114 protein-coding genes and 1 riboswitch (2 of these 115 running past the window's edge) are annotated in these 112,380 nt (G+C 52.3%); of the genes, 65 read left to right on the top strand and 49 right to left on the bottom strand.

What is annotated here, in order from left to right:
* Positions 1–776: the 3' portion of a Na/Pi cotransporter family protein gene (locus AACU55_RS24530; RefSeq protein WP_013577379.1), read on the top strand. Its footprint begins 877 nt before the window's first position; only the last 776 of its 1,653 coding nucleotides appear in the window; its start codon lies off the left edge, out of view; it ends in the stop codon at positions 774–776.
* A 65-nt stretch (positions 777–841) separates the two neighbouring features.
* On the opposite strand, the gene panS is transcribed toward AACU55_RS24530, so the two are convergent.
* Together panS and lysC are read right to left on the bottom strand one after the other, a co-directional pair.
* Entirely contained in the window at positions 842–1,759 is a 918-nt protein-coding gene (gene panS / locus AACU55_RS24525; protein WP_013577378.1) for a ketopantoate/pantoate/pantothenate transporter PanS, read from the bottom strand.
* A 90-nt stretch (positions 1,760–1,849) separates the two neighbouring features.
* Positions 1,850–3,238, bottom strand: coding sequence for a lysine-sensitive aspartokinase 3 (gene lysC, locus AACU55_RS24520; RefSeq protein ID WP_134706302.1), 1,389 nt, complete (start codon positions 3,236–3,238; stop codon positions 1,850–1,852).
* Between the two features lie 106 nt (positions 3,239–3,344).
* A riboswitch (Lysine riboswitch) is annotated at positions 3,345–3,534 on the bottom strand.
* Between the two features lie 228 nt (positions 3,535–3,762).
* Between lysC and pgi the strand changes: the two genes are divergently transcribed.
* From pgi to ubiA, 4 genes are all read left to right on the top strand, one after another.
* Complete coding sequence (gene pgi, locus AACU55_RS24515) at positions 3,763–5,409, top strand: glucose-6-phosphate isomerase (RefSeq protein WP_013577376.1); 1,647 nt, start codon at positions 3,763–3,765, stop codon at positions 5,407–5,409.
* 251 nt (positions 5,410–5,660) lie between these two features.
* A complete protein-coding gene (gene psiE, locus AACU55_RS24510) occupies positions 5,661–6,068 on the top strand; it encodes a phosphate-starvation-inducible protein PsiE (protein WP_013577375.1) in 408 nt (135 codons plus the stop codon).
* An 89-nt stretch (positions 6,069–6,157) separates the two neighbouring features.
* Entirely contained in the window at positions 6,158–6,697 is a 540-nt protein-coding gene (gene ubiC / locus AACU55_RS24505) for a chorismate lyase (RefSeq protein ID WP_013577374.1), read from the top strand.
* Between the two features lie 41 nt (positions 6,698–6,738).
* Positions 6,739–7,605 (top strand): 4-hydroxybenzoate octaprenyltransferase, encoded by an 867-nt coding sequence (ubiA, locus tag AACU55_RS24500; RefSeq protein WP_134706322.1) that lies wholly within the window; start codon positions 6,739–6,741, stop codon positions 7,603–7,605.
* A gap of 100 nt (positions 7,606–7,705) precedes the next feature.
* Here ubiA and plsB read toward each other — a convergent pair whose 3' ends face one another.
* A complete protein-coding gene (gene plsB / locus AACU55_RS24495; protein ID WP_013577372.1) occupies positions 7,706–10,189 on the bottom strand; it encodes a glycerol-3-phosphate 1-O-acyltransferase PlsB in 2,484 nt (827 codons plus the stop codon).
* Positions 10,190–10,306: 117 nt separating this feature from the next.
* Here plsB and AACU55_RS24490 point away from each other — a divergent pair, with 117 nt between their 5' ends.
* The 4 genes from AACU55_RS24490 (at position 10,307) to AACU55_RS24475 (ending at position 13,465) form a co-directional block, all read left to right on the top strand.
* Positions 10,307–10,675 (top strand): diacylglycerol kinase, encoded by a 369-nt coding sequence (locus AACU55_RS24490; protein WP_013577371.1) that lies wholly within the window; start codon positions 10,307–10,309, stop codon positions 10,673–10,675.
* Between the two features lie 119 nt (positions 10,676–10,794).
* Positions 10,795–11,403 carry a transcriptional repressor LexA gene (gene lexA, locus AACU55_RS24485; RefSeq protein ID WP_013577370.1) on the top strand — a complete coding sequence of 203 codons (609 nt, stop codon included), beginning with the start codon at positions 10,795–10,797 and terminating at the stop codon, positions 11,401–11,403.
* 298 nt (positions 11,404–11,701) lie between these two features.
* Positions 11,702–13,066: an MATE family efflux transporter DinF gene (dinF, locus tag AACU55_RS24480; protein WP_134706301.1), complete on the top strand. Its 1,365-nt coding sequence runs from the start codon at positions 11,702–11,704 to the stop codon at positions 13,064–13,066.
* Positions 13,067–13,255: 189 nt separating this feature from the next.
* The gene (locus AACU55_RS24475; RefSeq protein WP_013577368.1) at positions 13,256–13,465 is read left to right on the top strand and encodes a CsbD family protein; all 210 of its coding nucleotides are present in this window, start codon (positions 13,256–13,258) and stop codon (positions 13,463–13,465) included.
* A gap of 159 nt (positions 13,466–13,624) precedes the next feature.
* Here AACU55_RS24475 and zur read toward each other — a convergent pair whose 3' ends face one another.
* A complete protein-coding gene (gene zur, locus AACU55_RS24470; RefSeq protein ID WP_037035116.1) occupies positions 13,625–14,134 on the bottom strand; it encodes a zinc uptake transcriptional repressor Zur in 510 nt (169 codons plus the stop codon).
* A gap of 263 nt (positions 14,135–14,397) precedes the next feature.
* On the opposite strand from zur, the gene dusA reads away from it, so the two are divergent.
* Both dusA and pspG read left to right on the top strand, forming a co-directional pair.
* The gene (dusA, locus tag AACU55_RS24465; RefSeq protein WP_134706300.1) at positions 14,398–15,405 is read left to right on the top strand and encodes a tRNA dihydrouridine(20/20a) synthase DusA; all 1,008 of its coding nucleotides are present in this window, start codon (positions 14,398–14,400) and stop codon (positions 15,403–15,405) included.
* A 192-nt stretch (positions 15,406–15,597) separates the two neighbouring features.
* A complete protein-coding gene (gene pspG, locus AACU55_RS24460) occupies positions 15,598–15,834 on the top strand; it encodes an envelope stress response protein PspG (protein ID WP_013577365.1) in 237 nt (78 codons plus the stop codon).
* Between the two features lie 396 nt (positions 15,835–16,230).
* On the opposite strand, the gene AACU55_RS24455 is transcribed toward pspG, so the two are convergent.
* Complete coding sequence (locus tag AACU55_RS24455; protein WP_134706299.1) at positions 16,231–17,214, bottom strand: quinone oxidoreductase; 984 nt, start codon at positions 17,212–17,214, stop codon at positions 16,231–16,233.
* A gap of 182 nt (positions 17,215–17,396) precedes the next feature.
* Between AACU55_RS24455 and dnaB the strand changes: the two genes are divergently transcribed.
* Together dnaB and alr are read left to right on the top strand one after the other, a co-directional pair.
* Positions 17,397–18,803 carry a replicative DNA helicase gene (gene dnaB, locus AACU55_RS24450; RefSeq protein ID WP_013577363.1) on the top strand — a complete coding sequence of 469 codons (1,407 nt, stop codon included), beginning with the start codon at positions 17,397–17,399 and terminating at the stop codon, positions 18,801–18,803.
* A 108-nt stretch (positions 18,804–18,911) separates the two neighbouring features.
* Positions 18,912–19,991, top strand: a complete 1,080-nt coding sequence (alr, locus tag AACU55_RS24445) for an alanine racemase (RefSeq protein ID WP_134706298.1) — start codon at positions 18,912–18,914, stop codon at positions 19,989–19,991.
* Between the two features lie 3 nt (positions 19,992–19,994).
* Here alr and AACU55_RS24440 read toward each other — a convergent pair whose 3' ends face one another.
* On the bottom strand, positions 19,995–20,774 hold the full coding sequence (locus tag AACU55_RS24440) for a transporter substrate-binding domain-containing protein (RefSeq protein WP_037034959.1): 780 nt from the start codon (positions 20,772–20,774) through the stop codon (positions 19,995–19,997).
* Between the two features lie 134 nt (positions 20,775–20,908).
* Here AACU55_RS24440 and AACU55_RS24435 point away from each other — a divergent pair, with 134 nt between their 5' ends.
* Complete coding sequence (locus AACU55_RS24435; RefSeq protein ID WP_013577360.1) at positions 20,909–21,373, top strand: Lrp/AsnC family transcriptional regulator; 465 nt, start codon at positions 20,909–20,911, stop codon at positions 21,371–21,373.
* Between the two features lie 245 nt (positions 21,374–21,618).
* Entirely contained in the window at positions 21,619–22,251 is a 633-nt protein-coding gene (locus AACU55_RS24430; RefSeq protein ID WP_013577359.1) for a YitT family protein, read from the top strand.
* 61 nt (positions 22,252–22,312) lie between these two features.
* Here the strand turns inward: AACU55_RS24430 and AACU55_RS24425 are convergent, their stop codons facing one another.
* Positions 22,313–23,062 carry a 3-oxoacyl-ACP reductase family protein gene (locus AACU55_RS24425; RefSeq protein WP_037034960.1) on the bottom strand — a complete coding sequence of 250 codons (750 nt, stop codon included), beginning with the start codon at positions 23,060–23,062 and terminating at the stop codon, positions 22,313–22,315.
* 225 nt (positions 23,063–23,287) lie between these two features.
* Between AACU55_RS24425 and AACU55_RS24420 the strand changes: the two genes are divergently transcribed.
* Positions 23,288–24,481, top strand: coding sequence for an amino acid aminotransferase (locus AACU55_RS24420; protein WP_037035117.1), 1,194 nt, complete (start codon positions 23,288–23,290; stop codon positions 24,479–24,481).
* Positions 24,482–24,584: 103 nt separating this feature from the next.
* Here the strand turns inward: AACU55_RS24420 and AACU55_RS24415 are convergent, their stop codons facing one another.
* Together AACU55_RS24415 and AACU55_RS24410 are read right to left on the bottom strand one after the other, a co-directional pair.
* Positions 24,585–25,370: a DeoR/GlpR family DNA-binding transcription regulator gene (locus AACU55_RS24415; RefSeq protein WP_134706297.1), complete on the bottom strand. Its 786-nt coding sequence runs from the start codon at positions 25,368–25,370 to the stop codon at positions 24,585–24,587.
* A 36-nt stretch (positions 25,371–25,406) separates the two neighbouring features.
* Positions 25,407–26,303 carry a sugar kinase gene (locus tag AACU55_RS24410; RefSeq protein WP_134706296.1) on the bottom strand — a complete coding sequence of 299 codons (897 nt, stop codon included), beginning with the start codon at positions 26,301–26,303 and terminating at the stop codon, positions 25,407–25,409.
* A 172-nt stretch (positions 26,304–26,475) separates the two neighbouring features.
* On the opposite strand from AACU55_RS24410, the gene yihU reads away from it, so the two are divergent.
* The 7 genes from yihU (at position 26,476) to AACU55_RS24375 (ending at position 34,918) form a co-directional block, all read left to right on the top strand.
* Positions 26,476–27,372 (top strand): sulfolactaldehyde 3-reductase, encoded by an 897-nt coding sequence (gene yihU, locus AACU55_RS24405; RefSeq protein WP_037034962.1) that lies wholly within the window; start codon positions 26,476–26,478, stop codon positions 27,370–27,372.
* Between the two features lie 22 nt (positions 27,373–27,394).
* The gene (gene yihT, locus AACU55_RS24400; RefSeq protein WP_134706295.1) at positions 27,395–28,273 is read left to right on the top strand and encodes a sulfofructosephosphate aldolase; all 879 of its coding nucleotides are present in this window, start codon (positions 27,395–27,397) and stop codon (positions 28,271–28,273) included.
* A gap of 15 nt (positions 28,274–28,288) precedes the next feature.
* A complete protein-coding gene (yihS, locus tag AACU55_RS24395) occupies positions 28,289–29,530 on the top strand; it encodes a sulfoquinovose isomerase (RefSeq protein WP_134706294.1) in 1,242 nt (413 codons plus the stop codon).
* Between the two features lie 17 nt (positions 29,531–29,547).
* Positions 29,548–31,584 carry an alpha-glucosidase gene (locus AACU55_RS24390; protein ID WP_134706293.1) on the top strand — a complete coding sequence of 679 codons (2,037 nt, stop codon included), beginning with the start codon at positions 29,548–29,550 and terminating at the stop codon, positions 31,582–31,584.
* 55 nt (positions 31,585–31,639) lie between these two features.
* Positions 31,640–33,025: an MFS transporter gene (locus tag AACU55_RS24385; RefSeq protein ID WP_134706292.1), complete on the top strand. Its 1,386-nt coding sequence runs from the start codon at positions 31,640–31,642 to the stop codon at positions 33,023–33,025.
* 46 nt (positions 33,026–33,071) lie between these two features.
* Complete coding sequence (locus AACU55_RS24380) at positions 33,072–34,487, top strand: MFS transporter (RefSeq protein ID WP_134706291.1); 1,416 nt, start codon at positions 33,072–33,074, stop codon at positions 34,485–34,487.
* 77 nt (positions 34,488–34,564) lie between these two features.
* Positions 34,565–34,918: an MmcQ/YjbR family DNA-binding protein gene (locus AACU55_RS24375; protein WP_134706290.1), complete on the top strand. Its 354-nt coding sequence runs from the start codon at positions 34,565–34,567 to the stop codon at positions 34,916–34,918.
* Here AACU55_RS24375 and AACU55_RS24370 read toward each other — a convergent pair.
* Both AACU55_RS24370 and AACU55_RS24365 read right to left on the bottom strand, forming a co-directional pair.
* Positions 34,900–35,820, bottom strand: a complete 921-nt coding sequence (locus AACU55_RS24370; protein WP_112197676.1) for a pyridoxamine 5'-phosphate oxidase family protein — start codon at positions 35,818–35,820, stop codon at positions 34,900–34,902. The two genes, AACU55_RS24375 and AACU55_RS24370, sit on opposite strands and share 19 nt — an antisense overlap.
* Before the next feature lie 6 nt (positions 35,821–35,826).
* Positions 35,827–36,447: a glutathione S-transferase gene (locus tag AACU55_RS24365; protein ID WP_037034973.1), complete on the bottom strand. Its 621-nt coding sequence runs from the start codon at positions 36,445–36,447 to the stop codon at positions 35,827–35,829.
* 101 nt (positions 36,448–36,548) lie between these two features.
* Here AACU55_RS24365 and AACU55_RS24360 point away from each other — a divergent pair, with 101 nt between their 5' ends.
* A complete protein-coding gene (locus AACU55_RS24360) occupies positions 36,549–37,466 on the top strand; it encodes a LysR family transcriptional regulator (protein WP_013577345.1) in 918 nt (305 codons plus the stop codon).
* Between the two features lie 115 nt (positions 37,467–37,581).
* Complete coding sequence (locus tag AACU55_RS24355) at positions 37,582–38,763, top strand: esterase (protein WP_134706321.1); 1,182 nt, start codon at positions 37,582–37,584, stop codon at positions 38,761–38,763.
* A 63-nt stretch (positions 38,764–38,826) separates the two neighbouring features.
* On the opposite strand, the gene AACU55_RS24350 is transcribed toward AACU55_RS24355, so the two are convergent.
* Genes AACU55_RS24350 through uvrA form a run of 3 tightly spaced genes read right to left on the bottom strand, consistent with a single transcriptional unit; the run spans position 38,827 to position 43,702 of the window.
* The gene (locus AACU55_RS24350; protein WP_134706289.1) at positions 38,827–39,459 is read right to left on the bottom strand and encodes a TIGR02646 family protein; all 633 of its coding nucleotides are present in this window, start codon (positions 39,457–39,459) and stop codon (positions 38,827–38,829) included.
* The gene (locus AACU55_RS24345; protein ID WP_134706288.1) at positions 39,446–40,786 is read right to left on the bottom strand and encodes an AAA family ATPase; all 1,341 of its coding nucleotides are present in this window, start codon (positions 40,784–40,786) and stop codon (positions 39,446–39,448) included. Before AACU55_RS24345 ends, AACU55_RS24350 begins: the two co-directional genes overlap by 14 nt.
* A 60-nt stretch (positions 40,787–40,846) precedes the next feature.
* Positions 40,847–43,702, bottom strand: coding sequence for an excinuclease ABC subunit UvrA (gene uvrA / locus AACU55_RS24340; RefSeq protein ID WP_037034977.1), 2,856 nt, complete (start codon positions 43,700–43,702; stop codon positions 40,847–40,849).
* Positions 43,703–44,028: 326 nt separating this feature from the next.
* Between uvrA and AACU55_RS24335 the strand changes: the two genes are divergently transcribed.
* Entirely contained in the window at positions 44,029–44,571 is a 543-nt protein-coding gene (locus tag AACU55_RS24335; RefSeq protein WP_013577340.1) for a single-stranded DNA-binding protein, read from the top strand.
* An 88-nt stretch (positions 44,572–44,659) separates the two neighbouring features.
* Here AACU55_RS24335 and AACU55_RS24330 read toward each other — a convergent pair whose 3' ends face one another.
* Both AACU55_RS24330 and AACU55_RS24325 read right to left on the bottom strand, forming a co-directional pair.
* Positions 44,660–46,078, bottom strand: a complete 1,419-nt coding sequence (locus AACU55_RS24330) for an amidohydrolase family protein (RefSeq protein ID WP_134706287.1) — start codon at positions 46,076–46,078, stop codon at positions 44,660–44,662.
* A gap of 100 nt (positions 46,079–46,178) precedes the next feature.
* On the bottom strand, positions 46,179–47,033 hold the full coding sequence (locus tag AACU55_RS24325) for a LysR family transcriptional regulator (RefSeq protein WP_037034979.1): 855 nt from the start codon (positions 47,031–47,033) through the stop codon (positions 46,179–46,181).
* Positions 47,034–47,239: 206 nt separating this feature from the next.
* On the opposite strand from AACU55_RS24325, the gene AACU55_RS24320 reads away from it, so the two are divergent.
* The 4 genes from AACU55_RS24320 to AACU55_RS24305 all read left to right on the top strand — a co-directional run bounded on the left by AACU55_RS24320 (position 47,240) and on the right by AACU55_RS24305 (position 53,293).
* Entirely contained in the window at positions 47,240–47,929 is a 690-nt protein-coding gene (locus AACU55_RS24320; protein ID WP_134706286.1) for a YopT-type cysteine protease domain-containing protein, read from the top strand.
* 214 nt (positions 47,930–48,143) lie between these two features.
* Positions 48,144–50,123: a metallophosphoesterase family protein gene (locus tag AACU55_RS24315; RefSeq protein ID WP_234300308.1), complete on the top strand. Its 1,980-nt coding sequence runs from the start codon at positions 48,144–48,146 to the stop codon at positions 50,121–50,123.
* 300 nt (positions 50,124–50,423) lie between these two features.
* The gene (gene hpxO, locus AACU55_RS24310; protein WP_134706285.1) at positions 50,424–51,581 is read left to right on the top strand and encodes an FAD-dependent urate hydroxylase HpxO; all 1,158 of its coding nucleotides are present in this window, start codon (positions 50,424–50,426) and stop codon (positions 51,579–51,581) included.
* A 125-nt stretch (positions 51,582–51,706) separates the two neighbouring features.
* Positions 51,707–53,293 (top strand): hypothetical protein, encoded by a 1,587-nt coding sequence (locus AACU55_RS24305; RefSeq protein WP_134706284.1) that lies wholly within the window; start codon positions 51,707–51,709, stop codon positions 53,291–53,293.
* Positions 53,294–53,485: 192 nt separating this feature from the next.
* Here the strand turns inward: AACU55_RS24305 and AACU55_RS24300 are convergent, their stop codons facing one another.
* Positions 53,486–53,971 (bottom strand): hypothetical protein, encoded by a 486-nt coding sequence (locus AACU55_RS24300; RefSeq protein ID WP_112197670.1) that lies wholly within the window; start codon positions 53,969–53,971, stop codon positions 53,486–53,488.
* Between the two features lie 54 nt (positions 53,972–54,025).
* Entirely contained in the window at positions 54,026–54,928 is a 903-nt protein-coding gene (locus tag AACU55_RS24295; protein ID WP_013577332.1) for a LysR family transcriptional regulator, read from the bottom strand.
* Positions 54,929–55,049: 121 nt separating this feature from the next.
* Between AACU55_RS24295 and AACU55_RS24290 the strand changes: the two genes are divergently transcribed.
* Positions 55,050–55,790: an SDR family oxidoreductase gene (locus AACU55_RS24290; protein ID WP_134706283.1), complete on the top strand. Its 741-nt coding sequence runs from the start codon at positions 55,050–55,052 to the stop codon at positions 55,788–55,790.
* A 10-nt stretch (positions 55,791–55,800) separates the two neighbouring features.
* On the opposite strand, the gene AACU55_RS24285 is transcribed toward AACU55_RS24290, so the two are convergent.
* A complete protein-coding gene (locus tag AACU55_RS24285) occupies positions 55,801–56,181 on the bottom strand; it encodes a tautomerase family protein (RefSeq protein WP_134706282.1) in 381 nt (126 codons plus the stop codon).
* A 116-nt stretch (positions 56,182–56,297) separates the two neighbouring features.
* Positions 56,298–57,203 (bottom strand): DMT family transporter, encoded by a 906-nt coding sequence (locus AACU55_RS24280; protein ID WP_013577327.1) that lies wholly within the window; start codon positions 57,201–57,203, stop codon positions 56,298–56,300.
* Positions 57,204–57,391: 188 nt separating this feature from the next.
* Between AACU55_RS24280 and AACU55_RS24275 the strand changes: the two genes are divergently transcribed.
* From AACU55_RS24275 to AACU55_RS24265, 3 genes are all read left to right on the top strand, one after another.
* Complete coding sequence (locus AACU55_RS24275) at positions 57,392–58,270, top strand: AraC family transcriptional regulator (protein WP_162906083.1); 879 nt, start codon at positions 57,392–57,394, stop codon at positions 58,268–58,270.
* Between the two features lie 85 nt (positions 58,271–58,355).
* A complete protein-coding gene (locus AACU55_RS24270) occupies positions 58,356–58,889 on the top strand; it encodes a GNAT family N-acetyltransferase (protein WP_037034985.1) in 534 nt (177 codons plus the stop codon).
* A gap of 35 nt (positions 58,890–58,924) precedes the next feature.
* Positions 58,925–59,548: a glutathione S-transferase family protein gene (locus AACU55_RS24265; protein WP_112151068.1), complete on the top strand. Its 624-nt coding sequence runs from the start codon at positions 58,925–58,927 to the stop codon at positions 59,546–59,548.
* A gap of 165 nt (positions 59,549–59,713) precedes the next feature.
* Here the strand turns inward: AACU55_RS24265 and AACU55_RS24260 are convergent, their stop codons facing one another.
* Positions 59,714–60,829, bottom strand: a complete 1,116-nt coding sequence (locus AACU55_RS24260; protein WP_134706280.1) for an SDR family oxidoreductase — start codon at positions 60,827–60,829, stop codon at positions 59,714–59,716.
* Between the two features lie 447 nt (positions 60,830–61,276).
* Between AACU55_RS24260 and AACU55_RS24255 the strand changes: the two genes are divergently transcribed.
* Positions 61,277–62,134 (top strand): PA4780 family RIO1-like protein kinase, encoded by an 858-nt coding sequence (locus AACU55_RS24255; protein ID WP_013577322.1) that lies wholly within the window; start codon positions 61,277–61,279, stop codon positions 62,132–62,134.
* Positions 62,135–62,162: 28 nt separating this feature from the next.
* On the opposite strand, the gene AACU55_RS24250 is transcribed toward AACU55_RS24255, so the two are convergent.
* From AACU55_RS24250 to AACU55_RS24240, 3 genes are all read right to left on the bottom strand, one after another.
* Complete coding sequence (locus tag AACU55_RS24250; RefSeq protein ID WP_037034990.1) at positions 62,163–62,903, bottom strand: molybdate ABC transporter substrate-binding protein; 741 nt, start codon at positions 62,901–62,903, stop codon at positions 62,163–62,165.
* Positions 62,904–62,950: 47 nt separating this feature from the next.
* Positions 62,951–64,039, bottom strand: coding sequence for an ABC transporter substrate-binding protein (locus AACU55_RS24245; protein WP_037034992.1), 1,089 nt, complete (start codon positions 64,037–64,039; stop codon positions 62,951–62,953).
* Positions 64,040–64,120: 81 nt separating this feature from the next.
* On the bottom strand, positions 64,121–64,753 hold the full coding sequence (locus AACU55_RS24240; RefSeq protein WP_013577319.1) for a LysE family translocator: 633 nt from the start codon (positions 64,751–64,753) through the stop codon (positions 64,121–64,123).
* 157 nt (positions 64,754–64,910) lie between these two features.
* On the opposite strand from AACU55_RS24240, the gene AACU55_RS24235 reads away from it, so the two are divergent.
* Together AACU55_RS24235 and AACU55_RS24230 are read left to right on the top strand one after the other, a co-directional pair.
* Entirely contained in the window at positions 64,911–65,714 is an 804-nt protein-coding gene (locus AACU55_RS24235; protein WP_037034993.1) for an inositol monophosphatase family protein, read from the top strand.
* Between the two features lie 237 nt (positions 65,715–65,951).
* Entirely contained in the window at positions 65,952–67,514 is a 1,563-nt protein-coding gene (locus AACU55_RS24230) for a methyl-accepting chemotaxis protein (RefSeq protein ID WP_037034994.1), read from the top strand.
* Between the two features lie 10 nt (positions 67,515–67,524).
* On the opposite strand, the gene AACU55_RS24225 is transcribed toward AACU55_RS24230, so the two are convergent.
* A complete protein-coding gene (locus tag AACU55_RS24225) occupies positions 67,525–69,618 on the bottom strand; it encodes a putative bifunctional diguanylate cyclase/phosphodiesterase (RefSeq protein WP_037034996.1) in 2,094 nt (697 codons plus the stop codon).
* 268 nt (positions 69,619–69,886) lie between these two features.
* Between AACU55_RS24225 and AACU55_RS24220 the strand changes: the two genes are divergently transcribed.
* From AACU55_RS24220 to AACU55_RS24210, 3 genes are all read left to right on the top strand, one after another.
* Entirely contained in the window at positions 69,887–70,555 is a 669-nt protein-coding gene (locus AACU55_RS24220) for a glutathione S-transferase family protein (protein ID WP_134706279.1), read from the top strand.
* Between the two features lie 409 nt (positions 70,556–70,964).
* Positions 70,965–72,332, top strand: a complete 1,368-nt coding sequence (locus AACU55_RS24215) for an NCS2 family permease (protein ID WP_134706278.1) — start codon at positions 70,965–70,967, stop codon at positions 72,330–72,332.
* 268 nt (positions 72,333–72,600) lie between these two features.
* Positions 72,601–74,250, top strand: a complete 1,650-nt coding sequence (locus tag AACU55_RS24210; RefSeq protein WP_013577313.1) for a Na+/H+ antiporter — start codon at positions 72,601–72,603, stop codon at positions 74,248–74,250.
* Positions 74,251–74,308: 58 nt separating this feature from the next.
* Here the strand turns inward: AACU55_RS24210 and AACU55_RS24205 are convergent, their stop codons facing one another.
* Complete coding sequence (locus tag AACU55_RS24205; RefSeq protein ID WP_013577312.1) at positions 74,309–75,187, bottom strand: LysR family transcriptional regulator; 879 nt, start codon at positions 75,185–75,187, stop codon at positions 74,309–74,311.
* 144 nt (positions 75,188–75,331) lie between these two features.
* Here AACU55_RS24205 and AACU55_RS24200 point away from each other — a divergent pair, with 144 nt between their 5' ends.
* Both AACU55_RS24200 and AACU55_RS24195 read left to right on the top strand, forming a co-directional pair.
* Complete coding sequence (locus AACU55_RS24200; protein ID WP_013577311.1) at positions 75,332–75,754, top strand: CidA/LrgA family protein; 423 nt, start codon at positions 75,332–75,334, stop codon at positions 75,752–75,754.
* Positions 75,747–76,436 carry an LrgB family protein gene (locus AACU55_RS24195; protein WP_013577310.1) on the top strand — a complete coding sequence of 230 codons (690 nt, stop codon included), beginning with the start codon at positions 75,747–75,749 and terminating at the stop codon, positions 76,434–76,436. Before AACU55_RS24200 ends, AACU55_RS24195 begins: the two co-directional genes overlap by 8 nt.
* A gap of 627 nt (positions 76,437–77,063) precedes the next feature.
* Here AACU55_RS24195 and AACU55_RS24190 read toward each other — a convergent pair.
* From AACU55_RS24190 to AACU55_RS24160, 7 genes are all read right to left on the bottom strand, one after another.
* Complete coding sequence (locus AACU55_RS24190) at positions 77,064–77,825, bottom strand: amino acid ABC transporter ATP-binding protein (RefSeq protein ID WP_013577309.1); 762 nt, start codon at positions 77,823–77,825, stop codon at positions 77,064–77,066.
* Between the two features lie 8 nt (positions 77,826–77,833).
* Positions 77,834–78,943, bottom strand: coding sequence for an amino acid ABC transporter permease (locus tag AACU55_RS24185; RefSeq protein WP_041673173.1), 1,110 nt, complete (start codon positions 78,941–78,943; stop codon positions 77,834–77,836).
* A gap of 9 nt (positions 78,944–78,952) precedes the next feature.
* Complete coding sequence (locus AACU55_RS24180; RefSeq protein ID WP_013577307.1) at positions 78,953–80,131, bottom strand: amino acid ABC transporter permease; 1,179 nt, start codon at positions 80,129–80,131, stop codon at positions 78,953–78,955.
* Between the two features lie 103 nt (positions 80,132–80,234).
* Positions 80,235–81,260 carry an amino acid ABC transporter substrate-binding protein gene (locus AACU55_RS24175; RefSeq protein ID WP_134706277.1) on the bottom strand — a complete coding sequence of 342 codons (1,026 nt, stop codon included), beginning with the start codon at positions 81,258–81,260 and terminating at the stop codon, positions 80,235–80,237.
* 417 nt (positions 81,261–81,677) lie between these two features.
* Positions 81,678–81,863: a hypothetical protein gene (locus tag AACU55_RS24170; protein ID WP_013577305.1), complete on the bottom strand. Its 186-nt coding sequence runs from the start codon at positions 81,861–81,863 to the stop codon at positions 81,678–81,680.
* Between the two features lie 86 nt (positions 81,864–81,949).
* Complete coding sequence (lpxP, locus tag AACU55_RS24165) at positions 81,950–82,870, bottom strand: kdo(2)-lipid IV(A) palmitoleoyltransferase (RefSeq protein WP_013577304.1); 921 nt, start codon at positions 82,868–82,870, stop codon at positions 81,950–81,952.
* A 420-nt stretch (positions 82,871–83,290) separates the two neighbouring features.
* Positions 83,291–83,722 carry a DoxX family protein gene (locus AACU55_RS24160; protein WP_369794795.1) on the bottom strand — a complete coding sequence of 144 codons (432 nt, stop codon included), beginning with the start codon at positions 83,720–83,722 and terminating at the stop codon, positions 83,291–83,293.
* A gap of 397 nt (positions 83,723–84,119) precedes the next feature.
* On the opposite strand from AACU55_RS24160, the gene AACU55_RS24155 reads away from it, so the two are divergent.
* The 4 genes from AACU55_RS24155 (at position 84,120) to AACU55_RS24140 (ending at position 86,951) form a co-directional block, all read left to right on the top strand.
* Positions 84,120–85,343 (top strand): tyrosine-type recombinase/integrase, encoded by a 1,224-nt coding sequence (locus AACU55_RS24155; protein WP_134706276.1) that lies wholly within the window; start codon positions 84,120–84,122, stop codon positions 85,341–85,343.
* Complete coding sequence (locus AACU55_RS24150; RefSeq protein WP_134706275.1) at positions 85,340–86,098, top strand: hypothetical protein; 759 nt, start codon at positions 85,340–85,342, stop codon at positions 86,096–86,098. The genes AACU55_RS24155 and AACU55_RS24150 overlap by 4 nt, the downstream gene beginning before the upstream one ends.
* 89 nt (positions 86,099–86,187) lie before the next feature.
* Complete coding sequence (locus AACU55_RS24145; RefSeq protein WP_134706274.1) at positions 86,188–86,412, top strand: helix-turn-helix transcriptional regulator; 225 nt, start codon at positions 86,188–86,190, stop codon at positions 86,410–86,412.
* An 8-nt stretch (positions 86,413–86,420) separates the two neighbouring features.
* Positions 86,421–86,951: a BRO-N domain-containing protein gene (locus AACU55_RS24140; RefSeq protein ID WP_134706273.1), complete on the top strand. Its 531-nt coding sequence runs from the start codon at positions 86,421–86,423 to the stop codon at positions 86,949–86,951.
* A gap of 213 nt (positions 86,952–87,164) precedes the next feature.
* On the opposite strand, the gene AACU55_RS24135 is transcribed toward AACU55_RS24140, so the two are convergent.
* On the bottom strand, positions 87,165–87,344 hold the full coding sequence (locus tag AACU55_RS24135) for a hypothetical protein (protein ID WP_240785667.1): 180 nt from the start codon (positions 87,342–87,344) through the stop codon (positions 87,165–87,167).
* Between the two features lie 130 nt (positions 87,345–87,474).
* On the opposite strand from AACU55_RS24135, the gene AACU55_RS24130 reads away from it, so the two are divergent.
* From AACU55_RS24130 to AACU55_RS24085, 10 genes are all read left to right on the top strand, one after another.
* A complete protein-coding gene (locus tag AACU55_RS24130; protein ID WP_167686155.1) occupies positions 87,475–87,663 on the top strand; it encodes a host cell division inhibitor Icd-like protein in 189 nt (62 codons plus the stop codon).
* Positions 87,656–87,859 carry a hypothetical protein gene (locus AACU55_RS24125; RefSeq protein WP_134706271.1) on the top strand — a complete coding sequence of 68 codons (204 nt, stop codon included), beginning with the start codon at positions 87,656–87,658 and terminating at the stop codon, positions 87,857–87,859. Before AACU55_RS24130 ends, AACU55_RS24125 begins: the two co-directional genes overlap by 8 nt.
* On the top strand, positions 87,852–88,031 hold the full coding sequence (locus AACU55_RS24120; protein WP_134706270.1) for a DUF4222 domain-containing protein: 180 nt from the start codon (positions 87,852–87,854) through the stop codon (positions 88,029–88,031). The genes AACU55_RS24125 and AACU55_RS24120 overlap by 8 nt, the downstream gene beginning before the upstream one ends.
* Positions 88,024–88,197 carry a hypothetical protein gene (locus AACU55_RS24115; RefSeq protein ID WP_167686154.1) on the top strand — a complete coding sequence of 58 codons (174 nt, stop codon included), beginning with the start codon at positions 88,024–88,026 and terminating at the stop codon, positions 88,195–88,197. Before AACU55_RS24120 ends, AACU55_RS24115 begins: the two co-directional genes overlap by 8 nt.
* Positions 88,190–88,495 carry a hypothetical protein gene (locus AACU55_RS24110; RefSeq protein ID WP_134706269.1) on the top strand — a complete coding sequence of 102 codons (306 nt, stop codon included), beginning with the start codon at positions 88,190–88,192 and terminating at the stop codon, positions 88,493–88,495. Before AACU55_RS24115 ends, AACU55_RS24110 begins: the two co-directional genes overlap by 8 nt.
* A complete protein-coding gene (locus AACU55_RS24105; RefSeq protein WP_134706268.1) occupies positions 88,492–88,830 on the top strand; it encodes a hypothetical protein in 339 nt (112 codons plus the stop codon). The genes AACU55_RS24110 and AACU55_RS24105 overlap by 4 nt, the downstream gene beginning before the upstream one ends.
* Complete coding sequence (locus tag AACU55_RS24100; RefSeq protein ID WP_134706267.1) at positions 88,827–90,587, top strand: DNA primase family protein; 1,761 nt, start codon at positions 88,827–88,829, stop codon at positions 90,585–90,587. The genes AACU55_RS24105 and AACU55_RS24100 overlap by 4 nt, the downstream gene beginning before the upstream one ends.
* A 293-nt stretch (positions 90,588–90,880) precedes the next feature.
* Positions 90,881–91,942 (top strand): phage baseplate assembly protein, encoded by a 1,062-nt coding sequence (locus AACU55_RS24095; RefSeq protein ID WP_134706266.1) that lies wholly within the window; start codon positions 90,881–90,883, stop codon positions 91,940–91,942.
* 672 nt (positions 91,943–92,614) lie between these two features.
* Entirely contained in the window at positions 92,615–93,919 is a 1,305-nt protein-coding gene (locus AACU55_RS24090) for a hypothetical protein (RefSeq protein ID WP_134706265.1), read from the top strand.
* 9 nt (positions 93,920–93,928) lie between these two features.
* Positions 93,929–94,087 carry a hypothetical protein gene (locus AACU55_RS24085; RefSeq protein ID WP_167686153.1) on the top strand — a complete coding sequence of 53 codons (159 nt, stop codon included), beginning with the start codon at positions 93,929–93,931 and terminating at the stop codon, positions 94,085–94,087.
* A gap of 123 nt (positions 94,088–94,210) precedes the next feature.
* Here AACU55_RS24085 and AACU55_RS24080 read toward each other — a convergent pair whose 3' ends face one another.
* The gene (locus AACU55_RS24080) at positions 94,211–94,564 is read right to left on the bottom strand and encodes a recombinase family protein (RefSeq protein ID WP_240785666.1); all 354 of its coding nucleotides are present in this window, start codon (positions 94,562–94,564) and stop codon (positions 94,211–94,213) included.
* Positions 94,565–94,844: 280 nt separating this feature from the next.
* Here AACU55_RS24080 and AACU55_RS24075 point away from each other — a divergent pair, with 280 nt between their 5' ends.
* The 6 genes from AACU55_RS24075 (at position 94,845) to AACU55_RS24050 (ending at position 99,359) form a co-directional block, all read left to right on the top strand.
* Positions 94,845–95,015 (top strand): hypothetical protein, encoded by a 171-nt coding sequence (locus AACU55_RS24075; protein ID WP_167686152.1) that lies wholly within the window; start codon positions 94,845–94,847, stop codon positions 95,013–95,015.
* Positions 95,016–95,098: 83 nt separating this feature from the next.
* Positions 95,099–95,359 (top strand): tail fiber assembly protein, encoded by a 261-nt coding sequence (locus AACU55_RS24070; RefSeq protein WP_167686151.1) that lies wholly within the window; start codon positions 95,099–95,101, stop codon positions 95,357–95,359.
* A gap of 26 nt (positions 95,360–95,385) precedes the next feature.
* Positions 95,386–96,141 (top strand): hypothetical protein, encoded by a 756-nt coding sequence (locus tag AACU55_RS24065; protein WP_134706262.1) that lies wholly within the window; start codon positions 95,386–95,388, stop codon positions 96,139–96,141.
* 12 nt (positions 96,142–96,153) lie between these two features.
* A complete protein-coding gene (locus tag AACU55_RS24060) occupies positions 96,154–96,636 on the top strand; it encodes a hypothetical protein (RefSeq protein ID WP_134706261.1) in 483 nt (160 codons plus the stop codon).
* Positions 96,637–96,649: 13 nt separating this feature from the next.
* Positions 96,650–98,452 (top strand): lytic transglycosylase domain-containing protein, encoded by a 1,803-nt coding sequence (locus AACU55_RS24055; protein ID WP_134706260.1) that lies wholly within the window; start codon positions 96,650–96,652, stop codon positions 98,450–98,452.
* Between the two features lie 289 nt (positions 98,453–98,741).
* Positions 98,742–99,359, top strand: a complete 618-nt coding sequence (locus tag AACU55_RS24050; protein ID WP_240785665.1) for a hypothetical protein — start codon at positions 98,742–98,744, stop codon at positions 99,357–99,359.
* Positions 99,360–99,424: 65 nt separating this feature from the next.
* On the opposite strand, the gene AACU55_RS24045 is transcribed toward AACU55_RS24050, so the two are convergent.
* Entirely contained in the window at positions 99,425–99,682 is a 258-nt protein-coding gene (locus tag AACU55_RS24045; protein ID WP_134706259.1) for a hypothetical protein, read from the bottom strand.
* A gap of 135 nt (positions 99,683–99,817) precedes the next feature.
* Between AACU55_RS24045 and AACU55_RS24040 the strand changes: the two genes are divergently transcribed.
* Positions 99,818–100,009: a hypothetical protein gene (locus AACU55_RS24040; protein ID WP_134706258.1), complete on the top strand. Its 192-nt coding sequence runs from the start codon at positions 99,818–99,820 to the stop codon at positions 100,007–100,009.
* Positions 100,010–100,013: 4 nt separating this feature from the next.
* On the opposite strand, the gene AACU55_RS24035 is transcribed toward AACU55_RS24040, so the two are convergent.
* Positions 100,014–100,385 carry a hypothetical protein gene (locus AACU55_RS24035; RefSeq protein WP_134706257.1) on the bottom strand — a complete coding sequence of 124 codons (372 nt, stop codon included), beginning with the start codon at positions 100,383–100,385 and terminating at the stop codon, positions 100,014–100,016.
* Between the two features lie 84 nt (positions 100,386–100,469).
* Positions 100,470–100,721, bottom strand: coding sequence for an excisionase (locus tag AACU55_RS24030; protein ID WP_134706256.1), 252 nt, complete (start codon positions 100,719–100,721; stop codon positions 100,470–100,472).
* A gap of 107 nt (positions 100,722–100,828) precedes the next feature.
* On the opposite strand from AACU55_RS24030, the gene AACU55_RS24025 reads away from it, so the two are divergent.
* Positions 100,829–101,053, top strand: a complete 225-nt coding sequence (locus tag AACU55_RS24025; protein WP_240785668.1) for an excisionase — start codon at positions 100,829–100,831, stop codon at positions 101,051–101,053.
* 152 nt (positions 101,054–101,205) lie between these two features.
* On the opposite strand, the gene fis is transcribed toward AACU55_RS24025, so the two are convergent.
* The 11 genes from fis to msrP form a co-directional block, all read right to left on the bottom strand.
* Positions 101,206–101,502 carry a DNA-binding transcriptional regulator Fis gene (fis, locus tag AACU55_RS24020; protein ID WP_004097144.1) on the bottom strand — a complete coding sequence of 99 codons (297 nt, stop codon included), beginning with the start codon at positions 101,500–101,502 and terminating at the stop codon, positions 101,206–101,208.
* A gap of 21 nt (positions 101,503–101,523) precedes the next feature.
* The gene (gene dusB, locus AACU55_RS24015; protein WP_013577302.1) at positions 101,524–102,489 is read right to left on the bottom strand and encodes a tRNA dihydrouridine synthase DusB; all 966 of its coding nucleotides are present in this window, start codon (positions 102,487–102,489) and stop codon (positions 101,524–101,526) included.
* Positions 102,490–102,878: 389 nt separating this feature from the next.
* On the bottom strand, positions 102,879–103,631 hold the full coding sequence (locus AACU55_RS24010) for a carbonic anhydrase (protein ID WP_225444940.1): 753 nt from the start codon (positions 103,629–103,631) through the stop codon (positions 102,879–102,881).
* 145 nt (positions 103,632–103,776) lie between these two features.
* Positions 103,777–104,661 (bottom strand): 50S ribosomal protein L11 methyltransferase, encoded by an 885-nt coding sequence (gene prmA / locus AACU55_RS24005; protein WP_037035003.1) that lies wholly within the window; start codon positions 104,659–104,661, stop codon positions 103,777–103,779.
* Positions 104,662–104,704: 43 nt separating this feature from the next.
* A complete protein-coding gene (panF, locus tag AACU55_RS24000; protein WP_037035005.1) occupies positions 104,705–106,150 on the bottom strand; it encodes a sodium/pantothenate symporter in 1,446 nt (481 codons plus the stop codon).
* Complete coding sequence (locus AACU55_RS23995; protein WP_015690529.1) at positions 106,140–106,382, bottom strand: YhdT family protein; 243 nt, start codon at positions 106,380–106,382, stop codon at positions 106,140–106,142. Before AACU55_RS23995 ends, panF begins: the two co-directional genes overlap by 11 nt.
* A gap of 84 nt (positions 106,383–106,466) precedes the next feature.
* Positions 106,467–107,816 carry an acetyl-CoA carboxylase biotin carboxylase subunit gene (gene accC / locus AACU55_RS23990; protein WP_013577297.1) on the bottom strand — a complete coding sequence of 450 codons (1,350 nt, stop codon included), beginning with the start codon at positions 107,814–107,816 and terminating at the stop codon, positions 106,467–106,469.
* Between the two features lie 11 nt (positions 107,817–107,827).
* Positions 107,828–108,292, bottom strand: a complete 465-nt coding sequence (gene accB / locus AACU55_RS23985; RefSeq protein WP_013577296.1) for an acetyl-CoA carboxylase biotin carboxyl carrier protein — start codon at positions 108,290–108,292, stop codon at positions 107,828–107,830.
* A gap of 32 nt (positions 108,293–108,324) precedes the next feature.
* Positions 108,325–108,777, bottom strand: coding sequence for a type II 3-dehydroquinate dehydratase (gene aroQ / locus AACU55_RS23980; protein WP_013577295.1), 453 nt, complete (start codon positions 108,775–108,777; stop codon positions 108,325–108,327).
* A gap of 241 nt (positions 108,778–109,018) precedes the next feature.
* Positions 109,019–109,621, bottom strand: a complete 603-nt coding sequence (gene msrQ, locus AACU55_RS23975; RefSeq protein WP_037035007.1) for a protein-methionine-sulfoxide reductase heme-binding subunit MsrQ — start codon at positions 109,619–109,621, stop codon at positions 109,019–109,021.
* An 18-nt stretch (positions 109,622–109,639) separates the two neighbouring features.
* The gene (msrP, locus tag AACU55_RS23970; protein WP_112151057.1) at positions 109,640–110,641 is read right to left on the bottom strand and encodes a protein-methionine-sulfoxide reductase catalytic subunit MsrP; all 1,002 of its coding nucleotides are present in this window, start codon (positions 110,639–110,641) and stop codon (positions 109,640–109,642) included.
* A 316-nt stretch (positions 110,642–110,957) separates the two neighbouring features.
* Between msrP and csrD the strand changes: the two genes are divergently transcribed.
* Positions 110,958–112,380: the 5' portion of an RNase E specificity factor CsrD gene (csrD, locus tag AACU55_RS23965; RefSeq protein WP_134706255.1), read on the top strand. It continues 512 nt past the right edge of the window; the window shows 1,423 of its 1,935 coding nt (coding positions 1–1,423); it begins with the start codon at positions 110,958–110,960; its stop codon lies off the right edge, out of view.

Below are 112,380 nucleotides of genomic sequence, written 5' to 3'. Positions count from 1 at the left end.
TGACGGCGCCGATGGCCAAGGTTTGCGAGATGATGATTGCCGATGTGCCTGAAGATGATCCCCGTCTGCGTCCGCGCCATCTGGATGTCAGCGCAATTGATACCCCGACGCTGGCGCTGGCCAATGCCGCCCGTGAAACCTTGCGCATGGGCGACGTGGTCGAACATATGCTGATCCTCAACCGCGAAGTGATGCACGGTAAACTGGCGCAGGATCGCGAAGTGCGGCGTCTCGACGATGACGTTGATGTGCTCTATACCGCCATCAAGCTGTATCTGGCGCAAATCAACAAGGAAGGACTTGGCGAAGATGATTCCCGTCGCTGGGCTGAAATCATCGAAATGGCGCTGAACCTCGAACAGGCCGGTGACATTATCGAGCGCATGACCGGCGATATCACCGCCAAATCCCACGCTACCCGCCGCGCGTTCTCGCCGGAAGGACTGGTGGAACTGGATGCCTTACATGAAAAATTGCAGGATAACCTGCGCCTGAGTCTGGGCGTTTTCCTGTCGAACGATCTGACCAGTGCGCGCCGTCTGCGCCGCTCCAAACACCGTTTCCGCATTCTCGACCGCCGTTATGCGCATGCGCACGTCGATCGCCTGCATCAGCATAATGTGCAGAGTATCGAAACCAGCTCGCTGCACCTCGGGTTGCTGGGGGATATGAAACGTCTGAACTCACTGTTCTGTGCGGTGGCCTATAACGTGCTGGATCAGGATGAGCAGGAAGATGAGCAGCGCGAACCGAATGATGATGTGCAACGGGTGTAGTACGAATCAAAACGGGCGCTGAGGAAGGCGCCCGTTTCTTTTTCATCTTCTTTTTCGTCTGGAAATCAGTCTTTTTTGACCGGCTTACCGGACCAGTAACCGGCCAGCAAAGAACCTGACAGATTGTGCCATACCGAGAACAATGCGCCCGGCAGTGCGGCCAGCGGGGTGAAATAGATTTTCCCCAGCGTCGCCGCTAAACCTGAGTTCTGCATCCCGACTTCCATCGCCAGCGTGCGGCAGGTGGTTTCATCAAAGCCAAACAGTTTCCCGCCCCAGTAACCGCTCAGCAGACCGATGCCGTTGTGCAGGATCACCGCCACAATCACGATCAGCCCCACAGAACCGATAAAGCCCTGACTGCCCGCCACCACGGCGCTGATAATGGCGACAATGCATGCCATTGAGAAAAGCGGCAGCAGCGGTTCGATACGTTTCACGGTTTTCGTGAACAGATGATGAATAATCAGACCGGCTAAAATCGGGATGACGACGATCTGCAAAATGCTTAACAGCATGCCTTCCACATCCACTTTAATGTGCGTATCGACATACAGACGCGTCAACAGTGGCGTGGCGAAAACACCCACCAGTGTGGAAACTGCTGAAATCGTCACGGAAAGCGCGACATCTCCTTTCGCAAGATAAATCATCACGTTAGAGGCTGTACCGCTGGCAACGCTGCCCACCAGAATCATTCCCGCCGATAAATCTGCCGGCATATGGAACAGTTTTGCCAGCACCCACGCCGCCAGCGGCATGATCAGATAATGCAGGAACGTGGCGGCAGCAACCGGGCCAGGTCGGGAAAGCACGCGTTTGAAATCACCGAATTCGAGAGTGACACCCATCGCGAACATAATCAGCATCAGCAGGGTAGAAACATGCGGGCCGATCGGCGTGAACGTACCGGGCGAGTAATAGGCCGCGACGGATAACAGCACGGCCCACAACGGGAACAGGCGGGTTATTTTGGCTAACATTGAGGTGATCCTTGTCTTTGTTGTTTGCAAAAGTACAGACAAAAAAAGACCGGGCACATGGCCCGGTCTTCTCACATACCGCGCCCGTCATTATTCGAACAGGTTGCGGTGTAGAGTTTTAACGACCTGATCGGCATCGTTGCCCGGCACCAGGAAGCACAGGTTGTAGCTGCTTGCGCCGTAGCAAATCATGCGGATATTGAACGGGTCCAGCACGCCGAACACTTCTTTGCCGACGCCACAGGCCTGGGACAGTTTGTTGCCGATAATCGCAATCAGCGCCAGATTCTCTTCCACTTCCACGCGGCACAGTGAGGATAATTCTGTCAGCAGTGAGGTGGTCAGCAGGCTGTCGCCTGAGGATGTGGAACCGGTGGTATCCAGCGTCAGCGCGACGCTGACTTCGGATGTTGTGATCAGATCCACAGAGATACTGTGGCGTGCCAGAATGCCAAACACTTCGGCGAGGAAACCGCGTGAATGGAGCATGCTCAGGCTGTGCAGCGTGACCAGCGTTTGTCTGCGACGCAGGGCTATCGCGCGGAACAGCGGCGGATTATCGCTGGTATCACACACTAAGGTGCCGCCGCCTGACGGGTCTTTGCTCGAGCCTACAAACACCGGGATACCGCGACGCACCGCGGGCAGCAAAGTGGCTGGATGCAGAACTTTGGCACCAAATGTCGCCATTTCAGCGGCTTCTTCAAACGCAATGCGGTCAATACGTTTTGCCGCCGGCACCAGACGCGGGTCGGTGGTATAAATCCCCGGAACGTCAGTCCAGATATCCACACGGGAAACGCTCAGCGCTTCACCCAGCAATGCGGCGGTGTAATCGCTGCCGCCACGGCCAAGCGTCGTGGTGCGGCCTTTGCCTTCTGAGCCGATAAAACCTTGTGTGATCACCAGGGCGTCCTGCAAGCGCGGTTGTAGCTGCTGAACGGTTAACTCGCTTAATACCTGCGTATCCGGCTCCGCGCGCCCAAAGCGATCGTTGGTACGCATGATTTTACGTACGTCGAACCATTCCACTGGCACGTTGCGCTGGCGGATGATTTCAACAAACAGCAGGGTGGACATCAGTTCGCCATGGCTCACCAGTTCGTCGGTCAGCGCGGTAGAGGTCGCAAGGCTCGCCGCTTCTGACAGCATGGCGATATTTTCCAGCATGCGGCCGATTTCTTCGCGGATCACTGCGGGATTATCGAGGCGATCGATAATGGCACTCTGGATGCGGCGAATTTCATCAAGCAGGAACACCCGGCGTTCGGTTTCTTTACCTTCTGCCAGCTCAACTAATAAATTGGTGACGCCCGCAGAGGCGGAGAGAACAACCAGACGCACTTCAGGGCGCGACAGCACGATATCCGCGCTGCGGTTCATTGCGTCGAAATCCGCCACGCTGGTACCGCCGAATTTGGCGACGATGACATTGCCCAAAGGCTGCTGACTGGCGTTGCGGGATACTGCGTGATTCATGTAAAACCTCGTGTCCGGGTCGCCATATCATGACGGCCATCGATTCCATAAGAATTGGCACAAAGGGAAGAGCGGGAAACGGGAGCAGGCGTAGAGATACTACGATACACCCAGAAGCGCCCCACCTAGCCGACACCCTGTTGGGTGTTCCGGTGACAACCCAGGGGATTCAGCCCCTGTAGTCGATCATTTGCCTGCCGCGGGCTTATGATCTCGGCGCCGCTCCCCCTGATGTATCTTCGTAGGATTTCGGCTCCTCCGATACACTGCCTGGGCGACGCGCCTCTTCTGGCTCGCGCATCGAGCGCGCGAGTTAGGCGCTTAGGAATAGCCGTTTATCGCCCGTCTGTCAACGGTCAGGCAATGCATGCGCCACATTTTGAGCGATTCTCATCTAATATTGTTCTCTGTCATTGTGATTAAGCAGATCTAACCTATCGCAAGAAAAGGCATCTCTTCCCGGGAACTTCAGGCTACAATCGGGACAGTTACCTCATATTTATTCTCAGCCTAAGAGCATTGCTATGAAAAATATCAATCCAACTCAGACCGCTGCCTGGCAAGCCCTGCAGCAGCATTTCGACAAGATGAAAGATGTGCAGATTAGCCATCTGTTTGCTGAAGATGGTGATCGTTTCTCCAAATTCTCTGCCACGTTTGAAGACCAGATGCTGGTCGATTTCTCCAAAAACCGCATCACCGCAGAGACGCTGGATAAGCTGCAGGCGCTGGCGAAAGAGACTGACCTTCAGGGCGCAATCAAATCGATGTTCTCTGGCGAGAAGATCAACCGCACCGAAGACCGTGCTGTTTTGCACGTTGCACTGCGTAACCGCAGCAACACGCCAATCGTCGTGGACGGCAAAGATGTGATGCCGGAAGTGAATGCGGTTCTGGCGAAAATCAAAGGCTTCACCGAACGTGTTATCGGTGGCGAATGGAAAGGTTATACCGGCAAAGCCATCACCGACGTGGTGAACATCGGTATCGGCGGTTCAGACCTCGGTCCGTTCATGGTCACTGAAGCGCTGCGTCCGTACAAAAACCACCTGAATATGCATTTCGTCTCCAACGTTGACGGCACGCACATCGCTGAAACGCTGAAAGATTTGTCTCCGGAAACCACGCTGTTCCTGGTTGCATCAAAAACCTTCACCACGCAGGAAACCATGACCAACGCCCACAGCGCGCGTGACTGGTTCCTGAAAACCGCTGGCGATAACCAACACGTGGCGAAACACTTCGCGGCGTTGTCCACCAACGGTAAAGCGGTGAGCGAGTTTGGTATCGACACCGATAACATGTTCGAATTCTGGGACTGGGTCGGTGGCCGTTACTCTCTGTGGTCCGCAATCGGTCTGTCTATCGCGCTGTCTGTCGGTTTCGATAACTTCGAACAGTTGCTGAGCGGTGCGCACGCGATGGATAAACACTTCGCGAATACGCCGGCTGAGAAAAACCTGCCGGTACTGCTGGCGCTGATCGGCATCTGGTACAACGATTTCTACGGCACCGAAACCGAAGCTATCCTGCCATACGACCAGTACATGCACCGTTTTGCTGCTTACTTCCAGCAAGGCAACATGGAATCTAACGGTAAATTCGTTGACCGTAACGGCAACCCGGTGGATTACCAGACTGGCCCGATCATCTGGGGCGAACCGGGCACTAACGGTCAGCACGCGTTCTATCAGCTGATTCACCAGGGGACTAAAATCATCCCTTGTGACTTCATCGCACCGGCCATCAGCCATAACCCGCTGAGCGATCACCACGCGAAACTGTTGTCTAACTTCTTCGCCCAGACCGAAGCGCTGGCATTCGGTAAATCTCTGGATGTTGTCGAGAAAGAATTCGCCGATCAGGGTAAAAAACCAGAAGACGTTAAACATGTTGCGCCGTTCAAAGTGTTCGAAGGGAACCGTCCGACCAACTCCATCCTGCTGCGTGAAATCACGCCTTACAGCCTGGGTGCGTTGATCGCGATGTACGAACACAAAATCTTCACCCAGGGCGTGATCCTGAACATCTACACCTTCGACCAATGGGGCGTAGAACTGGGCAAACAGCTGGCAAACCGTATCCTGCCAGAACTGGAAGGTAGCTCAGAAGTGACAGGCCACGACAGTTCCACGAACGGTTTAATTAACCGCTTCAAAAACTGGCGCTAATCCCTCGTCATCCTTCAGACTGTTTCAGCGTTGGCTGCGTGAACTCACCCCGGTCACTTACTTATGTAAGCTCCCGGGGCTTCGTTCCCTTGCCGCCTTGATCCAGCCCGAATGATTTAGAGGGACAGGTCGAAATATTTCTCAATAAAAGGGTTAGCCTTCACCGGCTGGCCCTTTTTTAATGGCGCTTTTCCTGTGCTGACTCTGTGGTATTCTGCGGGGATTAATAACAAAAGTGGGATGTAGATCACATGGCAGGATCAAAACGGGCATTAATGATATCCGTCATTATGCAGCGAATTTTGAACGTATTCTTATTAGGACTGGCCGCGATCCTGATGATTTTTATCGGGCGCGAAACCTATCATTTAGCAATGGTGTTGTTCGTGAATAACGATCAGTCTTCGTCATATCTGCTCATTGAAGGGATTGTAATTTACTTCCTCTATTTTGAGTTTATTGCCCTGATTATTAAATATTTTTCGTCGGGCTATCATTTCCCGTTACGCTATTTTATTTACATCGGCATCACCGCGATTATCCGCCTGATCATCGTCGACCACAAAAGTCCTTATGACACATTGGTTTACGCCTGCGCGATCCTTGTGCTGGTCGTGACACTGTTTCTGGCCAATAGCGAACGTCTGCGCCGCGAATAAATCAGGCAATTACTGCCTCGCATTGATGCGCTAGAATGCGAGGCAGATAATTCATTGGAGGTATGAATGCCTTCATTACGGAGCCGTTGATGTCTGATCCCCATTCCCCCGAACCATCCCCGATCCACTGGTTTGACGACCCTTCGCAGGTGCCTGCGGATGTGGCTGACTGGCTGATGGAAATGGGGTCCATGACCCGCCGGTTTGAAAAGCAGGGTGTTACCGTCACCGTGAAACCGCAAAATGAATGTTTTGTCAGTCGCGAAGAACTGGGTGAAAGCGAAGCACAGCAGTTGCCGGAAAGTGCCCGTTACTGGATCCGAGAAATCGTGCTGTTTGGCGATGCCGAACCCTGGCTGCTGGGGCGCACGGTCATTCCTGAAGAAACGCTGACCGGGCCGGATCTGGCGCTGGTCGATTTAGGCACGGTGCCGCTGGGGCGCTATCTGTTTAGCGGGAACAACTTGTCCCGCGATTACATTCATTTAGGCCAGTTACACAGTGAGCAGGGAGAATTATGGGCGCGCCGTTCCCGCCTGCGTTTGTCTGACAAGCCGCTGCTGCTGACCGAAATTTTCCTCCCGGATTCGCCGGTTCACCGCCCTGAGGGCAAAGTGAGCAAGGCATGAGTCACACTAATCAACAAGGAGAACAGAGAGTGTCAGGAAGTATGACGCAGGGCACATGGCGTGATTACTGTCGCCTGATGCGCATTGATAAGCCGATTGGCTCACTGCTGCTGTTGTGGCCAACGTTATGGGCATTGTGGGTCGCGGGGGGGGGAATGCCGTCTGCGAAGATTTTGCTGGTCTTCGTGCTGGGCGTGTTCTTCATGCGTGCCGCCGGTTGCGTGGTGAATGACTACGCTGACCGTAAGTTTGATGGTCACGTTAAACGCACCGCTCACCGGCCATTGCCGAGCGGGGCGATCACCGGCAAGCAGGCGAAAATATTATTTGCCGGACTGGTGCTGGTGTCATTCCTGCTGGTTCTGTTGCTTAACCGCATGACCATTTGGCTGTCTCTCGCCGGACTGGCGCTGGCATGGATTTATCCGTTCATGAAGCGCGTCAGCCATCTGCCGCAGGTGGTTTTGGGCGCGGCGTTTGGCTGGGCAATTCCGATGGCGTATGCCGCTGTGAGCGAAAGTGTGCCGCTTAGCTGCTGGTTAATGTTCGTGGCAAATATCTGCTGGACGGTGGCTTACGATACGCAATACGCGATGGTCGATCGTGACGATGATTTGAAGATCGGCGTGAAATCGACAGCGATTCTGTTCGGACGTTTTGACACGCTGATTATCGGGCTGCTGCAACTGGCGACGTTAGTGCTGATGAGCATTGTCGGTCATCTTTCCCAGCTCAGCGCACCGTTTTACTGGTCGTTGCTGCTGGCTGCTGCGCTGTTTGTGCATCAGCAAAAGCTGATTGCTAAACGTGAACGTGATGCCTGTTTTCTGGCTTTCCGCCAGAACAATTATGTCGGGCTGGTGTTGTTCCTCGGTATTCTGATGAGCCTGTCAGGCTTCAATTTTTAAGTGAGTTAGCCTGCGCGACAACAATTAAAAAAACGCCCGGACTCTGTAAAAAGTCCGGGCGTTTTGTTTTTTTTAATCTGATGTCTGGCGCTAATACGGGTTAATGATCGGTATCGCGTACATCCATCTTCGGTTCAGCCGGTGGCTCCGTTGCTTGCGGCAGCTCAGAAGGCATTCCCGCACTCTCGATAGTTAGCTTGATATCCGGTGTCATCAGGTCGCTGAGCATGAGGTAAATCTCACGCGTTTGTTCCTGAATGGCATCGCCGGTGTCACTGATATAGCCTTCTGCGCGCAGTGTGCCGACCAGCGTCGAGAACACGGCTTTATCGAAGAATTCAGGGGCATTGATACCGTGCAGCACGGATAAACGCTGCGCCATAATCCGGCTCTCTTTTTCCAGTGCACCGCGGTTGATGCTTGGGTTATTGGTGAGCAGGGAGAAGGTAATCGCGTAACGTTGCAGCGTTTCACGTACGCCAGCCGCCAGCAACTGGAGGGTGCGGATACGGGCCGGATTAAGTGTCAGCTCATCATCTTCAAGGTGAATGATTTGCTGACGCGCCAGTTCCAGCGTCAGAACATCCAGCACTTGTGGCAGCTCAGGCGTATCGAAATGCATAAACAGTTCGGCTTTGAGCATCGGATAAATCAGTTCGACCTGATGCAGTAATTCCGCGCGGCTGACCTGGCGGTGGTGCATCACAATGCTTGAAATCAGTGATGGCAACACCAGCATATGATGGATGTTGTTGCGGTAATACGTCATCAGCACGGCCTGTTCGCGAGGCAGAACGATGATGTCGCCAATGTTGTCTTTCTCAACCTGGAACTTATTCATGTTCAGCGCGTGATCAAGTAACTGGTCAGCGGTCAGATCAGGCACCGTCGAATCCGCGTTGTAAGGCACGTTACGCAGCAATTGCAGATAACAGTCGATTTGCTCGGTCAGCTGTTCGCGTGTCAGTGAACGCTGACGGGAGGCCAGCAGCGCGGTACAACACAAGTTCATGGCATTGGCTGCCGCTGAATTGTTGATGCGCACCATGATCTGTTCTGCCAAATCCTGCACTGTCGGCGTCAGCCAGCTTGGACGTTGTGCTTCGATCGGGTCGATGGCTTCACGCCAGGTTGGCACGTTCTGGTTCAGGTAAGTGGTCAGATGCAGCGGCTCACCGAAGTTCACGTAACCCTGGCCGAGGTTACGCAGCTTGCGCAACCCGTTAAGCATTTGCGTCAGGCTTTCTTTCTCTTTGGTCGCACCGCGTAATTCTTTCGCGTACGTACCCACTTCCATAACGTGCTCATAACCGATGTAAATCGGTACCAGCGTAATCGGACGTGAACCGCCGCGCAGCATGGCCTGAATGGTCATGGCCAGCGTGCCCGTTTTCGGCTCCAGCAGACGCCCGGTTCGCGAACGCCCCCCTTCCACAAAGTATTCCACCGAATAACCGCGGCTGAACAGTTCGCCCAGATATTCACGGAAAACTGTCGAATAGAGCTTGTTGCCTTTAAAGGTTCGACGAATAAAGAACGCACCCAGACGGCGGAAAATCGGGCCAGCCGGCCAGAAATTCAGGTTGATACCGGCGGCAATATGCGGCGGTACCAGACCCTGATGATAGAGCACGTAAGACAGCAGCAGATAGTCCATGTGGCTGCGGTGGCAAGGCACATACACAATTTCCTGACCGTCCAGCGCTAACTGGCGTACACGCTCGGCATTATTAACGTTGATGCCTTTGTACAAACGGTTCCACGTCCAGCTCAGCACACGGTCAGAGAGGCGCACGGCTTCATAAGAGAAGTCAGCGGCAATCTCTTCCATCAGGGCGATGGCGTTTTGTTGGGCTTTTTCGTGGGAAATTTTCTTGCTGCGGGCTTCGTCTTCAATCGCTTTCTCAATGGCTTTTGAGGCCAGCAATTTATTGAATAAATCCTGACGTGCCGGAAGACGCGGACCAACCGCAGCCAGACGCTGACGGGAGAAATGCATCCGCGCCACACGTGCCAGTTTTTGAGCAATCGTCTTATCTGTGCCGTGTTCCGTCGCCATATAACGCAGGGAAACGGTATTGGAGAAACGGACGAAACTGTCCCGCCCCAGCCACAGCACTGCGAAAAATTTCTGGATACCGTTCAGCACGCGCAGATGCGGCGTGTCGTCCTGACCTTCACGGCCCGGTGCACGACCAAACATTACCGACACCGGCAACATCTGAATGTCTAAATCCGGATTATTGCGGTGCAAATCAAGGTAGTCGTGGAACAGCTTTACGGATTCCTGCTTCGGCGTGTAATAAGAGAATACGCGCGGGCCTTCGGCTATAAAGACATGGCTTGGTAGCAGGGTGCCGTCAATTTCCAGCGGAATAAGAGGATCAGGCAGATTCTGCGCCAGACATTGCGCACGCAACGTCAGCAAATCGGCTTTGGAATTATAAGGTAATACGTACAAAATCGGCCGCGTCGGGTCTAAATGCAACTCGGTAACCGGATCTGAAGGTATGACCTTGCTCTTTACCAGCAATGAGAGTGGTAAATTCAATAATGTGTAATAAAGTCTACGCCAACCTGACATAAAAACGTGAAGCCTCTTGTTAGCAATTTCGCCGCAAGGATACCAGAAAGATCCGTGGAGATCTGTGGTCATATAAAAGCTAAAATGCTGCAAACACTCTAAGGATCAGTACCCCAAATGGCGAACCAAGTCACCGGATTTACCCGAATTTATAAAGCGGCCGGCTATTCCTGGAAAGGATTCAAAGCGGCATGGCAAAACGAAGCGGCATTTCGCCAGGAGGCCAGCGTCGCTATCCCGTTAATTTTGCTATCTTTCTGGCTTGATGTCAGCACCATTGAACGTATCCTGCTGGTGGGATCCGTCGTGCTGGTCTGTGTCACGGAATTGCTCAACAGCGCGGTGGAATGTGCAATAGACCGCATCGGGCCTGAGTTTCATGTGCTTTCTGGTCGCGCAAAAGATATCGGCTCTGCTGCCGTACTTCTGACCATCATATTGGCGATTTTTGTCTGGGTCAGCATCTTTTGGTCGCGATGGTTCTGATTTGGAATCTGCATTCCAGGAATCAACGTTATGCCCTGTTTTTATTCAATCTTAGGTTTTCATTGACCGTTTAGCTGTATATACTCACAGCAAGACTGTATAAACAACCAGGGGGCGGAATGAAAGCTTTAACGACCAGACAACAAGAGGTCTACGACCTTATTCGCGATCATATCTCCACCACCGGTATGCCACCAACCCGCGCAGAGATTGCATCACGTCTGGGGTTCCGTTCTCCCAATGCGGCGGAAGAGCATCTTAAAGCGCTGGCGCGTAAAGGTGTTATTGAGATTGTTTCCGGTGCATCACGCGGCATTCGTCTGCTGATGGAAGAAGAAGAAGGTTTACCGCTGATTGGCCGCGTTGCCGCCGGTGAACCGCTGCTGGCGCAGCAACATATCGAAGGGCACTATCAGATCGATCCGGCAATGTTTAAGCCGAGCGCCGATTTCCTGCTGCGTGTCAGCGGTATGTCGATGCGTGATATTGGTATCCTTGACGGCGATCTGCTGGCCGTGCATAAAACGCAAGACGTGCGTAATGGTCAGGTTGTGGTGGCCCGTATCGATGATGAGGTCACTGTGAAACGCCTGAAAAAACAAGGCAGTGTGGTGCAGTTATTGCCAGAGAACAGCGAGTTTCAGCCGATCGTGGTGGATTTGCGCGAGCAGAATTTCAGCATTGAAGGCTTAGCCGTAGGTGTTATCCGCAACGGCGACTGGATCTGACCTTCGTACTTCGAGCTATCTCTGCGTTGGCTGCCTTCGCGAACCCCGGTCACATACTTGTGTATGCTCCCGGCGTTCGCTTAGTTGCCGCCTTGATATAACGCGAATTACTCGGTCAGATATGACTAAGTCAGAAATTGCTGTGTCAGATAGACAAGACTAAAACTAATTGAATATGGATGGCGGCCGCCTCTGGCATCCATGTGAATTCAAAGAGAAATGCGTTTCTCTCATCATCGCCCCTTTCGGGGCGATGTCATTTACAGGCATAACCTGAACCTCCGGCATGAGATTCTCTATGCAACATCATTCCCTGCGACACACACTCAAAAACACCTTTTTAAGCCCTGCCGATAAAGCGCTCTGGATGCTGGCATTGCCGATGATTTTTTCCAATATCACGGTGCCGCTCCTCGGCCTGGTGGATACCGCAGTGATCGGTCATCTCGACAGCCCGGATTATCTCGGCGGCGTGGCTGTGGGTTCGATGATCACCACTTTCCTTTTTATGCTCTTACTGTTTCTGCGGATGAGTACCACCGGCATGACCGCTCAGGCGCTGGGCGCGAAAGATAATCAGCTTCTGGCGCGTGCTTTTGTACAACCCTTCCTTCTGGCTGTGCTGGCGGGCGTCATTATTGTGGTATTCCGTCATCCGCTGATGGAGCTGGCGTTTCACATTGTCGGCGGCAGTCAGCCCGTGCTTGAACAGGCGAGGCTGTTTATCGAAATCCGCTGGTTCAGCGCCCCGGCTTCACTGGCGAATCTGGTGATCCTCGGGTGGCTGCTCGGCATTCAGTACGTTCGCGGGCCGGTGATTTTGCTGATTGCCGGGAATTTGCTGAATATCATTCTGGATCTGTGGCTGGTGATCGGGCTGGGCTGGAACGTGCGTGGCGCAGCCATGGCGACGGCAAGCTCCGAGTATTTCACGCTACTCATCGGGCTGTATTTCGTCTGGCGGGTGATGAAACGACGCGGTATCACCGGCGCAGAAATCACCTCCGCGTGGCGTGGTAATTTGCGCCGTCTTCTCGGGCTTAACCGCGACATCATGCTGCGCTCATTACTGTTGCAGCTTTGCTTTGCATCGCTAACCGTTCTGGGCGCGCGGCTGGGCAGCCACATTGTGGCGGTCAACGCCGTGTTGATGAACCTGCTGACATTTACCGCGTTTGCACTTGACGGTTTTGCTTATGCTATCGAAGCGCATTCCGGTGAGGCATTCGGTGCCCGCAACCGCGAAAAACTGCTGAATGTCTGGCATGCCGCGTGTCGTCAGGCCGGGCTGGTTGCGTTGTTTTTTGCTCTGATTTACGCGCTGGCGGGTGGGGCGATCATTGATGCGCTGACATCATTACCGGAATTGCGTGAGCTGGCGGACCGATATCTTGGCTGGCAAATTATACTGCCGCTGGTGGCTGTCTGGTGCTATTTGCTTGATGGCATGTTTATCGGCGCAACGCGTGGGCGGGATATGCGAAACAGCATGCTGGTGGCGGCGCTGGGGTTCGGGCTGACATTGTTCACTTTACCGCTGCTGGGCAATCATGCGTTGTGGCTGGCGCTGACGGTATTCCTCGGGTTACGCGGGATTTCACTGGGCTGGATATGGCGTCGTTACTGGCGGCATGACACATGGTTTTCGTCTCCGTCGCACTGATTTTTCAGCTATTTTCAAAGAAATAAGCGCAGCTTTGTCGTTATTTCATGCTTTAGATTAATCCTAATAGTGGTTTTTATCCCTGTTTAGGGAGGATTAATCGAGATTCTCTACTAACCTTTAAAGTGTTAAGGACGAGCTGCAAGACGAAATGCAGTTCATAAAACCCAAGGTAACAGGAGATATTTTATGAATAAGGACCAAGCCGACGGTAACTGGAAGCAGTTCAAAGGGAAAGTGAAAGAACAATGGGGCAAACTGACTGATGACGACCTGACAGTGGTTGAAGGTAAACGTGATCAGTTAGTCGGTAAAATTCAGGAGCGTTACGGCTATCAAAAAGATCAGGCCGAGAAAGAGCTCAATGAATGGGAAACCAAAAACAAATATCACTGGTAAGACGCGACTCCCCCTCGCGTGCCAGTGACGTATCCTGAGATTTAGCTGCTCCTACCCGGAACGCTTCAGGATACGGGTACACGGATGTACCCAACCTCTTCTCTGTACAAAACATCCCCCCTCTTACGAGTCACCTTCAAAACCTTAAAACCCGATTATTCAGCGTTTTTTCACCACAATACTGTGGTCGTGATCGCAATGGTCATGGCTGTCGCAGGTTTCTACTACTTTGCATTCTGCACATAAGCCATGCGCTTCAACGACGGAATGGCGAAGCTCAAATCCGGATTCTAATGACAGTTTTGCCAGACGCTCTTCAATGCCGTCGGTGGTTTTTTCGGTAACTAACCCGCAGCGGTCGCAGATAAACAGCGCAGAAGTATGACTTGGCTCTTCAAAATGATGGCAGAGAACATAGCTGTTTGCGGATTCAACACGGTGAATAAATCCCTGTTCCAGCAGAAAATCCAGCGCCCGGTAAACGGTCGGTGGTTTCGCCTGAGGTTCGCTTACGCGCAATAGATCCAGCAAGTCATAGGCGCTGATCGCACCGGGTTGTTGCGTCATCAGGCGCAGTACTTCCAGCCGCTGCGGCGTCAGGCGAACATTGCGCTGCTGGCAAAGTTCTTCAGCTTGTGAAAGTAATTTTTCCGGATTATTCAGGGTCATAGCAACGGTCTCTGAGCGCAGATTGGAATGAATAGGCCACATCATGCGACCACCGATGATTTTATCATGCTTGCACCAAAACGACGAATTATGCGCCATTCAGATGTGATGCAACGTCGGCATCCGCCTGCTCAGCGGCACAAGATGCCGAATCTTTGTTCTGTGGTATAATCAGCGATTACCTTCCCTCTGGCGCGAAGCCGGGGGGAGCGTCACGAACCCCTTCAGCGAATGTCAGGCCGATGTCAGAAACTCAACACGTAATGCCCCAGACCACTCCCTTTTCCGCCCAGCGTTTTTCCGTTGCGCCGATGCTTGACTGGACCGATCGCCACTGCCGCCATTTTCACCGGCTGATGACCGGCCAGACGTTGCTGTATACCGAAATGGTCACGACCGGCGCCATTATTCACGGCAAAGGGGATTATCTCGGGTTTGGCGATGCAGAACATCCGGTGTCTTTGCAGCTTGGTGGCAGCAATCCGGCTGATCTGGCGCATTGCGCAAAACTGGCGGAAGAACGTGGTTATGACGAAATTAACCTCAACGTCGGTTGCCCGTCAGATCGCGTGCAGAACGGCATGTTTGGTGCCTGTCTGATGGGTCAGGCGTCGCTGGTGGCTGACTGCATCAAAGCCATGCGCGACGTAGTCTCAATTCCGGTCACGGTTAAAACCCGAATCGGTATTGACGATCAGGACAGCTACGAATTTCTGTGTGATTTCATCCGTCAGGTTTCAGAAAACGGCGGTTGCGATACCTTCATTATTCATGCGCGTAAAGCCTGGCTTTCGGGCCTCAGTCCGAAAGAAAATCGTGAAATTCCGCCGCTGGATTACCCGCGCGTATATCAGCTTAAGCGTGTTTTTCCGCACCTGACCATGGCAATTAACGGCGGTATCAAAACCCTCGAAGAAGCCAAAATGCACCTGCAATATATGGATGGCGTGATGGTGGGGCGTGAGGCTTACCAGAATCCGGGCCTGTTGCTGAATGTGGATCGCGAGCTGTTCGGCTCTGATGCGCCGCTGAAAACCGGGCCGGATATTATCCGCGCGCTGTATCCGTATATCGAAGCGGAGCTGAGCAAAGGTACTTACCTCGGTCACATCACCCGCCATATTCTTGGTCTGTTCCAGGGTGTGCCGGGCGCGCGTCAGTTCCGTCGTCATCTGAGTGAGAATGCGCATAAAGCCGGCGCGGGCATCGATGTGGTCGAACAGGCGTTGCAGATGGTTGCTCAGCCGCAGGAAGTGGTGGCACAGGCATAAAAACAGGGTGAGTAAAATCACTATCTGTTAGTCAAATTTACTATCTTTTCGCAGGCCATTCGTGCCTGCGAATTATTTTTTCCTTATCATTCAATCAATTATTTATCCCATCACACTGGCATGTTTCTTGTAATGGTTAATGCGTGTTTGGACGCTACGTCTTATCGCACATGGCTTATTAAGGAGCACCCGATGCTGGAAATTCTCTTCGTGCTTGGTTTTTTCTTTATGCTGATGCTGACCGGCATTTCTTTACTGGGTATGGTTGCGGCGCTGGTCGTGGCATTTGCTCTGATGATGTTGGGTGGGTTTTTGGCGATTGTTGTAAAAATGTTGCCGTGGCTGCTTTTGGCCGTGCTTGCGGTCTGGATTTACCGGACATTTTTCCGGCCTGATGAGCCAAAATACCGTCGCCGTCGCTTGCCGTAATAACAGCTTCACTTTATCGGTTTCCGTAACTGCATGAAATGATGGGGATTGCTGACCGTATTCTGAGCGCAAAAAAATGTAACCGTTGCAGTGATAACTTTTGCTTATGTGCTAGCGATCACAAGCTAGATCAGAATGTGCGGTCAAAATGCATAAATCATATTTTTTAACATGGGTGACTGTTAGGATGGAATTCATTGGCAGCCAGCAGGCTGTAAACCGAATTCATCAAGTCCGCTGAGGCACACAATAGTCGCTTAAGTGACATCGCCCTGTGGATTTACCCGGCAGTACCCTACAGCAGTACCCGTCTGAAATCAGAGGTCGTCTGAGTCAGGCAGTAAAAAAGGCTTTCACAACTGTGAAAGCCTTTTTTGCATTGGTTCAGGGAAACTTTTATGGGATGAGCAGACTTGAACCCTGTGTCACGCGGCTTTCCAGCGTTTCATGCGCGCGTTTTGCCTCGGACAGTGGGAATTTCTGCGCGTCACTGACATCCACTTTTATCGCGCCACTGGCGATCATTGAGAACAGCTCGCTGCTCGCCTCCAGCAGTTCTTCACGGTTAGTCACGTAGCCATTCAGGGAAGGGCGCGTCACAAACAGCGAACCTTTTTGATTGAGTATCGCCAGATCCACACCTTTTACCGGGCCGGACGCATTGCCGAAACTGACCAGCAAACCGCGACGTTTCAGGCTGTTTAACGATTTTTCAAAGGTATCTTTGCCGACGGAATCGTAAACCACACCGACTTTTTCGCCGTTCGTCAGTTCCGCCACGCGGGTCGCGATATCTTCTTTCTGGTAGTTAATGGTTTCCCATGCACCGGCCTGTCTGGCGCGTTCGGCTTTTTCATCAGAGCCCACGGTGCCAATCAGTTTTACGCCCAGCGCTTTCGCCCACTGGCAGGCAATCAGGCCTACGCCACCGGCTGCGGCATGGAAAAGAATGGTTTCACCGGACTGTACTTCATGGGTTTTGCGCAGTAAATAATAAACTGTCAGCCCTTTAAGGAAGGAGGCTGCGGCCTGTTCAAAGCTGATCGCGTCCGGCAAAAGGGCGATTTTTTCCTGTGGTACGTTATGGAATTCGCTGTAAGCACCGGGCGCGGATTGTGCGTAAACCACACGATCGCCAGGTTTGATGGCCGTTACGCCACTACCGACTTTACTGACTATGCCCGCCGCTTCCGTGCCTAAACCCGCCGGAAAACTGGCTGGTGCGTACAGACCGCTGCGCACATAAGTATCGATATAGTTGATACCGATGGCTTTATTCTCGACCTGGACTTCGTCTGCCCGCGGATCTTGTGGCTGATAATCAACGTATTGCAGAACGTCCGGGGTGCCTGTTTCAGAAAACTGGATGCGCTTTGCCATGTTTTTTCCTCGTGATGGAGTCTGATTTCAACCCTAGGCTAAATGTCAGGGACAATCCAGATTTTCGGCACTAAGGGTTAATACCCTTTTGAAATGGTTTATACTGTCGCGCGAGTCAGGCTCCGATTTTTGGAAACCCGACGCTCATAAAACAGGCGCTTAGAGCAGGAAATAATCCACAGATGGCAGCAAAAAAACCGACCAATCAACAGAACGAAAACCGCGATCGCCAGATGGAAGGGTTGAAACTTCCGCCGCATTCGCTGGAAGCTGAACAATCCGTTCTGGGCGGGCTGATGCTGGATAACGAACGCTGGGATAATGTGGCCGAACGGGTGGTCAGCAATGACTTCTTCAGCCGCCCGCACCGCCTGATTTTTACCGAAATGCAGCGTTTGCTGGAAATGAGCAAACCAATCGACCTGATCACGCTTTCCGAATCGCTGGAACAGAAAGGCGATCTGGATTCCGTCGGCGGTTTTGCGTATCTGGCAGAGCTCTCTAAAAACACCCCCAGTGCGGCGAACATCGGCGCTTACGCTGACATTGTGCGCGAACGTGCTGTTGTCCGGGAAATGATCTCCGTCGCCAATGAAATTGCCGACGCGGGCTATGATCCGCAAGGTCGCAGCAGCGAAGACCTGCTGGACTTAGCCGAATCCCGCGTATTCCAGATTGCCGAAAGCCGCGCCAGTAAAGACGAAGGTCCAAAAAGTATCGACCGTATTCTGGAAAGCACGGTCTCCCGTATCGAAGAGCTGTTCCAGCGCCCGCATGACGGCGTAACCGGCGTTTCAACCGGCTATGCTGACCTCGACAAGAAAACCGCAGGCTTGCAAAAATCCGACCTGATCATTGTGGCGGCGCGTCCGTCGATGGGTAAAACCACTTTTGCGATGAACCTCGCAGAAAATGCCGCGATGATGCAGGATAAACCGGTCTTAATCTTCAGCCTTGAGATGCCCGGCGACCAGATCATGATGCGTATGCTGGCGTCGCTTTCGCGCGTCGACCAGACCAAAATCCGTACCGGCCAGCTCGATGATGAAGACTGGGCACGTATTTCCAGCACCATGGGCATTCTGCTCGAAAAGCGGAACATGTATATCGATGACTCGTCCGGCCTGACGCCAACCGAAGTCCGTTCGCGCGCCCGACGCATCTTCCGTGAGCACGGCGGTCTGAGCCTGATCATGATCGACTACCTCCAGCTGATGCGCGTTCCGGCGCTGTCCGATAACCGTACGCTGGAAATCGCCGAAATCTCCCGCTCGCTCAAAGCGCTGGCGAAAGAATTGCAGGTACCGGTGGTGGCGCTGTCGCAGCTGAACCGAAGCCTGGAGCAACGTGCGGATAAACGCCCGGTCAACTCCGACTTACGTGAATCCGGCTCCATCGAGCAGGACGCCGACTTAATCATGTTCATCTATCGTGATGAGGTTTATCACGATAACAGTGAAGAAAAAGGCATCGCGCAAATCATCCTCGGTAAACAACGTAACGGCCCGATCGGTACCGTCCGCCTGACCTTTAACGGTCAGTGGTCGCGATTTGATAACTATGGCGGCCCGCAATACGACGAGGATTAACTTCCCGGGTTTTGAATTTATCCCTCCCCTTTCACAAGGGGAGGCTAGGTGGGGTTTGGTTCTCAGCCTTGCTATCAGAAACTCTCAAATTCATGCAAAGGACTCAAAATGAAAGCGGCTACGGCTGTCATTGATCGCCGCGCTCTGCGACACAATCTGCAACGGGTGCGTCATCTGGCGCCACAAAGTCGTCTGGTTGCGGTAGTGAAAGCAAACGCTTATGGGCACGGTCTGCTGGAGACGGTGCATAGTTTGCAGGATGCCGATTATTACGGCGTTTCCCGGCTTAGCGAAGCGCTGATGCTGCGTAAAGCCGGTGTGGTAAAACCCATCCTCCTGCTCGAAGGTTTTTTCTCCGCCAGCGAATTACCGTTGCTGATTGAACATCAGCTTGATACCGCTGTTCACAGCCTCGAACAGCTTGATGCGCTGGAAAGTGCTGACCTCGCGCGTCCGCTGAATGTCTGGCTGAAAATCGATACCGGTATGCACCGTTTGGGCGTTCATCCGGCACAGGCCTATGCATTTTATCAGCGTCTGAGTGCCTGCAAAAACGTGGTTCAGCCGGTCAATATGATGAGCCATTTCTGCCGCGCGGACGAACCGGAAAGCGACGCCACACCGAAACAGCTGAACTGTTTTAATGAATTTGCCGAAGGCAAGCCGGGACAAAAATCTATTGCGGCTTCCGGCGGTATTTTGTTGTGGCCGGAATCGCATATGAACCTGGTTCGCCCCGGCATTATTTTGTACGGCGTATCGCCGATGGAAACCGGTACGGCCAGCGATTTCGGGTTGCAACCGGCAATGACACTGACTTCCAGCCTGATCGCCGTGCGTGAACATATTGCCGGTGAGCCGGTCGGTTATGGCAGTACCTGGGTCAGCAACCGTGATACCCGCCTGGGCGTGGTGGCGATGGGGTATGGCGACGGTTATCCGCGCAGTGCGCCGAACGGCACGCCGGTTTTGGTCAATGGTCGGGAAGTGCCGGTTGCCGGGCGTGTGTCGATGGATATGATCACTGTCGATTTAGGGCCAGATGCGACCGATAAGGTCGGCGATGAAGTGATTTTCTGGGGCGGGAAATTACCGGTTGAGCGCATTGCGCTGGCAACCGGTATCAGTGCTTATGAGCTGATTACCCAGCTCAGCGAGCGCGTCGCCCGCGTTTATATTGGCGACTAAATCTTACTTTTTCACGGCCAGCCACTGGCTGACGATCTTCTGATATTCACCAGTGGCTTTGCTCAGGTGCAGCCACTGGTCGACATACATCTTCCAGCTCACGTCATCACGCGGCAGCATGTAAGCCTTTTCGCCATATTGCAGCGGCTTCTTCGGGTTTACCGCACAGAGTTTCGGGTAATGTTTCTGCTGAAACAGCGCTTCCGAAGCATCCGTAATCATTACATCCGCTTTCTTATCCACCAGTTTCTGGAAGATGGTCACGTTATCGCTCAGGGTCAGCGTGCCTTTTGGCAGATGGCTGTGTACGAAGGCTTCATTGGTACCGCCTGCCGGTTCAATCAGGCGCACGGAGGCACGGTTTAACTGCTCAACCGTCTGGTACTGACGCACATTTTCGCAGCGCACCAGGGGGATTTTGCCGTCCTGATCCAGTACGTTGGCAAACCAGGCTTTTTGCTGGCGTTTCAGCGTGACCGAAATCCCGCCCATCGCGATATCACAATGCCCTGCGCTCATTTCGTCCGGCAGAGATTTCCAGGTGACCGGTACCCAGTTCACTTTCACATCCAGACTCGCCGCCAGCGATTCCGCCATTGCAATATCAATGCCTTCATACTCACCGTTTTCTTTCAAGAATGTATACGGTTTATAGTCGCCGGTGGTGCAGACATTCAGCGAGCCTTTCTGTAATACGCGTTCAAGGCGTGAAGATGCCGGCTCTGCTATTGCGAGACCGGGCAAAACTGACAGCAAAACGAGAGAGTAGAATACTTTTTTCATTATTTTTTCCTTGCGTTTAAATCATGCGCAAGTATAAGAAAAAACGGCCGAAAAGTATTTATAACTGGTTATAGTGGGAATGTTTTTTGCAATAAGAATCCACATATAAAAATTAAAGCGACAGGAACACTGCCATGTACAGCATTGATGATTACGATCTGAAAATTCTGACCTTATTACAAACCAACGGAAGACTGACTAACCAGGAACTAAGCGAGCTGGTCGGACTGTCAGCATCACAGTGTTCACGCCGCCGGATTGGTCTGGAACAGGCACAACTCATTCTCGGCTATCATGCCCGTCTGGCACCGGAAGCCCTCGACTTAGGCATGATTGGTCTGATTGAAGTCAGGCTTATCAATCATTTGCCCGCACAGGTCGATGCATTTCACAGCATGCTGGGCGAAGTCGATTCCATTATTGATGCCTATAAAACCACTGGCGATGCGGATTATTTGCTGAAAGTTGCGGTGAAAGATTTAGCCGGTTTAAGCATGTTGATCAGCCAAATTCTGTCAGTCCATAAAAGTGTCGCCCACGTAAAAACATCGGTAGTGCTTAACCGTTTAAAAGAAAACGGCTTATTGACGCTGAGCTGAGAAAAATAAGGGCGTATTTCAGGTGCACTGTTTGGGTGATTTATTTTGGTGCAGACTCACTTTAATGGTGCAATATTTTGAATTAATATGCGTGATCTGTGCATGTAAAGAATAATTAACGCGTCATAAAATCTTATTTTCGATTTTTAATGCAAATTCTATGCGTGAATATTGCCTTAACTCTCCATCTCATTAATTATCTCAAAATCAGTCTTTAGTATTATTATTTTGAGGTACAGGGAATTATGGCAAGTGTAGACGACATCAAACAGCCGGTTGAGCAGCCACGCATCGGGCACACGCTGGTTGAAGATGCGCTGGCGATCATTATCGGTACGCTGATGGTCTCTTTTGGTGTGGTGATGTTGCGTCAGGTCGGCGCACTGACCGGCGGCACGGCGGGAATGGCGTTTCTGGCGCATTACGTAACGCAGGTATCGTTCGGTACGGCCTTTTTTATCATCAACTTACCTTTTTATTACCTCTCTTTTCGTCGCATGGGTTTGCAGTTCACACTGAAAACTTTTGCTGCTGTCGCGCTGGTTTCCGTGTTTTCTGATTTGCATCCGCTGTTTGTTCATTTCGATCATCTTCAGCCGTTTTACGCCACGCTGTTTGCCAATGTGATTATGGGCATCGGCTTCATTGTGCTGTTCCGCCACAAAGCCAGTCTGGGCGGCGTGAACATTCTGGCGCTGTTCCTGCAGGACAAATACGGCATCCGCGCCGGTAAACTGCAAATGGGTGTGGACTGCTGCATCGTGCTGGCATCGCTGTTTGTGGTCAGCCTTGAAATGCTGATTGCTTCGGTGCTGGGCGCGGTGATCGTCAACCTGATCATTGCGATGAATCACCGTCCGGGGCGCTACAGCGTCTGACGAAATGGATAAAAAAATGGCGCAGGGGGCTGCGCCATTTTTATGAATGAACCGGCAAGTGTTACGCGCCGAAACCGCCGTCAATCGTCAGATTTGCGCCGGTGATATACCCCGCTTCAGGGCCGGAAAGATAGGCCACAAAGCTGGCGATTTCGCTGTCTTTGCCGTAGCGGTTGAGTGCCATAAATGAACGCATGCCGTCAGCCATTTCGCCGTCGGCCGGATTCATATCGGTATCGACCGGGCCGGGTTGTACGTTGTTCACGGTAATGCCGCGCGGGCCCAAATCCCGTGCCAGGCCTTTGGTCAGGCCGACGATGGCGGATTTGCTCATGGCGTACACCGCGCCTCCCTGGAACGGCATACGGTCGGCGTTGACGCTGCCGATGGTGATGATGCGGCCGCCGTCAGGCATGTGACGCGCCGCCTGCTGGCTGGCGACAAACACGCTTCGTACATTAATGGCGATGGTACGGTCGAAATCATCCATCGTCAGCACATCGATTTCGCCGAACGCCAGCACACCGGCGTTATTCACCAGAATATCGATTTTACCGAACGTTTTCGCCGCGTTGTCGATTGCAGTACGGACGCTGCTTTCATCGGCGCTGTCGGCTTTTATCGCCAGCGCTTTGCCGCCGCTGGCTTCAATGGTTTTCACCAGCGCCTGCGCTTTTTCTTCAGAAGAAACGTAGGTGAAGGCCACGCTGGCACCTTCGCGGGCCAGACGCTGAACGATAGCGGCACCGATGCCGCGTGAACCGCCCTGAACGAAAGCGGCTTTACCTTGCAGTGAGTGTTGAGTTGTCATTGGTTTGCTCCGGGAAGAATGAGATGTCCATTTGATCGTAGTTGATGTGAGCGGATCAGCATCTCAGGCGAACGGACGGTTTGATACGCAATGAGTGCCCGAAAATCGACAACATAGTTGTCATCTTTTTTAACGAACTTTGATAGTCTGTGAAACAGTTGCGATGCGCCGGGTTGCCGGATGTGGATCGCAGCGCCACTTAACCAAACCAAGGAGATGTATACCGTGTTCCAACATGTCGATGCCTATGCCGGTGACCCGATTTTGTCGCTGATGGAAAGCTTCAAGACCGATCCGAGACAAGATAAGGTAAACCTGAGCATCGGTCTTTATTACGACGAGCAGGGTATTATTCCGCAACTGGCGGCAGTGGAAAATGCAGAGCAACAACTGAACGCCGGGCCACAGGCCGCGTCAGTCTATCTGCCAATGGAAGGTCTGCCCGCATACCGCGCAGGCATTCAGGAATTGCTGTTTGGTGCCGATCATCCGGCGCTGAAACAACAGCGTATTGCGACCATTCAGACCGTCGGCGGTTCCGGCGCACTGAAAGTCGGTGCTGATTTCCTGAAGTTTTATTTCCCGAATTCAGAAGTTTACGTGAGCGACCCGACCTGGGAAAACCACGTGGCTATCTTTGCAGGCGCAGGCTTCAAAGTGCATACCTATCCATACTTTGACCCGGAGACGCTGGGGGTAAATTTCCCGGCGATGATTGACCGCCTGAAAACCTTGCCAGCGCAAAGCATTGTGTTGCTGCACCCTTGCTGCCACAACCCGACCGGTTCTGACCTGACGCCAGCGCAGTGGGATCAGGTGATTGAAATCACCAAACAGCGTGAGCTGATCCCGTTCCTCGACATCGCTTATCAGGGCTTTGGCGCGGGCATTGACGATGACGCTTACGCCATCCGGGCGATGGCTGCGGCAGGTGTGAACTGCTTCGTCAGCAACTCCTTCTCAAAAATCTTCTCCCTGTACGGCGAACGCGTCGGTGGTCTGTCTGTGGTCTGTGAAGACAGCGATGCGGCGGGACGTGTACTGGGGCAACTGAAAGCCACCGTGCGCCGTAACTACTCCAGCCCGCCAAGCTTCGGCGCAAAAGTAGTGGCGAAAGTCCTGAGCGACAGCGCGCTGAATGCCCAGTGGAAAGCCGAAGTCGAGAAAATGCGTACCCGTATTCTCGAAATGCGCCACACGCTGGTCGACAGTCTGAAAACCGCCTTGCCGGGCCGTAATTTTGACTACCTGCTGCAACAGCGCGGGATGTTCAGCTACACCGGTTTCAGCGAAGCGCAGGTTGTCCGTCTGCGTGAAGAATTTGGCGTTTACCTGATACTCAGCGGCCGCGTCTGCATGGCCGGTCTGAATCACCACAATGTGAAGCAAGTGGCTGAGGCTTTCGCCGCGGTTCAGTAAATCCCTGTCATACTTCGGGCTGCGTGAGCTTACCGCCTTCCCGCAACCCGAATTATTTAGGGGATAAGATGTTGATTAAGGCCGACAGAAATGTCGGCCTTTTTTATTCCGCGGTACTGACTTTTATCACTTCGACCTGATGGTTTTTCAGCACCTTGAGCAATCCGGCGGGCGGAAGTTCGTCGGTGAACAGCGCCGTGGCCTGTGAGACATTGCCGATTTCGACCGCCGCTGAGGCATGATATTTGGTGTGGTCAGCAGCCAGCAGGATATGGCGTGAATGCGCCATCATGGTTTTCACCACGCTGGCCTCGTTGACATCGAATTCCAGCAGGGCACCGTCGCTTTCAATTGCGCCGACGCTGGTCACCAGATAGTCGGCACGAAATCCGGCGACAAAAGCCGTGGCCGCCGGGCCGATAATGCCACCATTATGCGGGCGCAGCGTGCCGCCAGGCACCATCACCTCAAAGCGCGGGTTCTTATACAAAATATGCGCGACGCGCAGACAATTGGTGATAATCCGCAACCGGTTATGATTGAGCAGTGAATGCGCGACCTGCTCGACTGTGGTGCCAATGGTGATAAACACCGTTGAGCCGTCGGGGATGTAATCGGCGATGGCTTCCGCAATGGCTTTTTTCTCTTCCGTCCAGGAAATCTCGCGCTGCTCAAAGGCAGTATTGACCACACTTGAGGCCCGCCCCGCGCCACCGTGATGGCGCGTGATCAGCCCCTTATCGCTGAGTTTGCGGATATCGCGGCGGGCGGTTTGGGTCGAGACATCCAGTAACGCCGCCAGTTCTTCAATGTTCATGTAACCACGCTCGGCAATCAATGCGAGCAGTTGATCGTGGCGCGGATTACCGGTCAGTTCAGTAAGACTCATGGATACATCCTTTAAAATGAGCGTCTGAGTCGTATTCTATACAGAAAGTGACAAAAAAGACCGGGCCTGATCACAGTCAGGTATCCCCGCACGGCCACCCGGCCGGGTACATTTCAGTGCAGCAACACCGCTGGCAAAGCGCACGGCTTCGGCGGGCGACGCTCCCTGAGCCAGACTGACCGCCAGTGCGCCGTGAAAAACATCCCCTGCGCCGGTGGTGTCCACTACGTTGACGGCAAAACCCGGCTGATGATGCAGACGGTCATTTTCCAGCCAGAGACAACCTTGCCCGCCCTGCGTGACATACACATGACCATTTGTGAGCGTTTTGGCGTCAACTAACGCAGCACCGGCGTCCGTTTTTCCGGTCAGCCGTTGCAAACCGGGTGCGGAAAAGGCGCTGTGGTCGCTTAACGCCACCAGTTCGGCGATATCCTGTGGCGTCACATCGGCATCCAGCACGGTGAGCACACCGGCCTGGCGCGCCAGGGTAAACGCCTGCTTCGCGCCGTCATGCCAGCGCACATCAGCCAGCACCACATCCCACTGGGAAAAGTCGATGGCTTGTAACCACGTGGCGGAAACGGGTAAATCCGGGCTGGGATAATTGATGATGATCCGCTCACCTTTGTTGTCCACCAGAATGGCGGATTGCGAAGAACGGGCCTGCTCAACGCGACGGACATAGCGGGTATTTACCCCCAGGGATTCCAGCTCCGCGAGCAGCCGGTTGCCGGTATCGTCATCGCCCACGCGACCAATAAAGTCCACCTGTGCGCCCAGTCTGGCCGCCGCCACCGCAGCCGTGGCCGCCGGACCGCCACCCACTTCATGATATTTTTCAGCGACATACTTCCCTCCTTCCGCAGGCAGTTCTTCAACGTAATAGATCCGGTCCATCACGGTAATTCCGACACAGGCGATACGAATCATGGCTATTCCTTAAGCGTGTTTTGATGGGGTTATTTTAATTTAGCGAATTGTTAAAAAAGTGATGGCTGTCAATTTTTTGACCTTAAATTACAAATACGATCAAAAAACGACAAACACAGACACCGCTGATTATCAAAAAGTGACATGCCTGATCAGCACAAAGGAGAGACGGATGGCAAACGTGGCATTTATTGGTCTGGGGCAAATGGGCGCTCCGATGGCGGCCAATCTGATTAAACAGGGACACCGGTTAGCGGTGTTCGACCTCAACCCGCAGACGGTTAACTCACTGATACGGCAGGGGGCAACGGGCAGCAAGAGCGCGGCAGAAGCGGCGGCGGGCGCAGAATTTGTCATTACTATGCTGCCCAACGGCGATCTGGTAAGTGAGGTTTTATTTGGCCGTGATGGTATTTGCGAAACCCTGAGCCCGTCCGCGCTGGTTATTGATATGTCGACTATCCATCCGTTACAGACCGACAAGCTGATTGCGCAGATGCATGAAAAAGGTTTCAGCATGATGGATGTGCCGGTGGGCAGAACCTCTGATCACGCAGTGGCCGGTACCTTACTGCTACTGGCAGGCGGCACGGCAGAACAGGTTGAGCGCGCGAGGCCAGTGTTGATGGCGATGGGCTCGGAGCTGATTAATGCGGGCGGGCCGGGCAAAGGCATCCGCGTCAAGCTGATCAATAACTACATGAGTATCGCCCTGAATGCGCTCTCCGCCGAAGCCGCCGTGCTGTGCGAAGCGCTGGATCTCTCTTTTGATGTGGCGCTGCAGGTAATGAGCGGCACCCCGGCCGGAAAAGGTCACTTCACCACCTCATGGCCGAACAAAGTGCTGAAAGGCGATTTGTCACCGGCCTTCATGATTGACCTCGCCCATAAAGACCTCGGTATCGCGCTGGACGTCGCTAATCAGTTGCATGTGCCGATGCCGCTCGGTGCGGCTTCCCGCGAAGTGTACAACCAGGCGCGTGCCGCCGGGCGCGGGCGTCAGGACTGGACCGCCATTCTTGAGCAGGTGCGCACCAGCGCCGGTCTGGCTCAGAAAACACATCCGTAACGCATTAACCAAGGAAAGTTAAATGACTCATTACAGCCTTAACGATATCACCCGTCCTTCCGGCGGCTTCGCCATGCTGGCGGTCGATCAGCGGGAAGCGATGCGCTTAATGTTCGCGGCAGCCGGCGCGAAAGCCCCGGTCGCCGATCAGGTGCTGACTGATTTTAAAGTCAATGCCGCGCGGATTTTATCGCCGTACGCCTCCGCGATTCTGGTCGATCAGCAGTTCTGTTACCGCCAGATTGTTGAGCAACAGGCCATCGCGAAAAGCTGCGCCATGATTGTCGCGGCAGACGAATTTATTCCGGGCAACGGCATTCCGGTGGACAGCGTGGTGATCGATAAAAGTGTGGATCCGCAACAGGTCCGGGAAAACGGCGGTAAGGCGCTGAAATTACTGGTGCTGTGGCGCAGCGATGAAGATCCGCAGCAACGTCTGGCGATGGTGAAAGCCTTCAATCAACGCTGCCATGCACACGGGCTGCTGAGCATTATCGAGCCGGTGGTCAGGCCGCCGCGCCGTGGCGATAAATTTGACCGCGAACAGGCGATTATCGATGCCGCAAAAGAACTCGGCGACAGCGGCGCTGATCTTTATAAAGTCGAAATGCCACTCAGCGGACGCGGTACGCAGGCTGAACTGCTACGTGCATCGCAACACCTCAATGAACATATTCATATGCCGTGGGTGATCCTCTCCTCCGGCGTTGATGAAAAACTCTTCCCGCGCGCGGTCAGCGTCGCCATGACGGCGGGCGCGTCCGGTTTCCTCGCAGGCCGTGCGGTCTGGTCATCCGTGGTCGGTTTACCTGATACCGAACTCATGCTCAGGGATGTTTCCGCGCCGAAATTACAACGTCTGGGCGACATTGTGGACGAGATGATGGCGCGCCGCCGCTAACGAAAGGAGTGGAAAATGAAATGGTTTAACACGTTGAGCCACCATCGCTGGCTTGAGCAGGAAACCGACCGGATCTTCGATTTTGGCAAAAATGCCGCTGTGGCCACCGGCTTTGGCTGGCTGGGCAATAACGGCCAGGTCCGGGCAGAGATGGGCACCCATTTGTGGATCACTGCCCGCATGCTGCACGTCTATTCCGTTGCCGCAGGCATGGGGCGTCCCGGTGCGTATGCGCTGGTGGATCACGGCATTCGTGCCCTCAATGGCGCGCTGGCGGATAAACAATACGGCGGCTGGTACGCCTGCGTAAATGATGAAGGCGTGGTGGATGCCTCGAAACAAGGTTATCAGCATTTCTTTGTTTTGCTGGGCGCCGCCAGCGCGGTCACCACCGGCCATCCTGAGGCCAGAGCGTTACTCGATCAGGCCATCGGCGTGATCGAAAAGTATTTCTGGAGTGAAGACGAACAGATGTGTCTCGAGTCGTGGGATGAAGCGTTCAGCGAAACCGAAGCCTATCGCGGCGGCAATGCGAATATGCACGCTGTCGAAGCTTTCCTGATTGTTTATGACGTCACGCACGAACGCAAATGGCTGGATCGCGCATTGAGAATTGCCTCGGTCATTATTCATGACGTCGCCCGGCCCGGCGAGTATCGCGTTAATGAACATTTCGATACGCACTGGAACCCGATCCGCGATTACAACAAAGATAATCCGGCGCACCGTTTCCGCGCTTACGGCGGCACGCCGGGGCATTGGATCGAATGGGGACGGCTGATGCTGCATCTGCATGCCGCGCTGGAAGCCCGTTTTGAAACGCCACCAGCCTGGTTGCTGGAAGATGCCAAAGGGCTGTTCCACGCCACCCTCCGCGATGCCTGGGCGCCGGATGGCGCAGACGGTTTTGTTTATTCCGTTGACTGGGACGGGAAACCCATCGTGCGTGAACGCGTGCGCTGGCCGGTTGTTGAGGCAATGGGCACCGCGTATGCACTGCACTGCGTGACCGGTGAGGCGCAATACGAAACCTGGTATCAGACCTGGTGGGATTACTGCGTGAAATACCTGATGGACTACGAAAATGGTTCGTGGTGGCAGGAGCTGGACACTGACAACAACGTCACCACCAAAGTCTGGGACGGCAAACAGGATATTTATCATCTGCTGCACTGCCTGGTGATCCCGCGTCTGCCGCTGGCACCTGGGCTGGCGCCTGCCGTGGCTGCGGGTCTGCTGGACGTTAATGCAAAATAAAAATCACGGAGACCATCATGAGTACCCTACAAAATAAAAATACTCAGATTGAATTTATCGCCGGTAATAACGAATTTTCGCTGATTTATCAGCAGCGTCTGATTTTACGTCATACCGCGCAAGCGCCTTGTTTGTGGATTGGCGGCGGCGAAGCGGATATCGATATGTTTCGCGGTAATTTCAGTATTAAAGATCGTCTGAATGAAAAGGTCGCCCTGACAGACGTTAAGATCACTGCGCAACCCGCGGGATGGCACTTACATTTCAGCCGTGGCGATACGCTCAGCGCCACGCTGGTTATCACCACCGATGATAACGGGCGTTTACAGCTCAACCTGCAAAATGATAACCGCGCACATAACCGCATCTGGCTTCGGCTGGCGGCGCAACCGCAAGATCATATTTACGGCTGCGGTGAACAATTCTCTTACTTTGATTTGCGCGGCAAACCTTTCCCGCTGTGGACCAGCGAGCAGGGCGTCGGGCGCAACAAACAAACCTATGTGACCTGGCAGGCCGACTGCAAAGAGAACGCAGGCGGCGACTATTACTGGACGTTCTTCCCCCAGCCGACCTTTGTCAGCACGCAGAAGGTTTACTGCCATGTTGAAAACAGCGGTTATATGAATTTCGATTTCAGCGCGCCGGACTACCACGAACTGGCCTTCTGGGAAGATAGCGCCACGCTGCGTTTTGAATGCGCCGACGACTATATCAGCCTGCTGGAAAAACTCACTGCGCTGTTGGGCCGCCAGCCGGAATTACCGGACTGGGTATACGACGGCGTGACGCTGGGTATTCAGGGCGGCACGGAAGTCTGCCAGCAGAAACTCGACGTGATGCGCGAAGGCGGCGTGAAGGTCAACGGCATCTGGGCGCAGGACTGGTCCGGTATCCGCATGACCTCATTCGGCAAACGCGTGATGTGGAACTGGAAGTGGAACAGTGAGCTGTATCCGCAACTCGACCAGCGTATTCCTCAGTGGAAAGAAGAGGGCGTGCAGTTCCTTTCTTACATCAATCCGTATGTCGCCAGCGATCGGGATTTGTGTGCCGAAGCCTCAAAAAAAGGCTATCTGACCAAAGATGCCACGGGGGGCGATTATCACGTCGAGTTCGGCGAGTTTTACGCAGGCGTGGTCGATCTGACCAATCCTGCTGCCTATGACTGGTTCAAAAACGTCATCAAAAAGAACCTGATTGAACTGGGATGTGGCGGCTGGATGGCGGATTTCGGTGAATATCTGCCAACCGATACCTTCCTGCACAACGGCGTCAGTGCGGAAATCATGCATAACGCCTGGCCCGCACTGTGGGCGAAATGTAACTACGAAGCCTTGCAGGAAACCGGCAAGCTCGGCGAGGTGCTGTTCTTTATGCGCGCCGGTTACACCGGCAGCCAGAAATATTCGACGATGATGTGGGCGGGTGATCAGAACGTTGACTGGAGCCTGGACGACGGGCTGGCCTCGGTGATCCCGGCGGCTTTGTCGCTGGCAATGAGCGGCCACGGTCTGCATCACAGCGATATTGGCGGTTACACCACGCTGTTCGAGATGAAACGCAGCAAAGAACTGCTGCTGCGCTGGTGCGATTTCAGCGCCTTCACCCCGATGATGCGCACTCACGAAGGCAACCGTCCGGGCGACAACTGGCAGTTTGACGGCGACGCGGAAACCATTGCGCATTTCGCCCGCATGACCGGCGTGTTCACTCATCTCAAACCGTATATCCGGCAGGCCGTGCAACAAAACAGTCAGCGCGGTTTACCGGTGATGCGTCCGTTGTTCCTGCATTACGAAGACGATGCCCGCACGTATGCCCTGAAATATCAGTACCTGTTTGGCCGCGATCTGCTGGTGGCACCGGTGCATGAAGAAGGGCGCAGCGACTGGTCGCTGTATCTGCCGCAGGATACGTGGATCAACGCCTGGACCGGGGAAACGCATCACGGCGGCGATATTACGGTGGCCGCGCCGTTAGGACAGCCGCCGGTCTTTTATCGTGCAGACAGCGAGTGGGCAGCGCTGTTCGGTGCATTACGTCACCTCTGATAAGGCTTGCCCGCCGGGGGGAATACATCGCCCCGGCGGGTGAAGGAGAATAATAATGAGTCAGACAACATCGGAAAACCCCGCGACCCTGCGCCTGCCTTTCAGGGAAAAACTGGCCTACGGCATGGGGGATTTAGGCTCCAATATCCTGCTCGATATTGGCACGCTGTACCTGCTGAAATTTTACACTGACGTGCTCGGCCTGCCGGGGACTTACGGCGGCATTATCTTTTTGATCGCCAAATTCTTTACCGCATTTACCGATATGGGTACCGGCATCATGCTGGATTCGCGCCGTAAGATCGGGCCAAAGGGCAAATTCCGCCCCTTCGTATTGTACGCCGCGTTTCCGGTGACGTTGCTGGCCGTCGCCAATTTCGTCGGCACACCGTTTGAAATCACCGGTAAAACCGTCGTGGCAACACTGTTGTTTATGTTGTACGGGCTGTTTTTCAGCATGATGAATTGCTCGTATGGCGCGATGGTGCCTGCTATCACCAAAAACCCGGACGAGCGGGCGTCACTCGCGGCATGGCGGCAGGGCGGTGCCACGCTGGGACTGCTGTTGTGCACTGTCGGTTTTGTGCCGGTGATGAACCTGCTTGAAGGTCATGCGCAGCGCAGTTATATCTTTGCGGCGACGCTGTTCTCGCTGGTCGGGTTACTGTTTATGTGGCTGTGTTATGCCGGCGTGAAAGAGCGTTATGTCGAGGCGCAGCCCGCCAGTCATACGCAAAAACCGGGGCTGTTGCCGTCATTCCGGGCGATTGCCGGTAACCGTCCGCTGTTCATTCTGTGCATCGCCAATCTCTGCACGCTGGGGGCGTTTAACGTCAAACTGGCGATTCAGGTTTATTACACACAGTACGTGCTGAATGACCCGATCCTGCTCTCTTATATGGGTTTTTTCAGCATGGGATGCATTTTCATTGGCGTGTTCCTGATGCCTGCCGCCGTCCGGCGATTCGGTAAGAAAAAAGTGTATATCGGCGGTCTGACGCTGTGGATTGTCGGCGACATCCTTAACTACTTCTATGGCAGCGGCTCGGTCAGCTTTGTCGCGTTCTCCTGTCTGGCGTTCTTCGGATCGGCGTTCGTCAATAGCCTGAACTGGGCGCTGGTGTCCGACACGGTGGAATACGGCGAGTGGCGCACCGGCGTGCGTTCGGAAGGCACGGTCTACACCGGTTTCACCTTCTTTCGCAAAGTTTCACAGGCACTGGCGGGGTTCTTCCCCGGCCTGATGCTGACGCAAATCGGCTATGTGCCTAACGTGGTGCAGTCGGCGCACACGCAGGAAGGGCTGCGTCAGTTGATCTTCATTTATCCCTGTGCGCTGGCGGCAATCACCATCGTGGCGATGGGCTGTTTCTATAACCTCAACGAGAAAATGTACGTGCGCATCGTTGCGGAAATTGAGCAGCGTAAGCAGACGGTATAATGCATTCACTGTAACAGCGCCCTGCGGGGCGCTTTGAGGATCGCCTATGAAGGATTGTCATCACCCTGATCCGCTGACGTTGCGTGAGAAGTGCGCCTATGGAATGGGCGATTTTGGCTCGAACCTGATGTTGTGTATCGGGACGCTGTATCTCCTGAAGTTTTATACCGATGAACTGGGCATGCCGGCGTTTTATGGCGGCATCATCTTCCTGGTGGCGAAGTTTTTCACCGCTTTCACCGATATGCTGACCGGCGTGTTACTTGATTCCCGCCGTCATATTGGTGCGCGGGGTAAGTTCAGACCGTTCATTTTGTATGCCTCCGTGCCGGTAGGGTTGATCGCGACGGCGCAGTTTATGGCGAATGATTTCGGCCTGCCGGTGAAAACGGCACTCGCCACCGTACTGTTTATGTTGTTCGGCTTGTTCTACAGCCTGATGAATTGTTCATACGGCGCGATGGTGCCCGCTATCACCAAAAATCCCCATGAACGGGCGCAGCTTGCCGCCTGGCGCCAGGGCGGTGCCACGCTCGGATTATTGTTGTGTACCGTCGGGTTTATGCCGGTACAGGCGTTGTTCGGCAATACCCCTTCGGTGGGGTATTTCTCCGCTGCCCTGATTTTCGCCACCAGCGGCATTCTGTGTATGGGCTGGTGCTATCGCGGCGTCAGGGAACGTTACGTTGAACTCACGCCTGCGGGACATAAATCCGGCATCCTGCGGTCGTTTCGCGCCATATTTCGTAATCCGCCGTTGCTGGTACTGTGCCTCGCCAATCTGTGTACGCTGGCGGCGTTTAACATCAAACTGGCGATCCAGGTGTATTACACGCAGTACGTGCTTAATGATATTCATCTGTTGTCGTGGATGGGGTTTTTCAGCATGGGCTGCATTCAGGTCGGTGTCTTTCTGGTGCCGGGTTGCGTGAAACGCTTTGGCAAAAAACAGGTGTACCTGGGGGGATTACTGTTATGGGCAACCGGCGATATGCTTAATTTCCTGTGGGGAAACAGCTCGTTAAGCTTTGTGCTGTTTTCCTGCATGGCATTTTTTGGCACCGCATTTGTCAACAGCCTGAACTGGGCGCTGGTGCCAGATACCGTGGATTACGGCGAATGGAAAACCGGTATTCGTGCCGAAGGCTCGGTGTATACCGGTTATACCTTTTCACGGAAAATATCTGCCGCGCTTGCCGGATTCCTGCCGGGAATTATGCTGACTCAAATCGGTTATGTCCCGAATGCGGTGCAGGGCAGCGCGACCTTACTCGGTTTGCGCCAGCTGATCTTTATCTGGCCCTGTGCACTGGCTATCAGTGCGGCGATCATTATGGGCGTATTTTACAAACTCAATGAGGAACGCTTTGCCAGAATCATTGAGGAAATCGGTGCGCGCAAAAAAGGGGAGATTTCAGATCCGGTCACCGGCAAAGAAAAGACGTCTGTGTTAAGCCTGTAAATCGTTCAGGTTTGCTATGGTTAACCGAGGGCACTTTCGTGCTACGTAGCCATCACGTTACAAGGAGAAACCCAAACATGACCAGTTCGGAATTGCTGACCTATTGCATGGGAAAACCCGGTGCGGAGCAAAGTGTTGAAAATCAGCGCGCTGCAAATCAGGTAAAAGTGGGCGACGCGATGTTTGCCATGGTGTGTGAAATTGATGGCCGCGAGGCTATTTCGCTGAAAACCAGCCCTGAACTGGCAGAGCAATTACGGGCAGCACATCCGGATATTGTGCCGGGAGATCATCTCAACAAAGCGCACTGGAATACGGTGTTCCTCGACGGCTCGCTGCCCGATTCACAGTTTTATTATCTGATTGATGATTCCTACCAGTTGGTGGTATCCGGTCTGCCGGAGGCGGTGCGTCAGGAAATTGGCCGCTGATTATCCGGCCAGTTGCCACTGCTGAGGGTTGCAGGAGAGAAGTCCGCCACCTCTGCCCGCCACGGCAGTGCGCCGCGAAAGCGCCACACGCGGGTGATGTCCAGACTCCAGTAACGTTCTGCGCCTGCTGGCCCGGGAATATCCTCCGGCTGCCAGTGGATTTGCGTGTGTCCCTGAAGATGCAGCAGGTCACCGTTTTCGAAATCGATAAACAGCAGCGCTGCACGCGGTTCTGCCAGCAAATTCCCCAGCGTATTCATATAACGGTTGCCGCGAAAATCAGGCACCCACAAGCGGTTTCCCACCAGATGCGCAAATCCCGGCTGGCCGCCGCGATGCGACACATCGGCACCGCCGTGCGCGTGGCTGGCGATAAAAAACGTATCGGCGCGGGCAATCAGTGCGCGGGCGTCAGCATCCGGTTCGGTCATATCCTCCCGCGCAGCCAGCGGCAAACTGACGGGCACATCGGCCAGTTTGCGTATCTGGATATACTGCGGACAATTACCAAAACTTTGATCGACGACGATCTCAATGCGGTTTTTATCCATGCGCCCGATCCTGCCGTTCACGCGGTTACGCCGCCGGTTGGAAAAATCGATCCCCAGCCCGCCAATCTGTTTCCCCGGCTGTAAAGCGGCCAGGGCCGGATCGTCCGCCCGTCGCGGCGCATTTATCCGCAAATGGATGTCATCCGGCGTACTGATAAACCCGGCGGGGCCGGTCAGCAGAGTTGCCACCGGCCAGCCGTTTTCGTCCAGTGTTGAGATAAACAGATACGGCAGCGCGGCGAAAAAAAGCCGGTGCTGTTCCGGCATCGCATCGCGGATGCCGTGTGCGGAAACATCAAACCCTGCCATGTCCTGTGCCAGGATTTCGTCTGCATGGAAAGGATTGTTCATCGCGTTTTACCCCGCCATTTCAGGCAGTGGCAACGCCGGAAGTGGCGTAAAGCCCGGCAGGCTTTCCACCCGTTTCAGCCAGCGGCGAATCGCCGGGTAATCCGCCAGTGAAACGCCGCCTTCCGGTGCCGTCGCCACATAGCTGTAACAGGCCAGATCGGCAATCGTTGCCCGCTCCGTCGCCAGAAACTCGCGGCTTTCCAGATGCTGTTCAAGCTGTGGCAGAAACTTTGCTGTCACGGCCAGCGCGCTTTCATAAGATTCCGGGGCCGCGAACTGTTTCACCATACGGGCAGATGCCGGGCCGTAACGCACTTCACCGGCGGCGCGGGACAACCATTTTTGCACCTCAGCGGCCTGCACCGGATCTTCCGGCAACCAGTGGCTGTCGGGCGCGTAACGTTTCACCAGATACACCAGAATCGCATTGCTGTCGGTGACAACGAGTTCACCGTCGGTCAGCACCGGCACCTGCTGCAGCGGATTTAACTGCGCGAATTCGGCGGTTTGACGAATGTCTTTGCCGCCGTCTTTGTTCTCAAAGGGCAGGCTGAGCATGTTCAGCAACAGAGTTACGCGGTGGCAATGGCCGGAAAGCGGTGTGCTGTAAAGTTGAATGGCTGGCATGGAATGTCTCCTTTATGGGTCTGGCGTCAAGATTACTCTTGCATCAAATGATTGGGATCCACGAAGATTGAAATTGAGCGTTTCACCTGGTGGAAGAATCTATGGACCGTTTAGACGAAATGGCGATTTTTGTCGCTGTACTTCAGTATGGCAGCCTGGCGGAAGCTGCCCGTAAACTTCACCGTTCTCCTCCGGCGATCACCCGCGCCATTGCCTCGCTGGAACACCGTTTCGGCGCAAGGCTGGTCGAGCGCACCACGCGCAGTCTGGCGCCAACAGAAGCAGGCGCACGGCTGGCGGAAAAAGCGCGACTGCTGCTCAGCCAGTATCAGAACGCGGTAGAAGATACCGCGGAAACCCAGCTCAGCGGCCTGCTGCGCATCACCGCACCGGTACAGTTTGGTCGTAAACACGTCGCGCCGCTGGTGATGGAATTTCTGGCGCAACATCCTGATATGCAAATCGAAATGATGTTAAATGACCGTAATCTGGATCTGATTGACGAAGGGTTAGATCTGGCGGTGCGCATCGGTCATCAGGAAGATTCAGGCAAAGTCGCCCGTAAGGTTGCGCAAGTCACCCGCGTTCTGGTCGCCAGTCCGGCGTATCTGGCGCAGCATGGCGAACCACAGCATCCGTCGGAACTCGCTTCTCATCAGACGGTGATGGGCACGCTGCGTACCCAAATCCGTGAATGGCGTTTCGGGCCGAATGAGGACGATTTGCGCGTGCGGCTGTCGCCACGTTTGCTTTCCAACGATGTGGAATCGCAACTGCTGGCGGTGCGCAGCGGGCAGGGGATCGCACGGTTATTGTCGTATCAGGTCAGGGATGATGTGCAGGCAGGCCGTATGGTGCGGCTGCTGAAGGATTTCGAACCTTTGCCGTTGCCGGTACAACTGGTGGCGCAGCAGGTACAGCAAATGCCACGCAAGGTACGGACTTTCTGGGATTTTGCTTATCAGCGGCTGAGTGCACTGCCGCAGCTTCATGCTTTAGATGCATCTTCGGAACAGTGACGCCGATCACGCTCGCGGGCGGTAAAAATAACCTACTCTGAGAGTTGTGCAAAAACAGTGAGTTACTTGAGGACAGGTTGTCCGTTTGCTCACGCCAACCCAGAAGGAAAGGATGATGACCCGTAACCGGCTGAATCTTGCCACGCTTTTGATTCTGGCGCTCAGCGCGCCGTTCCCGCTGATCGTCTCTGCGCAAAGCTTGCCGCAGGATCCTGATGCGTCGGTGCCTGCCAAAAATTACATCACGGCGGTGAATCCTGATTTAACCATCACTTACCGGCTGTATGCGCCGACTGCCGAACATGTCGATGTGGTGACCGGTGCCACGCCGGTGACCTACATTCCGCATCAGATGACCAAGGACGATAAAGGTGTCTGGAGCTGGACATCGGGTGCACAGAAGCCTGATCTGTATGAATATTTCTTCAACGTGGATGGCTTGAGGATTGCCGATCCGGGCAGTGCAATGCCCAAGCCACAGCGTCAGGTGAATACCAGTTTGATCCTGGTGCCCGGCAGTATTCTTGATGTGAAAAACGTGCCGCACGGCGAAGTCCACACGCTGACCTATCATTCCGCCGCGCTGAATTCCGAGCGTCAGGTCGCGGTGTGGACGCCACCGGGTTACACCGATGCTTCACAGCCGTTGCCGGTGCTGTATTTCTATCACGGCTTTGGCGACACCGGTCGTTCGGCGCTGGATCAGGGGCGCATTCCGCAAATCATGGATAACCTGCTGGCGGAGAAAAAAATCGTGCCGATGCTGGTGGTCATTCCGGATACCGAAACCGACGCCAAAGGCGTGGTGCCGGAAGATTACGTCACCAAAGATCGCCGCAAAGAGTTTTATCCGCGCAATGCTGCCGCCGCAGATAAAGAGCTGACCGGTGATATTATCCCGCTGATTTCTAAAACCTTCCGTGTGCGTGATGACGCAACCGGACGCGCGCTGGCCGGGCTTTCACAAGGCGGTTATCAGACGCTGGTCAGTGGCATGACGCATCTCGACCAGTTTGGCTGGCTGGCGACACTCAGCGGTGTCAGCACCACCACCGTACCCAATGCGGATGTGGCGAAACGCTTCGCTGAACCGGAAAAAATCAATGCACAGCTGAAAAACTTCACCGTGGTTGTCGGCGAGAAAGATGTGGTAACAGGGAAGGACATTGCCGGATTGAAAACCGAGCTGGAAGAGAAAAAGATTAAATTCGATTACCACGAATACCCGAATCTCGGCCATGAAATGGACGTCTGGCGCCCGGCCTATGCGGAGTTTGTGCAGAAGATATTTAAGTAACATATGAACAACGTCGCGGAAGTGGCGTTGTTTATACTTATCCAAATCAGCTTAATGAGGTATTCAGGCCGTGATCCATTGTCTTAAAATATTAACCATTACGGGGGAGAATGCCTCAAGATGACCGTCCGCGGGTGCTGAGATATCTTCTATAACCGCTCGCAAAAGATCATCGTCCTCCAGCCCTGCCTCCGCATCGAGACCATTTTTCAGCATCAATGTACTGACTAACTGTTTTCGCTTTTCAATCAGGGCACGATTATTTTTTTCGGTATCGCCTAAGTTAAGAACGCGGATTGTTTCTTCAGCGCGTGCGCTTAAGCCTTCTATTCGCCCACTAATTTTAAAACGAAACTCAGTTTCACACTCGTTCATAAAAGGTGTCAGTGGCAGAGGCTGAGCGGCATGTGAGTCGTCACATTGATTGAGCGCCGTACAGCTGGCCACGATATTTGTGTAATCCAGACTGCGGTGGGGTGCCAAGTTTCGAGCCTCAACGTGCTCATTCATGCAGTCATCATTCTGACCGGTAATTGCCTGACAACAATACGCACAGATATAAAACTGTTCACGCACACAGTAAAAGCGAATATCAACTCTTTCCCGGTTTGTCAGTCCGGTGTAATTGCCCGCAGGATTTGCGGCTTTCCAATCGGTTAGACTGGGTGGCTCCATTCCTTTATCAACTTTCCTCACGGCGTAACTCCTGTTTACGCAGCAACAATCTTGCCCTGATTAATTCTATATTTGACGCAGGGAGTACGGTCTCAAGTTCGTTAATAATTGATCTGGCCGCGTCGATTTTTTTGTCATGAATTGCATCTAATAAGTCGTTCAAACGTATGTTGATGTGGTTATTGCGGATATCAGTGTCCATGACATCTAACAGAACAGAGTTGGCATCTTGTCCGTATTGGGTTGAGACTTCTTTACTTTGGCCATTCTCTAAGGAGTAAACCAATACATCTTTGTAATCGCTGATCACCAAAGGGGAGTGCGTTGATAAAATGAACTGACAATTTGGAAACGTTGAAGTTAAGCGCTCTATTAAACTGCGTTGCCATTGCGGATGAAGGTGCATATCCACTTCATCAATTAAAATAATTCCATCACCTGATAACGGATTGTTTGAAGCAGGATTCATAATTGCTAAGCGTCGTGCAATATCTCCCACCAATGCCATCAGAGACTTCTCACCCTGTGACAGTTGTGAAACGCTTAACGTCTCGCCCTGTTTATCAATGGTCATATGCAGTCGGGGTTTACGCCTTACCCGAATATTTGTAAAACCTGGCATGAAGTGATGGATAGCAGAACGTACGGCCGTTAATTGCTTGTCTTTGGCTGCATCACGAAGTTCGTTAAGTTTCACGATAGATGCATGATTTTCACCAATAATTTTGGTCATTGCTTCAAAAGATTCTTCAGTAAACCCCCGCTCATTTTCAGAATCTTCGCGTTCGCGAAACCACTCAAAGAAGCGCCTGAAGTCTACTCCCTGACTCAACGAATTATCGTATCCATCAAGTTGAGTAAAGGTATGTTTTTCTCTGATTTTAAGTGGGATATCCAGGACTGCCCGTTCAACAGGGTAGAACGCTATCAGTGGCAGTGCAGTTTTGTCATTATCTGAAAGCTTGGTCCTGTAGATATCAGTTAATGCAGACAAAGAACTCAAATGTGTTTGAAATACAGCTTTTCGCCCTGCACGGGTTTTGGCTATTGCCCATGTAAAAGATTTTCCAACGTGCGCGTCGAGGACTTCGAGTTCAATGGATGCCGAATTTTGTCCATTAAGGATGACATCTTCCGAAACAGGGCTTCCATTGCCCTTTTCCGAACGAATGCGTGAGATAAACCAGCTCAACGATGTCGCTATAGATTTAAGTAATGAGGTTTTTCCTGCCCCATTGTTACCGACAAAAACGGTCGTATTGCCAGTACAATTCTCAGTTGGTGATAGCGCTATTTCCAAATCCTCAAAACGACCAACGTTAATCAGACGAATGTTTTTAATTTCCATAACGCTACCCTTTAGCTTTTAAAAATAACTTCGACGCATTGTATCTGCTAATTCATGATTTTAAGCGCTTTTCTTCGCCTGCTGGCTGTGGCGTTCCAGCAACGGTTTCAGGAAGCGCGCAGTATGCGATTCTTTGCATTCCGCGACGGTTTCCGGCGTACCGGCGACCAGAATCTGTCCGCCGCCCGCACCGCCTTCCGGCCCGAGATCGACAATCCAGTCCGCGGTTTTAATCACGTCCAGATTGTGTTCAATCACCACGATGGTGTTGCCCTGATCGCGTAGCTGATGCAGCACTTCCAGCAGTTGCTGAATATCGGCAAAGTGCAGGCCGGTGGTCGGTTCGTCGAGAATATACAACGTCTGACCGGTGCCGCGTTTGGACAGCTCACGCGCCAGTTTGACGCGCTGTGCTTCACCGCCGGACAGCGTGGTTGCTGACTGGCCGAGGCTGATGTAGGTCAGACCGACGTCGATCAGCGTCTGCAATTTACGCGCCAGCGCAGGGACGGCATCGAAGAAATCACGCGCTTCTTCAATGGTCATCTCCAGCACTTCATGGATGCTCTTGCCTTTATATTTAATTTCCAGCGTTTCGCGGTTATAGCGTTTGCCTTTGCACTGATCGCACGGCACATAAATATCCGGCAGGAAGTGCATTTCAACTTTGATCACGCCGTCGCCCTGACAGGCTTCGCAGCGGCCGCCTTTGACGTTGAAACTGAAACGCCCCGGCGTGTAGCCGCGTGAACGTGATTCCGGCACACCGGCAAACAGCTCGCGCACCGGCGTGAAAATACCGGTGTAGGTTGCCGGGTTAGAGCGCGGCGTACGGCCAATCGGGCTCTGGTCGATGTCGATGACTTTATCGAAATGGCCCAGACCTTCGATTTCACGGTACGGCGCAGCTTCAGCAATCGTTGCGCCATTCAGCTCGCGCTGTGCCAGCGGGAACAGCGTGTCGTTAATCAGCGTCGATTTACCGGAGCCGGACACGCCGGTGATACAGGTAAACAGGCCCACCGGCAGCGTCAGCGTGACATCTTTCAGGTTGTTACCTTTGGCACCGGAAAGTTTCAGCACTTTGGTGGCATCCGCCGGGACGCGCTGCGCCGGTACGGAGATTTCCCGTTTACCGCTCAGGAACTGGCCGGTCAGTGAATTCTCGGTCGCCATAATGTCTTCAGCGGTGCCTTCAGCCACCACTTCGCCACCGTGTACGCCTGCACCCGGACCAATATCAATAATATGGTCGGCGGCGCGGATCGCGTCTTCGTCGTGCTCGACCACAATCACCGTGTTACCGAGGTCGCGCAGGTGGATCAGGGTTTCCAGCAGACGTTCGTTGTCGCGCTGATGCAGGCCGATAGACGGCTCATCCAGCACGTACATCACGCCCACCAGACCGGCACCAATCTGGCTCGCCAGACGGATACGCTGGGCTTCGCCGCCGGACAGCGTTTCCGCAGAACGTGACAGCGAGAGGTAATTCAGGCCGACGTTCACCAGGAATTTCAGGCGATCGCCAATCTCTTTCAGCACTTTCTCAGCAATTTTGGCGCGCTGACCGCTGAGTTTCATATTGCGGAAGAAATCCATCGCATGGCCGATGCTGAAATCAGAGATTTCCGGCAGCGTGGTTTCTTCCACGAATACGTTACGCGCTTCCTCGCGCAGACGGGTGCCGCGGCAGGAAGTACACGGACGGTTGCTGATGTATTTCGACAGTTCTTCACGTACTGCGCTGGATTCCGTTTCTTTATAACGGCGTTCCATATTGTGCAGCACGCCTTCAAACGGATGGCGACGAATCGAGGTATCACCGCGATCGTTGATGTATTTGAATTCAATGGTGGTTTTGCCGGAACCGTGCAGGATGGCGTTTTGCACGTCGCTGCTCAGTTCGTTAAACGGCGCTTCCACGTCGAAATCATAATGCTCACCGAGAGAGCGCAGCATCTGGAAATAATAGAAGTTACGACGATCCCAGCCGCGGATAGCCCCACCCGCCAGCGAAAGCTCAGGGTTCTGCACCACACGATCAGGGTCGAAGAACTGCTGCACACCCAGCCCGTCACAGGTCGGACAGGCACCGGCCGGGTTGTTGAACGAGAACATCCGTGGTTCAAGCTCGCGCATGCTGTAGCCGCACACCGGACAGGCAAAGTTGGCCGAGAACAGCATTTCTTCGGCTTTCGGGTCATCCATATCGGCGACCACGGCGGTACCGCCGGAAAGCTCGAGGGCAGTTTCAAACGATTCCGCCAGGCGTTGCGCCAGATCGTCACGCACTTTAAAGCGGTCAACGACCACTTCAATGGTGTGTTTCTTCTGCAATTCTAATTTTGGCGGATCGGACAAATCACACACTTCACCATCAATACGCGCACGGATATAGCCCTGCGACGCCAGATTTTCCAGCGTCTTGGTATGCTCACCCTTACGGTCTTTAATGATGGTCGCCAGCAGCATCAGACGCTGGCCTTCCGGCTGTGCCAGCACGTTATCCACCATCTGGCTGACGGTCTGGGCTGAAAGCGGAATATTATGATCCGGGCAGCGCGGCTCGCCCACGCGGGCAAACAGCAGGCGCAGGTAGTCGTGGATTTCGGTGATGGTCCCGACGGTAGAACGCGGGTTGTGCGACGTTGATTTTTGCTCAATCGAAATCGCCGGAGACAGACCTTCAATATGGTCGACGTCTGGTTTTTCCATTAAGGATAAAAATTGGCGTGCGTAGGCCGACAGCGACTCGACGTAGCGGCGCTGGCCTTCGGCGTACAGCGTATCGAACGCCAGAGAGGACTTGCCTGAACCGGATAAGCCGGTGACAACAATCAGTTTGTCGCGCGGGATAATCAGGTTGATATTCTTGAGATTATGGGTGCGTGCGCCCCGAACTTCGATCTTATCCATTCATCATTCCCGGATTAACTTGATAGCTCACCGTGCCGGTGACCGCCGTGAAAACCAGTTTCGCGCCAGCCATCGAATCGGGCACAGAGAAGAACGTAACGCGCAATTATGACACAAATCACAGCCTGTGCCACCCCAAAACCTGAATGTATATCCAGTACTCAATGTAACAATGGAATGTTTGCTGAACAATCTGGAAAGAAAATCGCAGTGCATGACATCCGTGGTACGGAGGCAACGTTTTGTGGTTATAATGTCGCGAAGTGAGTTTCCTCACACCCCAAACTGTGGTTTCAACCACGACATACATCATCAGGAGAATCCACATGGCCAGCAGAGGCGTAAACAAAGTTATTCTCGTCGGTAATCTGGGGCAAGACCCGGAAGTCCGCTACATGCCTAACGGCGGCGCGGTTGCCAACATCACTCTGGCAACGTCTGAAAGCTGGCGTGACAAAGCCACCGGCGAGCAGAAAGAAAAAACCGAATGGCACCGTGTGGTGTTGTTCGGCAAATTAGCGGAAGTCGCAGGCGAATACCTGAAGAAAGGTTCTCAGGTCTACATCGAAGGCGCACTGCAAACCCGTAAATGGACCGATCAGGCTGGCGTTGAAAAATACACCACCGAAGTCGTTGTTAACGTCGGCGGCACCATGCAGATGCTCGGCGGCCGTGCAAGCGGCGGCGCACCAGCAGGTGGCGGTCAGCCATCCGCAGGCGGCCAGCAGGGCGGTTGGGGTCAGCCTCAGCAGCCACAAGGCGGCAACCAGTTCAGCGGCGGTCAGCAATCTCGTCCGGCTGCGCAAAACAACGCGCCAGCACAGAACAACGAACCCCCAATGGATTTCGACGACGATATCCCGTTCTGATTCATTGCCTTCGGGCATCAACGTTCAGAACAACAAAAAGCCCCGAAAGGGGCTTTTTGTTTTGCAGCGTTGACTACTTTCTAATTCCTCACACTTTCCCCACCGCACCAAACACTAATCTGCCCTGATGGAATGTCGCTTTCACCTCTGACACCCGCGCCACCGCTTCGGCAGAGCAACTGGCGTCGACCAGGATCATTTCGGCGTTATCGTTCACCGCAGGCCACTGGCGTTTGCCGCTGTCGTCGAGCGGCAGGACGTTGCCGGTGGCGATAGCGAGGGAGCGCGTCAGGCCAAATTCGTCGGAGTTACCGTAGAGCTGGGCGTAGAGGCTGGCTTTTTCCAGCATGCTGCCGGTGCCGAACGGCGACCAGTGATCAATGACGCTGTCTGTGCCGGTCATGACAAATACGCCGTTCTGGCTGAGCTGCGGCAGCGGCATATTCAGTTTGCCAAGCGGAATGGTGGAAGCGACGGTGAACTGCTGCTCTGAAAGCCCGGCAATGACGTCGTCGAGTTCCGCGCCCTGCATTATCGCCAGCGCAAAACCGTGGCTGAGCGTCACTTTGCCTTTCAGTTGCGGGTTTTTCTCCACGGTCTGAATCATGTATTTCACTGCCGCGATACCGGCCGGCGTGGTTTCATGCAGATGAATATCCACGCCCTTGTTGGTATCGAGCGCAATCTGGAACATCGCGTCGAGGGATTTTTCCATCGCGCCATCCACGTTAGTGGGATCCAGTCCGCCGACGTATTGCACGCCCATTTGCATCGCCTCACGCATCAGGCCATCGACTTTCGAATGCAGCAAGCCGTGTTGCGGGAACGCCACAATTTCACAACTGAAATCCTGCTGATGTTTTTCCAGTGCGATTTTCAGATGCTCAAGGCTTTTCAGGCCGCTGACCGGGTCGATATTGCAGTGGCTTCGCGCCACGGTGGTGCCTTTGGAATGCAGCAGCCCGATGATCGCTTCGGCATGTTCCACCGATGTTGGTAGCAGTTTGGGGATCAGCACCTGTTCGCGGGCAATCATGTCCATGATTGTTTTGCCTTTACGCGGGCGTGGCGCTTCCCATTTGCCGCCGTAGAAGGTTTTGTCGAGGTGAATATGCATGTCGCGCGTGGCGGGCAGCAGAAGTAATCCTCTGGCATCAAAAGCAGGCAAGGTGCTGGCCGGGGCGTCTTTTGCAGGCTGGATCGCCACGATTTTGCCGTTGTTGATTTCCAGGTTGTACAGGCCGGTTTGGGTGGCAATAACGATATCGCCTTCGCGCTCAAAACCCTCTTCCAGCCGCACATTGCGCAACTGGTAATGCGGCGCAGAAATCGCGTTGATCTGGCTGGCATCGTCACATTTTTCGTCCATCGCGCCCGGTTTGAACGGGGAGGCTGATGCCATACCTGCGGTTAACAGCGCGCCGGTGGCAGTGATTTTGGCGCTATGCGAAAGAAAGTTTCTGCGGCTTTGTTGCTGAGGATTTTGCACGTCGAATTCCTTAATCATGATGCGGGACGGGAGGATGCTGCTTTTCCCTTCACCTTAAAAGATGACGCCGGTTCCGGCTGCGATTTTTCCCACTGCCTGCCAGTGGAAAATGCAATGGCTAACTAAGCTGACAAAAATCCTTTAATTTTCCGGCCAGTGCGATTTGCGCAGGCGTCGCGTCGTGGCGGTAAAACAGCGCCAGCTCGACGTTATCAATCGGTGGCAATCCGCTTTCTGCCCCAAGAATCCGATGCTCCGGCTGGCGGCAACTGGCGGGCAATAAGGTGACGCCCAATCCGGCCGCACTGGCAGCGACCAGCGCGGCGAGGCTGGCGCTGCTGTAACTGATACGCCAGCTACGTCCGAGAGCATCCAGTGCCTGACACAGTTCTTCGCGGTATAACCCGTTGAGCGGAAACAGCACCAGCGGGATGGGATCCCGTTCAAACGCCGGAAACGCCGCGCTGTCCAGCCACAGCATCGGCTCAGGGCGCGAGGCGTTGGCCTTTTCGCCGGTGAGTTGTTTCACCAGAATGATATCCAGCATCTCCTGTTGCCAGGCGCGGCGCAGTTCGTGACTCAGGCCGCTGGTGACATCAAGGCGAATATGCGGATGGGCGCGGCTGAATTGCGCCAGCAGGGACGTGGTAGCCGCAGCAAAATCTTCCGGCACGCCGAGACGCACTACGCCGTCCGGCCACTGGTCACTCAGCGCATCGTGCGCTTCACCGTTCAGGGCGATAATCCGCCGCGCATAACCCAACAACCGTTCGCCTTCTTCAGTCAGTTGCACCTGATGAGACGTGCGTTCCAGCAAAGGTTTTCCCAGCGCTTCTTCCAGGCGGCGGATTTGCTGGCTGACTGTCGATTGCGACAGGTACACGCGGTCGGCCGCACGGGTAAAACTGCCGGTTTCGCAGACGGCGACAAAACTAAGCAACTGCTGCGGGCTGAACATTGGATAGCGATTCATTTTTTAAATGTTTATGCTTTTGGTATTCGAAATATCAATACTTAGCAGAGTATCAACCTTCCCGCTCTCGCACCAGACCAGGGACTGAGAACCCCTTAGAAGAAAAGGTTTCCTTTATGTTTTCTGAATTAATCATGTTCAACATTGAAAGTCTTTTTTCTTTATCATTTGCAAAGTTTTTCTTAATAATGGAATGAAGTGATTTTATGAGAATGGATTCAGTTAGACTGATACAAAATTATAATGGGATATATAATAAATTCCGACAGGGGGAATATATTAAGAAAAACAAATGGGATCATTGTGATGAGAAAAAACGAAAAGGCGCATGGACCGGAAATGTCTATGATCGCGCCGGTCGGGTGGTTGAATATGGTCTTGAAAACGGTGTGTGTCAGGGGCTGGTGGGCGCATACCTGATATCAGGTCAAAGCTGGAGCCGGTTCAGTGCCTATATTGCCAGTGAAAAAGGTAAGGCGGTGGTGCGGGGGATCATGAATTTTCAGGAACACCTGAGTGCCAGCGGGAATATGAAAGAAATGAAAAGTGTTTTTCATGGCATTCTAAAATCTTATCAGGTTAATTTTATTCGGGAGGAAATAAAATTGACTGGAAACACCGCAATTACCATGGCGCAGTCAATATTAAAAAGTGTCAGCCAGGGCAATGGCTGTCATATATCGATTAAAAAATCTTCCAGCGGACACTCATTAGGTCTCAGGGCAGAATCCAATCAAATAAAAATCTTTGACCCCAATTATGGTGAGACGGTTTTTCCCTTTAAGAATGGTATCAGCGATGAAATGGAAAAATTTCTGATACATATTTTTTCTGAATACTACAGCCAGTACTTTATGTTGACGGTTGAACATTATTCAGCTTCCGTTTTTTCCTGAATCTCCGGATTCACAGATAACAGTGAAAAACTACTTTTGAGGTTTTATTCTTAGCGTTGATATGTATTTAACTATCTGTATTCCGATTGTTTAATGGTCGTTGTAAAATAAGTCAACTTAATTATTTATTTTAAAACAAATGTTTGTTACAAATTATAATGTCGAGGTACGATAATTTACTAACAGTAAAATGATTAACCTCAAGGGTGAAAGTATGTTCGTCTCAAAAAATAAAATTAAATATGGCAGGATAGCCATGGCTATCGCTGCTTGTTTGCCATTTTATACCTCAGCAGAAATAAATATTAGCAATGTGGCAACGCAAAGAGGTGGTTACCATTTACCAGATGCTGTAGTCACTGTGCCTGATGGCATGAAGATGATCGACATGAGTTCTATACGTCGGGAAATATCACCAGGTCCTTCTCCTTCTCCTAATCCTCCCGCGCCTGTTCCGGTTCCTGACCCTCATCAGGACGGGTTACCTATTCCTGATGATCAAAATGACTATGCCCGGATGAAACTCTCGACCGAAATATCTGGCTATAAGGTTTCAGAGAATTCAAGTCCATATGAAATAAAAGCAATCACTGTGTCAGATGGACAAGCCGTGCGTTTATTAGAAGCTAAAACGGTCGATTCCAGTGATAACAATATCTCTCCAGTTGTTGCAAAAGGGGAGATGGTTTACACCGATGTAAATGGGGTGGAGCATTCCCGTCCTTACGAAGTTTCAACAGACAGTGCGGAAGAAACATTCGAAGCACTGAAAAATATCAAAGAACAGCTGAGACAGGAGGTCTTCCCGGACGCGGCGGTAACCTCTGCGGTGTATGGTTCCATTGCTGCGCCAAAAGCCTGGAGCGCTGATACGACGGTCGGTGAAATACATGGCCGTCAGGTTAACGGGGCTACTGAATTCTTTGAAGCAAAGTTTAATGGTAATGCGAAAAGTAAAAACTGGTATTACCCGGAAAATAAAAAAGATAATGCCTGGTGGCGTGTTGTTCATCCAAAAGAATATTATGCCATTACGTCTGACTGGCATTTTGGGGAGGAGACTACATCTACGCCATATAACACGGTGCCCAGCAAAGCTAACTTTAAGAAGATTGATGCAATTAACACACTGAAAGACAAATACGGTGATGCCTTCAGGGGGACGATTATTAACGGCGACATTACCCACTGGGGGCATGGTGGCGAGTGGTCTGATGCCAAGAAAGCTTTTGGCAAACTTAATGCACCTTACTGGTACGGGCTGGGTAATCATGATTATGACGGCAATGTGAATGACTGTGGTTTGTGGGAAAATCGCTGTGCAATTCGTAGTATCCGGAATTTAGTTGATCATATTAATAGTTTGAAAGATGTCGTTTCCGTTGATTACGACGTCATGAATGGTTATAAATTCCCGCATCTCAGTACCAACTATATTGGCAGTTTCGGTTACAGTTTTGATATTGCGGGTATTCGTTTCATTCAGCTTAATAATAATTTGCATTATACGAAGGAATTTTCAGGGTTTAATTCGGATGCTGCCCGCCGGTATGATATTAAGGTCAGGGACGGTGAAGGGTGGTTCCGTGAGCAGTTACGCGATGCAGGCATAAAAGGTAAAGCAACAATAGCGTTGGAGCATGGAGGTGAAAGTTACAGTGAAAATGAGACTCCAACGCGGGATATACTGGGGGAGTATGGCGGCTCGATAAGATTTGGTGGCCATTCACATGGTATCTCTTCATCAAACAGCGGGGCGGCTTATTACGGCGATATGCTGATTCTTGAGCTTGATTACAATAAGCAGATGGGAAAAACATATATGGTAAGCAATGATAAAATTGATGAAATGTCACCGGGAACGGAATTTACACTTAATTTCAACGTCCCGGAAATGGCACCTGTACCGAAAAGTTACATCCTGAGTCTGCGTAATAAAGGCGGTTACACAGGTTATTACAGACTCACTTATACCAACAGCAGTACTAAAGCCAATTTCAATAAAGAATATAAATTATCGCTGGGTAATACTCAGCAGGTTATTATTCCTGCTGAAGCGACGAACGTAAAAATTAAAGGTGTAACAGGAACGGGACGGGCTTTATATTCCCAGTCACTGACCAAACAGGAAAATACCTGCATAGAAACGTGGGGAACGCTACCTCGTAACCTGCACTGGGGTTGGTGCAAGTAACGCACTGCGGCATTTGTGGATCCAAATTATCACTCCCTCTGCTGGGGGAGTGATTTGCGAATATTTGTCTGATGTAAATCTTCCTCCGGCTTTCTCTCCGCCCCATCCTTTCGCACCAGAGTGATTCACTTCGCGGCTATTACGCCACTCTTGCTCCAAAACGACGCCTCGTTTTAGCGCATTTCACCTGCGCTTCGGCCGTTAATGATTTGCCTTAAGATTGTATACAAGGCTTTGGCGGCAAATCGTCTTTCTGGTACAGAAATTGCTTTTCCCTAAAGAGACTCAGGGGAGAAAAATATGAAAGCGATCGTGATTGGTGGCGGTATTGGCGGTGCGTGTGCGGCGATTGCGCTGAAGCGTTTTGGTATCGAAACGGCGGTATACGAGGCAGTGAAAGAGATCAAACCGGTCGGTGCGGCGATTTCCATCTGGCCTAACGGCGTAAAGTGTCTGAATTATCTCGGCATGAAAGAGGCGCTGCGCGAACTCGGCGGCAACATGCGTTTTATGGCCTACAAAGAATATCAGCAGGGCCAGACCATGACGCGTTTCAGTATGGATCCGCTGCTCCAAAGCGTCGGCGAGCAGCCATATCCGGTGGCGCGCGCGGAACTTCAGTCGATGCTGCTGGAGACTTATGGCCGCGATCAGGTGCAGTTTGGCAAGCGCGTGACGCACGTTGAAGAATCTGCCGACAGCGTCACCGCCTGGTTTGACGACGGCACGTCTGCGACCGGCGATCTGCTGATTGCCGCTGACGGCACCCATTCCATTATCCGCCAGCACGTTCTGGGTTATGCGACAGAGCGCCGCTATGCCGGTTATGTTAACTGGAACGGCCTGGTGGAAATCGATGAAAGCATCGCGCCTGCCGACCAGTGGACGACGTTTGTCGGCGAGGGTAAACGCGTGTCCCTGATGCCGGTGAGTGGCAACCGTTTCTACTTTTTCTTTGATGTGCCGCTGCCAAAAGGCTTGCCGCAGGATCGCACTACGGTACGCGAGGATTTACAGGGTTACTTTGCGGGCTGGGCGGAACCGGTGCAGAAGCTGATCAGCCAGATCAATCCTGAAACCACCAACCGCGTTGAAATCCACGACATCGAACCCTTTATGCAACTGGTCAAAGGCCGGATTGCGCTGCTCGGTGATTCCGGCCACAGCACCACGCCGGATATCGGGCAGGGCGGTTGCGCGGCGATGGAAGATGCAGTGGTGCTGGCAAATATGCTGCAAACCAATTCATTAGGCATTGAAGATGCATTGCTGCGTTATCAGGAAAAACGGGCATATCGCGTGAAGGATCTGGTGCTGAAGGCGCGTAAACGCTGCGATGTCACCCACGGCAAAGAAATGGCCGTGACCGAACAATGGTATGAGGATCTGAAAAGCGAAACCGGCGAACGCATTCTTTCCGGCATGTGCGAAACCATTCTGGGCGGTCCGCTGGAATAACGTCGGGGGCGTAAGAAACAACTTTTACATATCCTTAAAGCTTCCTGTGTTTTTGCCGAAAATAGCATCAGAAGGATCAAGGTATCCACTGGCGCTATGGCGCAAAAACATAGGGACTCATCGGGATGACAGTTATCTCTGCGACAGGTAATCAGGCGCTCAACACGCTGGTGACGTCAACAAAATCACTGACGGCAGTCACTACTGCAGCCAGCCAGCAGCAGGCTTCGACGGCGCAATCCACCACGGTAATGATCGGCCAGGCGGACACCGCTTCGCCGGTCTACAACATCACCAAACCGGCACTGGTCTGGGAACGTTCTTCCAGCGATCTGATGTCTTCAAAGCTTGCATCGAATTTCAGCCATTCCGGCAATGCGGCGCGTTTTACCGGACTCGGTGCGGCGCTGCTTGAACGTTTCACTACCGACAGCAGCAGCTATTCGCAATCGGTGATGAAGCAGACTTCCGCTCAGTCGACCGGTTCGGCGGCCAACGTTGCCGCCCAAACCCAACTTCATACCAAAGCTGATAACCAGATAAGCCTGAGCATTAAAACTGCCAGCGGCGCACTGGTGGATATCACGCTGGGCAGTGATGATGACGGACTCGGCGTGCAGGTGAATGTCAGCAAAGGCACGCTCAGCGATACGGATCGCAAAGCGCTGGCAGGACTGGCGGAAGGTTTTCAGAAAGCGATTGATGGCCTGACGGCGCAACCGCCCAAGCTCGATCTGAGTGGCCTGACGAAGTTTGATACCTCAGTGCTGTCGTCGGTGGACTTACATGCCACGCTGGGCACCACCAATACTCAGACGCTGGATTTTCATGCTGATGCGAATACCCGCTCAGTGAAATCGACCGGTGTTGCTGGCACGGTGGATATCAGCGTCGACATGAGTAAACGGGTACTGTTGGGCACTGAAAGCCAGCAGAAGCAGGCGCTGAACAGTTATCTGAAACAAATCAGCAGCGCAGGCAACCGTGGTAATGCTGACGAATCGCTGATGAACATGTTCAAAGAGGCCTTTACGGCGCTGAACAGCAATTATGGCGAAACCGCGACGACTTATAAAAGCGGGGGTGCTGAGCCGGTCTATTTCTCGCTGACCAAAACCGATAAAAACATGATGACCGGGCTGGCGGATTTCACGGCGTCAGTCTCGCAGACCCCGGTCGATTCCACCAATCCGATGCGCCCGGATGAAACCGATACGTTCTCTTATCAGGTTTCTCAAACCAGCACGATCACCGGCACGGGTACGCAGGACCGCAATATCACGCAGAAGCAACAGTCACATCTGGTCGCCAGTTATCATGCATCGCTGACACCGGGGCTGAAACTGAATCTGACCAGCGACCGCAACTCGCAGAATTACCTTTACTATCAGATTGATGACAAGGCAGAAAGCACGACGTCCGTGCAATATCACAAAGGTGCGCTGATGAGTGCCACAGTGGCTCAGTCCGCCAGCAACTCAACACATATTCAGAAATATGTGAAAGGCGCACTGGAATCCGACATCACCACGCCGGAAATCACGTCGAAAACCACTGACCTGCTGGGCACGCTGCAATCGGCCTGGGAAAATAACGCCCCGCGCATGTCGTTCCGGGATTATCTGAATCATCAGACCCTGCCGGATCTCAGCGGGATGGTACTGATGGAATCGGATGCTGCGCAGTTGAAAAACAGTCCTTCATTAGTGTAGATAAAACCAAAACAGCCCCTGACGGGTAATGCCAGTCACTTAAGCATTTTTATGAATACAAATTCATTTTTGTGCTTCAAAGGATAATGAAGGAATCAGGCTTATAGCGCTATTTTTCTTCATCGAAGGCCCAAATTCACGGGCCTCATTTCCTTAAGTGACCAGCATTACCCCTGACGGGGCTGTTAATCATTACATCTCAAATTTCATGCCTCTCACCACGATCTCATCAAATTGCAGATGATGCATAAATTCGCGCAAAATCAGCAGTGTGGCGGCGAAATCATTGCCCTCGGGGATACCTTCGAAATGCGCCGGGCGGCCATTAATGACCAGCGCCAGCCGGTCGAAAGTGCGTTCCACTGCGTCGAGCGACAACGTCATCACTTCATTTTCCGCCTCACCGGCAATGCGGGCCAGCGCACGGATATCGTTGTCTGTGCTGAACAGTTTAGCGCCCGGCGGAATGTCGTGCCGGATGCGCATCACTTCGTCCTCGACCACCATAATGGCAGTTTCCATTTCATCCGGCGTCGGCGGTGAATGACGAAAATAGCCGACAGAGGTGAGTTGTGAGCCCAGTGTCAGGAGCAAACTTTTATCGTCGTTATCATCATTACGGACGATAACTTGCGTTTCTTCGCTGCCGATATGCAGCAATACAGCAGGTGTGGTCATCGGCATCTCCAGTCGTTAACGTTGTGACGTCATGCTTTCAGAGCAGAAAAACTATCATGTCAGATGCGGATCGCGCCGCGCAAACTCTTTCACCATCCAGTCGATAAACACCCGTACGCGCGGTGAAAGCTGGCGGTTACGCGGGTAAAGCAGGGAAACCGGCAGTGAACCGGCCGGGAAATCCGCCAGGATTTGTACCAGACTTCCCTGCGCCAGATCCTCCAGCAGGCCGTAATGCGGCACCTGAATAATCCCCATCCCGCGCCGTGCCGCTTCTTTCATGCTTTCCGCGCCGCTGACCGACAAACTGGTTGGCAGCAGGATTTCACGGTTTTTGCCCTGCACCTGAAAAATCAGCGGCAACAGCCCGCCGGTTGCGCTGGAACGAAAACCAATCATCCGGTGACCGGCGAGATCGTCTGGCGTTTCCGGTATGCCAAAACGTTGCAGATAGTCCGGGCTGGCGCAGGTAATTTCCGGCAGCGTACCGAGCGGGCGCGCCACCATATCGCTGTCTTTCAGTTCACCGGCGCGGATCACGCAATCAATGCCTTCCCGCACCAGATCCACCAGCCGGTCGCCTTCGCTCATGTAAAACTCAATGTCGGGATACTGCGCCAGAAAATCCGCCAGGCCGGGCAGCAGAAAATGCCGCGCCATCGAACCGTGTACATCCACCCGCAATAACCCCTTCGGCTGCGCACCGGCAAACGCCATTTCGGCATCTTCCACATCGGCCAGAATACGCAGACAGCGCTGGTAATAGGCTTCGCCATCCAGCGTCGCGCTGACGTGTCGGGTGGTACGCTGCAGAAGCCGGATGTTCAGCCGCGACTCCAGTTGTTTAATGGCATCGGTCACCGTGGAACGTTTCAGATTCAGCGCTTGTGCAGCCTGCGTAAAACTGCGCAGCTCCACCACGCGGGTGAATAACTGCATGCTGTCGAGTTTATCCATGATGATTGTTCGCCTTTTCCGGATAGTGATAACGAATATCAGGTAATTATCCGGCAGCGTCAATCGGCTACGCTTTCCTCACTGACAACAGATCCGAATCACTGAAAAAAGGAAACGCATCATGACTTCATCCAAACAGAAAGTCGCGCTGGTCACCGGCGCATCACGGGGTATTGGCGCCGCCATCGCAGAGCGTCTGGCGCACGACGGTTTTACCGTGATTGTGAACTACTCACGCGGTGCGGCAGAAGCCGACGCGGTGGTCAGCAAAATTGAACAGGCAGGCGGAAAAGCCATCAGCGCGCAGGCGGATGTCAGCGACGCGGCGGCGGTCGACCGGATGTTTGCCAGCGCGGAACAGGCGTTTGGCGGCGTGGATGTGCTGGTGAATAATGCGGGTATTATGACGCTTTCCGCCATTGCCGAAACCGACGATGCAGCATTCGACCGCCTTATCGATATCAACCTGAAAGGCACTTTCAACACGCTGCGTGAAGCAGCGAAACATCTGCACGACGGCGGACGTATCATCAATTTCTCATCGACCGTGGTCGGGTTATATCAGCCGACTTATGGCGTGTATGCCGCGACCAAAGCGGCTGTCGAGGCGCTGAGCCGCGTGCTCACCAAGGAAATGCGCGGCCGTCAGATAACCGTCAATACTGTTGCGCCCGGCCCGACAGCAACGGATTTATTCCTCAACGGTAAATCGGATCAACTGGTGGAAACCATCGCCAAAACCTCGCCGCTCGAGCGCCTCGGTCAGCCGGAAGATATCGCCTCCGTCGTCGCCTTCCTCGCCGGTCCCGACGGTGCCTGGGTCAACGGCCAGACGCTGAAGGCGAATGGCGGGATTATTTAATCGGCTATGATCACGCGTATTGCGCTTCGCCGTTGCCGAAGGACCAGTTTTCTTTCGGCACTTCCACCAGGCTGATGAACACATCTTCCAGACGTAACCCGACTTTTTCATGCAGCCCGTAAGCGACGGCGTGATAGAACGCCTTTTTCATTTCCAGTGTACGGCCGGTGTTGAGCGTTACCTGAATCACAATGCAGTTCGGGCTGCGCTGGATATTCAGATAATCAGGGGAAATCATCATTTCTGCCGGAGAGTGTTCGGAGATGACAATAAACTTGTCGTTTTCCGGCGCATTAAGAGCTGAGCGCAGCGCGTCATAGATCACTTCGCCGACGGTTTTGCGGTAGGTTTCGGGTTTTCCTTCGACCATATCAATACGTACAAAAGGCATTTTATTCTCCTCATTATTTTCTGTAGGGCGCGCATCTCTTAGGATGCGGCCTTTCAGGTATGCAACACGAGGAGGAGAGTTGTCGAGTGTTTTTTTGTACCCGCCGGTAAGCCGCCCTACGCCGCAGCGGCTTTGCGTCTGAACATCTCCAGCCAGGCCGGACGGCAGAACATCACCAGATTACCGAGCAGGATCAGCGCCAGCCCGATAACCGCATTGGCATGCCATTGATAATTTTCATAAAATGTGGAAACCGTCAGTGCGACCAGCGGGAACAGCAGCGTACTGTAGGCCGCCTGACTGGCACCGATGCGGCCGACCAGCGTGAAGTAAATGCCGAAAGCCAGTACCGAACCAAAAACGGAAAGATAGACCAGCGAGCCGAGATATTGCGGCGTCAGGTCGATGGCGAAGGAAGCGCCCTGCATCAGGCTCAGCGCGCCCATGACGGCTGTACCGTAAAACATCGCGTAGGTATTGGTGGAAAGCACATCCAGCCCGTGACGCTGATGGCGTGAGCTGATCATGTTGCCGAGTGAGAAACCGTAAGTGCCGAGCAGGCTGAGGCCGATGCCTTTGAGCAATTCCGGTGCGATATGCGCGGCGCTGAGGTCATGCCAGAAAAGCGTGATAATACCTGCCAGCCCGAGAACCGACGCCGGGATCACTGCCGGAGCCAGTTTCTGACGGAAAAACAGCATGCCGTTGAACGCGTTGAACAGCACGGCCATCGAGAAAATCACCGATTCCAGCCCGCTGGTGATGTAGGCTGCGGCGTGATAGAAGCAGTAAAAATTGAAGCAAAAAACGCAGCAACCCTGAACCAGGCAGAAAAGATGATCTTTCAGCGCCAGACGACGCAACCGGCGTGTCGCCAGCAATGCCACCAGCATGATCACCGCAGCCAGCAGGAAACGGTAGAAAACCGACACAGTGACCGGCACGTCGCCCTGTTGCAGATAAATCGCAAACCAGGTGGTACCCCAGATCAGGATCACCAAAATATAAAGCAGTGCGTTCATAGAATTCTCTCACTCAGACAGTAATGACTGAGGACATTCTGCGGTAACGGCAGACCGCTGGCTTTCAACGTTTTGCGCTGAGTTGCATATTCTTGCGCATTTTTTCAGTCACCCGCACAGCAAGATCTGGCACCGGGGCGGGGGAAAACCGTAAAATGGGCGTCATCTTTCCTCCACACGGGTACGCCATGACTAAGGTCTATCAGGCTTTCGAAACGCTGCGTCAGCACAAAGCGGTTCTGCATGACAGTGTGGAACTGGGTTCCGGCATTCAGCTGGCGGCGTGGTCGAACAAAAATGACATCGTGAATCAGGAAAGCGCTGATCACCATACGCTGAGCCTGTACGTTGCCGACGGCTACGAGTGTTATCACAAAACCCGCAGCGGCTGGCGTAACGGCGGCGGGCCGGATCGTTTTTGTCTGATGCCGAAAGGCAGTATGTCGAGCTGGGATGTGCGCGACGATTTGTCGTTTGTGCATCTGTATTGCTCCGACGAACACCTGCGACATCTGGTGGAACAAACCTGGGATCGCAGCCCGGCGGCGATTGAGCTGGAAGAACGTACATTCGGAGAAGATCCGCAAATTACGCTGTTGTATCGCCACTTTTTGCTCAGCAGCCAGTGGCAGGAAAACAGCAATCAGCTGATGCTCAGCAGCGCCGCCAATCTGCTGATGGCGCATCTGGTGAAACATTACACCCATCTGCAATGGGCGCTGCCAACGGTACGCGGCGGGCTGGCACCGCATATGCTCAACCGCGTAAAAGATTATATTCACACGCATCTCGGGCAGCCTTTATTACTGCCGGAACTTGCCGCGCTGGCAGAACTCAGCGAATTCCACTTCGCCCGCATGTTTAAACAAAGCATGGGGCTGGCACCGCATCAGTACGTGATGAATGCCCGGCTGATCCGCGCGGAAAACTTGCTGAAAACCAGTCAGATGGATATCACGTCCATTGCGCTGGAATGCGGATTCAGCTCCGCCAGCCATTTCAGTAACCGTTTCAAATCCGTGCGTGGCATAACGCCGACGGCACTGCGCGGCGGCATTATCGTCTGATTTTTATTTCCCGCTAAAACCTCTCTTCCGGTCAGCACAATTGTGGTGCTAAGTTAATGGTAATTCACCTTATTCAGGAAAAACCATGCAGACCTGTGCTCCTGTTATCGAAACCGAACGTCTGATTTTACGTGGCCATCATGTTGATGATTTTGAAGATATTGCCGCGCAATGGGCCGATCCGGCGGTTGTGAAATACATCGGTGGCACGCCTTCGGGTCGTGAAGCCAGCTGGAGTCGTCTGCTGCGGTATCCGGGCCACTGGCAGATGCTCGGTTTCGGTTACTGGATTGTGTTCGAAAAAACGGCGGGTGCAGAAGGCGCGTTTGTTGGCGAAATTGGTCTGGCGGATTATCAGCGCGATATCACCCCTTCGCTCAAAGGCATGGCGGAAATGGGCTGGGTCGTTTCTCCGGCATTTCACGGCAAAGGCTACGCCTTTGAAGCGGCGCAGGCAGTGCTGAAATGGGCCGGTACACACGTCGATCGTCAGCTATGCTGCATTATTGCACCGGAGCATCAGGCCTCGGTTCGTCTGGCGGAAAAATGTGGTTTCGTGGCAAAAACGGATACCACTTATCACGGCTCAGCCACGCGGATCTTTATTCGTCCGTCGTGACCGGCTATTCGTGTACCACGTTAACAGGGGAAATCATGCTAAAGATTTTGGGTAAATCACCGTCGATCAATGTGCGTAAAGTGTTGTGGACCTGTCAGGAGCTGGGGCTGGATTTCGAACAGGAACAATTCGGTTCGGGTTTTCAGTCTGTCCAGACTGCGGAATTTAAAGCACTGAACCCGAATGCGATGGTGCCGGTAGTGCTCGATGGCGAATTTGTACTGTGGGAATCCAACGTGATTTGCCGGTATCTGGCGGCGCGGGAAGGGCGCGAAGATTTGCTGTCATCTGACCCGAAACGTCGTGCGCTGACCGAACAGTGGATGGACTGGCAATCCGGTGAGCTGAATAATTCCTGGCGTTATGCGTTTCCGGCGCTGGCGCGCAACAGTCCGCAGCATCAGGATCCGGCACTGATTGATGCCGGTGTCAGCGAGTGGAACCGTCATATGCAGATACTGGAGGAACAACTTCAGCGCAGCGGCGATTATGTGCTGGGGGATAATTTTACGCTGGCGGATATTCCCATCGGGCTGGCAGTGAACCGCTGGTCGATGACACCCATGTCCCGTCCGGCGTTACCGGCAGTGACGGCGTATTATGACCGCCTGAATCAGCGCGAAGGTTTCAGGCTGTATGGCCGAAACGGCCTTGTCTAATCCCCGTCATCCTTCACGCTGCAAGCAGCGTTCCAATCTGCTCCCTGCAGATTGGTCATTCACCCCGGTCACTTACTTATGTAAGCTCCCGGGGATTCATTCAGTTGCCGCCTTGAAGCAACTGAATGATTTAGGGGAGTGTTTAATATTTAACAGACACCGGGTTTATTTAAAATCAACCTGCATCAGTTCGCTGATAGATTGTCCACGGGTTGAGGAAACACATTTATCAATATAACTGTTAAAGGCAGCAGGTTTTGGAATGCCCATATCTAATAAACGAGAATTATCAAACTTCACGTTTAACTGAGCAAAACCGCCATAAAGTTTAATGGCACGTAAAATAATTTTATCATTACACGGGCCGAGCACATCTTTAAATTGTTTGCGGATGCCGGTAAATTCCTGATAACTGGTTTGTTCATATTCACTGATAATGCGTGAAGTATTATTGGCTTTTGCCACCGAGGTATCTATTTCATGGAATGGCGTACACATCTCTTCGCCGGAAGAAATATGATAAAAGTTATGGCTGAGGTCTTTGGCGAGACACAGTTTTACCAGCACCATCGCGCAATAGTCCACCGGAATAACATCCACCTGATCGTCGAGCGTGCAGGTGAATTTCTTCAGTTTAATCGCCATCATGAACACCCAGAAGATGCTGCTTGAAGGCTGGCAGCCATGCTGCGTGTGACCGACGATAATCGACGGTCGTGCAACCACGAACGGCAGCGACGGGCATTCGGCGCGGACAAGATTCTCAATCGCCCGCTTGGAAGCCGTATACTGCACCAGATCTTCGTTCTGCTCGTTGTCCGGCATGCCTTCGTAGAAGACGCTGTCTTTATCCGGCATCGATGCCATCGCCGTACCGACATGCACAAATCGCTGCAAGCCTTTTACCTGCATCATACGTTTGGCGAAGGCCAGTGAACCTTCGACATTCACACGCCACATGGCCGGATTATGACCAAACGAGGCGATGGCGGCGCAGTTAATAACGTGCGTGACATTATCTAAACGCGCGTCATGAATAAAACTTTCCGGATCGGCCAGATCGCCGGTCAATATTGATTGCTCAGTTAGCGGAGAAAGCTGAGTATCATTTAATTCAAACTTCTTCAAATTATCGATAATTCTGGCGAGTCCCGTCGCATTATCGTCAGCCCTGACTAAGAGTAATAATGCATTATTGGTGGTGAGTTGCTGGCGCAGAAAATATTCAACGACAGCTCCGCCAACAAAACCAGTGGCACCGGTTATTAAAATAGTATTCATATCAGAAGACCTGCAACGGGAAATTACCGGCACAGTATCACCTCTATTCTAAACGGAACGTATACCGTTTTTTGCCTTGAATAAACGAAGCGTAAACAGCACGAAAAGCTTAAGTTAAAGAAAAAGTTCCGAAGACATAAAAATTTATTAACTGGCATGCTTTATTTACAGTAAGAAATAATTAGCGGACATAAATTAATTATTTAAGTTAAATTTAATCAGGGTGCCATAAAAACCCGGCGGGCGTTGACGGTGAAAAGCAGCGGTAAAAAGTGATAACGTATGTGCATAAAGTATCCACTCCATCGCCACTACGTTAAACTGTACCCTTGAGAACAGTAAGCGATAAGGATCAGAAAGGATGACGCGAACGGCGTGTCTGGTGTGTAATGCAGGGAATATTGCGCAGGTCATTCCCTCATGCGCTGAAATAAGGTACAAGGCTGCATGAAAATCCCAAATAGAATCCAACCTCTGGTGGATGACGGCCTGATTGATGATGTGGTCCGTCGACTGAAAAGTGGCAAAGAAGCCGATGTTTACACCGTTTTATGCGGTGAAGAGATCCGCTGCGCCAAAGTGTATAAAGAAGCGACACAACGTAGCTTCAAGCAGGCCGTGCAGTATCAGGAAGGCCGTAAAGTCCGTAACACCCGCAACGCGCGTGCGATGCAAAAGGGGTCAAAGTTCGGGCGTAAACAGCAGGAAGAATCCTGGCAGACAGCTGAAGTGGATGCGCTGTTCCGTCTGGCGAATGCCGGTGTGCGCGTGCCGCAGCCTTACATTTGTCTGGACGGCGTGCTGCTGATGGAGCTTATCACCGACGCTGACGGCGTAGTCGCGCCGCGTCTGAGTGACGTCATCCTGACTGAAGAAGAAGCGGTAGCCGATTTCGACACCATGATCCGCAACATCGTGCGCATGCTGTGCGCCGGTATCGTTCACGGTGACTTGTCAGAGTTTAACGTGTTGATGGACGCTGAAGGGCCGGTGATTATCGACCTGCCGCAGGCCGTGGACGCCGCTGCCAATAACCACGCTGAATCGATGTTCGAGCGCGATGTGAATAACATGACCGAGTACTACGGGCAGTTTGCACCGCAGTTGCTGGAAACGCGCTTTGCCAAAGAAATCTGGGCATTGTACGAAGACGGCAAACTGACACCGGAAACTATTCTGACCGGATTGTTCACCGAAGATACGCACAAAGCCGATGTGGATTCGCTGCTCGATGAAATCACTGCCGCTGAAGATGAGTATTACGATCGTCAGCGGGCAATGAAAGAAAGAGACCTCGATCACTAAGGTCGCGTTGTACTTGTTTGTATTTTTTCTATTCCGGCATCACCGCATGTCTCCCGCAAAAACCGGCGTTCTGCAAAATATGCTGGCCGGTTTCTGAAAGAATAAATTCTGCCAGCGGTTTCCCTTTCTCCGTGCAGGTCGCGAGCGCGTATCTGGCCCGCACGTTGTAATCCGCCGGAATGTTGTAGACTTCCAGCGCATCATTTTCCCGCAACAGCGTGGCATAACTGGTGTAGCCGATAAAAACATCGGCCTGACCGCTGCAAATCAGCCATTCTGCCGCCAGTTTGCCTGCCGGAATTTTGGCCGATTTTTCACCGCCCACCAGACGCAGCGCCTTGTTGCGTAAAATAGCCCCGGCATCGGGATGTCGCCTTTCGATCTGCTCAAACATTTGCCAGGTGTAATCACCGGAAGGATCGCTTTGCGGCGTCGATGTCGCCAGCCGAAAACGGGGATCAAGTAATACGCTCAGCCAGTTGAGTTTCTCCAGTTCCGGCCCTTTTCGGGCGGTGACACACAGGCTGTTGCCGCAAAATGCTTCCACGTCCAGCGCCTTACCGTGCTGCTGCAAGGTCAGCGGATGCGCGGTATTGGCCGAGGCAAACAGATCGACCTTTTCCCCTTGTTCGATACGTTCGCGCAACAGCCCGGCGGGGCCGAATTCCACGTCGACTTTGCTGTCGGTTTCTTCCGTAAAGGCATCGCACAGCGGCGCCCATGCGCGGCGTAAACTCCCTGCCGCCAGCACTTTAATCGTATTTGTCATCAGGTCTCCTTGTCACATTGCCTCAACGTAAAGCGCCGGAGACGAGGCTATTTCCCCGCGCGCGCCGCGTCTGCCGCGGGTTTAAAATCCGTCCGGTAGAAGCGCTGGTACCAGGCATCAGCCTGTTTTTGCATATCGATGTCAGCGAATTTTTGCGGGTAGAGTTTTTTCGCCATCCACAGTTCGCCGATCGCCATCGCTTCAGGCATCGGATAGCCCCAGGCTTTGGCGTATTCCGGCATCAGATAAACGCGGTGATTTTTGACCGCATCAATACCCTGCCATTTCGGATCACCGGTGATCTGCCCGACCACTTCCGGATACCGGTCCTGCACGAAGATCACCTGCGGGTTCCAGGCGATCACCTGTTCCAGCGCGACCTGCTTAAACCCTTTCACTGTGGCTGCCGCAACGTTCATCGCACCGGCATGCGCCATCATCAGGCCGGTATATTTGCCGGAACCGTAAGTGGTCAGATCGGGATTTGCCATATACGTGCGGATCCGCTGATTGGCCGGAATATCTTTCAGCCGCTCGCCAGTTAACTGACGCTGAGAAAAAGTATAGTCGATCAACGCCTGTGCCTGTTTCTGGTGATTGACCACGTCGCCAATCAGCGCGATGCCTTTCTTCAGCCCTTCGGTGTACGCCTCATCTTCATCCGGCAGCACCGGGTTCATCATATGTTCTTCGCCTTTCGGATCATCCCGCAATGAAACCGCCACGACGGCGATCCCGGCCTGGCTGATCTGGTCGATCATTTCCTGTGGCGCATAGTTGGTGACGAACACCACTTGCGGATGAAGCGCCACCACGCTTTCCAGATTTACGCTGGTCAGGTCGCCGACCACCGGCGTTTTCGCCAGCTCCGGCGCAAGACGCACATAACCGCTGCCCAGTTGTCGCTGCCAGTTGTTCAGCACGCCGACAATATCTTTGGTGGCATCCAGCTGAACCAGCAGATTAAGGGTCTGATGTTGCAAAACGACGACGCGATCCACCTGATCGGGAATCGTGACCTGACGGCCAAGCTGATCGGTTATCTGGCGTGTGGCAAAAGCGCAAGGGGAAGCCAGGCTCAGGGCAAGCCCGAGCAAGGCAACGGCAGGCAAAAATCGGGATGAAAATAGACGCATGGATAAATCCTCTGGTTTCGTTATGCAAAGGATTATATAGCGTTGATGCGGAACTGAATATGACGGGCGACAAATGGCCGGTTATTTACGCCCGTCGAGCAACATACGCATAGCCAGCCCGCCCAGCACTGCACCCATAAACCAGCGCTGGATGACCATCCACAATGGTCGTCCGGCCAGGAAGACGGCAATGTAACCGGCCGAAAGGGCAATGAGCGCGTTGACCGTCGCACTGATCAGAATTTGCGAGCTGCCCAGAATCAGCGACTGCGTCAGCACATGCCCTTGTTCCGGCACGATAAACTGCGGTAACAGCGTCAGATATAACACCGCCGCTTTCGGGTTCAGCAGATTAGTGACCAGCCCCATGGTGAACAGCTTTTTATTGCTGTCGCGGGGTAAATCCCTGACCTGAAACGGCGAGCGTCCGCCGGGTTTCACCGCCTGCCACGCCATATACAGCAGATATGCAGCGCCGCCGATGCGCAGGGCGTCATAAGCGAAGGGCACCGCCATCAGCAGCGCGGTAATGCCGAGCGCAGCAAACAACATGTAAAACAGGAAGCCCAGCACTACGCCGCCGAGGGAAATCAGTCCGGCTTTCGGCCCCTGACAGAGTGAGCGTGAAATCAGGTAAATCATGTTCGGGCCGGGCGTTAATACCAGCCCGAGACAAATCAGCAGAAAGGGCAACCAATGGGCGGCATCGGGCATGGAAATCTCCGGCAAAATTTAGAAAGTTGAAGCACACAGATCTAGAGTGTTTTACGCTATTTTAGCAAGTGGCAGGTTGTCATTTTTTATTCATCGATTCCGATGCATTCTATGAAGACAGCTTTTGTTCCTTCCGACTGAAAACTCAGGATTTATCATGACCAACACTATGATGTCCCCGCGTCTGGCGGTTGCCAGTCAGATTGCGGCGCAGGCCGCCAGACTGGCGCTGGACTTTTTTCACCGCCGGGACACTATCGAAATCAGCAGTAAGCGTACGCAGGATTTCGTTTCAGAAGCCGATCTGGCGGTTGAGCAGTTTATCCGCACCCGGCTGGCAGAGCATTTTCCGCAGGATGCGGTGATCGGCGAAGAGATGGGCGGCATTCTGACCGACGCGCCGTGCTGGGTGATTGATCCTATCGACGGCACCTCGAATTTCCTGCGCGGTTCGCCGCTGTGGGGCGTGTCGCTCGGCCTGGTGGAAAATAAACAGCCGGTGATCGGCATTGTGGCGCTGCCGGTTTTAAACGACCTGTTTGCAGCAGAATCCGGAAAGGGGATTTTCCTCAACGACAAACCCTTCCGTCGCGATGATCGTTTTGAAGATGTACAGATTGTGTCGCTGGGCGACAGTGCGGACGACAAGCTGGACGAAGCCTCGGCCTTTTATCAGGGGATCCGCGCGGCTGACTGGTCAGTACATTGTTATCGCTGTACCACGGTCGGCATGGTGTTTGCGGCAAAAGGCATTATCGACGGCCATCTGCAACGGCGCACCACGCTGTGGGATATCGCTGGCGGCGCGGTGCTGTGTCAGGAGGCCGGGCTGGAAACGGTGGTGAAATTCGCGAAGACAGCGGACGGCAGCGACAATTTCCGACACATGTCGGTGGCGGCCGGTACGGCGAATTTGTTGTCGGCAGTCATCCCGTTATGGCCCGCTTTTGAACCGAAGTGAGCCAAAGTGAGTCGCGCTGAGTGCTCTCTCTCTTTATGAGAGAGCACATCTTTGCAATGCGTGGCAGATCATGTTTTTAAGGCGGGCCGGTAACATGAAAAATTCGTCCGGTAACCCTAAAATTACATTACGAAAGACAGCGCTTAACAAAATGAAATATAGTTTCATTTTCCCTAAAGTTCCCTTCATTCCGGCCGTTATGAGTGTTTCCTGTCACTGACTTTCCGATGTGCCCAGATGAAAAAGATCACCAACCTTTCCATACTTGCCCGTTTGCTGGGTGCATTCGCACTCGTCCTGAGCCTGCTGTTGATTCTGGCGGCGATGTCGGCCTGGCTGCTCAACAGCAGTAATCAGCAGATTGAAAACTACCGTGCCTACCGGCTTCCCGGCGTGCAGTATCCGCTGGTGATGCGCGGCACGCTGGCGGAATTACGCCTGCAACAGGTGCAATATATCGCCTCGCCAGAGGGGGCGCCGCGCGACGGCCACCGGGTCGAAATCCTTCAGGCGGTTGCCACTTTTAAAGACGCGGAAAATGCGTATCTGAAGCTGGACAGCGGCGGCAGTCAGTCAGACCTGTTTAAGCAAATCGTCGCTAATTTTGAGCAGTTTTCGCTGGCGAATAATGATGTGATTGCGGCGGTTGAACGCAACGACATTGCGCAGGCCACGAAAATCAGTGGCGATAACTCACGGAAATATCGCACACAGTTAATGGCGGATCTGGCAACGCTGGTCAAAAACGAGCTGACCAACAGTGAGAAGGCTGCAGCGGATGCGCGCAGCAGCTATCACACGGCCAGCGCGATGTTTTTAGTGCTGGTCGGCGTGGCGTTTATTCTTTCACTGACGATGGCGCTGCTGCTGGCGCACCATCTGGTGAAACAACTGGGCGGTGAACCGGCTTATGCCGCCTCTATTATGCGTGAAATCGCTGCCGGTAATCTGGCGGCAAAAATCACGCTGAAACCGGGTGATGACGGCAGTTTGCTGGCTTCGCTGAACGGCATGAACCAGCAACTGAATAAAACCATTCATCAGATTATGGAAGGCAGTGAATCCATCAATCATGCCGCCAGTGAGATTGAACAGGGCAATGTGGATTTATCACAGCGCACCGAAGAACAGGCGGCCTCGCTGGTGCAGACCAGTTCCAATATGCAAAACCTGACCGCGACCGTCAGCCAGAACGCTGAGAACGCCCGGCAGGCCAGCCAGCTGGCGCTGGAAACCTCGAAAACGGCGTCTCAGGGCGGCGTGATTGTTACGGGGATGCAGGCACATATGCGTGATGTTTCCGGCAGTTCGAATGAAATTATCAATATCATCAGCGTGATTGAAGGCATTGCCTTCCAGACCAACCTGCTGGCGCTGAACGCCGCCGTGGAAGCGGCGCGTGCCGGTACGCAGGGTAAAGGGTTTGCGGTGGTGGCGAGTGAGGTGCGGGTGCTGGCGCAAAAAAGCGGGCAGGCGGCGAAAGAAATTAAAGATCTGATTCAGGGCACCGTCAGCAAAATTGCCGAAGGGTCATTGCAGGCTGATCGCGCCAGTAAAGCCATGAATGAGATTGTCAGCTCGGTGAATAAGGTGGCTGAAATTGTCAGAGAAATCTCGACAGCAAGTTCTGAGCAGCACACCGGTATTCACGAAGTGGGGATTGCCGTTGACCAGATGGACAGGGTGACGCAGCAGAACGCCGCGCTGGTGGAACAGGCAGCGGCAGCGGCGCAATCCCTGACGGAACAAAGTGTTGAGCTACGCAACGCCGTGCGATTTTTCCGCACGGCGACGGCCTGAGCCGGGGGCGTCAGGCTTTATCTGTGAGGGTTATCTGCGACTCCCAGTCCGTATCGGGGTGTTGGGCAATCTGCTGTGGCGTCATCGGACGCCCCAGAAGATAACCCTGTAAGGTGTCGCAGCCCAGTTGCGTCAGAAATTCCTGTTGTTGGATCGTTTCAACGCCTTCGGCCACCACTTTCAGGTTCAGCGTCTGGCCGAGGGCAATGATCGCAGAAACGATACTGGCGTCTTCGCTACCGGCAATCAGGTCATTAATAAATGCACCGTCGATTTTCAGCTCACTGGCCGGCAGACGTTTCAGATAGAGCAGGCTGGAATAGCCGGTACCGAAATCATCAATGGAGGCTTTTACGCCGTACTGTGTCAGGCGCTCCAGAATTTCCACGCTGGCATCCGGGTTACGCATCGCGGTGGTTTCTGTCACTTCCAGCGTCAGCATTTCAGGCGGGATCTGATGGCGTTCAATGGTTTCAATCACCATTTCGACCAGATTCGCCTGCTCAAATTGCAGCGCGGAAAGATTCACCGCCACTGTCCATTGCGTATGACCGGCCAGATGCCATTCCCGCAACTGGCGACAGGCTTCATTGAGCACCCATTCGCCAATCGGGATAATCAGTCCGGTTTTTTCCGCCAGCGGCAAAAACACATCCGGGCTGAGGAGGTTACCGTCGCGCTCCCAGCGCAGCAGCGCTTCGAAGCCACTCACCGGCCCGTAAGGCGCAATAAATTTCGGCTGATAGTGCAAACGCAGCTCATGGTGTGCAACCGCCAGACGCAAATCATTGAGCATTTGCAACTGGTTCTGGGCGTTGGCATTCATCGACGGCTGGAAGAAACTGTGGCCGTTACGGCCGGAATTTTTGGTGTGATACATCGCGGCATCAGCATTGAGCATCAGCTCGCGTTCATTCTCGCCATCGCCCGGATACACCGCGATCCCCACGCTGGCAGAGACCAGCAGTTCATAGCGGGAAACGTAAAACGGACGCGCAATCAGATGCACCAGTTTATCGGCCAGTTGCGAGGCATCGGTGGGTTCGGTGATCTCAACCAGCAGCACAAACTCATCGCCGCCGAGCCGCGCCAGCGTATCTGTCGCCCTCAGCTGCGATTGCAGGCGTTCGGTGACTGAAATTAACAGCTGATCGCCGATGTGATGGCCGAAGGCATCGTTAACGGCTTTGAATCCGTCGAGATCGAAAAACAGCACCGCAAACTGTGATTCGCCACGTGACGCTTTCTGAAACGCCTGACTCAGGCGGTCTTCCAGCAACAGACGATTTGGCAAATGGGTCAGATTGTCGTGCAGCGCCAGTTGGGTCAGCTCGCGGTTCGCCTGTGCCAGCGAAGATGCCAGAATCGAGGTGCGTGCCTGCATCCGGCCATCAAGAATAGAAATGATCAGGGTGATTGCCAGAATCGCCAGCGTGACCACAATCACCAGCAGTGCCAGCCAGTTATTGTCTACGCCGCTGAACGCCGCCATACTGTGGCTGTCCATCGGGAATTGTGCCGCAGCCATGCCGATGTAATGCATACCGACAATGGCAGCGCCCATTACCACCGCAGCGCTGATGCGCAGCAGACGGACATTGGGTGACTGATGACGCAGATTGAACGCCATCCACAGCGCCGCGCCGGAGGCGACAATCGCCACTCCCACAGATAACGCGACCCAACGGTAATCGTAGACAATGGGCGGCATCATCTGCATCGCCGCCATACCCGTGTAATGCATCGCGGCAATACCGCCGCCCATCAGCAAGGCACCGGCAAGTAACCGCCCGGTGGGTAACTCCTCAAGGCATACCAGCCACAGCGCAAAAGCTGAGGAAATGATGGCAATCAGCATAGAAAGCAGGGTAATTAAAGGGTCGTAACCCATTGGCATCGAAGCATTAAAGGCCAGCATGCCGATAAAATGCATCGACCAGATGCCGATACCCATTGCAATGGCGCCACCTGTTAACCAAAGTCGGGAAGCCTTTCCCTCTGTGGTGGCAACCCGGCCTGCCATATCAAGCGCGGTATAAGAGGCAAGCATTGCAACAATGAACGAAAACATTACAAGCACATTGTTGTAATTACTGGAAAACATGTGAGGCTCCACCAACAGAGAGTCGAAAGCGACGGGTTGATTTGTTATCCGGCGATAATGGCATTAAGCCTTATTAAAGGCGAACGAAGTTGCGATAATTTTTTTGGCATAATTAAGATTAATCCGTAAGTGATTTTAATCAAATAAAAAGATTTTTGATAAATTAACCCTGAAGAAAGTCAGGGTTATTAAAACGAATCTGATACGCGCTTTGAAAGTGTTGTCTATAGTTAACAAATAATTAATTGAAAAAGGACAGAAGACTTTTATGCTAACTGTGCATCATTTGGATAATTCCCGTTCACAGCGAATCTTATGGATGCTCGAAGAATTGGGCGTCCCTTACGAAATCAAATGTTATCAGCGGGATAAAGGAACCATGCTGGCGCCGCCATCGCTGAAAAAAGTCCATCCTCTGGGCAAGTCACCGGTGCTGGAAGACAACGGGCTGATCCTTGCGGAATCTGGCGCCATCATTGAATACCTGCAGGAAGTGTACGATGAGGCGGGCACGCTGAAACCCACGGCGTTTGCTGAGCATCAGCAGTATCGCTACTGGATGCACTACGCTGAAGGTTCTCTGATGCCTTTGCTGGTGATGAAGCTGATTTTTAGCCGTCTGGGTAAACCGCCGATGCCGTGGCTCATCCGTCCGATTGCCGGCGCCATAGGACAGGGCGTGCAGAAGAATTATCTGGATAAGCAGATTTATACGCATATGGATTATCTTGAACAGCATCTGAGTACACATCCTTATTTCGCCGGTCAACAGTTCAGCGCGGCAGATATTCAGATGAGTTTCCCGATAGAGGCGATCAATGCCCGCGCCGGACTGGAAAAATATCCTCTGCTGAAGGCCTGGTTATCGAATGTCACCGCGCGTCCGGCATATCAGAAAGTGCTGGAAAACGGCGGTTCGTTTAATATTTTGCGTTAATTTCTTATCCATTTTTTATATTTTCAGGCGTTCATTGCGGGCTGAGTTTTACGTAATAAACGTCTTATAAAAGATAAACCACAATAAATACCCTGTTATTTATTTCCCTTCTTTCCCCTCCTTGTTTGTCTCTTTTTCTGCCACCGGATAAATTTCCACCACAACCGCGTTTTTATTGACCAGACAACGGTAAATTGTTGTCATTCACGGTTGATGTACGGCGGTTAAAGGCAGGATAATCGTTTGCGTAATTTTTTGTCCTGCCACACGCGATGCGAGTTAAACGTTTGCCTTGCCGTTCTGACGCCGTTTTCGGCGATTTCAGGCGACAAATAAGGAAGTGAACGTGCAGAAACGGTTTCATAATGACCACGCCGGCTAATCAGTAAAGACATTCAGAGGATTTTCCATGTCGAGTCAACAACCTCAAGCTGGCCGCGCAGTTGCGCCAAAAGGCCCGCTTGATGCTTTTTTCAAAATCAGTGCGCGTGGCAGTAACGTCCGCCAGGAAGTTATCGCTGGCTTAACCACCTTTCTGGCGATGGTCTATTCGGTGATTGTCGTGCCCTCGATGCTCGGCAAAGCGGGCTTCTCGCCAACCGCAGTGTTTGTCGCGACCTGTCTGGTCGCCGGTTTCGGCTCCCTGCTGATGGGGCTGTGGGCGAATTTGCCGCTGGCGATTGGTTGCGCCATTTCTCTGACTGCTTTTACCGCGTTTAGTCTGGTTCTCGGCCAGCACATCAGCGTACCGGTGGCGCTCGGCGCGGTATTTCTGATGGGCGTGTTGTTCACCATTATCTCGGTGACCGGCATCCGTTCGTGGATTTTGCGCAATCTGCCAACCGGCGTTGCGCACGGTACCGGTATTGGTATCGGCCTGTTCCTGTTACTGATCGCCGCCAATGGCGTCGGTCTGGTGGTGAAAAACCCGCTGGACGGCTTACCGGTGGCACTCGGCGCATTTACCTCATTCCCGGTCGTGATGACGTTGCTTGGTCTGGCGGTGATTTTTGGCCTGGAGAAACTGCGCGTTCCGGGCGGCATCTTGCTGGTGATTATCGCGATTTCCATTATCGGCCTGATCTTCGATCCAACAGTGAAATATCAGGGTTTATTCGCCATGCCTTCTCTGGCGGGGGCTGACGGTAAATCGGTGATTTTCGATCTCGATATTCTGGGTGCAATGAAAGCAGCTGTATTGCCCAGCGTGCTGGCACTGGTGATGACAGCGGTGTTTGATGCCACCGGCACCATCCGCGCTGTCGCCGGACAGGCAAACTTACTGGATGAAAACGGCCAGATCATCAGCGGCGGTAAAGCCCTGACGGCTGACTCCGTGAGCAGTATTTTCGCCTCCCTGGTTGGCGCATCTCCGGCAGCGGTTTATATCGAATCGGCAGCCGGTACGGCGGCGGGCGGCAAAACCGGTCTGACGGCTACCGTCGTCGGTGTGCTGTTCCTGCTGATGTTGTTCCTCTCTCCGCTGTCTTATCTGGTACCGGCTTACGCCACCGCACCCGCGCTGATGTACGTGGGTTTGCTGATGCTCAGTAATGTCACCAAACTGGATTTCAATGATTTCGTGGATGCGATGTCAGGGTTACTGTGCGCAGTATTTATCGTTCTGACCTGTAACATCGTCACCGGTATTATGCTCGGTTTCAGCGCACTGGTGATTGGACGCATCTTCTCCGGCGAATGGCGAAAACTGAACATCGGCACGGTGATTATCGCCGTAGCGTTAGTGGTGTTTTATGCGGGCGGATGGGCGATTTGATCTGTTTGCTCCCTCCCCTGCGAAGGGGAGGGTTGGGGTGGGGTATTAATGACGAATCAGTAGGTTGAAGTGTGCTTTGGCATGAGTTTTGTCATTAAAACCCCCTCCCGTCCTCCCCCTTCGCAGGGGGAGGAGCAAACCCTCTCTGATGTAACCGCACGCACTGATTTAAATCCCGTCCCCTTTTGATCTACTATTCCAAGGTTCGCTCCGGACTCACTCACCTGTGTCTGGCTGAAATTCATAAAAACAAGAGTCTAAGGAAAGCATGGAAATCTTCTTTACCATTCTGATTTTGATTCTGGTGGTGTCGCTCTCCGGTGTCGTCACCAGAATGTTGCCGTTTCAGGTTCCTCTTCCATTAATGCAGATTGCCGTCGGTGCTTTGCTGGCGTGGCCCAATTTTGGCCTGCACGTGGACTTCGATCCGGAACTGTTTCTCGTCCTCTTTATCCCGCCGTTGCTGTTCGCCGATGGCTGGAAAACCCCGACCCGTGAATTCCTCCACCACGGGCGCGAAATTCTCGGGCTGGCGCTGGTGCTGGTGCTGCTCACTGTCGTCGGTATCGGTTATCTGATTTATATGATGGTGCCGGATATTCCGCTGGTGGCCGCGTTCGCGCTGGCTGCGGTGCTGTCGCCGACCGATGCCGTGGCACTGGGCGGCATTGTCGGTAAGGGCCGCATTCCGAAGTCGATCATGAGCGTGCTGGAAGGTGAAGCGCTGATGAATGACGCGTCCGGTCTGGTGTCGCTGAAATTCGCTATCGCCGTGGCGATGGGCACGATGATCTTTACCGTCGGTGGTGCCAGTGTAGAGTTCCTGAAAGTCGCGATTGGCGGTCTGATGGCCGGTGTGGCGGTGACGTGGTTGTACAGTAAATCGCTGCGCATTATGAGCCGCTGGAGCGGTGATGATCCGGCGACACAAATCGTGTTCCTGCTGCTGTTGCCGTTCGCGTCTTATCTGATTGCCGAACATATCGGTGTGTCGGGCATTTTGGCCGCTGTGGCTGCAGGGATGACCATCAGCCAGTCCGGCATTATTCGTAATGCACCGCTGGCGATGCGTCTGCGTGCGAACAGCGTCTGGGCGATGCTTGAGTTCGTGTTCAACGGCATGGTGTTCATCATGCTGGGCCTGCAATTGCCGGGCATTCTTGAGAACTCAATTGATCAGGCGACACACGACCCGTCTATCGTGACGTGGCACCTGTTTGCTGATGTCGGGATTATCTACTTTGCGCTGCTGATCCTGCGTTTCGTCTGGTTGTGGGTGATGAAGAATTTCAGCAACCGTTTCCTGAAAAAGAAACCGCTGCTGTTTGGCAGCTACAGTACGCGTGAACTGTGGGTGGCGTCTTTTGCCGGTGTGCGCGGAGCCATTACGCTGGCCGGTGTGTTGTCGATTCCGTTATTCCTCGCCGATGGTTCGGCGTTTCCGTCGCGTTATCAGCTGGTGTTCCTGGCGACCGGCGTCATTCTGTTCTCGCTGATTGCCGGTGTGATTGCCTTGCCGTTCCTGCTCAAAGGCGTGGTAGTGGCGGATGGTACCGCTTATCGCGAAGAAGAGCGCATGGCGAAATCGGTCGCGGCGGAAGTGGCGATTGAAAGCCTGCATAAGATGGAAGAGCGTCTGGCGGCGGATACCGAAGAAAATATTGATGAACAGACGCTGAAGGAAATCAGTTCGCGGGTTATCGGGACGTTACGGCGACGTACGGCCAACCGCGATGATATGGAAACCGCGCTGAAGCTGGAAAACCTTGAGCGCCGCTTCCGTCTGACTGCGCTGCGCGCTGAACGTGGTGAGCTGTATCACCTGCGTGCCACGCAGAAAATCAGTAACGAGACGCTGCAAAAACTGCTGCATGACCTCGATTTACTTGAAGCGCTGCTTGTCGAAAAAGAAGTGTAGTTTCTGTCAGAAATGAAAAAACCGCGTGCGCTGCCAGGTTCACGCGGTTTTTTATTGGCTATTTCCAGTAGTCGCGGCACAACGTGATCCACGCCTGTGCACTGTGCGAGAGATAGCTGCCCTGATGCCAGATCAGCCCGAGCTGCCACGGCATCAGCGGATCCAGTGGCAGCCACATCAGCGCATTCTTATCCAGCCGCTGACAGACCGGTTCCGGCAAAATTGCCACACCCATACCGGTTTGTACCATCGCCGCCAGGAAATCCCACTGCCCGCTGCGCGCCGCAATTTTTGGCGTAAAGCCGTGTGAGGTAAAGGCGTCCATCAGCTGGCGGTACAGGGCAAAATCTTCGTTATAAATCAGGATGCTTTCATCAGCCAGATCACTGAACCCGATGCGCGTGCGGTTCAGCCAGTGCGGCGTGCGCGGCACCACAACGCACAGCGGATGACTGAACAGCAGCAGTGAGGCGATAGACGGCACGGCGTCAGCGGGCAGGGCAGTCAGCGCCAGATCCAGCTCGCCGGAAATCACAGCCTGTTGCACGGTCAGCCCGCCAAACTCGGAAATAATCAGTTCAATGCCGGGATATTGCTGGCGGAAGCTGCCGATAAGTGGCGCGATTTGCGTCCCGACCATCGGCGGAATGCCCAGCCGCAGATGACCGGATTTCAGCGAGTTAATGTCTTCCAGTTCCGCTTCAAGCTGGCGGAATTCCTCGAGGATATTCAGGCCACGCTGATACAACGCCTGACCGCTGTCGGTCAGGTGTAAACGCCGCCCTTCGCGGACAATCAGCGTGCATTCCAGTTCTTCTTCCAGATGACGCAGCATTTTGCTGATCGTTGGCTGGGTGACGAACAACTTTTCCGCCGCGCGGGTAAAGCTCTGCTGGCGAACCACTTCGACAAAATAGCGTAAGGTACGGACGTCCATGGGCTGATGTTTCCCCGGTCAGATCGGCGAGTTACAAAGTATTCCAAACTGGAATCATTTTTATGATTTTAATTCATTTCTTTACCGGTTTCCTGCCAGCGTATACTTCATTTTCACACTTTTCCCTCTTTCGAGGTCGTCCCCATGTTGTTGGCGTTGCGCACTAAAGCGCCGTCCCTGCTGACCCGTTGTCAGATCCCTGTTCAGGTGGTGTTGTACGCGGTGTTATTCGTTATCGCTGATCGTCTGGTCACTGCGTTACATCTGCCGTTACCCGCCAATATTGTCGGGATGCTGATGCTTTTACTGCTGATTATGTTGCGTATTTTGCCTGTGAAATGGGTGAAAGCCGGTTCCCGCTGGTTGCTGGCAGAAATGCTGCTGTTCTTCGTACCAGCCGTGGTGGCTGTGGTGAATTACGCCCAGTTGCTGATGATCGAAGGCTGGAAAATCTTTCTGGTGATTGGGATCAGCACGATGCTGACGCTCGGGGCGACCGCCGTGGTGGTCGATAAAGTGTATCGTCTGGAGCAGCGTCTGGCGGCAAGGAAGGCGAGCCGTGACTGATTTACTGATCAGCATGTTGTGTTTTGTGGTCACCCTCGGGTTGTATTACGGCAACAAAAAACTGTACCGCCAGAAGCGCACACTGCTGCTGATGCCACTGGTGTTCACGCCGATTGTACTGGTGATTTTGCTGGTGGTGACGCACACGTCGTATCAGGATTACCTCGGTGAGACGCACTGGTTGTTATGGCTGCTCGGGCCGTCAACCATCGCGTTTGCGGTGCCGGTTTACGAGAATATGGCGGTGATCCGCCGTCACTGGATGTCGCTGAGTGCGGGCGTGCTGACGGCGATAGTCGTTGCCGTCGGCAGTTCCGTCTGGCTGGCGCGCATGCTGACCCTGCCCGAAGAAATCCAGCGTAGTCTGGCGGTACGCTCTATCACTACGCCGTTTGCACTGGCAGCCGCGAAACAAATGGGTGGCCAGCCTGATCTGGTCGCGTTGTTTGTGGTGATCACCGGCGTATTCGGCATGGCGGTCGGGGATATGCTGTTTCTGCGTCTGGCAGTGAAAAGCGGACTGGCAAAAGGCGCCGGTTTCGGTGCGGCGTCGCACGGTGCGGGTACGGCGAGAGCCTATGAGCTGGGCGCGGAAGAAGGCGTGGTATCAAGCCTGGTGATGATGCTGGCGGGTGTGGTCACCGTGGTGATTGCGCCGGTGATCGGCGGGGTGATGTGGTGATGATCTTTTGAAAAAGATCTGAAACTTTAAATTCAAATTCAAATTCAAATTCAAGGTCGTGGGCGTCGGCCCACACCGACCAGAGACCCGGTAACGCGCGGGCCTCTGGACTCCGCGCTTTTTTACTACGTGCTCCGCTCGCTGGCTATGTTTCAGGTGCCGCAGCGATAGCCGCAAAATTCCGCCGCTGCGCGGTGCCCTCCGTTCGGGTTACAACCCGCGCAAAAAGACGCGCGGTTTTCCACCTCTCCTCCGGCGGTATTTTGGAACCGGCCTCAACGTTAACTTCACAACCTCACTGATTTTGATATGAAAAACCTATTGGTTTTGAATTTAAGGTCGTGCGGGCGTTTCAGAAAGCTTGCTGAATGAGAGGTTGCAGACCTGAGGCTGCAATCCCGAAATGAAGGAACCGCGCAGCGGCAAGATTTCCAGCCTGTCACTGTGGTGGCTGAAACATGGCCAGCGAGCGATAGCGCCGTAAAAAGACGCGGGAGATCCAAGAGGGGCCCGTCCTGGCCCCTTTTGGGCGGTTTCGGCGCAGCGCGATAAGTGATCATCGCTATTGAGAAACCGAAATTTTCACACTTCTGCTCTTAAACGGCGCGCTTAAACACCGCCCGGTGTTTAATGAATCACCTGGGACAGGAACTCCCTTGTCCTCGCCGACTTCGGATTGGCAAAGAACTCCAGCGGTGGCGCCTGCTCTACGATCTCCCCGCGATCCATAAAGATCACCCGGTCGGCGACAGTTCTTGCAAAGCCCATTTCATGCGTTACACACAACATGGTCATGCCTTCTTCCGCCAGCGTGATCATGGTGTCCAGCACCTCTTTCACCATTTCCGGATCGAGCGCAGAAGTCGGTTCATCAAACAGCATAATTTTGGGCTTCATACACAGCGAACGGGCGATCGCCACACGCTGTTGCTGACCACCGGAAAGCTGGCCGGGGAATTTATGTGCATGCTCGGCGATACGGACACGTTTCAGGTAATGCATCGCCAGTTCTTCGGCTTCTTTCTTTGGCATCTTACGCACCCAGCAGGGTGCCAGGGTGCAGTTTTGCAAGACGGTCAGATGCGGGAACAGGTTGAAATGCTGGAACACCATACCGACTTCGGTACGCACGCGTTCAATATTGCGCAAGTCGTCGTTCAGTTCGGTTCCGTCCACCACGATGCGCCCTTGCTGGTGCTCTTCCAGATGGTTAATGCAACGGATGGTCGTTGATTTCCCCGAGCCGGAAGGGCCGCACAACACGATACGTTCACGCGGTTTCACGCTCAGGTTGATGTCTTTCAATACGTGGAACTGTCCGTACCACTTATTCACGTTTTCCAGCGTGATCATCATATTTTGGTTTTCAGTGACTTGATGGTCGCTCATGGTTTACCTCAGTGTGCGGAACGTCCGGTGTGAAAGCGTCTTTCCAAATGCTGGCTATAACGCGACATGCTAAAACAGAAAATCCAGTAGACGGCGGCGGCGAAGACGTAGCCTTCGGTTGACATGCCCAGCCATTCAGGATCGACGGTGGCTTGCTGGACGCTGCTGAACAAATCAAACAGGCCGATGATGATCACCAGACTGGTGTCCTTAAACAGCGCGATAATAGTGTTGACCAGACCCGGTATCACCATTTTCAGCGCCTGCGGCAGAATGACTAAGCCTTGCGTTTTCCAGTAGCCGAGCGCCAGTGATTCGGCGGCCTCCGTCTGGCCTTTCGGCAGCGCCTGTAACCCGCCGCGCACCACTTCCGCGACATACGCCGACTGGAACAGCACCACCCCCACCAGCGCACGCACCAGTTTGTCGATACTCGTCCCTTCGGTCATAAACAGCGGCAGCATCACCGAGGACATGAACAGCACGGTGATAAGCGGCACGCCGCGCCAGAACTCAATGAAAATCACCGACAGAATACGCACGACAGGCAGGCTTGAGCGCCGTGCCAGCGCCAGCATAATGCCCAGCGGTAACGCACCGGCAATGCCGACAGCGGCAATGATCAGCGTCAGCGTCAGGCCACCCCACTGGCGGGTTTCGACGCGACTCAACCCCAGGAAACCGCCGTACAGCATGATCCAGGTGAAAATCGGGAAGAGCACCATCCAGCAGGCGATATAACGTCCGCGGCGTGGCATGGCTTTAAAGAAGATCGGTGCAAGGGTCAGCAGACCGACGATCAGTGTGACGTTGATGCGCCAGCGTTGATCGAACGGATACAGCCCGTACATGAACTGGCCGAAACGTGCGTGGATAAACACCCAGCACGCGCCAGCTTTGGTGCAGTCAGTGCGCGCCGTGCCAACCCAGTTGGCCTGGAAAATCACCCAGTTCAACAGCGGAGGGATCAGCAGCCACATCAGCCATAAACAGAACAGCGTCAGCAGGCTGTTAAACCAACTGGAGAACAAATTTTTACGCGCCCAGAGCACGGCCGTTCCGAGTGGCGTTCCGGGTTTCACGGCTCTGACTCCCGGAGGAAGTGTTGTCATTGTCATGGGATTCCCTTAACGCTCGACCAGCGCGATACGCCGGTTGTAAATGTTCATCAGGAAGGAAATTGCCAGGCTGATGATCAGGTACACCGACATCGTAATAGCAATGGTTTCAATTGCCTGACCAGTCTGATTGAGCACGGTACCGGCGAACAGCGACACCATATCCGGATAGCCAATTGCAGCCGCCAGAGAGGAGTTTTTCACGATATTGAGATACTGGCTGGTCAGCGGTGGAATGATCACCCGCATGGCCTGCGGCAAAATCACCTGACGCAACGTGACAGGATTCGGCAATCCTAACGAACGGGCGGCTTCATGCTGACCGTGTGAGACAGACTGAATGCCGGATCGGATCACTTCGGCGATAAACGTTGAGGTATAGACCGATAATGCCAGGGTTAACGCCGCCAGTTCCGGGATCAGCACCATGCCGCCACGGAAGTTGAACCCGCGTAGCGCAGGCACGTCCCAGTGCAGCGCAGGCCCGAAAATCAGGTGCGCCAGCGCCGGAAAGACAACCAGCATCACAATCGCCCACGGCCAGATATGCCAGATCCGGCCGGTGTGAATCTGGCGGAAATGGTTGTAGCGTTGCAGCGCGATGATGCCAAAAATCGCCAGCAGCACGGCGATAAAGCCCGCCAGACTGCCCGGTGCCAGTTCCGGTGAGGGCAGATACAGGCCACGGTTACTGACGAAAGCCAGGTCAAAAGCATTCAGACTCTGACGCGGCCCCGGCAGGTTACGCAGTACGGCGAAATACCAGAAGAAGATTTGCAGCAGCGGGGGAATGTTACGGAACGTCTCGATATATACCGTCGAGACTTTGCGAATCAGCCAGTTATCGGAAAGGCGTCCTAAGCCGATAATGAACCCGAGAATCGAGGCAAAAACGATACACAGCGCGGAAACCAGCAGCGTATTCAGCAGACCGATAACAAATACGCGGGCGTAGGTGTCACCTTCCTGGTAATCAATAAGATGCTGAACAATGCCGAAACCGGCACCTTTTTCAAGAAACGCAAATCCCGAGGTGATCCCTCGTGTAGTCAGATTGGTAATGGTGTTGTGGAGCAGGTAACCCAAACAGGCTACCAGCAACACCACCGCGAAAATTTGGTAAATCCAGGCTCGTACGGCTGGGTTGGTCAGCGATAACGAACCTTTTTCGGTTGGGCGTTGCGACATAGTGAATGGCCTTTAGCAATCTTTCACCGGGAAGTGATGCACCGGGGAACGGCCGGTGCATCAACATCCTTAAACACTTTTCAACTTCATGAAGAAAGGATATTTAGCGAACTGGAGGCGCGTATTGGATCCCGCCTTTATTCCACAATGCGTTCTGGCCACGTTTGATTTTCAGCTCGCTGCCCTGACCGACGTTGCGTTCAAAGCTTTCGCCGTAGTTGCCGACCTGTTTAACGATTTTTACTACCCAGTCATTAGGTACTTTCAGGTCAGCACCGTAAGTCCCGGTTTTGCCCAGCAGGTTGCTCATATCAGGGGTCGTCGGGTTAGCCGCCAGCTTATCCACGTTCTGAGAGGTTACGCCCATTTCTTCAGCGTTCAGCATCGCGAACAGTGACCAGCGGACGATCGCCAGCCAGTCTTCGTCACCACGACGAACCACCGGACCCAGCGGTTCTTTAGAAATCACTTCCGGCAGAACGATGAATTCGTCTGGTTTGCCGAGTTTGATACGCAGTGCGTACAACTGAGACTGGTCAGAGGCCAGGGTGTCACAACGACCTGAGTCCAGCGCTTTCGCACTTTCGTCCGAGCGGTCGAAGGTGACCGGGGTGTAAGTCATTTTGTTGGCTTTGAAGTAGTCAGCCACGTTCAGCTCGGTATCTGTACCGGCCTGCAGACAGACCGTTGCGCCATCAAGTTCTTTCGCGCTTTTCAGGCCCGCTTTCTGGTGAGTCAGGAAGCCGATACCGTCGTAGTAGTTTACGCCGGCGAAAATCATGCCCATGCCCGCATCGCGGGAAGAGGTCCAGGTCGTGTTACGTGACAGGATGTCCACTTCGCCAGACTGCAGCGCGGTGAAACGCTCTTTGGCAGTCAGCGGGGTATATTTCACTTTCTCAGCATCACCAAACACGGCAGCAGCCACCGCACGGCAGACGTCAACGTCGATACCGGTGAATTTGCCTTTGGAGTCAGCGTAAGAGAAGCCTGGCAGGCCGTCGCTGATACCGCATTGAACAAATCCTTTCTTTTTAACGGCATCCAGAGTGGTACCTGCATGAGCCTGACCAACCAGTGTCACGAAGCTTGCTGCGGCAATCAGTGTTGAGAGCAATATTTTTTTCATAAAGCGTCCTGTGAGACAAAACTGAAAATTATTATTGTGTAAGTGCCGGAGCACCCTGTCTGTTTATGGGGCAACGCCCTCTGCACCTGTCTTTGCAAAGGGAGTGCCAACATGAAAAACGCCCCATCAATCAAGTCATGTAGAGGAATTGCACAGTAACATTGACGAGGCGTATAAAATTTATTGCCCCGTTTCAGTGCGCGGTCAATGTGGCTGCGTTAAATGAGTGCGGAATATTTCAATATTGGAGTGCAGATCGCGCTGTTTGCAGCGAAGTGAAATGTGCATTCATATTTGGAAAAAAAATGAGGCAAAACGATGAGTAAATCTCTCAGACCAGGCGTTCTGAGAGATATGTTGGCATGACGGGATTTAAAACAGGGGACATTATCAGTGCAGCGGAGAAAATGGAGTGACTTATTTGGCCTGATCTTTACTGCCTTTGATCAGTTTACGCGCCGCCGCAATCTGGTCATTGTCCGGCGTTTTAGGTTTGGCTTTGTTGAGCGCAGAACTGAGGCCTGAGCGCCCCCAAAGGTCAAAGCTGTCATCATCTTTGAGATGGTCAAAGATAGAAGGTGTCGCGTCGGGTTTTTTAGCCATAAAGATTACAGATCTCTTATTGGATGCAATGAATGAAAAAAGCCCGACGCGGTGGCATCGGGCTACTGTTTTATGGCCTCTGGCGCTTATCGATAAAGCGAAGGCGCACCCGCCGGGCGGGTTTTAAAGCGGCGATGCAGCCAGAGATACTGATCCGGCGCACGCATAATTTCTTTTTCGATCACGCGATTCATGTAGGCTGCTGCCGCCATTTCATCGTCGATCGGGTAATCCTGCAACTGGGGCTGGATAACCAGTTCATAACCCGTACCGCCTGCTTTACGTACCAGCACAACGGTCACTAGCGCAGGTTTTGCCAGACGCGCCAGCATAAAGGTTCCGCTGGTAGTCGCGGCCTGATCGACAGCAAACAGTGGCGCAAATACGCTGCCACGCGGGCCGTAATCCTGATCCGGCGCAAACCAGACAGCTTCGCCTTTTTTAAGCGCGTGAACCATACCGCGTAAATCTTTGCGATCGAGCATCGCCTTGTTAGACCGCATACGACCCCAGGTCTGCACAAATTCCATCGCTTTATTATTGTGCGGGCGATACATCGCCATCATCGGCTGACATAAGCCCATCGCGCGGCCGCCTAATTCCAGCGACATAAAATGCACGCCAATCACCAGCACGCCCTGTTTGTTTTCCTGCGCCTTTTTCAGGTTGTGCAGGCCGCTGACGTCAAACCAGCGTTTAACACGGGCATCCGACCAGAACCAGGCCATGCCGGTTTCCAGCAGGCCCATGCCAAGGGATTCAAAGTTGCTGATGATGCGCGCTTCGACCTGATCAGCGGGGAGATCCGGGAAGCACAATTGCAGGTTACGGCGCGTTATCGACACACGACGTTTCAGGAAACGCATGGACGTCCGGCCCAGCCAGATGCCGAGACGGTTTAACACCGGATAAGGAAGCTGAACCAGCAGGAACAATACGCCAAGGCCAAACCAGGTCAGCCAGTAACGTGGATGTAAAAATGATGCGCGAAAGCGAGGAGAATTCATAAAAGCCCAATCATCTGCATAAAAAACCGGGGTAACGCGTCAGGGGTTAGCTCAGTCGCGATACGAATTGTCTGTTAAAGAGTGGGACAACATGCGGGTGTAAACGTTTCCGAAAGCACATATATTGACTCACTTTTACTTTATCAAGACACAATTAAAAGGCGGGATCGCGAAGCTGAAGGGCTGTCCGTAGGCGTTGAGCGGGGCGAATTCGACTCTTGCCGTGAGTATAACATGTCGTGTGATCTAACCGCAGAGGGTAATTGTCCGATAAACGCACTCTTTACTGTTTATTTACGTGTGGGTTTAGACAATAAAATGAAAACACTACGGAAAGAAGGCATTAGCATTCAGACGTCGCGATATCCTCCACATGATATTTCAGCATGCTCCGCTGGCGAAACATGCTGAAAGGGAATATCAGCGATACAGCGGGTTGCTCATTACAGAGTATCGTCCACTGCCATACAGTGCGATCACGACGGCTGCCATGAAGTAATAGACGATATCTTCAATCGCCCAGGCACCGACCGGGGTGAGTGCAAAGGTGTGATGGATACCGACCATCAGCCACGCAACAATCATTGTCGCGGCGGCAGACAGCGCGGCGAGTCGGGTGAAAATCCCCAGCATCATCATAATCGGGGCGATCACTTCGCCGATGATCACGCCGTAGGCGACAAATGCCGGAATACCATAGCCTGCCAGCATGCCCTGAATACCGCCCAGACCGTCATGCAGCTTATGCCAGCCGTGAAAAATCAGCAGTCCATAGGTGATCCGTAACAGCAAAATCGCCAGATCAGGTTTGTTCAGTGCTGCGGTAAAACGAAGATAAAGTTGCTTCATCAGAGTGACTCCCGGAGACGTTTTATTGTCCGTCTAAGGTAGTGCTTAATCGCTGAATGCAGGAGATAATTATTCTCATTTGGGTTGATCTGGGTTAGGTTTTGCGCAGATTTTGGGGTAAAGGTTTACGGGCAAAGCAGAAAACAAAAAGGCGCTCCCCTTGCGGAAAAGCGCCTTTTTAAGACATCGACTGATTAGTATCAGTTCATGCCGTATTCTATAAAGCTATGTTTTTACTGGTTTAACATGGTTTGTGGTTGTTTGCATAACTTTTTGATATTACTAGTCTATTCACTTATTGTTGTTCATGAAGGTTTGAGCAAGTTTATACTCATACACAGAGCCGTGTATCACGTGGTGTATCACGCGGAAAATATGAACTGAGTTTTTAGGCGGTGAAATGGCCGGTAGCACGAACAAACTGAGCGATAAAAAGCTGAGGTCAATCCTGAATGTCCAGCGGGATAGTGAAGCGCTGATCTCCGATGGCGACGGGCTAAGCGTTCGCGTGTCAAAAACTGGCGTTATCAGTTGGGTATTCGCTTACCGGTTGGGCGGGCGCGGGGCAAAGTTGGAACGACTAAAGCTTGGGAATTATCCGGATATGCCTTTGAAGCTGGCGCGTGAGAAGCGCGATCAGTGTCGTGCTTGGCTGGCAGATAGCAAAGACCCAAAGCACCAGTTGAGTTTTATCACTACAGAAACCCTGAAGCCGGTCACCGTCAAGGATGCCTTGGTATACTGGATAACTGAGTACGCGACCGATAATCGCGCCAATGTCATGCGACATAAAGCCCAGCTTGAGAAGCATATTTACCCCTTCATTGGTTCCCTGCCGCTGGCGCAGTGTGACACCCGTCACTGGCTCGAATGCTTTGACCGGATCAAGAAAGATTCACCGGTGGCCGCTGGTTATGTCTTTCAGATGTCCAAACAGGCTTTGAAGTTTTGCCGGGTGCGGCGCTATGCAGTCAGCAATTCCTTAGACGACCTGACCATACCTGATGTGGGCAGTAAGCAGGAAAAAGGCGACAGGGACCATTCTGACGACGAGATAGGCCAGATCTGGCAAGCTAGCCAGGAACTGAAATTCAAACCTTACTATGCCTCCATGCTGCGTCTGCTGGTAACGTTCGGCTGCCGTTCTCAGGAGGCGCGGTTATCCACTTGGGCTGAGTGGGACCTCAAGAAATGGGTATGGACTGTGCCAAAGGCTCACAGTAAAGGCGGGACAAAGATTGTTCGCCCCGTTCCTGATGTTATGCGACCATTTATTGAGGATCTCCACCGCCAGCATAAAGATAGCGGCCTGTTGCTGGGAGATATAAAGGAATCATCTGCAGTGAGCCAATGGGGGCGCCTGATCTGGAAACGATTGGGCCATGCTGAACCTTGGTCACTTCACGATATCCGCCGTACGTTCGCGACCAAGCTGAATGATTTAGGCGTTGCTCCGCATGTTGTTGAACAGCTTCTGGGTCACACGATGCCTGGAGTGATGGCCGTATATAACCTGAGCCAATACATGCCGGAAAAAATGGAGGCTCTGAATATGTGGTGCGAGCGCCTATCTTTGCTGGCTGGTGAACATGAAAACATTATTTTATTGCAGGTGAAAAAATGAGTGGAGATGATAAAAATAAATTACCGGAACGGAAATACTACTCCATCAATGATGCCGCTATAAAAATGAAATGTAGTGTAAATGACATTTTGCACTACGCATCAGTGGGGATTTTGAATTTATGCATTTATTTAGATTTTAAATGTAATGTTGATGAGAAAAGGGTTCATCTAAACATTCCATTGGAACAAATAAATCAGATAGATGAATTATTTCAATCCCTCAATGGCGATAAATGGCGTGTCGGAAATCTGGAGTTTATTATCAGTCAAGGAAGTGAGTCTGGTATAAGTGGATATTATGCGGGTAGGTTGTTTGGTTTTTTTTACGTACCCAGCACAGAAGCACTTAGAGCTGAGTTTGTTCAAGGAGATGACGTCACATTAACATATATTTCCACCAATCCAGAAGATTATGATAGCGAAGATGTGGAAATAAATTTCTTAAGAGATGATGGAGAAGCTTTTCCAAAGAGTAACTTTTGCTTAATGGCTTCTGAAATAGAAAAAATCAACTCAAATGATATCGGTGATTTCCCTAAACAGAAAGAGTCAGAGACAGATAAAACCATTGCTAAAAAAGCTGAATTAATCCCAGCACTATTGAAAATGATTCCTGAGCTCTCAGACGTCAACCTAGAAACTACTTCAGTAACTAAAATAATTGAGTTAATTGAGGCAACGGCTGCAACCAAACAAATCGCCATACCAAACACCCACTGGCAGACATGGCAAAAGTATCTTGGCCGTAAGTGATATCACACCCTCATAAAGTGATATCACCCAAATCGATTTAGCTGCACATCAAAATGCTCTCGAACTTTAATAAACGAGGGCATTAGATTATGAACAAATATGAACAATCATCAGTTCTTTCTGAACGCATTATCCGCGAAGCCGAGTGTCGACTATTAACCGGCCTTTGCCGGACGACTCGCTATCTGATGGAAAAAGATGGCAAGTTTCCTTCCCGTCGTAAACTTGGTGGGCGTTCCGTAGGATGGTTGCTTACTGAGGTGAATGGTTGGGTGTGTAACCAGCCTAAATCTCAGATCCGCCAAGTTGCGTGAGGTGGAGCATGACAAATAAACCTGACGTGTCTGTACTCTGCTTTGAAGGGCATAAAGTCCGTGTTCAGCAACTATCTGGCGAACCATGGTTCATTGCTAAGGACGTCTGCCAAGCCCTTGAGATAGCCAATCACCGCATGGCGCTTAAGGCTCTGGATCACGACGAAAAGGGGGTAAATTTAACTTACACCCCTGGCGGGCAGCAGTTAATGCGCATCGTTTCCGAGTCTGGTTTCTACAAACTGATTGCGCGGAGCCGCAAAGCCAGCACGCCCAATACTTTTGCCCACCGTTTTAGTAACTGGGTATTCCGCGAAGTTATCCCTTCCATCCGAAAATATGGCGCTTATGGCGTGCCCTGGGCGTTGCTTCATGATTTCACCCGGCGTTCTGCCGACTCAGTTGAACGAGGTAGCCAGGCTGGTAAGGCTTTGGTGATCCGGAAGATTGAAAAGCATCAGTTGGCGCATGAAGAAAAGCATTTATTGGATTGTTTTCAGCCGCGGCTGGCGCTTGGAGGAGAATCAGATGCTGAATAAAACAAAAGCGGCCTTGCAGGGCCGCCTAAGTCACTTCACAAATGTCACTGAAGAGAATAACACAGCGATCAGCCTGGTCAACCTAAGCCGGAGCGCTGGCGCTGATACCTGGTTGGCCGATAAGCCGGCTGATAGAAATGGATGGCACGGATTTGAGCCACAGATTCCCACAAAGGGAATTTCCTCTCTGGAACAAAATCATGGAATTAAGAATCAGCCTTTTGGCTCTATGTCGCGTGATTGCAGCTCTTTGCGGATAATTCGCTTTATCCAGGCTGCGAGTGATTCATCGCCATCTTGCCGTTGTGCTTCCTCCATCAAATCACGCAGTTCAGGATCAAGCCGAAATTGGAATGGTGGATTCCCACGTCTTTCATTTTTGTGTGTTGACACGTTCAGTACACCCGATGTAGTGTGTTTATGTGTAATGACACATTACACGCACATGAATGAAAAGGCAACGCCCCGGAGTGCGGAAACACTGCCGAGGCGTCTTACCAAACCGTTATTCGAGGTAACAGTTATGGCTGGATCACAGCATACCCAAACTCACCCTAAATTCACATGGCGTTTTCTGGCGCTTGATGCCAGCACCTGCAGCGTCATTCACATCAATGCCACTACCGAACGTGAAGCCCGTGATCAATCACCGGCTGGCTGCGTGATGGTATTTGCTGGCCGCCTGCCTGTTCAGGGGGGGGGCCATGCGTAAACCAGAGATGAAACAACTCGATGACATTTTCAAAAAATCGCTTCAGGCCAGCGCACTCCTAAGCGCGATCCACTTTTCACGGGAAGAGCTCTCAGGATCTGAAATTGAAACTCTAATGGAAATGGTGTCCGCATGTACTGACGATGTAACTGCTTATCTGATGGAGAAAACCGGAGAGGAGGCAAGCCATGCATGAACCACTTCCAAACGCGCGCTACCAGGACAGTCAGGGTAATGCAGTCACCGTCCGGTCAGTGTCATTCAGCCGCGTGACATTCGTCCGTGATGGCTATGCATCGCCAGTACTGATGCTGGTTCACCATTTTGTAGAACAGTACTCGCTGATCCAGGAGGTTCGCCATGCATAAGCTGAATCCTCAGGAAGTTGCAGTCACTGAGCTTATCCACTCCAAAGCTATTCTCAGCCTCGTACTGAAAGACGTTGAACCCGGGGAGACTCAAGAGGCCATTGAGGCTGTTAACTGTGCGCTGGAACGCGCCTTAGCTGCATTGCTGGAGGTGGATCATGCGTGATATCTACCATGCTGTTGCGGGAACCGCTGACAACTTAAAACACCTTTCAAAAGACGCCCTCACTGATTACAGAAACAGCTGCGGAGATGCGGCGTCAGGAATTATTTCAGCGCTTACAGCTCTGGGAGAGCTGGGTGGGGAGGCCTGTGAAAGTGAGGAGTATTCAGAAGAAGAGTGCAAAAGGGACATGAGAAACATCAGTGATGCCCTGAGACATTTGCCACGGCTGATGCTGGCGCTTGATCAGAACCGAGAGAATGCCGATTACGAACTGAAACGCCGGGAGGCAACCAAATGATCAGCCCAATCAAATTTAATGAGCTGGAAAAACGTGTTGCTGCCCTCGAGCTGGCGCTTGCTGCAATGTCTCGTAAAGACGCCTGTCCGGAAGGTATGGCCCCGCTCACCACGATGGCGGCTGAGATGGGGATTTCAACCAAGAAGGCTGAGGAGCTGGCGCGTAACAGCGGCGTGTTGATTGTCCGTCATGGCGCCAGCTATGCGGTGCATGAAGCTAAATTCCGCGAGGCGGCACTGATTATCATCAAAGGAGCAAAACGCCAGTGTCGCAGTAAGTACTGGTTCCACCCACTGATCGGTAAATTCACCATGACAGGGAGGCCACAGCGATGAGCATGTCTGTTTTAGAGCCAGAAACCATGTCCGATGCGCTGTTCTCCTGTGTTTACCGGTGGATCAACGGCCATCCCATCGACAAAAAAGAGGCCAGCGCGGCCGCAGCCCGTCACCGTGACAAAGCGACTATCTTTGGCGCACTGGCTCAAAAGTTAAAAACCCTTGTTCCTGGTGCAGGCGCAACTTATGAATCGCTTTGTGAAAGTGGTCTGATCATGACCAGCAGCGAAAAACAGAAGAAGGCCCGTGCCGAGCTGGTGGCTAAGTATCTTGGAGAAAATAACGTTAAGGCGCTGCTTTGTGACAGCGCGCGGATCAACCGCCTATTTCCCGCTCCTACCGTTAAGAAATCGGACACAAAGCCAGAACCTTTTATCGCTGTGGATGGGGGAACGCCAACGCTTAACCAAATGGGGCCAAGCCAGCGCGGTGAAGTGTTGCTGGCGCATTATGACGGCAGGCTGGCGCTGAATGGTGACTCGGACACTGTGCACCACTATAACGGCGTTATCTGGGATCCGGTTCCTGATAAAGCGCTGGCGCGGGAAATGGCGGCCATATTCAAAGAGTCTCGGGTTCCTTATTCCATGCCGAGTATGAAGAATGCCGTAGACACCATGAAGCTGAGCCTGCCACTGATGCAGCCAACGGCACGAAATCTGATTGGTTTCAGTAACGGGGTTTTTGATACACGGGAAGGCGTATTCAGAGAACACAATCAGGCTGATTGGCTGCTGATCGCCAGTGATGTGGAATTCATCCAGCCCGAGGAAGGCGAGTGCCTGGCCACTCATGCGGCAGCATTCTGGAAGTGGCTCACCTGGTCAACAGCGGGAAATGAAAGAAAGGCTGACCGTGTGCTGGCTGCGCTTTATATGGTGATGGCAAACCGTTATGACTGGCAGCTGTTCCTTGAGGTGACTGGCGCGGGTGGCAGCGGTAAGAGCGTCATGGCCGAGATCTGCACCATGCTGGCCGGTAAGGGGAACACGGTATCAGCCAGCATGAGGGCGCTGGAAGAGCCGCGAGAAAGGGCGCTGATTGTCGGGTTCTCACTGATTATCATGCCGGACATGACCCGCTATGCCGGTGACGGTGCAGGAATTAAGGCCATAACCGGCGGTGACAAGGTGGCTATTGACCCGAAACACAAAGCCCCTTATTCGACTCGGATCCCGGCTGTGATTCTGGCAGTCAATAACAACGCTATGTCATTCAGCGACCGGAGCGGCGGCATATCGCGGCGGCGGGTGATATTCAATTTCTCGCAGGTTGTGCCTGAGAATGAGCGTGATCCGATGTTGTCCGAAAAGATAGAGGCTGAATTGCCGGTGATAATCCGTCACCTACTGACTCGCTTTGCGGACCAATCCGAGGCTAAGCGCCTCTTGTTCGAACAGCAGAAATCAGAAGAGGCTTTGGCCATTAAGCGCGAAGGCGATTCTCTGGTGGACTTCTGCGGCTACCTGATGGCATCCGTGCAGTGCGATGGGATGTTTATCGGCAACGCCAGCATCATTCCGTTCAGCCCGCGTAAGTATCTGTATCACGCCTATCTGGCCTACATGCAGAGTAACGGGCTTAACAGGCCGGTATCACTTACCCGGTTCGGTACTGATATGGCTGGCGCTATGGCGGAGTATGGAAAGGAATACATCAGAAAGAAAAGCACCAAGGGAAATATGCGCTCCAACATCCGGCTGGCTGAGGATGCCGAAGAGTGGCTACCCTCCGCAACAGGGGGTATGGAATAAAATTTATTAAATAACTATCCACCCGTCTCCACTAATATAAATATATATTTAAAAACATACGGTTAATGGGTGGAGACTTTAATTCTAACTCTCCACCTACTGTCCACCTCTCCACCCATGAACTAAGAAGGTGGTGAGTTGGGGTGGTGACTTGAGGAGACTTGAAAATATAGTCACCACCCATTAATGACATGATTCAAATGAAGAAAATTGCTCGGGTGGAGAGGTGGAGACTTAAACGCATAATTTATTTTTTAGTTGTTCAACAAAAACCAATTTATGGAGTGCTCCGAATGAATAACGACCTTAGTTTAACTGTTGGCGATAAAATACTGAGTGGATGGGACTCTGTTCGGGTGACGCGGGGAATTGAACGTTTTCCCAGTGATTTTGACCTTTCTCTGATGGATAAATTTCCCGGAAGTGGCGGCAAACAGCTTGTCAAAGAGGGCGATGCTTGTGTGGTTAAGTTGGGCGCTGATACTGTCATAACGGGCTATATTGATCGCTGGTCGCCGATGATTTCCGCCACACGGCATGAGGTCAGGGCTACCGGGCGAAGTAAATGCCAGGATCTTGTGGACTGTTCAGCCAAATGGAACAACAACGTGATCACCGGCGCAACTCCGTTGCAGATTGCGCAGCGTCTGGCGTCACCCTATGGGATCACTGCGTCGAGTGATGTGACAGAGATGGACAAAGTTCCGCAATTCACGCTCAACTGGGGTGAAAGCTCTCAGGAAATCATTGATCGCATCACCCGTTGGGCCGCGCTTCTTTACTACGACCTCCCCGATGGCAGTCTCTACCTGACCCGAGTCGGTACCAAGAAAGCAGCAAGTGGCGTGGCTCAGGGCGTCAACATTGAAGCCGCGGCATATGAAGCTTCGATGGACGAGCGGTTTTCCGAATATACCGGTGTTTCTATGTCGGTTAACCCACTGGTTGACGACAGCGGATACGGCGCAGTGACGAAAGCCACCGCAAATGATCCGGACGTTGCCAAAATGCGGTACCGCAACCGGATTATCATCGTCGAAAGTACCATGAACACCCCTTACCTGGCACAGCAGGCTATCGACTGGGAAATGAACCGCCGATACGGGCGCTCGAAGGTGCTACAGGTAACCATTGATAGCTGGCGCGACAGCGCGGGCAATCTCTGGGAACCCAATACTCTGATCCCTGTGAACATCCCAGAAATGGGCATAAACGACGTATTTTGGCTCCTGGCCGAGGTCACTTTTATCAAAGATAACCGTGGAACCGTTGCGCAGATGGTGCTCATGCCGCCAGCGGCATTCTCAGTGCAGCCTTACCGCTTCTATAACGTGATCCCAGAATTGAACCAATGACGGAGCTGGCCAATGTTGAGGTGAGGAGTACAGGAAAACTGATGCGCACAAAGGTGATCACCGGCAAAAGGAGCGAGCTACTGACTGCTGGTAAAGTGCTACAGAGAAATATCGGTGCGCTGATATCGAAAGTTTAGCTTATGGCCCGTATGCCTAACATCTCCAGTTTTTACTCGATATATTAACAGTATTTGTTGCGTCAACTTTTCAGACTATGATGATTGAATAATTTTTCTCCACCATTCCGAGGGTGCATCCGGCCAAGGCGATTTCATGAGGCATCTACGAGTACCAGAACTGATAATGGCCGCAACATCCATCATCGTTTTTGCTTGGGTGCTAGATGGGACCGCGCCGTTTCTTTAGATGGCATAAATCAGCATCTGGGAACTGATTAACATGGAGATGGTCGCCATTCACATAAAAGAGCAATCATAAGATGAAAATGAAATTTATACCGCCAATCATAGTACTGGCAGGCGCAGTAGGCTTTATGGTCTGGTTCTTTGCTAGCGGCGCTGCGATGCCTGGTGGGTAAGAAGACGCTTGAGTTAATGGGGGTAGAGATATCGTTATAAAGTCTTGCGGTATTTAACGACAAATACACATAGAGCGAAGCTAGCGTAAGATTGGCTCGTGAATAGGATTTCAGGGGTAATGTGGGGAAAAAACATGACAGCAGAAATAGCAGTATTTAACAAATCAGCAGTTTCCTTAGCTGCAGATTCTGCGGTTACAATAGCAGGCAGTGAAGGTGTCAATAAAATTTACAATGGCGCAGATAAGTTATTTGCGTTAAGTAAAAACCATCCTGTAGGAATTATGGTATTCGGTACTGCATCTTTGTGCGGTATACCATGGGAAATGATAATTAAACAGTTTAGAAAAGAAATCCCTAGTGAAGGGTTTGATACGATTGAACAATATGCAGAGGCGTTTTTTTCTTTTTTATGTGAAAGCGAAAATATAATACCAATGGATATAAGGGAAAATTACCTAACCAATACTTATAATCATAGGTTTTTCCCTGCTTTAATTAATCATATTGAAAGCAAGAAAATAAAGCCATTAATTGACGAAGGTGGGGAAATTCCTTCAATTTCAGATACATATATATTACTAGAAGAAGGCTGCAGAGAAGTTCTTGCAGGGTTGGTTGAGGGCGAGTATTTGGAGGGTATGGATGAAAAAGATATTGTTGAATCCAGAGTTTTCGCTGAGCCAATCGCAATAAGTATTTGTGATGAACGACTATTAAAGGAAGACAACATTCCTATACCAGATAGTTTATATGGTGTAATTGCTGATTTATTTTCATATATCACATGCAAGAAATCTCCATTTGGTCATAATACAGGATTAGTGTTTGCTGGGTATGGTGAAAAAGAGTTTATGCCAGCAATTTTGGCATTCGATGTTTTAGGCTTTTTTAAAAGTAAGTTAAGATTCTCTCCTAATATATCAAAGAGTTCTTCGGGTGGTGATAGTGGTGTTGTTGCTTATGCACAAGAGGATGAGGTTGAGACATTTCTCCATGGGATTAGCAAAAGCCTTAAGAAATTCATGTATGGCGGTTTTTCTGCGGAAGATGAGAAATTGCTGAGTGATTTGTCAGAAGAGATTAAGCAATCTGAGCTTTCAGTAGAACAACAAGGGGCACTAATCCAAAAGGTAGACGAATTGATTTCAGGGAGATATGATCGATTTACTAGAGTGATAAATGAGCATATTTCTGAGAAATTTAGCTCTAAAGTTACTGAAATGATTGAGTTTTTGCCTAAGCAAGATTTGGCCTACATGGCTGAGTCTCTCGTTAATCTTACTGCATTTAAACGAAAAGTCTCAAACGATAATGAAACCGTTGGCGGTCCTATAGATGTTGCTATAATATCTAAGGGTGACGGTTTTATTTGGGTCAAACGAAAGCATTATTTCGATAAAGATCTCAATAATCATTATTTTTCGCGTATATCATAAGGTGATGATATGAAAGGCAAAACCTTAAAAAAAGAAATTGAGCTTCGAGAATGGCAAAGGATGTTCAATCCATCCAAAACTGCTGATAACAGCTCTGTAATTTTGAAGAAAAAACAAGCTGACAGTCGTGAGCTCGAAGAAAAAAAAGAAAGCTTGTTCTGTTGGTAGTGAAGGACTCTATAAGAACTCGGCAATAAGCCGGGTTTTTTGAGCCTAAAATATTTTAATTCCTTGTAATATAACTTTTTTATAATTAAATCATGGCTTATAAAGCTAATAAGTACGCTAGGTTTAAATTACATCGGAAAGATGTTTCATCCTTCTCTTTATATTATCTATTATACTTGTTGTCCAAGTCTTTCCCCGCGCGGGCCTGATTCCCAATTCAATCAATCTGGATGCTATAGCCTTATTACTGGACTGAATCCTCTGGCGCTTTGACTCTGCAACCATCTGCGCAATCACGTCCCTTGCAGTTAGCCCTGTTATGTCGCCTGATGCCCTTGCTGGCGCTGGATCGCCAACAGGCTCAGCGGTTGCCCCACTCAGCAATACTTCCATCTGACCGATCAGCGCTTCCATCCGTGATTCAGGTGATAGTGATTCATCTTGCTTACCCAGCTTCTCCAGAACGGCGGCCAGCATCCACGCTGTTTTATCCTTTCCTGAAACCCTGACCGCCTGGTCTATCTCCTCGGCGACATCTGCCGGAACCCTGAACGAAAAAAGCCTGCTTGGTTTTTTTATCTGTCATCTGTAAACACCGTAAACGTTGATGTGCCAATCGCCCGTATTGCCTGCTGTAAACACGTATACAGCGTCAATGTATGAAATATTAATATCCCTATAATTGCAATATTTGTTTATTACATTGCAATTTATGCAATACTGATTACTGTGTTTATATCAGGGTTTCGGGGGATTTATGACCAGCAAAGCGAAAGTGAAGCCCATCCTGCTCAGTCAGGAACAGGTGAATTCTTTGGTACGGATTCAGGCAGAGGAACGGGCAAAGTCGCCGCTTGGTATCACGCCGAGCGTGCATGAAGTTGCCCGCCGGTTGGTAGCAAAAGCATTGATGCAGGGTAAGGGCTAAAAATGGGCGAAATTTGGCAGCCAGGGCGCGTTGAGACAGATTCTAGAAACAAAATACCCCACGACCAGTTTGGGCGACCTTACATGCAAATTAAGCGCGCGGGTCATGCACCGAAGTGGGTAATTGAACCCATGACACGAAGCGAAGCGGAAACAGTTAAAGCGCGTGAGTTACTGGATGCACAAGCTCAGGTGACCGGATTGCAGATAGTGGCAGATAGCTGGCAAGCGAATAAAGAAGATGAGCTGGCCTTAAGCGCCTGGCGTCAATATCTGGTTGCAGTAAGACGGTTAGATGTTTCTTCGCCTGATCGTCTGACCTGGCCGAAAAAACCAATCGAGTGAACCTCTGTTACAAGGAATCAGCACCAATGAAATCGTTCAAACATCTTTTTGGCGGTAACAGCAAAGCCTCTGCCGGAACAGGCCCTTTCAGTCACCTTTTTGCCGCTAGCGCCGATGCACCGGTACTACTTGACCAGACTAAGCAACAAGAGAAAGTGATTATTATTGCCAAACCGAGTCAACACAGCCGGGAGCATAACGTTGCCGTGTCGGACGAAGCCAAAGCCAATCCCATTCTGGCAATGCGCCTGCTGAATGACACAGACCTATCGTCTAATAAAATCATCGCCAAACTGGCTGATGCCCCAATAGCACTCTCCAAGTTCACGCAGAACTTCATGGAAGCCAATGATCCGACCTGGGAGTTTCAGGACGAAGAAGACCAGGCGCTAACAGCTTTAACCTATTCATCTCAGCACGCTGATGCTAATGGTTATAGCGCTGGCTGGAATCGTGCGGCCCGGGCGCTGGAAAAATTGAAAGAGCCTCTGACTGACGAAGAACATCAGTCATTCCTGGATACCATGCGCCAAATGGCGAATGAAGATAATCCGAATACGCCGGACAATGTGGAAGCACGACGCCAGGCGGATGAAGAATACAAACAGGAAGTGGCCAATGCGGCCGCCCGACGCAATCAGCGTATGCGTGCAACCGGTGTCGCTCTGCCAGGTGACAGTAAGCGTGTGAGCGGTAAACCTGCCAATCCAGTCGATGAGGCTTCTCTGATTAAGTCACGTCTCGACGCCGGTCTGTCCGCCATTGACATGCCTGCACAATAACCGGTGAACGGCATGAGAGACTTCAGTCACCTCAATTTCGAAGGCTATGGCCCGCAAGTCAGCGGGTTGTTTGGACGTCGCTCCCCTGAGCAGCGCCGCATGCTGTCGCTGTTAGGCCGTGATGCACAGGGCGATGAACCAGAAAAGTTATCTGCGCACTCTAATGCCCATCAGATCGCCGTCAGTCTGCAAGCCAGAAATAACCCCATTCTTGCACTGAAGCTCATTGAGCGCGGCGAGCCGGCCAATCTGGCTATCGAAATCCTGACCGACAGTGATCGCCATCTGAGCAGCTTCACGAAGCGAAAAATGAAAGCCGTGTGCTCTGGCTGGGAATGTCTGGATACGGAAGATCGTAATCTCGAGGCTTTCACTTACAGCACTCATTACCAGGACAGCAATGGGTATCACGCGGGATTTAAGGCGGCACTCAGGGCGCTGGATAAACATGTTGAACCGTTAACAGGCGAAGATTTCGCGCGTCTGTCAATTTAGGCTAAGGGTAATTATGGGTAATTCTTTCGATTTTGAGCTGAAAGCTGACGATCAGGTTTCACGGTCAATTCAAAACATTGATGATGCTGTGAAAAAGCTGCTGCCTCAACTCAATAATGCTCAAACCGGCCTGCAACTCGGCGGACGTAAGTCCGTTGAAGGCGTCAATGAGATTGGTGACCGGTTGGGTTATTTGGCTAAAAATGCCAGGGATGGTGTGCAGTTTGTTGGCGATTTGGTGCCACCTTTGAAAATGGTCGGCGGCCTAACTCTCGGGTTAGGCGGTCTGGCTACCGTAATCAATGGGGTTAAATCATCGATAACGGCATATGCTGATTCCGGATATAAAATTGATGCCACGGCAAAAAATATCAGCACCACTACCCGTGCCTTTCAGGAACTGACCGGAGCAATGATCGAGAATGGCTCAGAGCGGGAGGCAGCTGAAAGCTCCATCACCGGACTGTTTCAGAAAGCGAATGATGCGGTGAATAATCGCAATGATGCCTTTGCGGCTCTTATGGCGCAGATCGGTGTCAAGATTAATAAAACCAAAGAGGGTGTTGCTGACGTTGTAAAACTGATGGATGACCTGAACAAAGCCATGTTGAAGCGGCCCCCTGCACAGCAGGCAGTGATTGCACAGGTTGGCGGTTTATCTCCTGAACTTCTGAACTACCTGCGTCAAAGCACCGATCAGGTTAAGCGTCTCAAAGATCAGGCACAGCGAGACGGGTTGATTTTCTCCGAACAAGACATACAAAACGCCCTTCAGTTTCGCAACTCCATCAATCAGGTTTCTGCGGCGATGGATGGTTATCAGATGAAATTCCAGGCTTGGCTGGGCCAGCCCGGCGAATATAGTGATATGGTTAAAAACAATCTGGATTACAGCAAAAAACACGCTAAGGACACGCCAGATTCGTTTTATCACGGAGATAAAGACAAAGATATTTTGGCGGTCGCCCGTCGCGATGAGAAATTTAAAGATTCTCTTTCTTTCACCGAAGGCCTGTATTTAGCCACTGGATACCCGGACAAAGATTTCAAAAATAAACTTAATGCCCGATATGGTGTTCAATGGGAAGCTCAGCGTCTTCAGCATGAGGTTAAAGCCCTTTATGTTGATCCGCCTGAAAATATTCAGATGCCCGGTTCCAATAGCGCTTTGTTCTCGCAGTTAGAGTCAAAGTACAAGTTACCGCAAGGTACGCTTAACAACGTCTATCAGGCTGAATCTGCCGGCGGGAAACACATGTTTTCACCTGCGGGTGCTGAGGGACCGTTTCAATTTATGCCGACCACTGGTCAGCAATACGGGCTTTATAACCGTGCTGACCGGATGGATACGGGCAAATCAGCAGAGGCTGCCGCACACTACCTATCGGACCTGCTGGCTCAGTTCGGCGGCGACATGAAAAAGGCTGTCGCTGCGTATAACTGGGGACCGGGAAGAGTAAGTGATCTGGGTCTTAATTACGCACCTAAAGAGACGCGTGACTATCTGGATAGGGTGATGCCAGGACTCCCAGATTATTACGATGCTTCGAGTGGCAGTGATTCTACTTCATTAGAAAACACGCCTTCTGGACAAAATGTTAATGCCCAACCCGAAGCTAATATCAATGCCCATCAAAGCACCTCGTTTATCGATCTATCTGATGGGGCTGCCCAGAAAATAGCTAACTCAGTCAGTTCATCAATTAGCGATAAAGCGATAGAGGTTGAGGTCACGCTGATCAATAACCAAACAGGTGAGCGAAAAACCGTATCTTCTTCCGGTGGTAAAGTGACTACAGCGATGACAATTCCATGAAGCATGCCTTTGACCGAATCAATGCAATGGGAATGGCTCTCTATAAAAATGGGTCCTTCCCCGGTCCTTTCTATTGCACGGGCATTGCGCGCCGCGTGGTTTCACTAGCTATGAAATTTTGAATTTGATTGACACTTTACACTTGTCACTTTTTGTTGCGGGATTGTTAATTGTTAGGAGTGGCAAGGCCTAGCGGGAAATTGGCGGTGATTTTGATTGACACTTTTCCGGCCAAAAGTGTCAAGCGGTTGACACTTTACAGTTTGATTGACACTTTGCCGCTCGCAGGTTGACACATTGCCCGGGCGGCCACGACAGAACGGGGGTCAGCACCATGAGTTTTATGAGCGTCAGCCAGTATGCAAAACACGCAGGCATGAGCCGCCAGGCACTTTACACCTGGGAGGCCAAGCAGGGATTTCCGGCGCGGGTAGACGGTAAGATTGATCAGTTGGCTTGTGATGCCTACCTGGGACAGTTTCGTGACAGCCATGATCCGCGCATGAAGAATGCAACCGGCAAAACGACCGCCACTAAGAGCCAGCTCAAAGCCGGTAATGAGCCCGTAGAGATGAGCATTGCTGAAATTAAGCGGCATCTGGCTGGGTGTACGGGGCAGGCTGCTGATATGGATGAAGACGAACGCGCAGCGCTGGCGGCTAAAGCTGTGGGGCTATGCCTGAGCGAGGGGCCAGACAATCCACCTATGACGTTTGGCGGCTATCGCCTGGCGATGAATGATTGCCCCAAATGGGAGCATGAGATTGTCGCGGGTGGTGCGTTTGGCCTCGATGCTGATGATGTCGTTTTCGAATGCAGGGAACATGTGCTCTACGTGGTCGAGGATGAGCCTGATACCTACCCTGTGATCCCGGCATTGCTCTACGTACTCGGCAAGGATGAATAATTGACAATCTAGCGGGCTCAGACCCGCACTCTCCAACCTTTGCCAGCCTCGTGCTGGCTTTTTTTTTAAGCCCTGTGACTGCGAAGCATCGTACAGAAAGGACAGTTACAGCCTGCAACCGGATTCGCAGCGCAGGACCCGATAGAAAGTGCCTGTGATGTACCGGCCTGCTGGTAACCATAAAAATTACTGGTGATAGTGTCGGCGATGGTTTCTGCCTGGATTGAACCAACCGCGTTTGTAGCGATTGGCTGTGATACGAAAGCAAGAGCATTGTATGAGGTGAAGGCGAGCGATAAAGCCATAATGCTTTTAATTTTCATGTTCTCGATCCCGGGCGGTTGAGAGATAGGTGACGGTGCTCATATTATATGCATCATCAATGTATGCAAAATGTAGAGTTAAACATTCCCTAAACCTAAGACTGAATATTTTTTTCATTGTCGGAGACTTTGGCCATGTTAAGCCGCAAGCATATCGAGACAACGCTCATCAGCCTTGCCGAAAAGCAGGGGCTGAGACTGAACGGTAAAGACTTACTGGATATTCGTACACAGGTAGCGGCAGCTCTGGAAGCGAAGGAACGGCACAGACAGCGCATGAATACCGGCGTCTTCCAATGGAATAAACCAGCACCGCCGCGCCGATAGGAGGTTACTCTACCCGAGACCATTCGCCTTCAATGGCGCTACTTCCCCCGCTGTCAGGGACGACAGTACACTGCCCCGGCAAGCCATAGCGCGACACCTTGCACCACACTCCGGCCGCCTGAGCAGATCCCTGCGTTTTATTTTGACGCCTCTCATATGAAGTAACCCGCTCCAGAAGTCCATCCTTCACCATTGATTCCAGTGTCCTCCGAGCAGATTCGAGTTGGTATTTTTTATTGCCCGCCAAGCCACCGTTTAGCAGGTAGGCAATGCCTGGTACATCATAGGGCGGGAGTCCAATTTCACTACGGATAAAATCAAGAGCATGGGGATCGAAGTAACTCAGGATGGCTTTCTTGCGGGCTGTAATTCTCATCGGCTGGCGCTTTTCTTATTGTGGGGGAGATCTATCCTACAATAAGAATTGTGCTGGCTTTAATCAATATACTTACTTATCGAATCAACCCATCAAAGCTTTTTTTACCAATCGTTGGACCGCTGGGCTCAGTGTCGGATCTATCGTTGGGCTTGTCAGAGAGTTGATTAAACCAACAAAACGAGCATCTTTTTCAACCATCCAAGATCTTCCCATTTTCACCGCTGGTGGGTAAATCATGCCGAATTTGGCATACCTGCTCAGAGTTACCTTAGAAGGCGCAAAATCGCCAAATTCTTCAATAGCCCATTCGTACAGCGGTATTAATCTTGCCATTTCAAATCCTATTTATACGATAGGGTAAATTTTAGCCAATATATGACAGGTTCTGCAGGAAATCAAAAGTGAGTTTAGAATGCATTCCATTATCGGCATATTGTCAAATGACTGGCGAAACCCCCGAAGCAATCAACAAACGAATACAGAGAGGGATTTGGCGAGAAGGAGTACAGGTTCTGAAAATTGAGGGTGTTAAAGAACGTTGGATCGATCTACTGGAAGTGAATGCCTGGGCAAGAAGAAATAGAAGATTGGTGCCGGGTGAAAACTTAGAGCCCAATTGGGCTGCAATGGATGAGATTGAACAGCCACGCCGTAAGAAAAAATAAGCCACTGAATTTAGTTTTTTTCTTCTCCATTGTTTACTGCGGTATATCTTCGTACACAATGCCGTGTATCACGTGGTATATCACGTACAAACAAAAAGGCGCTAATCCAGTTAAGGAAAAGCGCCTTTTTTCAATACGTTAACTGATTAGTATCAGTTCATGCCGTATTTTTTCAATTTCTTACGCAGCGTACCGCGGTTGATACCCATCATCAGGGCCGCACGAGTCTGGTTGCCACGGGTATACTGCATCACCATGTCTAACAGTGGCTGTTCAACTTCAGCCAATACCAACTCATACAGGTCATTCACGTCCTGACCATTCAATTGAGCAAAATAGCCCTTAAGTGCTTGTTTTACCGAGTCACGCAGGGGTTTTTGGGTTACCTGATCCTGAGAATTAACGGTAGAAACGGTCAGTACGTCAGAATTCACGCGTTGTTCGAACATAGTTCTGTCAGCTCTTTTTTGTTACGCAAGATTTTCGAAATATGCTTCCAACGCCTCCAGCTGTTCGCTGGCATCCTCTATGGCGTTGAAGGAGCGCCGAAACTGGTCATTTGGGGCATGCTCCTGGAGATACCAGGAAACATGCTTACGGGCGATACGGAATCCCTTGCCTTGACCGTAAAAGTCGTGCAATTCCCGTACGTGCCCTATTAACAAGCGCTGAACCTCACCCATAGGAGGTGGAGGTAACAGCTCCCCTGTGTCCAGATAATGCTGGATTTCCCGGAAGATCCAGGGTCTCCCCTGAGCGGCACGTCCTATCATCAGAGCATCAGCTCCGGTGTAGTCGAGCACCGCTCTGGCTTTATGCGGGTCAGTTATGTCGCCATTCGCGATAATCGGAATGGAAACACTCTGCTTAACTGTCCGAATACTGTCGTACTCTGCTTCTCCATTGAAGAGACAGGCACGGGTTCGGCCATGAATAGTCAGGGCCTGAATTCCACAGTCTTCAGCCAATTGGGCAATTTGTACACAGTTACGGTGTTCCGGTGCCCAACCAGTACGAATTTTCAACGTGACTGGCACATCTACCGCCTTAACAACGGCAGTCAGGATTTGTTTCACCAAATCCGGATACTGCAACAATGCAGAACCTGCCAGTTTGCGGTTCACTTTCTTGGCCGGGCAGCCCATATTGATATCAATGATTTGCGCACCGCTTTCCACGTTAATTCGTGCAGCAGCCGCCATATCTTCGGGGTCGCAACCGGCAATTTGCACGGCGCGGATCCCCGGTTCATCGTTATGTACCATGCGCAAACGTGACTTATCCGTCCGCCACACCTCCGGATTGGAGGAGAGCATTTCAGATACTGCCATTCCAGCCCCCATCGCATGACATAAGGCACGAAATGGTCGGTCAGTGATACCGGCCATCGGGGCCGCAATCAGGCAATTTGTAAGCTGGTGGTGTCCGATGCGCATGAACTAGGAATGACCATACTGATGTCCGCAAGGGCGCGTATATTACGCATTTTCGCTGCGATATGAAAGGCCAAACTTTGAGCAATTTGATAAGAAAATGCCTTGTCAGCGCTGAAGTTCATAACGATTTGTTTTTTTATCGTGGTTTTACATTGAGTTATGTGACTTCGGTCAAATTGTGCGCTTGGGCAAATTCCTAATAACTCTCTGAATCATCCGGTTATAACAGTTGATTCTAAGGGGAGATCTGACGTTTTAAGCAGCAACAACCACAAAATTCTGTGATGCAGATCGTCTTTTGGTTAAAAAGTGACTCATTTTCAGAAAGGTGAACAAACAAGACAAAGAGATGCAGAAACAGATTCTGCACCTTAATCTGCAGTACGGAATTACTCTGCCACTACCACGCGGCCATGCAGTCCTTGTACCGGGCGATTGTTCGCATGATGCATCGCATGCTGGAATTTCTTCAGCTGCGCCTCAGACAGCGTCTGAGGTTGTTTAACGACCAGCCAGCGAACGCCTTCTGTACAAGGTGGCGTAGTCAGTGACCCGCTGAAACGATAATGCGTCAGATCGGTGGGCAGCAGGCCATCAAGACTGACTTTCTCTTTCAGCGTGACAGATTCGCCCGCTTTTTCCGGCATCTGTTGCCAGATTTTTTCCAGCTCGGCATTAGCTTTGCCGGTTTCAAACATTACGGCAATCACCGCAATTTCACCGTCAGCATCCATATGAACAAAATGCGCCTCCATCGGGAAAGATTTACCGTTGAGGGTATTTTCGCTCGGAGAGTGGAAGTGGAATTGCTGGAGGACGAATTTATCCCCGTCCAGCGTGGCAAAATCACCCTGCTGAACATTGACCTGCACGCTGTGGCCGTTATTAATGACATTCACCGGCGGTAACTGATAGCTGAGTTTAAGCGGGCGAGGGTGCACCTCTAACGCCTCTTTGATATCGATAGGCGACTGTGCTTTGCCCTGCTCGCACAGATGGAAGTCAGGGCTGAGTTTTGACCAGTTTTGCGGGGCGGCGTCGCCATCATATGACCAGTGTGGCGCTTCGTTTGCGAAGGCGGGTTGTGCAGAAACTGACAGCGTAAGTGCAGCCAGCGCGGCAGACAATATTGTTCCTTTCAAGAGTTATCCCTTTCATTTGCTAAGTAATAAACCTTGCGAAGTGTAAGGGGTTTAGGCGGCAGGAGAAATACGGGAAAAGGCCGGAAAAGGATTTTGGGGGGAAACCCGCTCTTTCTGCACAAACAGAAAAAGCGGGAGGCTGACATCAGGCTTTTTTAACACCGGTTATACGGCACCATTCTTCTTTCTCGGCCACCGGATCCAGTTCGAATTGGTCTTTATAGGCATCCGCTACGCTTTGCGCCTGGCTGGCAAGTACGCCGGAAAGCCCCAGATGGCCACCTGCTACCGGCAGCACGCTGATCAGTGGCGCCAGTTCGCGCAGAGGGCCTGCGAGAATATTGGCGACCACCACGTCGGCTGACAGGTTATCAGGCTGGTCTTTCGGCAGATAAAGCGACAGACGCTCTGATACGCCGTTACGTTCGGCGTTATCGCGGCTGGCCTGAATCGCCTGCGGATCGATGTCGATCCCAACCACGTGTTTTGCACCCAGCTTCAGCGCGGCGATCGCCAGAATGCCGGAACCACAACCGAAGTCGATCACGGTTTTATCGGTCAGATCCAGACTGTCGAGCCATTGCAGACACATCGCGGTGGTCGGGTGGGTGCCGGTACCAAACGCCAGTCCCGGATCCAGCATCACGTTCACAGCATTCGGATCCGGCACATCGCGCCAGCTCGGGCAAATCCACAGACGTTCGCCAAAACGCATCGGGTGGAAGTTATCCATCCATTCGCGTTCCCAGTCTTTGTCTTCCAGTTGTTCGATTTTGTGCACGAAACCTTTGCCCAGCAGAGGTTCGTTCTCCAGTATGGCGATCACTTCGTCCATGTCGGTTTCCGCATCGTACAGGCCGATGGCGTCGGTATCACCCCACAACAGGGTTTCGCCCGGCAGCGGTTCGAAGACCGGATTATCGTGGGTGTCCTGGAACGTTACGGACACGGCGCCACTTTCGATAAGCGCGTCGCTCAGCGTTTCCGCGTCGTTACCGGTGGTATTAATTTTCAGTTGGATCCAAGGCATAGCCATTCTCTTCTTAACAATCTGTAAAATCAGTGCCGCCTGTTCAGGACGGCTTGAGTACGTTTTCGCGTGGCTGTTTACCAAACTTATTGCCGGTATAAAACGCCAGCAGGCTCAGCAACAGCGACGGCACAATCGGATGCAGACCGGCAATATGCAGGTCAATACTGGCGAGCAGGGTATAACAAACCGCGCCAACAATCATTGAGCTCAGTGCGCCCGTGGCGTTCGCCCGCTCCCAGTACAAACCGAGCACCAGCGGCCACAGGAATACCGCTTCCAGCCCGCCAAACGCCAGCAGGTTCAGCCAGATAATCATTTCCGGCGGACGCCATGCGGCCAGTAAGACCAGTAATCCCAGTATAAAGGTGGCCCAGCTTGAGAAGCGTTTTAACTTGCGCTCGTTAGTCAGTTGTTCCGGTTTAATACCGAGGTACAAGTCTTTAACGATAGTCGCAGATGATTGCAAAAGCTGCGCGTTGATGGTCGACATAATGGCGGCCATCGGTGCCGCGAGGAAAATCCCGGCGGCGTAAGGCGGCAACACGGTGATCATCAGCGTCGGGATCACCTGATCGGGAATTTTCAGATCAGGTAAAATGGCGCGCCCCAGCGCACCCGCCAGATGCATACCAAGCATCAAAATGGCGACCACAATAGTGCCGAGCACAATGCCACGGTGTACCGCTTTGCTGTCTTTGTAGGAAATACAGCGCACGGCGGTATGCGGCAGGCCAATCACGCCAAAGCACACCAAAACCCAGAAAGAAGCCATAAACGGCAGTGAAAGGACGTCATCCCCGCCATGCACGGATACCAGTTTCGGATCGATTTGCTGGAGCTTATCCACCGCACTGTGCAGGCCACCCGCCGCGTGAATGACAGCGATCAGGAGTAAAATGGTGCCGAGCAGCATCACCAGTCCCTGCATGGCGTCATTGAGCACGCTGGCACGAAAGCCGCCAAACGCGGTATACAGCGCGATGCTGATGCCGAAAATCAGCAGTCCGGTGTCGTAAGGAATACCGGCTGCTGTTTCCAGCAGGCGTGCGCCACCGATGAACTGAACGGTCATCGCGCCCAGAAACGCCACCAGCAGACTCAGGCTTGCCAGCCAGACCAGCAGACGGCTCTGGTAGCGGGCAAACAGCATGTCGTTCAGCGTGACCGCATTATAGCGGCGCGCCAGAATGGCGAATTTTTTACCCAGTACGCCGAGTGAAAGCCAGACGGCAGGCAACTGAATCATTGCCAGTAATACCCAGCCAAGGCCAAATTTGTAGGCGGCACCGGGGCCGCCGATAAAGGAACTGGCACTGATGTAGGTGGCGGTCAGGGTCATGGCCAGCACGAAGCCGCCCATGGAGCGGTTGCCGAGGAAATATTCAGTCAGGAAGTTGCCCTGCTCGCGGCGGGTATATGCATAAACAGACAACCCGAAGACCAGCAGCAAATAGGCAATCAGTGGCAATAAGACTTCAGTCTGCATGACTGTCCTCCAGCGGAATATCGCGGTAAATCACGCGAACCATCAGCCAGCTTAAAAGAACGAATATCAGCGGTACCAGCAGACAGGCCATTTCGAACCAGTGCGGCAGGCCGGTGATGCCCTGTTTATCGTCAGGAATATAGGCGGCAAAACTCCATGCCAGCAGATAAGCAATCGTCAGCCCAAAAGCCCATCGGGCTTCACGGTTGGCTTGTAAGAAACGTTTGTCCAACGCCATTTACTTGTCTCCCCTCAAAACGTAAAAAAGGCCGGAATATCCGGCCTTGATAAGAGAGTACGCAACGGTACGGTCTTTTTATTTTTCCTGCAAACCGAGTTTTTTCTCAAGATAGTGGATGTTAGTGCCACCATGCTGGAAATTCTCGTCGTCCATAATGCGCATTTGCAGTTCAATGTTGGTTTTGATGCCGTCGATGATCAGTTCTGCCAGCGCATTTTTCATGCGGGCAATGGCCACTTCACGGGTTTCACCGTAAGTGATCAGTTTACCGATCATGGAATCGTAGTACGGAGGCACAGTGTAGCCTGCGTAAATGTGCGATTCCCAACGAACACCGAAGCCGCCAGGGGCGTGGAAACGGGTGATTTTGCCTGGGCTTGGCAGGAAGGTGTTAGGGTCTTCCGCGTTAATGCGGCATTCCACCGCATGGCCTTTGACTTTCACTTCGCTTTGTTTGATCGACAGTGGCTGGCCGGACGCAATGCGCAGCTGCTCTTTGATCAAGTCCACACCGGTGATCATCTCGGTAACCGGATGCTCAACCTGGATACGGGTGTTCATTTCGATGAAGAAGAACTCGCCGTTTTCATACAGGAACTCGAAAGTACCTGCGCCACGGTAGCCAATATCCACACAGGCTTTGGCACAACGTTCGCCGATGAAACGACGAAGATCTTCCGTGATGCCCGGTGCTGGCGCTTCTTCAACGACTTTCTGGTGACGACGCTGCATGGAGCAGTCACGTTCAGCCAGATAAACGGCGTTGCCCTGACCATCAGCCAGTACCTGAATTTCCACGTGACGTGGATTTTCCAGGTATTTTTCCATGTAAACCATGTCGTTGTTGAAAGCTGCTTTAGCTTCCGCACGGGTCATGTTGATGGACTGTTCGAGGTCTTTGTCGCCGCGTACAACACGCATACCACGACCACCGCCGCCGCCAGAAGCTTTGATGATGACCGGATAGCCGATACGTTTTGCGAAGGCACGGTTTTGATCCATGTCATCGCCCAGCGGGCCGTCAGAGCCAGGTACACAAGGTACGCCAGCCGCTTTCATCGCCTGGATCGCAGAAACTTTGTCACCCATCAGGCGGATAGTTTCAGCTTTCGGGCCGATGAAGATAAAACCAGAACGCTCAACCTGCTCTGCAAAATCGGCATTCTCGGACAAGAAACCGTAGCCCGGGTGGATAGCCACCGCGCCAGTGATTTCCGCCGCAGCGATGATGGCAGGGATGTTCAGATAGCTTTTTACTGAAGGTGCAGGACCGATACAGACGGTTTCGTCTGCCAGCAGCACGTGTTTCAGGTCACGGTCAGCGGTAGAGTGCACAGCAACGGTTTTGATGCCCATTTCTTTACAGGCACGCAAAATACGCAGAGCAATCTCGCCGCGGTTCGCGATAACAATTTTATCTACCATGGTACGCCTCGTTATTCGATGACGACCAGCGGCTCGTCGAATTCAACCGGTTGGCCGCTTTCTACCAGAATTGCTTTAACAACACCGGATTTGTCTGCTTCGATTTGGTTCATCATTTTCATCGCTTCAACGATACACAGGGTATCGCCGGCGTTCACTTTCTGACCCACTTCGATGAAGGCTTTAGCGTCCGGGCTTGGCGTACGGTAGAAGGTGCCTACCATCGGTGAGCGAACGATATGGCCACTGATTGCAGCCGGAGCTGCTTCTGCAGGCGCAGCTGCTGGCGCAACCGCAGCAGCCAGACCTGGCTGTTGTTGTACAGGCATAGCGTAAGCCTGTTGCATCATAGGATAAGCCTGCGCAGGTGCAGCACGGCTGATACGTACTGATTCTTCGCCTTCAGAAATTTCCAGTTCAGAAATGCCTGATTCTTCAACCAGTTCGATCAGTTTTTTAATTTTACGAATATCCATGGGTGTGATTCCGTACTCTTTTTGCGTAGAAATTAGTGGGTTTTTGACAAGCGGTTAACCGCTGCCTGTAATGCAAAGTGGTAGCCATCTGCGCCAAGTCCGCAAATAACGCCCACTGCGATGTCGGAAAGATAGGAATGGTGCCGGAAAGCTTCGCGGGCATGTACATTCGACAGATGGATCTCGATAAACGGAATCGACACCCCCAGTAATGCATCGCGCAGCGCCACGCTGGTATGGGTAAAGGCCGCGGGATTGATCAGGATGAAATCGACATTTCCGCGTGCCTGATGAATACGTTCAATCAGGACATGTTCTGCATTGGATTGCAGATGGCTCAGTGCTACATCAGCAGCAGCAGCCTGCACTTCCAAACCCTTAACAATATCGTTGAGCGTGGTGTGTCCGTACGTTTCAGGCTCACGGGTGCCTAACAAATTCAGGTTAGGACCGTTCAGTAGCAAAATGTCAAACTTATGCGCCATTGTGAGCCTATCTCCGGCAATTAGACAAAGATTGTAGAAAATACCCTGATGTCACCGGTTTGTCACCTATTTCGCGGCAAATCGGCCCGTCTCTTCGGCATGAGGTCGGGCATTATAATGATATCGTGGCAATTCGCAGCTAAATACTGGTCTTATCAGCGAAGATAATCAACCCTCGGCCGGTCAACGTGGGTGCAATTGTCGAAATTATGAGGGGCAACCGGGCCAAAAGTTCCACGGCTTATCGCAGCCACTGGCGGAATTTTTTATAACGGAATGCCAGCAAGATGACGGCAAGTATTGCGTAAATCACCGGTTGTGGCGACAGCACTTTTACCGACCAAAGGTAGTGGATCGGCGCAAGTATGGCGATGAGATAAATGAAGTTGTGCAACTTTTGCCAGGTTGATCCCATTTTGCGTTGTGCCCACACGGTGGAGGTGCAGGCCAGTGCCAGCAGCAGGATCCAGCAGATGATACCGAGGGTGAGATACGGGCGCGATATCAGTTCACTTCCCAGCAGGCGGATATTGTTGATCCCAAGCTCCAGGAATGAATAGCTGAGAAGATGCAAGGTTCCCCACGCAAAACACCACAACCCCAGCAAACGGCGCGTGCGGATCAGTAATGGCTGTTTGCCATAGCGTGCGACGGGCGTGACCAGTAATGTCACCAGCAAAAATTTCAGAGTCATCCTACCGGTAAAATGCTGAATATCTTTGGCGGGATCGGCACTGAACCAGCCCTGATTAATCGAAAGCACAATCCAGAAAAAAGGCAAAATGGCGCAAAGATAGATGATCACTTTCAACCCGGTAATATTGGCAGGGCTTAAACGACGCATAACTGAACCGCCTCTTCCTTAATAGAACTTACGTAAATCCATACCGTGATACATCGATGCTACCTGCTCGGCATAACCATTGAACAGCAATGTCGGCTGGCGTTGCACGTCGAGTAAGCCGCCGGAACCGATAAACCGTTCCGTTGCCTGCGACCAGCGCGGGTGATCCACATGCGGGTTCACGTTGGCGTAAAACCCGTATTCGTTGGAGGCAATCTGGTTCCAGGTTGTCGGCGGCTCATCTTGAGTAAATTTGATGTTCACGATGGATTTGATGCCTTTGAAACCGTACTTCCACGGAATGGTCAGGCGGATAGGCGCGCCGTTTTGTGGCGGAAGTGCTTTGCCATAAACGCCGACCGTCATCATCGCCAGCGGGTTCATCGCTTCATCTATACGCAATCCTTCAACGTACGGGTAATTCAGTCCACCGCCGATAAACCGGTCTTTCTGCCCCGGCATATGTTCCGGGTCATATAAGGTAGTAAACGCGACATAACGCGCTTTGCTGGTCGGTTCGGCAAGTTTGAGAATCTCACTCAGCTGAAAACCGATCCACGGCACCACCATCGACCAGGCTTCGACGCAACGCATCCGGTAAATACGTTGCTCAAGCGGGAAGCGCTTCATGATGTCATCCATATCCAGCGTCATCGGTTTAGCAACTTCGCCTTCTATTGTTAATTTCCACGGCGAGGTAACCAGTTGCCCGGCGTTGGCGGCCGGATCAGCTTTATCCAGCCCGAATTCATAGAAATTGTTGTAGCCGGAAACTTTGTCCTCGGGGGTCAGTGTCAGGTCATTTTGATAAGCAGCGGGTTTGGTGAAATCCAGCGGTTTACCGGCGGGCGCGGCAGGGCGGTCATGGCCTTTGAACCAGGAAAGGATATCTGCGCGTGCATTTTGGGGAACAGCGAGTGCCGCGGCACTGATCCCCAGTGCCTGTAAAACTTTGCGCCGGTCATAAAAAATACTTTCGGGTGTGACGTCTGCTTCGGTTAGTTTGCGGGGTTTGAACATAGCCTTCTCCGGCATTCTCATTTTCGTGATTCATTTTTATGGTTATAAACAAAGCATGGCGTGAAACCGGACGCTTTGCGAGATATCACGCTAAAAAAGCGCATTTTGCCGCAGACATTGAGGAGGCGTTTACCATTTATATAAGAATTACGAATTGATTGGTTTTTGTATTGCTATGCTATGAATGTATGCGAATGACTCTTTCGAAAATTTCTCCTTCCATCGCATTTTTCTGTTTTATAGTAGCGGCGTTTTTTCGTGGCAAGCTCAGAGAAAGGGTTTGTTTCCCCCTCACCGTAGCGAGTAAGGCACAGGGATGCGATTTACTACCAGACTATCGGCACTGATGACGATGTTAGTTGCTCTGGCAATGTTACTGATGTTGCTTGGCGTCACTTTCAGCTTTATCTATCTGAACAAACAAGATACCGAACAACATCTTCAGGCACTTGCCACGACTTATGATCAGGCATTACTGACGCATCCCCCCGCAGATGCCCAACGCTGGATGCCTCAGGCTATGCGTATGCTTGATGTCACGGATATCGAAGTCAAACTTGATAACACCACCGTTTTTGAATACCACGAGCGTCCGGATGTACACCGCTCGTGGGACAGCGTGATGCCGGAATATGACACTGCCATTATCCCGCTGATGCACAACCACGCCATGTCGCTGCACATTTCCTATGTTGATCCTGTCAGCAGTTACATCCGCTCCCTGCGTTCTACGTTCACGATTGGGATCGCCATTCTGGTCATGCTCGCTATGCTGCTGCTCAGTTTTCGCTGGTTACGTCAGGAAACGGACGGTGTGGAAAAGCTGGAAGACCGCGCGGTCAGAATATTACGCGGTGAACGGGAAGGGCTGTCCGGTCATGTGGGCGAATGGCCGCATTCTGCCAGCAGTGCGATAGATCGTCTGCTGGGGGATCTGAATGAAGCACGTGAGCAGCGCAGCCGCGTGGATACCTTGATCCGTGCTTATGCTCAGCAGGACGCGCAAACCGGTCTCAGTAACCGCCTGTTCTTTGACAATCAGCTTGCGACGCAGTTGGAAGAAAAGGGTGCGCACGGTGTGCTGATGTTACTGCGCTTGCCGGATTTCGACACCATGCGCGAAACGCACGGTCAGGCAGTGGTCGAAGAACTGCGTTCGGCGATGGTGAATTTGTTATCGACGTTCGTGATGCGCCATGTTGACGCGCTGCTGGCACGTTATTTCCACAGTGATTTTGCCGTGCTGTTGCCACACCGCACCTTAAAGGAAGCGGAAGTGATGGCCTCACAATTAGTCAATGCGCTCGGCGTCCTGCCGACTTCGTCGCTAATTGACCGCGATGCGCTGATGTACATCGGTATCAGCGCCTACCGTTTCGGTCAGACGCCGGATCAGGTGATGGACATGGCCGAGCAGGCGACGCGACATGCGGCGTTCCAGGGCAGTAACAGCTGGTTTATCTATGATAAAAATGTGCCGGAAAAAGGTCGCGGCAGCGTGCGCTGGCGGACCCTGCTGGAAAATACGCTGGCGCGCGGCGGCCCGCGTCTTTATCAGAAGCCCGCCTTCACCCGGGACAACAAACCGGATCACCGTGAGGTGCAGCGGCGTGTCTTCGACGGCGAGCAGGAACTGCTGGCTGCGGAGTTTATCCCGCTGGTGGTTCAGTTCGGGTTGTCGCAAAGCTTTGACCGGGTCATGTTAAGTCAGATTATTCCGTTACTTAACCGTTGGCCGG

Source organism: Rahnella sp. CJA17(1/100) (assembly GCF_963881615.1).
In the GTDB taxonomy this organism is placed as follows: Bacteria; Pseudomonadota; Gammaproteobacteria; order Enterobacterales; family Enterobacteriaceae; genus Rahnella; species Rahnella aceris.
The sequence above is the reverse complement of the archived record's forward strand: the minus strand, read 5'-3'. Positions and strand labels throughout refer to the sequence as shown.

What these genes read in the sequence shown, in the direction of transcription:
- AACU55_RS24230 (WP_037034994.1), top strand. Translation starts at nt 65,952, where the DNA reads ATGAAAAAGATCACCAACCTTTCCATACTTGCCCGTTTGCTGGGTGCA.
- AACU55_RS24150 (WP_134706275.1), top strand. Translation starts at nt 85,340, where the DNA reads ATGAGTGGAGATGATAAAAATAAATTACCGGAACGGAAATACTACTCC.
- pgi (WP_013577376.1), top strand. Translation starts at nt 3,763, where the DNA reads ATGAAAAATATCAATCCAACTCAGACCGCTGCCTGGCAAGCCCTGCAG.
- AACU55_RS24255 (WP_013577322.1), top strand. Translation starts at nt 61,277, where the DNA reads ATGAAAATCCCAAATAGAATCCAACCTCTGGTGGATGACGGCCTGATT.
- AACU55_RS24145 (WP_134706274.1), top strand. Translation starts at nt 86,188, where the DNA reads ATGAACAAATATGAACAATCATCAGTTCTTTCTGAACGCATTATCCGC.
- AACU55_RS24275 (WP_162906083.1), top strand. Translation starts at nt 57,392, where the DNA reads ATGACTAAGGTCTATCAGGCTTTCGAAACGCTGCGTCAGCACAAAGCG.
- AACU55_RS24060 (WP_134706261.1), top strand. Translation starts at nt 96,154, where the DNA reads ATGAGAGACTTCAGTCACCTCAATTTCGAAGGCTATGGCCCGCAAGTC.
- AACU55_RS24235 (WP_037034993.1), top strand. Translation starts at nt 64,911, where the DNA reads ATGACCAACACTATGATGTCCCCGCGTCTGGCGGTTGCCAGTCAGATT.
- AACU55_RS24435 (WP_013577360.1), top strand. Translation starts at nt 20,909, where the DNA reads ATGTACAGCATTGATGATTACGATCTGAAAATTCTGACCTTATTACAA.
- panS (WP_013577378.1), bottom strand. Translation starts at nt 1,759, where the DNA reads ATGTTAGCCAAAATAACCCGCCTGTTCCCGTTGTGGGCCGTGCTGTTA.
- hpxO (WP_134706285.1), top strand. Translation starts at nt 50,424, where the DNA reads ATGAAAGCGATCGTGATTGGTGGCGGTATTGGCGGTGCGTGTGCGGCG.
- AACU55_RS24065 (WP_134706262.1), top strand. Translation starts at nt 95,386, where the DNA reads ATGAAATCGTTCAAACATCTTTTTGGCGGTAACAGCAAAGCCTCTGCC.
- AACU55_RS24100 (WP_134706267.1), top strand. Translation starts at nt 88,827, where the DNA reads ATGAGCATGTCTGTTTTAGAGCCAGAAACCATGTCCGATGCGCTGTTC.
- AACU55_RS24295 (WP_013577332.1), bottom strand. Translation starts at nt 54,928, where the DNA reads ATGGATAAACTCGACAGCATGCAGTTATTCACCCGCGTGGTGGAGCTG.
- alr (WP_134706298.1), top strand. Translation starts at nt 18,912, where the DNA reads ATGAAAGCGGCTACGGCTGTCATTGATCGCCGCGCTCTGCGACACAAT.
- AACU55_RS24315 (WP_234300308.1), top strand. Translation starts at nt 48,144, where the DNA reads ATGTTCGTCTCAAAAAATAAAATTAAATATGGCAGGATAGCCATGGCT.
- AACU55_RS24475 (WP_013577368.1), top strand. Translation starts at nt 13,256, where the DNA reads ATGAATAAGGACCAAGCCGACGGTAACTGGAAGCAGTTCAAAGGGAAA.
- AACU55_RS24120 (WP_134706270.1), top strand. Translation starts at nt 87,852, where the DNA reads ATGCATGAACCACTTCCAAACGCGCGCTACCAGGACAGTCAGGGTAAT.
- AACU55_RS24175 (WP_134706277.1), bottom strand. Translation starts at nt 81,260, where the DNA reads ATGAAAAAAATATTGCTCTCAACACTGATTGCCGCAGCAAGCTTCGTG.
- dinF (WP_134706301.1), top strand. Translation starts at nt 11,702, where the DNA reads ATGCAACATCATTCCCTGCGACACACACTCAAAAACACCTTTTTAAGC.
- AACU55_RS24375 (WP_134706290.1), top strand. Translation starts at nt 34,565, where the DNA reads ATGACCAGTTCGGAATTGCTGACCTATTGCATGGGAAAACCCGGTGCG.
- AACU55_RS24105 (WP_134706268.1), top strand. Translation starts at nt 88,492, where the DNA reads ATGATCAGCCCAATCAAATTTAATGAGCTGGAAAAACGTGTTGCTGCC.
- AACU55_RS24090 (WP_134706265.1), top strand. Translation starts at nt 92,615, where the DNA reads ATGACAGCAGAAATAGCAGTATTTAACAAATCAGCAGTTTCCTTAGCT.
- AACU55_RS24205 (WP_013577312.1), bottom strand. Translation starts at nt 75,187, where the DNA reads ATGGACGTCCGTACCTTACGCTATTTTGTCGAAGTGGTTCGCCAGCAG.
- AACU55_RS24030 (WP_134706256.1), bottom strand. Translation starts at nt 100,721, where the DNA reads ATGGCAAGATTAATACCGCTGTACGAATGGGCTATTGAAGAATTTGGC.
- AACU55_RS24200 (WP_013577311.1), top strand. Translation starts at nt 75,332, where the DNA reads ATGTTGTTGGCGTTGCGCACTAAAGCGCCGTCCCTGCTGACCCGTTGT.
- AACU55_RS24330 (WP_134706287.1), bottom strand. Translation starts at nt 46,078, where the DNA reads ATGATTAAGGAATTCGACGTGCAAAATCCTCAGCAACAAAGCCGCAGA.
- AACU55_RS24245 (WP_037034992.1), bottom strand. Translation starts at nt 64,039, where the DNA reads ATGCGTCTATTTTCATCCCGATTTTTGCCTGCCGTTGCCTTGCTCGGG.
- psiE (WP_013577375.1), top strand. Translation starts at nt 5,661, where the DNA reads ATGGCAGGATCAAAACGGGCATTAATGATATCCGTCATTATGCAGCGA.
- panF (WP_037035005.1), bottom strand. Translation starts at nt 106,150, where the DNA reads ATGCAGACTGAAGTCTTATTGCCACTGATTGCCTATTTGCTGCTGGTC.
- AACU55_RS24045 (WP_134706259.1), bottom strand. Translation starts at nt 99,682, where the DNA reads ATGAAAATTAAAAGCATTATGGCTTTATCGCTCGCCTTCACCTCATAC.
- AACU55_RS24190 (WP_013577309.1), bottom strand. Translation starts at nt 77,825, where the DNA reads ATGAGCGACCATCAAGTCACTGAAAACCAAAATATGATGATCACGCTG.
- AACU55_RS24380 (WP_134706291.1), top strand. Translation starts at nt 33,072, where the DNA reads ATGAAGGATTGTCATCACCCTGATCCGCTGACGTTGCGTGAGAAGTGC.
- ubiA (WP_134706322.1), top strand. Translation starts at nt 6,739, where the DNA reads ATGACGCAGGGCACATGGCGTGATTACTGTCGCCTGATGCGCATTGAT.
- AACU55_RS24385 (WP_134706292.1), top strand. Translation starts at nt 31,640, where the DNA reads ATGAGTCAGACAACATCGGAAAACCCCGCGACCCTGCGCCTGCCTTTC.
- AACU55_RS24215 (WP_134706278.1), top strand. Translation starts at nt 70,965, where the DNA reads ATGTCGAGTCAACAACCTCAAGCTGGCCGCGCAGTTGCGCCAAAAGGC.
- AACU55_RS24390 (WP_134706293.1), top strand. Translation starts at nt 29,548, where the DNA reads ATGAGTACCCTACAAAATAAAAATACTCAGATTGAATTTATCGCCGGT.
- AACU55_RS24300 (WP_112197670.1), bottom strand. Translation starts at nt 53,971, where the DNA reads ATGACCACACCTGCTGTATTGCTGCATATCGGCAGCGAAGAAACGCAA.
- AACU55_RS24305 (WP_134706284.1), top strand. Translation starts at nt 51,707, where the DNA reads ATGACAGTTATCTCTGCGACAGGTAATCAGGCGCTCAACACGCTGGTG.
- AACU55_RS24415 (WP_134706297.1), bottom strand. Translation starts at nt 25,370, where the DNA reads ATGAGTCTTACTGAACTGACCGGTAATCCGCGCCACGATCAACTGCTC.
- AACU55_RS24075 (WP_167686152.1), top strand. Translation starts at nt 94,845, where the DNA reads ATGACCAGCAAAGCGAAAGTGAAGCCCATCCTGCTCAGTCAGGAACAG.
- accC (WP_013577297.1), bottom strand. Translation starts at nt 107,816, where the DNA reads ATGGTAGATAAAATTGTTATCGCGAACCGCGGCGAGATTGCTCTGCGT.
- dnaB (WP_013577363.1), top strand. Translation starts at nt 17,397, where the DNA reads ATGGCAGCAAAAAAACCGACCAATCAACAGAACGAAAACCGCGATCGC.
- yihT (WP_134706295.1), top strand. Translation starts at nt 27,395, where the DNA reads ATGACTCATTACAGCCTTAACGATATCACCCGTCCTTCCGGCGGCTTC.
- AACU55_RS24155 (WP_134706276.1), top strand. Translation starts at nt 84,120, where the DNA reads ATGGCCGGTAGCACGAACAAACTGAGCGATAAAAAGCTGAGGTCAATC.
- AACU55_RS24490 (WP_013577371.1), top strand. Translation starts at nt 10,307, where the DNA reads ATGGCGAACCAAGTCACCGGATTTACCCGAATTTATAAAGCGGCCGGC.
- AACU55_RS24185 (WP_041673173.1), bottom strand. Translation starts at nt 78,943, where the DNA reads ATGACAATGACAACACTTCCTCCGGGAGTCAGAGCCGTGAAACCCGGA.
- AACU55_RS24265 (WP_112151068.1), top strand. Translation starts at nt 58,925, where the DNA reads ATGCTAAAGATTTTGGGTAAATCACCGTCGATCAATGTGCGTAAAGTG.
- AACU55_RS24125 (WP_134706271.1), top strand. Translation starts at nt 87,656, where the DNA reads ATGCGTAAACCAGAGATGAAACAACTCGATGACATTTTCAAAAAATCG.
- AACU55_RS24260 (WP_134706280.1), bottom strand. Translation starts at nt 60,829, where the DNA reads ATGAATACTATTTTAATAACCGGTGCCACTGGTTTTGTTGGCGGAGCT.
- AACU55_RS24055 (WP_134706260.1), top strand. Translation starts at nt 96,650, where the DNA reads ATGGGTAATTCTTTCGATTTTGAGCTGAAAGCTGACGATCAGGTTTCA.
- uvrA (WP_037034977.1), bottom strand. Translation starts at nt 43,702, where the DNA reads ATGGATAAGATCGAAGTTCGGGGCGCACGCACCCATAATCTCAAGAAT.
- AACU55_RS24455 (WP_134706299.1), bottom strand. Translation starts at nt 17,214, where the DNA reads ATGGCAAAGCGCATCCAGTTTTCTGAAACAGGCACCCCGGACGTTCTG.
- AACU55_RS24080 (WP_240785666.1), bottom strand. Translation starts at nt 94,564, where the DNA reads ATGCTGGCCGCCGTTCTGGAGAAGCTGGGTAAGCAAGATGAATCACTA.
- yihS (WP_134706294.1), top strand. Translation starts at nt 28,289, where the DNA reads ATGAAATGGTTTAACACGTTGAGCCACCATCGCTGGCTTGAGCAGGAA.
- msrP (WP_112151057.1), bottom strand. Translation starts at nt 110,641, where the DNA reads ATGTTCAAACCCCGCAAACTAACCGAAGCAGACGTCACACCCGAAAGT.
- AACU55_RS24115 (WP_167686154.1), top strand. Translation starts at nt 88,024, where the DNA reads ATGCATAAGCTGAATCCTCAGGAAGTTGCAGTCACTGAGCTTATCCAC.
- ubiC (WP_013577374.1), top strand. Translation starts at nt 6,158, where the DNA reads ATGTCTGATCCCCATTCCCCCGAACCATCCCCGATCCACTGGTTTGAC.
- AACU55_RS24335 (WP_013577340.1), top strand. Translation starts at nt 44,029, where the DNA reads ATGGCCAGCAGAGGCGTAAACAAAGTTATTCTCGTCGGTAATCTGGGG.
- AACU55_RS24270 (WP_037034985.1), top strand. Translation starts at nt 58,356, where the DNA reads ATGCAGACCTGTGCTCCTGTTATCGAAACCGAACGTCTGATTTTACGT.
- lpxP (WP_013577304.1), bottom strand. Translation starts at nt 82,870, where the DNA reads ATGAATTCTCCTCGCTTTCGCGCATCATTTTTACATCCACGTTACTGG.
- AACU55_RS24410 (WP_134706296.1), bottom strand. Translation starts at nt 26,303, where the DNA reads ATGATTCGTATCGCCTGTGTCGGAATTACCGTGATGGACCGGATCTAT.
- AACU55_RS24285 (WP_134706282.1), bottom strand. Translation starts at nt 56,181, where the DNA reads ATGCCTTTTGTACGTATTGATATGGTCGAAGGAAAACCCGAAACCTAC.
- AACU55_RS24220 (WP_134706279.1), top strand. Translation starts at nt 69,887, where the DNA reads ATGCTAACTGTGCATCATTTGGATAATTCCCGTTCACAGCGAATCTTA.
- AACU55_RS24325 (WP_037034979.1), bottom strand. Translation starts at nt 47,033, where the DNA reads ATGAATCGCTATCCAATGTTCAGCCCGCAGCAGTTGCTTAGTTTTGTC.
- msrQ (WP_037035007.1), bottom strand. Translation starts at nt 109,621, where the DNA reads ATGCGTCGTTTAAGCCCTGCCAATATTACCGGGTTGAAAGTGATCATC.
- AACU55_RS24110 (WP_134706269.1), top strand. Translation starts at nt 88,190, where the DNA reads ATGCGTGATATCTACCATGCTGTTGCGGGAACCGCTGACAACTTAAAA.
- AACU55_RS24370 (WP_112197676.1), bottom strand. Translation starts at nt 35,820, where the DNA reads ATGAACAATCCTTTCCATGCAGACGAAATCCTGGCACAGGACATGGCA.
- aroQ (WP_013577295.1), bottom strand. Translation starts at nt 108,777, where the DNA reads ATGGCGCATAAGTTTGACATTTTGCTACTGAACGGTCCTAACCTGAAT.
- AACU55_RS24430 (WP_013577359.1), top strand. Translation starts at nt 21,619, where the DNA reads ATGGCAAGTGTAGACGACATCAAACAGCCGGTTGAGCAGCCACGCATC.
- AACU55_RS24180 (WP_013577307.1), bottom strand. Translation starts at nt 80,131, where the DNA reads ATGTCGCAACGCCCAACCGAAAAAGGTTCGTTATCGCTGACCAACCCA.
- AACU55_RS24250 (WP_037034990.1), bottom strand. Translation starts at nt 62,903, where the DNA reads ATGACAAATACGATTAAAGTGCTGGCGGCAGGGAGTTTACGCCGCGCA.
- AACU55_RS24210 (WP_013577313.1), top strand. Translation starts at nt 72,601, where the DNA reads ATGGAAATCTTCTTTACCATTCTGATTTTGATTCTGGTGGTGTCGCTC.
- lysC (WP_134706302.1), bottom strand. Translation starts at nt 3,238, where the DNA reads ATGAATCACGCAGTATCCCGCAACGCCAGTCAGCAGCCTTTGGGCAAT.
- AACU55_RS24035 (WP_134706257.1), bottom strand. Translation starts at nt 100,385, where the DNA reads ATGAGAATTACAGCCCGCAAGAAAGCCATCCTGAGTTACTTCGATCCC.
- AACU55_RS24040 (WP_134706258.1), top strand. Translation starts at nt 99,818, where the DNA reads ATGTTAAGCCGCAAGCATATCGAGACAACGCTCATCAGCCTTGCCGAA.
- dusB (WP_013577302.1), bottom strand. Translation starts at nt 102,489, where the DNA reads ATGCGCATCGGACACCACCAGCTTACAAATTGCCTGATTGCGGCCCCG.
- AACU55_RS24365 (WP_037034973.1), bottom strand. Translation starts at nt 36,447, where the DNA reads ATGCCAGCCATTCAACTTTACAGCACACCGCTTTCCGGCCATTGCCAC.
- AACU55_RS24360 (WP_013577345.1), top strand. Translation starts at nt 36,549, where the DNA reads ATGGACCGTTTAGACGAAATGGCGATTTTTGTCGCTGTACTTCAGTAT.
- plsB (WP_013577372.1), bottom strand. Translation starts at nt 10,189, where the DNA reads ATGTCAGGTTGGCGTAGACTTTATTACACATTATTGAATTTACCACTC.
- zur (WP_037035116.1), bottom strand. Translation starts at nt 14,134, where the DNA reads ATGACCCTGAATAATCCGGAAAAATTACTTTCACAAGCTGAAGAACTT.
- AACU55_RS24240 (WP_013577319.1), bottom strand. Translation starts at nt 64,753, where the DNA reads ATGCCCGATGCCGCCCATTGGTTGCCCTTTCTGCTGATTTGTCTCGGG.
- yihU (WP_037034962.1), top strand. Translation starts at nt 26,476, where the DNA reads ATGGCAAACGTGGCATTTATTGGTCTGGGGCAAATGGGCGCTCCGATG.
- AACU55_RS24440 (WP_037034959.1), bottom strand. Translation starts at nt 20,774, where the DNA reads ATGAAAAAAGTATTCTACTCTCTCGTTTTGCTGTCAGTTTTGCCCGGT.
- AACU55_RS24355 (WP_134706321.1), top strand. Translation starts at nt 37,582, where the DNA reads ATGACCCGTAACCGGCTGAATCTTGCCACGCTTTTGATTCTGGCGCTC.
- accB (WP_013577296.1), bottom strand. Translation starts at nt 108,292, where the DNA reads ATGGATATTCGTAAAATTAAAAAACTGATCGAACTGGTTGAAGAATCA.
- fis (WP_004097144.1), bottom strand. Translation starts at nt 101,502, where the DNA reads ATGTTCGAACAACGCGTGAATTCTGACGTACTGACCGTTTCTACCGTT.
- AACU55_RS24025 (WP_240785668.1), top strand. Translation starts at nt 100,829, where the DNA reads ATGACTGGCGAAACCCCCGAAGCAATCAACAAACGAATACAGAGAGGG.
- lexA (WP_013577370.1), top strand. Translation starts at nt 10,795, where the DNA reads ATGAAAGCTTTAACGACCAGACAACAAGAGGTCTACGACCTTATTCGC.
- AACU55_RS24225 (WP_037034996.1), bottom strand. Translation starts at nt 69,618, where the DNA reads ATGTTTTCCAGTAATTACAACAATGTGCTTGTAATGTTTTCGTTCATT.
- AACU55_RS24425 (WP_037034960.1), bottom strand. Translation starts at nt 23,062, where the DNA reads ATGACAACTCAACACTCACTGCAAGGTAAAGCCGCTTTCGTTCAGGGC.
- AACU55_RS24290 (WP_134706283.1), top strand. Translation starts at nt 55,050, where the DNA reads ATGACTTCATCCAAACAGAAAGTCGCGCTGGTCACCGGCGCATCACGG.
- AACU55_RS24130 (WP_167686155.1), top strand. Translation starts at nt 87,475, where the DNA reads ATGGCTGGATCACAGCATACCCAAACTCACCCTAAATTCACATGGCGT.
- AACU55_RS24280 (WP_013577327.1), bottom strand. Translation starts at nt 57,203, where the DNA reads ATGAACGCACTGCTTTATATTTTGGTGATCCTGATCTGGGGTACCACC.
- AACU55_RS24070 (WP_167686151.1), top strand. Translation starts at nt 95,099, where the DNA reads ATGCAAATTAAGCGCGCGGGTCATGCACCGAAGTGGGTAATTGAACCC.
- AACU55_RS24085 (WP_167686153.1), top strand. Translation starts at nt 93,929, where the DNA reads ATGAAAGGCAAAACCTTAAAAAAAGAAATTGAGCTTCGAGAATGGCAA.
- AACU55_RS24320 (WP_134706286.1), top strand. Translation starts at nt 47,240, where the DNA reads ATGAGAATGGATTCAGTTAGACTGATACAAAATTATAATGGGATATAT.
- AACU55_RS24140 (WP_134706273.1), top strand. Translation starts at nt 86,421, where the DNA reads ATGACAAATAAACCTGACGTGTCTGTACTCTGCTTTGAAGGGCATAAA.
- AACU55_RS24345 (WP_134706288.1), bottom strand. Translation starts at nt 40,786, where the DNA reads ATGGAAATTAAAAACATTCGTCTGATTAACGTTGGTCGTTTTGAGGAT.
- prmA (WP_037035003.1), bottom strand. Translation starts at nt 104,661, where the DNA reads ATGCCTTGGATCCAACTGAAAATTAATACCACCGGTAACGACGCGGAA.
- AACU55_RS24170 (WP_013577305.1), bottom strand. Translation starts at nt 81,863, where the DNA reads ATGGCTAAAAAACCCGACGCGACACCTTCTATCTTTGACCATCTCAAA.
- pspG (WP_013577365.1), top strand. Translation starts at nt 15,598, where the DNA reads ATGCTGGAAATTCTCTTCGTGCTTGGTTTTTTCTTTATGCTGATGCTG.
- dusA (WP_134706300.1), top strand. Translation starts at nt 14,398, where the DNA reads ATGCCCCAGACCACTCCCTTTTCCGCCCAGCGTTTTTCCGTTGCGCCG.
- AACU55_RS24095 (WP_134706266.1), top strand. Translation starts at nt 90,881, where the DNA reads ATGAATAACGACCTTAGTTTAACTGTTGGCGATAAAATACTGAGTGGA.